This is a genomic window from Microbacterium sp., assembly GCF_031180975.1.
In the GTDB taxonomy this organism is placed as follows: Bacteria; Actinomycetota; Actinomycetes; order Actinomycetales; family Microbacteriaceae; genus Microbacterium.
Genome location: NZ_JAPSLI010000009.1, coordinates 1 through 115,343 on the forward strand (window position 1 = coordinate 1; position 115,343 = coordinate 115,343).

Consider the following 115,343-nt stretch of genomic DNA (forward strand, 5'->3'; position numbering starts at 1 on the left):
TCCCGAGAGCGCGCCGGCCCAGGCGCGCGCGAGCCCCGCCCGGCCCGGGGACCCCCGCCCCTGGCATCCACCCCGCCCCAAAGGTGGCGCATGTGGTCACCCCGCCCCACGCATGTGGCGCAGATGGCCGCCACCCAGGCGCTGAGGCGACCACACGCGCCACATCCCGAGAGCGCGCCGGCTCAGGCGCGCGCGAGCCCCGCCCGGCCCGGGGACCCCCGCCCCTGGCATCCACCCCGCCCCAAAGGTGGCGCACCTGGTCACCCCGCCCCACGCATGTGGCGCAGATGGCCGCCACCCAGGCGCTGAAGCGACCACTTGCGCCACATCCCGAGAGCGCGAGCGCCCACTCCTACGCGGCGTACACCTCGCGCCCGCCGACAACAGTGCGGGTCACACGTGCCTGCAAGAGCACCTCGGGGTCGTCGGTGAAAACGTCGCGGTCCAGCACCACGAAGTCGGCGTGCAGGCCCGCGGCGATCCGGCCGTAGGCGTCCTCGGCGCGGCACGCCCAGGCGGCGTCGCGGGTGGCGTGCTCGATGGCGTCCACGAGCGGCACGGCCAGCCGCGGCACGTTCGGCTCCAGACTCGGATCCAGTGCCGACCGGCGCGTCGACGCGACGAACATGTTCGGCAGCGGCGAATGCGGCGACGTGGGCGAATCGGTGCCGAAGGCGAGGCGCGCCCCGGCATCCGTCATCTCCGGCCACGGGTAGCCGCGTTCGATCCGCTCGTCCCCGAGCATCGCACGCCAATTGCCCTGGATCGCCGGGTCCGCGTGCACGGGCTGCATGCTGGCGGTGATGCCGAGCGCGGCGAGCCGCTGGATGTCCGCCGGATCGGCCACCTCGAGGTGCTCGATGCGATGCCGGCGCTCGCGCGGACCGTTCACCGCGATGGCGTTCTCGACGGCGGCGATGGCGATCCGGATCGCCTCGTCACCGATCGCGTGCATCGCCACCTGCAGCCCGGCGGCGTCCGCGGCGAGCACGACCGGCGCCAGCTCGTCGAGGCTCCAGATCGGCTCGGCGAGCGACCCGTCGGCGTAGGGGTGCCCGACCGCCGCGGTGCACCCGTCGACGGTGCCGTCGACCATGACCTTGATGCCGATCACCCGCAGCCACTCCGACGCGTGCTCGTCCCGCAGTTCGGCGGCGCGCCGCACCTGCGCGAGGTTCTCGGCCTCGTCGCCCGTGGGCTGAATCCGCCAGTGCGCCGCGATCCGGGTGGTCAGAGCCCCGGCCTGCTCGGCGCGCCGCATGGCGGCGTACTCCTCCTCCATGAGCGCCATGTCGGTGGTGGCCGTCACGCCCGCCGCCGCGTAGCCGCCCAAAGCGGCGCGCAGCGCCACGTCGGTCTCGTCCTCGCTCTCGAACCCGGCCATCACCGGCCACACCAACCGGTGCATGGCGGTCTCGTCGACGTATCCGGTGGCGTGCCCCTCGGCATCCCGGTGGATCTCGCCGCCCGCCGGGGACGGGGTGGCGTCGTCGATGCCGACCTCGTCGAGGGCCGCTGTGTTCAGCCAGATGGAGTGGTAGTCGAACGCCTGCGCGTACACCGGACGGTCGGCGACGACGGCATCCAGCATGTCCCGGGTCGGGCGGCCGCCCACCGCGGCGTGCTGCCAGCCGTGGGCCAGGATGCGCGGCGCGTCGGGGTTCTCAGCGAGGTGGGCGGCGATGCGTCGCTGGATCTCCTCGATCGTCAGCGCGCCCCACAGATCGACCTGCTGCATGGTCTGTCCGGTCGAGACGACGTGCGCGTGCCCGTCGACGAACCCCGGCAGCACCGTCGCGCCGCCGAGATCGATGACGGATGCCGCATCGCCGGCGATCCGCCGCGCGGTCGCGTCGTCGCCCACGTACAGGAAGCGCCCGTCGCGCACGGCGAACGCCTCCGCCCAGCGGCGCTGGTCGGCGGTGAAGACCCGTCCTCCGGTGTACACCTCGGTCATGCCCGGCTCCCTCTGTTCACGTCCAGGTTCTTTCGCCTCGCGACGACGGCATCCAGCGCCTCGCACACGTCGATCAGCAGCTCGCTCTGCGCGGCGTGCCGCTCCGCGGCATCCGGCTCCGGCCACGAGCACAGCGCGACGATCGCCGAGTCGGTGCGCGGGTCGAGCCACAGGTTCTGCCCGTGGATGCCGATCGCACTGACGTTGCCGCGGTCGTTGCCCATGCACCACCACTGCCGGGTGTACGAGCCGTTCGGGAACCCCGAGGTGAACCCCTCGTACGTCATCGCGTCGCGATCGCCACCGGCGAGGATCGCTTCGGTCCACTCCCGCGACACCACGCGGCCGCCAGGGGCCGCGCCGCCGTCGAGCACCATCCGCCCGACCCTGGCGAGGTCCCGCGCGGTGGCGAGCACGCCGCCGTTCGCGAACCCGAAGCCGGTCTCGTCCACGGTGATCGCGGCGTCGTGGTCGGCGTCGATCTTCGCCCACAGCCGCTCCGACAGCACTTCCGGGTAGCGGCGTCCTGTGACGCGCTCGATGATCCACGCCAGCACGTCTGTGTGCGCCGAGCAGTACTGGAACTCGCCCGTCTCGCCGCTGCCGCGCAGCGACGCCAGGAAGTCGGTCATGCCGTACGGGTCGCCGGGCCGGCGGGCACGCCAACCGCCGGCGCGGTCGTGACGCTGCACCTCGGCATCCGGGTCGAGGTAGTCCTCGTTGTAGTCGACGGCGATCTGCATATCGAGCAGCTGCTGCACGGTGGGGCCGTCGTAGACCGATCCGGCCAGCTCCGGCAGGTAGCGGGTGATCGGATGCCGGGGGTCGATCGCCCCGTCATCGATGAGCGACCCGACCACCAGCCCGCACAGCGACTTCGACACGCTCATCAGCAGGTGCCGGTCGTCCGGCGCGAAGCCGGGCCGGTAGTACTCCGCGACCACGTCATTCCCGGTGAGCACCAGGAACGCGTCGGCGTGGACGCCCTCCAGTCGCGCCTCGAGATCCGGCATCCGCTCGGTCAGCGCGCCGAGCCGCACGGTCGCGGCGTCGGGCGCGGGCCGGCGACGGACGACGGCCGTCGGGACCACCTCGCCCAGGTGCGCGAACGCCCACCGGCTGTAGGTCGGCTCCTGCCAGAGGTCGAGCAGGGGTGCGCCCGGCTCGGCGCCGGGAAACCGCGCCGGATGCCCCGCAGCGGTGTTCACGGCGAGGTCGCCGCCGGTCACGGCCGGCCCTTGCCGCCCAGCGGCGACTTCACGAGCACCGTGTAGAGCACCACGGCGACGATCATGCTGGCCGGCACCGACAGGTCGACGTAGCCCAGGGCGACGGCGATCGGTCCCGACCACACCTCGGTCGACAGGCAGAGCGCCGCGGTGATCGCGGCGGCGATCATCGCGATAGCACCGGGCAGGCTGACGCCGCCGTGGTACCAGAATCGACCTCGCGGCGTCTCGTCGAACAGCTCGAGGCCGTCGTAGCGGAACCGGCGCAGCAGCACGTCAGTGGCGAACAGCGCCATGGTGGGCGCCGACACGATGATGAGGAACTGCAGCATCAGGTTGACCGCGTCGAGCAGGTTGGTGGACAGCACCAGGTAGATGGTGAGCGCGGTGCCGATCACGCCGACCAGGATCGCCGACGGGATGCGACGGATCGGGATGCCGATCGCCTGCAGCGCCATGCTCGAGGTGTACGTGGTCATGCCGTTCAGCGAGATGGTGTTCAGCAGCACGCCGAGCACCAGGATCGGTGCGAACCAGACCGGCAGCGTCTCGCGCAGCGCGACCTCGACGCCGGCGCCGAGCGCCTCGGCGGGGACCGCGGTCGCCAGCAATGCGCCAGCGATCGTGAAGAAGATGCAGGGTAGCGCGCCGCCCAGCGCGGTCGCGGCGATGATGTGCGACGGCTTCGTCGAGCGGGGCAGGTAGCGCGCGATGTCGGGGCTGTTGACGTACGACAGCGGGGTGGATGCCAGGATCGTGAACCCGATCGTCATGGCCGACCACAGGCCGACGCCCTCCAACGGCACCGGCGCCTGGTAGTCCCAGCGCACCTGCGGCAGCAGGAACGCCACCACGGCGAGGAAGATGATCAGCAGCAGCCCTGTGACGTACTGGTAGCTGCGCAGGATGAGAGCGTGGCCGTACACCGCCACCAGAACGGTGACCAACGACACGACGACGGTGACCGCGATCGGCACGACGACGGGATCGGTGAGGCCCCACTGTCCCAGCAGGTCGGCGCCCATGAACGACGAGGCCAGCCAGTTCAGCGCCAGGTAGACGGCGGAGATCAGCCAGCCGGTCAGGGCGATGAGCACCTTGTTGCCCATGATCCCGTAGATGGCGCGGGTGATCACCGAGCCGGAGGTGCCGGCCGACGGCCCGGCCACCGCGATGATGCCGGGGAGCACCCAGGGCAGCGAGCCGACGACGATGACGAGGAACGCCTGCCACAGCTCGAGTCCGAGCAGCACCATGGTCGCACCGATGGTGAAGTTCAGGATGCTGACGTTCGGAGCCGCCCACACCGCGAACAGGTCGCGGGCTCGACCGTGACGCTGGCTGTCGGCGATCAGCTCGATGCCGCGCGTCTCGGGGTGGGTCGGGGTGTCGACGAAGGCCGGCTGCGTGATCGGCGGCTTGGCTTCGTCAAAAGTCGTCTTCGACATGCATGGACCTCTCAATGGTGCCGACTTCACCGTCGGCCGTCGTGCGGGGGAATCCGGGGCGGCGATCCCGCTCCGGGCAGAAGTTATTGGTCGGGTAACCAACTGGATATTGGTCAATGTTCCAATAACATGGTGTCCATGTCAAGAGCCGCAGCGCCGCGGATCCGCAAGCGCCCCGAGGAGCGCCGCGCGGAGATCCTCGAGACCGCTTCCGCGATCGCCCGCGAGGAGGGGCTGGAACGCGTCACCCTGCGCGCGGTCGCCGACCGCCTCGGCGTGCGACCCGGGCTGATCAGCCACTACTTCCCCGCCGCCGAGGAGCTCGTCGTCGAGGCGTTCGAGTCCGCCGTCGCCGCCGAGCGCGAGCATCTCACGTCGACCGTCGGCACGCCGATCGAACGGCTCGCCCGGTTCGTCGCCTGGGCCGACGGAGCGGATGCCGCGCGCATCGCGCGCCTGTGGCTGAACGCCCGGCATCTCCGCCGCTTCATCCCCCGCCTGGGCGACATGCTCGAACAGCAGGAGACGCTCGACCGCGATCGCCTGATCGCCCTCATCGACGAGGGGGTCGCCGCCGGCGAGCTCACCGGCATCGACTCCTTCGACGCCGCGGTGCGGATCTGGATGGCGGTCGACGGCAAGGGCGCGTACGCCAACTCCCCGCCCTTCTCCAACGACGCCTACGCGCACTTCGTCGCCGACGCCGCCGCGTGGGCGCTGCGGCTGCCGCCCGGCGCGTTGCGGCCCGGCGCCTTGCGGCCCGGCGGTAGTGCGGATGCCGGGGCGCCGGCGTCCACGCCCGGCGGTGTCGGGGACACCGCTGCGCAGACGGCTACTCCGGACGCTTCTCCCCGGTGATCCGCGGCTCGTCGTCGACGGCGTGCCGTTTGCCTGCGCTCTCCGCGGTCTCCTCGGCGAGGGCCTCGGTGTGCGCGGTCGGCTCGCCCGCGGCATCCGACTGGATCGGCACCTGCTCCGTCGCCGCCTCGTAGACGACCGCGAGGGTCTCGTCCACCTCGGACTGGTCCACCCAGGCGATGTCGTCGCGGGAGTGGTCGTACTCGACGGGGACGAGCGCGAAGTCGTCGCCGTACTCCTCGAGACCGGAGCGCACGCTGTGCCGCACCGCCCTGATCGCGTACTTGTCGCGCAGGATCAGCGGGTCACGCTGCAGGTCACGCAGGAAGGCGACCATCATGGCCGCCATGATCAGCGCGAACGGCAACGCGGCGATGATCGTGACGTTCTGCAGCGAGGCGAGCCCGCTGCCCTCCTCGCCGGAGACCAGCAGAATCGCCGCGATCACGCCGACGAGCGTGCCCCAGGTGATCGCGACCCAGCGCGACGGGTCGGGCCGACCCTGCTGCGACAGCGTGCCCATCACCAGCGACGCGGAGTCCGCACCGGTGACGAAGAAGATCGCCACGAGCGCCGCCAGCACGACGGTGGTGACTGCCGAGAACGGCAGGTTGCCGAGCACGCCGAACAGCACCTCTTCGGGCGGATCGATCGACAGGCCGGCGCCGTGCATCTGCTGGTCGATCGCGGTGGTCCCGAAGATCGCGAACCAGATCAGTGAGATCAGCGCGGGAACGACGATGACGACCGAGACGAACTGGCGGAGCGTCCGTCCGCGGGAGATCTTCGCGATGAACATGCCGACGAAGGGCGACCAGGAGATCCACCACGCCCAGTAGAAGATCGTCCACGACGAGAGGAACGTCTGGGTGGCATCCCCGCGCGATGCCGACCTGCCGACCATCTCGGGCAGGTCGCCGATGAACTGCATCGCGGCGGCCGGGATGACGTTGAGAATCAGCATGGTCGGGCCGACCAAGAACACGAAGATGGCCAGCAGCACGGCGACCACGGCGTTGATGTTCGCCAGCGCGCGGATGCCTTTCGAAACGCCCGACACTGCCGAGGCGATGAAGGCGGAGGTCAGCACCGCGATCACGCCGATGAGGATGCCGTTGCCGACATGCCCGAGTCCGGTGACGACCTCCACGCCGTGGCCGATCTGCAGCGCGCCGAGCCCGAGGGAGGCGGCCGTGCCGAACAGAGTGACGATGATCGAGAAGATGTCGATGGTGCGGCCGATGCCGCCGTGGGTGCGGTCCTCGCCGAGCAGCGGGGCGAAGATCGACGAGATCAGCGGCGGGCGGCCGCGGCGGTACGCGCCGTAGGCGATCGCGCCGCCGACGAGGGCGTAGAACGACCACGCCTGCGGACCCCAGTGGTACAGCACCTGCGCCTGGGCGGTGTGCATCGCGTCGAGCGTGCCCGCTTCGGCGGTGCCTGGCGGCGGGCTCTCGAAGAAGTTCAGCGGCTCGGCGGCGCCCCAGAACACCAGACCGATGCCCATGCCGGCGGCGAACAGCATCGAGATCCACGAGAACAGCGAGAACTCCGGTTCCTCGTCGTCTCGGCCGAGCGGGATGCGCCCGTACCGGCTGAACCCGACGAACAGCATGAACAGCACCACGGCCGTGGCGATCGTGGTGAAGAACACGCCGAAGTACTCGATCACCCAGTCCAGGACGGTCTTCGTCGTTCCCGCCAGGTTGTCGCCGGCGAACACGCCCCACCCGACGAAGGCGAGGATGACGGCGATGGACACCCCGAACACCAGCCGGTCGGTGCGGAAGGTGCGGCCGGTCTCTTCGACGGAGACTCCGGGGATGAGGGCGGGGTGCACGCTCTGCGGCGGCAGGGCGGAGACGTCGTGGATCACCTTGCGGGCGGTCTCAGAGGCCCGGTGCCGGTGGTGATCGGGATGCCGCACCGATCCTGTGGCGGTGGCCGGGCCGTGCACAGGCCCGGTGAAGGGGCCGGTCGCGGGGGTTCTGGCGGGGCCGGTCGTGGGGCTGTTGTCCTGAGGATCGGCACGCCTGTCGTGGTCGTCGTGAGTCTCCATGACAGCCCATCCTGTCACGACCCCTGTTCTCGGCACCGGGGGTTGCGCGGCGGCGCTCGACCTCAGACGCGGCCGGTGGTGCCGCCGAAAACCGCGTGCAGGAGGGGGATGACGGATGCCGACATGAGCATGATTCCGAGCGGGGGCAGCGGCACCAGCAGCAGCGCCCCGCCCACCAGGAGGGCGGCGAACAGCACCGCCGAGATGACCTTGCGGCCGATGCGCACCAGCCGGTCGAGGCGCCGCTCGAGGCGCGACGTGTCGAAGGTGACGGTGCCCTGGTCGACGCGGGTGATGAGGTCGTCGAGACGGCCAGGCAGCCGCCACAGGGTCGCGGCGTTGGCGGCGGCCTGGCGGCCGAGATCCTGCACGAGGTTGCCGCTCTCGTCGCGCAGCAGCCGGGTGGCGTACGGCTCGACGGCATCCCACACGTTGAAGGCGGGGTCGAGCGAGCTGCACATGCCGGAGGTGAGCGAGACGGCGCGGATGAGCAGCAGCAGCTTCTCGGGGAGCTGGAAGGGCAGGGTGCGCACCATGTCGCCGAACTCGTCGGCGAACGCCTGGAACTCGCGCGGGTCGACGTCGCGCAGCTCGTTGAACCCCATCCCGCCGAAGCGGGCGAACAGCGTGGCCATGGCGTACTCGAGCTCGGCGGTCTGCGCGGTCGGCAGCAGCACCCCGATCTGCTGCGCCGCACGGACGAGTCCGCGGCTGTCGCGGGCCGCGACTGCGATGACGAGCGAACGCAGCCCGGCGCGGAGAGTGTCGGGGACCTCGGCCATCATCCCGAAGTCCACGAACGTCAGCCGCCAGCCGCGCGACACGGTCGTCGCCTCTCCGGTCGTTGAGCGAGCGAAGCGAGACGAAACGCCGGTCGTACGCCCCACCGGTGTGACGAAGATGTTCCCCGGATGCGGGTCCGCGTGCACGAACGAGTGTGTGAACACCTGGTCGAACATCACCTCGGCGAACGCCCCCGCCACGTCGGCGGGGTCGATACCGGCATCCCGCAGCGCGCGCACGTCGTTGATCTTGATGGCGGTGACGTCGGCGAGCGTCAGCACCCGGCGGGTGGTGCGCTCCCAGACCACCTCGGGGGCGGCCACCCGCGGATCGCCCGCGAAGCAGTCCGCGAAGCGTTCGGCGTTCGCGGCCTCGTGCAGGTAGTCGATCTCCTCGAGGCTGGTCTGCGCGAACTCCTCCACCAGCGCCGGAGCGTCGATGCGCTCCGAGACGACGCGCGCTCGGGTCAGCCAGCCCGCGACCCGCCGCAGGGCGGCGAGGTCGATCGCGACGATGTCGTCGATCCCCGGCCGCTGCACCTTGACGACGACCAGCTCGAGCCCGGTGTCGCTCGCGGTGGGCTCGGTGAGGCGCGCACGGTGCGCCTGCCCGAGGGATGCCGCCGCCACGGGCACCTCGTCGAACGTGGCGTACGCGTGGTCGAGCGGGACACCCAGTTCGGCTTCGGCGAGCGCGCGGATCTGCTCGAACGGCACCGGCGGGACCTCGTCCTGCAGGCCCTCCAGTTCCGAGGTGATCTCCGGTGGCAGCACGTCGAGCCGTGACGACAGGAACTGCCCGACCTTGATCATCAGCCCGCCGAGGCTGACGGCGAGGTCGCGGAACCGGCGCGCCAGGCCGACCATCCGTCGCTCCCGGGTGCGGTCGGCGACGGATGCCAACCCGAACCGCGGCAGCGCCAACTCGAACCACCAGATCTGCACGAAGGCGCGGGCGGCGAACAGCAGGATGCGACGGTAGCGCGCGGTTCCGGCATCCGCCATCTCGCCACTCTCCCCCCGCAACGACCTCAGCCTTCGGCGAGGATGGAGTACAGCCTACGGCGAGCGTCCTCCAGCACGTCGATCGCCTTCTGCACCTGCTCCGGGCTGCCGGTGCGGGCGACCTGGGCAGTGGCGCTGGCGAGCTCCATGCCCGCCTTCGGCAACGCGCTCAGGTGGCCGGAGCGGGAGCCGAACGCCTCCCAGGGGGCGGGCTTGTCGGCCTGCACCTCGGCTTCTTCGCGGCCGGTGCCGGTGAGCGAGTACGTCTTGCGGCCGCCCTCCTCTTCGGCGGTGATCAGCCCCTCGTCGGCGAGCAGCTGCAGGGTGGGGTAGACCGAGCCGGCGCTGGGCTTCCAGGCGCCGCCCGAGCGCTCCTCGATCTCGTGGATGATCTGGTAGCCGTGCATGGGCTGCTCGGCGAGCAGTGTGATGACGGCCGCGCGGACATCACCGCGCGCCATGCGCGAGCCGCCGGTGCGCTGCTCGAACTGCGAGCGCAGCTGGTCCATGGCTTCCCAGAGACCGCCGCCACCGCCGAAGCCGCCGAAGCCGCGACCGCCGCCGAAACCACCGGAGGGGAACGAACCGTTCATGATGACCTCCTCGTTGTGAACGATAGTCAACGATATGTCGTTAAGGCTCGCAGGGGAAGAGTGGCCGCGGCGGCGGGGGTGATGTGGCGCAGTTCGCCGCATCGCTTCGCTGATGTGGCGCGGGTGGCCGCATCGCGTGGCGCGAAGCGGCCATTCACGCCACATCCGGGGCGGGTGCCAGACTGCCTTCATGTGGATCGGGTGGATCGAGTTCGACATCCTGCTCGGCGACGTGCGCTCGCTGAAGGAGAAGCGCAGCGTCATCAAGCCGATCGTCGCCGAGCTGAGCCGGCGCACCGAGGCGTCGGCCGCTGAGGTCGGCTCGGCGGATCTGCACCGGCGCACCCAGATCGGTGTCTCGGTCGTGGCCGCGCACGCCTCGCACGTCCGCGACGTGCTCGATCAGGCCGAGCGGATGCTGGTGGACCAGCATCCGGAGATCACCCTGCTGTCCGCGCGGCGCGGGCTGCACTCCAGCGACGACTGAGGGCTCGGGGCGTCAGCCGTCGAGGGCGGTCGGGGGGTTCTCGGGCCGGTGGCCCGTTGTTCGGGGCGCGAGGATCGGGTCAGTGCCGGATCCATGGGAGCCCAAGTCCGGCAGGGACGCCCGGGAACCGGACTTGCGGTCCCATCGCGGCGGCCTGCGGCGCGGCCGAAACCGGAGTTGTGAACGTCAGAACAGCGTGTCGTCCGACGAACTCGGGGTGGGGTCATCCGAGGGCGAGAATGCGCATGAATCGCTGGTTGATGAAGAGACGGTCCCGCCCGACTTTAAGGTCGACCAGGGCAGAGACATGTAAAAATCCGGGGCGATTTTTTACATGATCTTCGGATGTGTCAAAGCGTTTGGCGTCCGCGCCGTTCACAACACAGGAACGCCGCGGCCCAACACGCGGAAACCGGCCGATGTCCGCGGACACCGACCGGTTTCTCCTGAGTTGTGAACGTCAGACGGTGAGCACGCTGCCCTCGAGCCGGCTGTACGACTGCTCCATGCCCTCGGCCATGCCGGTGGCGAGCACCTCGTCGCGGGTCTGCTCGTCGGGGAACTCCATCAGCACGGTGATGAGCGTCGCGCCGTCCTCTTCGTAGAAGTTGATGTCGTTCAGCACGTCGGGGCCGTCGGTGCCCTGCATCCGTTCGAGCTGCACCGCCCGCCGCGGGGCGTCGACCAGCAGCATCTCGCCCTCGAACCCGAACGGCTCGCCGGGGGTGTCGCCGGTCGGCGCCCAGGAGGTGCGGTAGCGGTCGCCGGCGGCGAGGCCGACCTCGCACTCCGTCATCTCCCAGCCGTCCGGGCCGAGCATCCACCGGCGGATGAGGTCGGGGTCGGTGTGCGCACGCCAGACCAGTTCGCGGGGGCCTTCGACGAGCCGGGTGATGCGCACGTGCGTGTCGTCGAGCAGCTCCACGCGGGTGCCCTTGCCCTGGGCGTACTCACGGAGATCGTGCAGCACGGCATCCAGCTGCGCCATCGCCATCTTGGTGCCTTCGACGACGCCCATCGCGACGACCTGCTCGAGCGCCTCGAGCGACACGAAGTGACTCTCGCCGATCATCCTCGTGCCGGTCGCCGTCGGCTCGAACGACAGCTTCATGCGCATCGGCGCGAAGCCGTCGAGCGGCTTGCCGTCGTCGTCGACGAACGAGTCGAGCACCTCGAAGCTGTGCGGGGCGTCGATGGACAGGAACTCCCACGACGCCGACGAGCGCTCACCGCGCGGCCCGGTCAACGAGTAGTAGGCGCGGCCGCCGACGGTGTGGTCCCACGAGGTGAAGGTCGCGGGCCAACCGGGAGGGCCCCAGAACCGCTCGAGCTGGCGCGGATCGCTGTACGCGCTCCACACCCGCTCGACGGGCGCGTCGAACTCGGCGACGACGGTCATCGTCAGGTTCTCCGGATCGGTGGTGACGTCGGTGACAGGCATTGTCAGTCTCCTTGCGTGGTGTCGTTGTTACGGTCGGATATCGGCTGGGTCCCTGAGCTTGTCGAAGGTCCGGCCAGCAGCTCGTCGAGTGCGGCGACGCGGGCGCGCCACAGCTCCTCGTAGCGGGCGAGAAGCGCCCTGGCGCGGGCGATCATCTCGGGGTTCGCGCGGACGAGCCGCTCGCGTCCCTCGGCGCGCTTGATGATGAGCCGCGCCTCTTCGAGCACGGCCACATGCTTCTGGACCGCGGCGAACGACATGTCGTAGTCGCGGGCGAGTTCGGAGACGGACTGCTCACGCTCGACGGTCCGGCGCAGGATGTCCCGCCGGGTCGCCGTCGCCAGCGCGTGGAACACACGGTCGATCTCCGCTTCGCTGAGTTCTGTTTGTACAACCATTTGGTTGTACGTTAGGCGGGCTCGGGGTGCGTGTCAAGAGGTTCTCTGGAGCGCGGGCTGCCGATCCGTGCGGCGAACGCGCGGCCGTGGTGGCGGTGGCGGGAGACTCGGCGGGCGCGGGAGACTCGGCGGGCGCGGCGTCACTCGCGCAGCTTCGAGCGCCACAAGCCACGCCGAACGAGGCACGCACGCCCCTACGCAAGCACGCCAACCGACGTCACGTCGACCCCTCTGGCGAAATTGGTCGGCTTACGTACGATTGCGGGACGTTGTCCGCGAAGACCTCGTGAGCGCCCGGCGCAGCCTGCTGGGACAGCTCATGAACTTCGAAGGTGAGTGCACCGTGGCGGTGCCGGAGATGGAGAGGGCTGATGAGCATGGAGCAGGAACCGAACCCGCTGACCGCTGAGGAGCTCGCGTCGCAGGGCGCAACGGCGTTGCCCGACAAGGAAGTGGCATCCATCCTCGATCTGAACGCGGATCTGGACCTGGGCATCGACGCGGCAGCGCCGATCGATCTCGCCGTCGCGGCCAACGCGAACGCGGCAGCCCCGATCGACGCCGCAGCTTCGGCGAACATCCTCTCGGCCGGGTCCGAAGCCCAGGCACTGGCGGACCAGGGCGTCATCATCGACCAGGGCATCACCGCGGACGCGACGGCCGAGTCGAACCAGAGCAGCACCATCGACCAGGGCACCGACACTACCGAGACCGAAGCGGCCCCGACGAGCGGGACGGAGGGAACCGTGCCAGACGCGACATCCGCCCTGGACGGTGACCTGTTGAACGTGAACGTCGATCTCGCTGCTGACGCCGACATCAGCGCCCCGATCAACGGTGCGGTCGCGGCCAACGCGAATGTCGCAGCCCCGATCGACGCCGCTGTCGCCGCGAACGTCGGCTCGATCGACAGCGACGCGTTCGCCGTCGCCCAGCAGGATGCCATCATCAACCAGCAGATCGACGGGGAAGCCACCGCCACCGCGGACCAGGAATCCGACATCGATCAGTAGGGCACGCATGTCCGCTATTTCTGGTGGGCCGTCCCCCGCGGGCGGCCCACCGTCATCCTCACCTGCCGGCGATCCGGACACGTCCTGGGTTCCGGTCCGCGCTGCCGGGGTCGAGCTGATCGGCCAGGCCCAGGGCTCCGGTTACCGCGAACCCCCTTCACTGGTGCGCCGCGCGGACGGCCAGGTGCTCCAGCTCACCCGGCTGCTGTATCAGGTGCTCCAAGCCGTGGACGGGCAGCGCAACCTCGACGAGGTCGCGGCGAGCGTGAGCACGGCATCCGGCCGGCTGGTCAGTGCCGACAACGTGCGGACTCTGATCGATTCGCAGTTGCTGCCCCTGGGGCTTCTGCGACTCGCCGATGGTTCCGAACCTGAGGTCAAGAAGGCGAACCCGCTGCTGGGGATGCGTTTCCGGTACGTCGTGAGCGATCCCGAACGGACGCGAAAGATCACCTCCCCGTTCGCCCGCCTGTTCCACCCGGCGATCGTCGCCGCAGTCGTCGTGGCGTTCCTCGCGGTCTGCTGGTGGGTCCTCATGGTCAAGGGCTTGGGCTCGGCGACCCACGACGCGTTCGAGACCCCGGGCCTGCTGCTGCTGATCTTGGCGGTCACCATCCTCTCGGCCGGCTTCCACGAGTTCGGCCATGCCGCCGCAGCCCGCCGCGGCGGCGCGACCCCCGGGGCGATGGGCGCCGGTATGTATCTGATCTGGCCCGCCTTCTACACCGATGTCACCGACTCCTACCGCCTCGGCCGTGCCGGACGGATCCGCACGGACCTGGGCGGGTTGTACTTCAACGCCATCGTCGCCGTCGCCATCGCCGTCATCTGGTGGGCGACCGGCTACGACGCGCTGCTGCTCGTCGTCGTCACCCAGATCCTTCAGATGGTCCGCCAACTGCTGCCCCTGGTTCGCTTCGACGGCTATCACATCCTCGCCGACGTCACCGGCGTTCCGGACCTGTTCCAGCAGATCAAACCCACCCTCCTCGGCCTGCTGCCATGGCGCTGGGGCGCCCCGGAGAACCGCGGGTTGAAACCCTGGGCAAGGGCCGTGGTCGGCATCTGGGTGCTGGTCACTGTTCCGCTGCTGCTGTTCAGCGTGGTCATGATGGTCCTGTCCGTTCCCCGACTGCTGGGCACGGCATGGCACAGCATCCAGAACCAGCAGGCGGTCCTCGCGCACTCCCTCTCGGACGGCGACGTGCTGGACGCAGCAGTCCGCGTTGTGGCGATCCTCGTCGTGGCGGTCTGCGTCCTGGGCATCGCGTTCCTCCTGCTGCGGCTGATCCACCAGTTCGCTGCCGGGGTCTATCGCAGGACCCGCGGCCGCCCCGCCCAGCGAGCCACCGCCCTCGTCGTGACCGGCGCGGTTCTCGCCAGCCTGGTCTGGGCCTGGTGGCCCAGCGCCCACACCTACCGCCCGGTCCAGTCCTATGAACGCGGCACCCTTCTGGACGCCACGTCGTCATTGATCCCGGCGGGGAACACCGACCTGGCGGAAGGCCGGCAGGGACGCATCACAACCGTCCTGCCCTCCGGCGCCGCCCTGTCGACGCGGGACGAACCGCAACTGGCGATGCTCCTCGTTCCGAACCAGGAGAGCCAGAACGCTGCGACCGGAACCACCTCCCCAGCGCCCACCTGGGTCTTTCCATTCGAAAAACCATCAGCCCCCGAAGAGGACGGCAATCAGGCCCTCGCGGTCAACACCGAAGACGGCAGCGTCGTCTACGACGTCGCATTCGCCCTGGTGTGGGCAGAAGAGGGACCCGTCGACACGACCAATGAGGCTTACGCATTCGCCAACTGCACCGGCTGCACCGCGGTCGCCGTCGGGTTCCAGGTCGTCCTGATCGTCGGACAGGTCAACGTCATCGTCCCCGAGAACCTTTCCGCTGCCGTCACCTACGACTGCGTGCAGTGCCTCACCTACGCCCTGGCCAGCCAGCTCGTCCTGACCCTGGACGGCCCTCTCAGCGACGAAGGCATGGCAGAACTCTCCGCTCTCTGGGCCGAGATCGCCGAGTTCAGCCACACCCTGCAAGACATCAGCTTCTCCGAGATTCAAGACCGGCTCACCGTCTACAAACAACAGATCATGGACCTCATCGCCGAAGATTCCAGCGCAACCACCGGCGCCTCGACACCGGCCACCCCGTCCCCCGGTGAAAGCACTGCGCCCGCCTCCCCCGCACCGGATGCGACGGAGCCGGGGGCCACGCAACCGGATCCAGACGGCACACCGGCCCCAGTGGCACCGGCCCCGACAGCGTCCCCGGACACTTCCACACCCGCACCCTCCCCCACTCCGGCAGCACCGACGCCCACGCCCACGCCTTCCGCCCCAGCAGCTCCCTGACGCCGCCACTGTGGGAAATCCCGGACGATGCGGATCGCCCGCGGCGTGTCGCGGTCCGACATGCCGAGCGGATGCCGGATGGTCCGGGATTCCCCACGCCGGACCCAGGACCTCGGGGCGATGCCCGATCAGTCCTCCGGCACCTGCCGCGCTACCCGGGCTGGCGAACCGACGACGATGGCGCCGGCGGGCACGTCCTTCGTGACGACGGATGCCGCACCGATCACGGCGTCGTCGCCGATCGTCACGCCGGGAAGGATGGTCGCGTTCGCGCCGACCCAGACGTTGCTGCGGATGACGACGGGAGCCGGATGCATGTCGGCGCGGCGCCGGGGAGACAGATCGTGGTTGAGCGTGGCGATGACGACGTTGTGACCGATGAGGGACCCGTCGCCGATCGTGATGCCGCCGTGGTCCTGAAAGCGGCAGCCCGAGTTGATGAAGACGCGCTTTCCGAGCGTGATGTTCTTGCCGAAGTCGGCGGTGAACGGCGGGAACAGCGTCACCGATTCATCCACCGCTCACCCGGTCAGTTCGGAGAGCAGTTCGCGTACGCGCTCGGCCGACTGGTACGACCCGTTGAGCTCACCGGCGATGCGCACCGGGGCGTTCGGCTGACGATAGCATCCGACCTCACGCAGTGGGCGGGGCAGCGGTTCCGCATCCGCCGCCCCGCCGTTGGGAGAGGTCTCAGACCGTGGGGATCGGCCGGGTGCCGACCTCTCGCTGCTCGTCGACCAGGTCGGTGCGCGTCGTCTCGGCGCTGAGCAGCAGCCCGACGAGCGACAGCACGCCGACGAGGATCAGGAAGAGGGCCGGCGAGCTCGGGTTGCCGGTCTGGGCGATCAGCCACGTCCCGATGAAGGGCGCGACACCGCCGAACAGCATCGCCCCGACGTTGAAGGGCAGCGCGAAGCCGAGGTACCGCGAGCGCGTGCCGAACATCTCGGTGAAGTACGACGGGAAGACGGCGTCGTTCATCGCGAAGAACACCAGCGAGACGATGAGCACGGCGGATGCGAGCAGCACGCCCCCGAGCGAGAAGAGCGACATGATCGGGTACGCGAGCACGATGAAGAACAGGCTCGAGATCATCAGCGTGCGCTTTCGTCCGATCCGGTCAGAGAAGTGCGCCGCGATCGGGATCAGCCCGAGGTACACGACCAGGCCGATCGTGACCACGAGGTTCGCGCTGCCCTCGTCCATGCCGGCCTCCTCGATGAGGAACGTCGGGATGTAGCTCAGCAGCAGGTAGTAGGCGCCGGCGTTCAGGGACATGACCAGCAGCACCTTGATCATCGAGGGGAGGCTGCGCACCGCCTCGGCCCAGCGCCCGCCCGGCGCGGTGCGGCTGCCGAGCGGGTTCCGGCGCTCCTCGGCCTCGCGCTCCTGCAGCCGGCGGAACTGCGGGGTGTCCTCGAGCCGCGACCGCAGCCACAGCCCGAGCACACCCAGCGGTCCGGCGACCAGGAAGGGGATGCGCCATCCCCACTCCTGCATGAACTCCGGACTCATCGTCGAGTAGAAGACCGTCGCCATGAGGGATGCCAGCAGGAACCCGGCCGCGGCGGCCATCGGCACCACACTGGTGAGCAGCCCGCGCCGATGCGCGGGCGCATACTCGGCGATGAACGTTCCGGCGCCGGCGTACTCGCCAGACGCCGAGAAGCTCTGCGCGATCCGCAGCACGAGCAGCAGAATCGGCGCGGCCACCCCGATCACCGCGTACCCCGGAATGAAGCCGATCAGGAACGTCGCGCCCGACATGATGAGGATGGTCGTGGCGAGCACCGTCTTCCGGCCGAGGCGGTCGCCGAGCGATCCCCAGATCAGCGCGCCGAGCGGGCGCACCAGGAAGGAGAGCGCGAACACTGCGAACGTGCTGAGCAGTGCGACGGTGCGGTCCTCGTTCGCCGGGAAGAACACGACGGCGATGGTCGTGGCGAGGTAGCTGTAGCTCGCGTAGTCGAAGTACTCGAGCAGCGTGCCGAGCCCTCCGGCGATGAGCACGCGCCGCAAGACGGACGCGTTCTCGGGGTCGACGGCGGCATCGGGTCTGCTGGTCGCGGGTGAGTAGGCCATGGGGTGCTCCTCGTCGAGTCGGGTATGGCGCTGGAGACTTTCGCTGCGCCGATCGTCGCACCGCACGGCCGCACGGGGAATCGCCGTCTCGGCCATCCTGTGCAATCCCGTTTGTACGCGACGGCTAGTTCTCGGGCTGCTCGAGACCGCGTGCCTTGAGCGCGAGCCACAGCTCGGTCTGGGTGTCGATGCTGTCCAGATCGTGGCCTGTCAGCTGCGCCGCGCGCTGGATGCGGTTGCGCACGGTGTGCCGGTGCACCTTCATCCGATCGGCGGTCGCCTCGATCGAGCGGTGCTCGATCAGCCAGACGTGCAGTGTCGCGAGCAGCGCATCGCCGCCTCTGGCGCGTTCGAGCACGCCCAGGGTGGCGTCCGCGAACGCCTCCCGGTACTCCGGCGACGCGACCTGCAGCAGGAAGTCGTGCGCTCCCCCATCGCGGTACTCGATCGCACCGCCCACGCGCCGGCTGGCCTCGAGCGCGAGGCGGGCCTGGCGCATGGAACGGCTCGCGTGGTGCGGAGCGAGCGATGTCCCCACCCCGATCGGTACCGTGAGCCCGTATTCGACGAGCGTCTTCACCGGATCCACTGCGACGAGACACTCGACGACCCGGCCGCGATGCCGCACGAGCTGCGCCGAGAACAGCGCCGCGAGGTCGTCCACCAGCACCTCTGCGTGGGTCTCGTCGCGCGCCTCGATGACCAGGCCGCGCAGTGCGAGCGCGTCGATGCCGAGGCTGCGCAGCAGGGCCTTCGCGCCGCCCTCCTCCGTCAGGCCCAGCAGTCGCCCGAGCTGCCGGTCTCGACGCCGGCGTTCCGGCTCGTCCATCAGCCAGTGTCGCTCGTACTCGAGCGCGAGCAGCGAGCGCAAGGCGGGCGCCGCCAGTTCGGCGGTAGCGTCGCCGGTGGACAGACGGGCGAGGTAGCCGCGGACGGTGGCGTTGCCGGCGAACGGCGTCAGCTCGACCGCCCCCTCCGGCTGCACGGTCCCGGCGGGCAGCCGGAGCACCTCCCCGAGCCGGGGCGCGCGGTCATCGAGTGCGTCCTTGACCCGGCCCAGGTCGCCGGCCGGGAACTCGGCCCGAGCGAGGGGCCGGCCGAGCCGGTCGAACACGGCGACGGGCTCGCCGGTCTGCCGGTGCCAGCCGCGCAGCAGCCGGTCGACGCCCTTCCCGCGCGCGAGGATGGCCGTCAGGTCGACCTGAAGGGCGAGCGCGCGCTGCTCGGGCGAGGCCGGACGAGCGTCCTCGCCGTCGGCGGCGGACGGACGGGATGTCCTCGGCGACATGGTGCCTCCGGGTCGGGTGGACGCCGCGGCGTCATTGGGGTCGCTCGATTGTACGCGGCGGAGATTGTCGATCGCACGCACCGTTCCTAGCGTGTGTCCGTGACGTGCGCAGACACGTCCGTTTCGACGCAAGGGAGTCACCGCATGATCGGCCAGAACGAGTACTACCAGGGCAGGGTGCGCAGCCTCGAGTTCCAGAACCGGCAGGGCAACTTCACCGTCGGCGTCATGGAGCCCGGCGAATGGACCTTCGAGGCGCCGGTCAAGGAGTGGATGCTGCTGGTCCGCGGCAGCTGGGACGTACAGCAGCCGGCGGGCCAGGGCGAATGGAAGACGTACAGCGAGGGCGAACAGTTCGAGGTGCCTGGCGGCACCGACTTCACGGTGCGCGTGACCGACACCGTCGCCTACCTGTGCCCCTATACCGGCGAGTTCCTGGGCTGGAAGGACTCCGAGTAATCGGCACCCGTGGGGAATCCCGGACGACCCGTACCGCCCGCGGCGTGTCGCGGTTCGACACGCCGAGCGGATGCCGGATGGTCCGGGATTCCCTACGCCGGGCCGGTGCGGCCCGGCCCCGAAGCGCGCGCCGCGCCCGGCCCCGGAGACCTCAGAGCCCGGCGGTCAGCCGCGCGACGGCATCCACGATCTGGTCCGCGAAGCGGTCCCAGTCCAGGGTCAGGGCGACGTTGGCGCGGAAGTCGGTCTGCCGCTCGGCGGAGCCGTTGGAGTGGTGCATCCCGGGCACATCCTGGAAGTTCACCACCGTGGCGCCCTTGGTCCACTCCCCGTGCAGCTCGACGCGCACATCGGCCTTCGCGGTGGTGAACACCGCCGGGTCGATGAGGGCCGCGACGCAGCACGCGTCGTGCACGGGAGGCGAGTCGAACTCGTACTGCCGACGGTAGGCGTCGCCGACGAAGCCCCACACCCCGAGCACGAACTCACTGACCGGGCCGCCGATCGCGCGCACCCGGTCCTGCAGCTCGGGCGTCGCCAACGCCTGGTGCGTGAGGTCGAGCCCGACCATCGTCACGTCCCAGTCCGCGCGGAACACGACGTCCGCCGCCTCCGGGTCGACGGCGATGTTGAACTCGGCGTGGGGGGTGACGTTGCCGCGGGTGTGCGCGCCGCCCATCAGTACGACCGAGCGCACCCGTTCGACGATGCGCGGCTCCTTCCGCATCGCCAGCGCGATGTTGGTCAGCGGCCCGACCGGCACCAGGTTCACGGTGTTCGGCTCGTGCGCCATCACCGTGTCGATGATGAAGTCCACCGCGTGCCGCGGGTCGAGCGCGAACTGCGGCTCGGGCAGCACCGGCCCGTCGAGTCCGGTGTCGCCGTGGATGTCCTCCGCCACCATCTGCGGCGCGACGAGCGGACGGTCGGCCCCCTTCGCGACCGGGACGCGGATGCCGGCGGCTGCGCAAACCGACAGCGCGTTGCGCGTGACCTTCTCGAGCGTCTGATTGCCGGCGACCGTGGTGATGCCGAGCAGCTCGATCGCCGGGTTGCCGGCGGCGAGCATGATCGCGATCGCGTCGTCGTGTCCGGGATCGCAGTCCAGGATGACCTTCTGCATGGTGACCTCCGCGTCCATCCTGGCAGGCACGGCCCCGGCATCCCGTCCCTTCGCTCGGAGATGTGCGCTTCGTTCGGACCGGCATCCGGCATCCGCTCCGAGGCAAGCGCACAAATCCGCGCGAGCGAACCGGCCAAACCGACCAAACGCAGCCACCAACCCCGAGCGAACAGTTCACCTCCCCGTGCCCCGCTGTTCAACCACGCGGCCTATCTTGGTTGCGGCCGCGCGACCGCGACGAGACACACAAGCTTTCTTTGTGCGTTGGCCACAAACCGCAGGGTAGTGTCGATTCGACACCCCTCGAAGGCGAGAAAGGAACACCATGGTCCACATGCGGAAGAGGCGCTGGCCCCTCATCGGGATCGCCGCGCTCACGGCCCTCACCCTCACCGGCTGCTCCGGCGCAGCGGAACCCGCGGCCGAGAACGCCGAGGAGGGCCCGACGGATGCCGGCGGCACCCTCATCGTCTACACGAACTCCAACAGCGACGGCCGCGGCGAGTGGATCATCGAGAAGGCCAAGGAGGCCGGCTTCGAGATCGAGATCGTCGGCCTGGGCGGCGCCGACCTCACCAACCGCATCATCGCCGAGAAGAACAACCCGGTCGGCGACGTGGTCTTCGGGCTCAACAACATGTTCTTCGAGCAGCTCAAGGCCGAAGAGGCCATCACCGGCTACGAGCCGGAGTGGAGCGGCGAGGTGCCCGAGGAGGCCGGCGACGCGAAGGACGGCGCCTACTGGCCGCTGGTCGAGCAGGCCATCGTCACTGTCTACGACGAGAAGCGCGTCGACAGCCCGCCCGCAGACCTCGAGGAGCTCTACACCGACGACGCCTACAAGGGCCGCTTCGAGGTGAACCCGGCTCTCGGCCAGGCGACCCCGCAGCTGGTGCTCGCCAGCATCCTCACCGAGCACCTCGACGAGGACGGCGACCTGGGCGTGAGCGACAAGGGCTGGAAGCTCGTCGAGTCGTACTACGCCAACGGCTCCCCCGCCGTCGAGGGCACCGACCTGTACGCCCGCATCGCCCGCGACGAGGTCGACTTCGGCGTGCTGCCGTCCAGCGGCATCGAGGCCCGCGACGCGGAGTACGGCACCGAGACCGGCGTCATCGTGCCGGAGTACGGCGTGCCGTACGTCACCGAGCAGATCGCCCCGATCGCCGGCACCGACAACGAGAAGCAGGCACAGGAGTTCATCGACTGGTTCGGCAGCGCCGAAGTGCAGGGCGAGTTCGCCGCCGAGTTCAACGCCATGCCGGTCAACGAGAACGCGATCGAGCAGGCCAACCCCGAGGTCGTCGAGCTGATGGAGTCGCTGCCGCGTCAGGACATCGACTTCGGCTTCGTGAGCGAGCACCTCGGCGAGTGGGTCGAGAAGGTCACGCTCGAGTACATCGGCTGATCGAGCCGGACGATGATCAGGTTCGAAGACGTCGACGTCGCCTTCGGCGACCACACGGCCGTCTCGCATCTCGATCTGGAGATCCAGGAGGGTGAGTTCTTCACCCTCCTGGGTCCCTCCGGATGTGGGAAGACGACGGCCCTCCGTTCGCTCGCCGGGTTCGTCGAGCCCACCGGCGGCCGCATCCACATCGCCGGCCGCGACGTCACGCGCGTGCCGAGCGAGCAGCGCGGCGTGGGGATGGTGTTCCAGAACTACGCGCTGTTCCCGAGCATGAACGTGCGCGACAACATCGCGTTCGGTCTCACCGTGCAGAAGCAGAAGGTCTCCAAGGTCGAGCAGAACCGACGCGTCGACGAGATCGCCGAGCGCACCGGCCTCGCGGCGAGCCAGCTCGACAAGAACGTGTCCGAGCTGTCGGGCGGGCAACAGCAGCGCGTGGCGATCGCCCGCGCCCTGGTGCTGACGCCGCGCATCCTGCTGCTGGACGAGCCGCTGTCGAACCTCGACGCGAAGCTGCGCGTGCAGCTGCGCGAGCAGCTCAAGGAGCTGCAGCACGAGGTCGGCGTCACCACCGTGTACGTCACGCACGACCAGGAGGAGGCGCTCACCCTCAGCGACCGCATCGCCGTGCTCGACGCCGGACGGCTGCAGCAGGTGGGCACCCCCGAGGAGATCTACGATCGCAGCGCCACGGCGTTCGTCTGCCGGTTCATCGGCGAGAGCAATCGCCTCAGCCCCGGCATCCTCTCCCGCATCGCGGGTGCGGCAGGGCTGGATGCCGGCGCCGAGAGCTACGTGCGGCCCGAGAAACTCCGGCTCAGCGACGCCGCCGACGCCGCCCCGGCGCCGGCCGTGCTGGACGGGACGGTCACCGGCCGCACCTACCACGGCAGCCACAGCGTCTACACGGTGGCGGTCGAGGACGCCACGCTGCGCGTGAGCGTGCCGGCCGCGGCGAGCGCGCGCCGGTGGGATGCCGGAGACGCGGTGCAGGTCGGGATCGATCCGCGCTGGGTGCTGCAGTATCCGGCGGTGTGACATGAGCGACCCCACAACCCCCGGCCCCTTCCCGCCTCCCGAGGCCGCGCTGCCCGGCGAAGCCGGCGTACTCACTGCGACCGCGGCATCCGATCGCCCGGCGAAGCGCGCCCGCCGGGGTCGACCCGGCAGCATCCGGGCGATGCTGCGCTCCCCGCTCGCGTGGGTCACCGGCCTCGTCGTGATCTGGTTCGCGGCGGCCTTCCTCGTGCTGCCGAACGCGGCCCTGCTCGGCACCACGTTCTTCCCCGACGGGCAGTTCAGTGTGCGCGCGATCGAGAAGCTGCTCGGCAGCGAGCGCGCGCTGAAGACCCTCGGCAACAGCTTCCTGCTCGCGGTCACGCTGTCGGTCACGGTGAACGTGGTCGGCGTGTTCATCGTGCTGGTGACGCAGTACTTCAAGGTCCGCGGCGCCAAGCTGCTGTGGCTGGGGTACGCGACCACCCTGATCTACGGCGGCATCGTGCTGGCCGCGGGGTACAACTTCATCTACGGGCGGTTCGGGTTCGTCACCAACCTGATGACGAACGTGAACCCCGACATCGACCGCGACTGGTTCTCGGGGTACTTCGCCGTGGTGTTCGTGATGACGTTCGCGACGACCACGAACCACATGCTGTTCCTGTCGTCGTCGCTCGCGAAGGTGGACTACGCGTCGATCGAGGCGGCCAAGCTGATGGGCGCGTCGACCTGGACGATCCTGCGCCGCATCGTGCTGCCGGTGATGAAGCCCATGCTGTTCGCCGTCACGGTGCTGACGTTCCTGATCGGCCTCGGCGCGCTGACCGCGCCGCTGGTGCTCGGCGGGCCGGACTTCCAGACCGTCGCGCCGCTCATCATCGACCTGTCGCGCAGCCCGATCACCCGCGACATCGCCGCGCTGCTGGCCATCGTGCTGGGCGTGGCGACGATCATCCTGCTGGCGATCATGAACCGCGCCGAGAAGTCGGGCGTGTACTTCTCGGTCGCGAAGGTGGCGACGCCGATCCAGAAGCAACAGATCCGCAACCCGCTCGCGAACGCGATCGTGCACATCGTCGCGTACGTGCTGTGGGTGATCTACCTGATCCCGGTGGTGCTGATCGTGATCTTCTCGTTCGTCGACGCCCGCAGCATCCTGGCCGGGTCGATCACGCCCGACAGTTTCACGCTCGACAACTACATCACCGTGTTCAGCAGCGCGGCGGCGCTGCGGCCGTTCATCGTCAGCGTCGTCTACAGCGCGCTCGCCTCGGTGATCGTCGTGGTCGGGTTGCTGTTCGTCGCCCGGATGCTGCAGAAGCATCGCAACGGGATCACCGCGGCGCTGGAGTACGTGCTGCACATCCCGTGGATCCTGCCGATCGTGCTGATCGCGCTGGCCCTGGTGATGGCGTTCGATCGGCCGCAGGCTCTGTTGGCGAACGTCGTGCTCACCGGCACGCCGGTGCTGCTGCTGATCGCGTACATCAGCGTCAAGATCCCGTTCACGCTGCGGCTGCTGAAGGCGGCGTTCGCGTCGGTGCCCGATTCGCTCGAGGACGCGTCGCGCATCCTCGGGGCCCGGTCGCTGACCACGTTCCGGCGGGTGCTGATCCCGCTGGTGCTGCCGACGGCGGCGGCGATCACCGCGTTGAACTTCAACAGCCTGCTCGACGATTACGACGCGGCCATCTTCCTGTACCACCCGCTGTATCAGCCGCTGGGTGTGGCGATCCAGGAGAGCACGCGCGGCGAGAACAACCTCGACGCGATGCCGATCACGTTCGTGTACACGGTGCTGCTGATGGTGATCATGGGTGTCACCATGTATCTCGTGTATGGACGTGGTTCGCGCGCCGGAGCGCCCCGCCGCCGGTCGCGCACGCGTGCCGGGAGGACGCGGTCCGCATGAGCGCCGACTCACGCCTGAACGTCACGATCAACGACGTCGCCGCGGCCGCCGGGGTCTCTCGGGCGACGGCCACGCGCGCGTTGAAGGGCGAGGGCCGGATCGCCGAGCAGACCCGGCAGCGCATCCTCGAGGCGGCCGAGCGGCTCGGGTACGTGCCGAACACGATCGCCGCCGAGCTCGCCGCCGGCCGCACCGGCACCGTCGGGCTGATGCTGCGCGACGCGAGCAACCCGGCGTACGGCCGGTTGTTCGCCCGGCTGCAGGATGAGGCGCATCGCCGCGGCCTGGACCTGGTCACCGTGACGGTCGGGATCGGCGCCGACCGGCAGGGCGCCAAGCAGGTCGACGCCCTGCACCGGCTGCTCGGCATGCGGGTCGCCGGCCTGATCGTCGCCACCGGCGGTGTGAGCACCGCGCAGCTGGAGCCGTTCGCCGACCAGGTGCCGATCCTGCGCGCGGGGCGGATGGAGGCCGAGGGCCGGATCCACGCCGTCTACTACGACGAGTCGGCGCACGGCCGGATGCTGGCAGCGCACGTGCTGGGTCTCGGGCACCGCCGGGTGGCGGTGCTGGCCGGTGGCCCCGACGTGTCGTTCACCGAGCAGCTGCGCGCGTCGGCGATGCGGGACGCGCTGACGGATGCCGGGGCCGAGGTCACCATGATCGCCGCGGGCGCCCTGCCCGAGGACAACGTGGCGGATGCTCTCGAGGCGGTGCGGGCCGGCGCGACGGCGGTGATGTGCGCGTCGGACGCACGTCAGCTCGCGGTGCTGCGGGCGGCGCGGGATGCCGGCATCGCCGTGCCCGGCGCGCTGAGCGTGACCGGCTGCGACGGCCTCCTCCCCGGCGGCGACCTGCTCGGGCTCACGACCGTGCGGATCCCGGTGGAGCAGGTCGCGGCGGCCGCGGTCGAGGCGATGCAGCGGCTGCTGGCGGGCGAGGCCGGCGCAGAGCCTATGCGCCAGGGGTTCGCCGGCGAGCTCGTGAACGGTTCGACCGCCGGGCCGCCGGGGCGCTGACGCGGCGCCTTCGCCGTGGCGCCGACAGAACGGCATCCGAAATCCTTTCGTTCGCAACCAGGAAAGAGCATGATCCTCACCGAGCACCCCCGTCCTTCGCACACGTTCGTGCATCTGTCGGACACGCACCTGCCCGCGGAGCGGGCGCCGCTGTACGGCGGCGCGGACGCCGACGGCAACCTGGAACTGCTGCTGCGCCGGCTCACCGAGAGCGGGTCGCGCCCGGAGGCGCTGCTGCTGACCGGTGATCTCACCGACAAGGGCGACCGCAGCGCGTACCGGCGGTTGAAGGCGCTCGTCGACGAGACCGCGCAGGCGCTGGACTGCCAGGTGGTGTGGGCGATGGGCAACCACGACCACCGTGACGCGTTCCGCGAGGTGCTGCTGGGATCGGAGGGTGACGGCCCCGTCGTGTCGGTGAACTGGTTCGGCGGGCTGCGGGTGATCGCGCTCGACTCGACCGTGCCGGGCGAGCACTGGGGTCAGGTCGACGACGAGCAACTCGCGTGGCTGCGGGGTGAGCTGGCGACGCCGGCGCCCGCCGGCAGCATCCTGCTGATCCACCACCCGCCCCTGCCCACCGTGCTCGACCTGGCCGTGACGGTCGAGTTGCGCGGGCAGGCCCGGCTGGCGGATGTGCTCCGCGGATCGGACGTGCGGGCGATCCTGTCGGGACACGTGCATCACCCGTCGTTCGGCACGTTCGCCGGCATCCCGGTGTCGGTCGCGTCGTCGAGCGCATACGGCCAGGACCTCTCGCAGCCGCCGGGCGCGACGCGCGGCCAGGACGCGACGCAGGGCTACAACCTCGTGCACGTCTATCGCGACACGATCGTGCACTCTGCGGTCGGGCTGGAGCGGGGATCGGATGTCGGGGAGCCGGTGCCCCCGGACGAGGCGCACCGCCGAATCACCGGCGCCGGGATCGGGTGGCGGGAGCACTGAGCCCCCGGTCGCGCCCCTGGTTCGCGCCCTCGGTCGTTGAGCGAGCCGCCCCGGTCGTTGAGCGAGGGCGCCGCAGGCGACCGAGACGAAACGCCCCAGGTCGCGTCGAGATGGCGCCGGAGGAGTGAGGCGTCCGTCCTCCGCCTGCGCTCGCAGCGCTCAGTAGGGTGCTGGCATGGCATTCAAGACCCGCTCGGAGCACACGGCTGCGGTCGGCCACATCACCATGAGGGCGAGCCTCGCGCTGTGGTGGATGATCCTCATCCAGCTGACCTTGATCCTCGTGGTGATGGTCGTCGGCGCGTGGAGTGCCTGGGCATCGGGAGGATCGCCGCTCGAAGGTGATTTCGTCGTATCGAGCGAGACGGCGGCGGAACTCGCCAACCTCGCGCTGATGACGCATCTTCCGGTTTTCGCTCTCGCCCTGGGCTCCTTCATCGGTCCCGCGAACAGGCTCCGCGATCACGCGGTGGCGGCGATGCGGTCCCACACCGGGCGCTGGTTCCTGCTCAGCGCGGCTCTCACGGTGGCGCTCATCCTCACCTTGAAGACCGAGCCGAGCGTGGTACAGGCTCTCGTGGAGATGGCGTTGCTGGCAGGTCTGATCGCGGTCTGGTGCTTCGTGTTGCGCGGAGTGCGGAGCATTGCGAGAAGCGATGACGCCGTTCCGTACTTCGAGTGCATGGAAGAGGCCGAGAAGGAGGCCGCCGACAGCCCGTGGCCCTCGCGTCCGATCCAGGGCTTTCCTGACCCCGCTGAGATGATGAGCACCGCGGATGCGGACCGCTACGCCCGACGCGCCGCAGACATCGCGCGCCTGCATGACTGGCTGGGACAAGGGCTGTTCGTCGTGTCGACGGCCTTCCTCGGGGCGGCGGTCGCGCAGGTCTTCGAGGCCGGCCACCTCGTTCCGTGGATTTGGGCGGGCCTCTCGCTCATGGGCGCTGCCGCCGGCTACGCAGTCCAGCGTCGGGGCCGTGCGTACCACCGTATTCAGGAAGAGTTCGAGAAGACGAGCGCAGAACTGGCCCGCGCCGTCCGCGCCGAGGCGACAGAACGCGCGACGTTCGCGACCTGGGCGCGAGAGCTCTTCCGCAGGTAGCAGCTCCACACTCGAAGGCTCGCCTCATGCCGCATCAGGGCTGGTCGTGAGCCACCCGTATCCGATCGACGACTGCTTCGCCAACAGGATCGGCGAGTTCGAGTCCGAGTCGAACCAGTTCGATGCGACCTGCAAGACGCGGCCCATCCGCGCGCGTCAGCCCGACTTTGACCCCACCGAATGTCACGGTCGTGTCGGCATGCAGCACTGCTGAGTTTGCTTCCCCTGTGTCCGGGTCTAGTCCGCTCGGCAGGTCGACGGCGATCACGCGCGGCCCATGAGGCAGCAGCGCCTCGACGGCCTCTCGCGCCGTGCCGCGCAACCCGCCCCGCGCGCCGATTCCCAGGATGCCGTCGACGACGAGGTTATATGCCGCGGGGTCGAGCTCATCGAGCGGCACGACGCGCGCGCCGGCATCGATGGCGGCGGCGAGCGCCTCCTCGTGGATGCGTGTGGATGTGCGAAGCACGTCGACCTGCACGCCGCGGGAGGCAAGCTCCGCCGCAGCGAACAGCGCATCGCCTCCGTTATCCCCGGCACCCGCGAGCACAAGAATGTTCTTCGGCTCGTACTCGCCGATCACCTCGGCGAGCGCATGCGCGGCTCGGCGCATAAGCGGGACGCCGGCCGCTAGCAGCGGCGCCTCGGCGGCGCGGACCTGCTCGGCGCTGAAGGTGGGGACCGTGAGGGGCATGACATGACTCCCGTCGGAAGACACCGCTTTTCGACATTGCCAATCTCCCGATCGTATCGGGGTGCACCGGCTGTTCGCGTCCACAGGAGCTTGGTCGCCACGGCCTATCAACCGCAGAGGCCTCCCCACCCTAGACTCGCACCGAGCGCAACGCGGAGGAGCACGATGGAGAAGGACCTCAAGACCTGGGAGCGGGCGCGTTGTGCCCTCGAGATCCTCGCTGAAACGGCGCCCGATGGGCGCTACGTTCCGATTGCGGACATTTGGAGCGAAGCCCTGCTCCGAGTGCCACTGACCGCATACGAATCTGAACCGAATACCAAGAACCGTCCGCGCGGTGAGACGAACTGGCGCTTCGCTAGCTCCGATTTCGTCGCGGCCGGCTGGCTGCAGAAGAACCCGTCCCTGGCGGGCGAGTGGGCGATCACTCCGAGCGGGATCGCCGCCCTTGGCGCGCACCCCGGGCAGGATCTCGTTCTTGAAGCGCAGCGGCTCAGTGCCGCCGAGCGAGACCGGAGACGGAATGAAGTCGAACGAGCGCTGCCCGAACGATGGGTGAGCGTCGACAACAACCAGCGGAGGCTTCTCGCGGCGGCCGAGGTGATCGTCGACGAGGGCCTTCGCAAAGGGCTTTCCGCATTCGCACCAGGTCGTGAAGTGTGGACCGCGAAGAACATTCGCGACCTGCACTCCCTATGGACAGCGGCCGCAAAAGAAGACGGCAAGGGCTTCAACGCCAACCTCATCCAGCAGCTCGCCGGCGCCTCGGACGACCAGAAGCTCCTCATGGCTGAAGTGCTCGCCTTCCAACTACTGCCGATTGCGAAAGTGATGGGGCACGCGAAGAAGCGCGAACGTGTCGAGGCGGCGTTGAACATCATGCGGCATCCCGTGGAGATCCCACGCGTGTTCGACATCGCCTTCGCGGGCGGTGCGTTCAATCCGGGCGTAGGCATGCAGTCGCACGTCAACCATGCGATCACGGTGATCCTCGATGTCCTCCTCGCTTGGACAGAACTGAGCGATGAGGAGCAATACCTGGTGCTCGATGATCCGCGAGAGTGGCGAAATCTGGTGTTCGGCACGGATCGCGGATTCCCCACACAGCGCTATGCCTTGATGTACCTCGTTCATCCGGGGTTCTTCGGCCCGGTTGTCTCACCCGAACACCGCGACCAGATCCGTACCGCGTTCATCGGCGAGATAGGCGGGGAGTTCTCCGAGGATCCAGATGCTGATCTGCAAGCAATCGTGATCGCCCTCCAGAAGAAAGAAGGCAAACCGGTTGATCTCTATGGCGACCTCGAGGTTCGCTGGAAGAACAGACCGATTGCGGTCGCTTCGGAAGACGGTCCAGCCCCGTCACCGCCGACGCTGGACGAGTTCGATCCGCGAGGATTCCTGCCCGAGCACGTCGATCTGGCCGGACTGGCTGCAGCCACGCACCTCGACCAATCATGGCTCGCCAAAGTCACGAGCGCCCTGCACCGCCGCGGCCAGGTGATTCTCTACGGCCCGCCAGGAACGGGGAAAACGTATCTGGCACGCGCCCTGGCCGACCGCCTCGCTAAGCCGGGTAGCGTCGTCAAGCGCATCCAGTTCCATCCGTCGTACACGTACGAGGACTTCTTCGCGGGATACCGTCCGGTGACGGATGCGGCTGGTCAATTGACGTTCTCCTTGACTCGAGGGCCGTTGCGCGAGATTGCCGACGAAGCGCGCAAGAATCCGGACGTGCCGCACGTCCTGATGATCGACGAGATCAATCGGGCGAACCTCAGCAAGGTGTTCGGAGAGCTGTACTACCTGCTCGAGTACCGTAACGACGCGATCGACGTCCTGTACGCCGGGTCCGGCGACGACGGTGGAAAGTCCTTTACCTTGCCAGCGAACGTGTTGATCGTCGGGACGATGAACACCGCAGACCGTTCGATCGCTCTTCTCGATTCGGCCATGCGTCGACGGTTCTCGTTCTTCGAGTTGCACCCGGATGTCGAGCCACTGAGGGGCATCCTCGACCGATGGACGGCGCAACACCACCAGTCTCTGCCGGTCGCCGCGCTGTTCGAACTCTTGAACGCGAGTATTCGTGATCGCGAGGATCGCATCGGACCGAGCCATTTGCTGCGCCAGGACGATCTGAGTGAAAACGACCTGCGAGCAGTGTGGGACGAGAGCATCCTTCCGCTCCTAGAGGAACGCCACATCGGGACTGGAGTCGATGTGCATCTGAAGTACGGACTGGACACACTTCTCGGCCGCATCTCCGCTGTCCCCTCCTCCCGCCCCGCGGAGTCATGAACGGCCAGTCAGTCGGCGCACGCGTCACGGAGGTTTCTGAGAAGGGCGAATCCATTGTCGCGCTCACCCCGTCGCAGGCGGCCAGGCTGCAGGAACTGAGGTTCTGTCGCGTTTCGCCGACATCCGATGCGGGGGTTTGGCGCGTCTCCGACGTGAACCGGGTCGGCGTAGTCGCGATCGACGATGTCCGAGTCGTCGTTCGTCCGAAGACACCGCTACGCAGTCTCATCTTCATGGCTTCGTACGCTGGGCTGCAGGCGAACGTGCAGGATGCGGCGTTCGATTTCGACACGGATCACCATCTGCCGTCTGCGCTGGCGACGGCGCTCGTCCACGCAGCGATGGCAGCCACCAGCCGAGGTCTACTCAAGGGGTACGTACCCGTCGAGGAGACGGGCACCGTGATCCGCGGTCGGTGGGACATCGCACGGCAGCTCAAAACGCGCCCGGGCCTGCCCGTGCCCGTCGAACTCCTCTACGACGACTTCACCGAGGATGTTCCCGAGAACCGCATTCTGAAGTCGGCGCTGCTCGCGCTCATGCGTTTGGAGCAGCTTCCCGAACGGATCGCGGGTGACGTAGGCACCGCGCTGGCACAGTTCTCCGACATCACAGCGCTGCCTGCGGGGCTCACGATTACGATGCCTCCGGTTACCAGGCTGAACATTCATTACCGGCCGGCGCTGCACTTGGCGCGATGGATTCTTGAAGCCACGTCGTGGGCGCACGCGGAGGGGGCGAACTCGGGTTCCGCTTTTCTGCTGAACGTCGCCAAGGTGTACGAGGACTTCGTCGGGTGCGTCCTCCGGGAGACCCTGAAGCCGAGCGGATTCGATGTCGATCTCCAAAAGTCGGATTGGCGCCTCGATGCGGATGGACGGATCCGCATGCGTCCTGACATCGTGATCTCGCGTGCAGGCCGCGTCCTCACAGTCGCCGACACGAAGTACAAGGTGTGGGGCAGCGACGACGGTTCTCCGCCCAACGCAGATGTCTACCAATCGTTGGCGTACGCAGTGACCGCGGATGTACGAGAAGTACATCTTCTGTATGTGTCCGGTGACGTGGCGCCGAGGCGCTACGACATCCCACCGACGGGAACGACAGTCATCGCGCATGCTGTCGACTTGAGTGGCGAACCAGCCGAGCTGGTCGAGCGGGTCAGAGCGTTGGGCGCCTCCCTCGCGCCCGTCGAGGAGTGATGCTCGACATCGGTCGCTCGGCATCACGCCACATGCCGTGAGTCAGCGCTTGCCGAATCGGGGGCCCTCAGATGGAGGCTCGCGCTGGTACCGTCGGCGTCATGCCGTCGCCCGACACCGTCGCCGCTCTCCGCACCTTCGTCGCCGAGCGCGATTGGGACCAATTCCACACTCCCGAGAACCTCGCGAAGAGCATCTCGATCGAGGCCGGCGAGCTGCTCGAGTGCTTTCAGTGGACTCCGACGCCGGACCCGCAGCGAGTCGAGGAGGAGCTCGCGGACGTCCTCACTTACTGCATCCACCTGGCGAACAAGCTCGGGGTGGATCTGGACGAGATCGTGATGCGGAAGCTTGACCAGACCCGCGTGAAGTATCCAGCCGACCGTTCCCGGGGGACGAGCGCGAAGTACACCGAGCTGTCGGACGGGCGTGAGCCATGAGTTTCCGCGTCCGGCACATCGCCTTCGACCGCGCCCGCGTCGACGACTGGGCGAGAAATGATGAGCAGCACACGAACTGGCCCGTCGTCTACGTGATCGACGGTGCGCGCCGGCGCCGCACGCCGGCACTCTACGTGGGTGAGACCACCAGCGCCCATAAGCGGCTCCGTCAGCATCTGGCGAGCTCGAAGACGCAAGAGGGTCTGGAGAGCATCCGAGTCGTCATCGACGACACTTACAACAAGTCGGTCTGCCTGGACCTCGAGTCGCACCTGATCCGCTGGTTCCACGGCGATGGCCGTTTCCATATCCTCAATGGCAACGACGGCCTGACCGATGCTCGCTACTACGACCGCGAGATCTACCGCGAGTCCTTCCGGGATGTGTTCGAAGCCTTGCGCGCTGAGGGGCTCTTCTCGCGCAGCATCCCGCAGATCGAGAACACCGACCTGTTCAAGCTCTCGCCTTTCAAAGCGCTCACCGATGATCAGGCGATCGCCGTTGAAGACATCATCGACGGCCTGCTCACCGATCTGCAGAATCCCGAGGCCCGTTCGACTCTTGTCGTGCAGGGTGATCCCGGAACCGGCAAGACGATCATCGCGATCTTCCTGATGAAGCTTCTTGTCGACATCCGCGACTTCGACGACCACGACGACATCGAACCGAACTCGATGTTCGCTGAGCTCTTCACCCCGGAGAACCGCGACCTGCTGAGCGAACTGAAGATGGCGCTCGTCATCCCGCAGCAATCCCTGCGGGAATCGGTGAGGAAAGTCTTCAAGAAGACACCGAGACTCGACCCGAAGATGGTGCTCACGCCGTTCCAGGTCGGCGAATCGGATGCCGTGTACGACCTCATCCTCGTCGACGAGACTCACCGGCTGAACCAGCGCGCGAACCAGGCTTCGGGCGTGCAGAACAAGAAGTTCGGCGTGATAAATGAGCGGCTGTTCGGTACGGACGACCCTCGCTACACCCAGCTCGACTGGGTCAAGGCACGCAGCCGTCACCGGCTTCTGCTCGTGGACGGCGCGCAGAGCGTGCGTCCACACGATCTCTCGCCCGTTGTCCTGGCGGCCGAACTGGCCGCCGCCCGGAACTCGCACCGGCACTACCCGCTCACAACGCAGATGCGCGTTAAAGCGGGGTCGGACTACGTCGAGTACATTCGGGGTCTTCTGCGCGGCGAAAGCCCGCAGCGACCCGACCTCGGAGATTACGATCTGCGCTTCTTCGACGATCTCAGCGAGATGCGACGCGCCATTCGTGAGCGTGACGCGGAGGTGGGTCTCTCGCGCCTCGTCGCCGGATACGCCTGGGACTGGAAATCGCATCCGAAGCGGGATCCTTCGGCATTCGACATCGAGATCGATGGCGAGCGGTTGCGGTGGAACAGCACCGACAAGGACTGGATCAATTCAGCCGGCTCGCTCGAAGAGGTCGGAAGCATCCACACCGTCCAGGGCTACGACCTCAATTACGCCGGCGTGATCATCGGCCCGGACCTGCGCCTGTCCGAATCCGGCGAGATCGTCGCCGATCGGGAGGCGTACCGCGACAAGAAGGGCAAAGAGGACACGGGGCATCTCAAAGGTGCGTTCAGTGACGACGATCTCCTCGTGTTCATCCGCAACATCTACGGCGTGCTGCTCACGCGAGGGATGCTCGGCACCTACGTGTACGTCTGCGATTCACGATTGCGAATCGTGTTCCGCGAACTGCTCGCTCACCCCGGCCGCATCTAGGCGGCGCCCCCGCTCCCGCCCGGCCGGGACTGCAGATGTCGATCTTCCGCCGAACATCGGCCCGAACGTCCGTGCTCCAGGGCATCATGTCTCTCGACGAGAGGAGCGCGCGATGGAGCAGCCGTTTCAAGGGGCGAGCATGCCCGGGCCCTCGCCTGAATCAGTGAGACGTGCGCTCAGGCGATGGCAACTGCACGACTGGCATGTTCGCAAGACTCCTCTGGTCGCACAGGATGACGGCACCCATATCGACGTACCGAAGCACTCCGCTGTGATCCGCGACGTCCCCGGTGGCCTCCCCATCGCACTCGGCACGATCGGTCGCCGGAACACTCCCATCCAAAATGAAGAACTCGCCGATCTCATCATGCGGATCCTCAGCCTCATTAGCGTGGACTTCGTCGATGCTGGATACACGGGCCTGGGTGAGCAGGTGTTTCTGGTCTGCGACATTCCGTCAGGGTTCGTCGTCATCTCCGACCAGCCCACGAAGCCACCCACTCGTGGCGACTTCGAAGTGGTAGCTGTGAACCGTCACGACGGCGGTGCTCTGTGGTTCCACGTGGTCCCCCGGGGCACGTGGAAGACTGCGCTGCGTCCGCTCTTCGACCCGCGCAGCGCTGACCCTCCCGCCACGCGCGCGCTCAAGGAGCATGCACTGTCGAGCACTCGCCTCAGACACAACGCGTCGCGCGCGGGCATCGCCACGAAGCTGCGTGCTGACCTTCGGTTGGATCGGGAAGGCGGTGGACCGTTGCGGGACCTGTGATGGCTGAACCGTAGCCTCCATCAGGCCACGTCCGCCCATGCTCTACGTGATACCCCTCCTCGTACTCGCCGCCTCGATCCCCTTCAGCTTCTTCGCATCCCCGCGCGACTGCACCGCCCGCCGGTAGGCGCGGCGGATCTCCCGCACGACCAGTTCCGTCAGGTACTCCCACGGATCGGCGGTGACCATCATCCAGGTGTGCCGTGCACCCCAGGCGTGGTCTTCGACGACCTCGAGCGCGACAGCGGCAATCCCCTGCGGGTCGAGCACAGTGCCGATGTCGGCGAGCAGACGGCGCTCGACCTCGGGCGCGACCCGGCGCAGGGCCTGTTCGCGGAAACGCTCGCGCGCATCGTCATCGACCTCACGACCCCCAAAGAGGCCGCCGGCGCGCAGCGAGGAGAGGAAGTTGCGGAGCTCGTCATTGCTCCAGATGTGTTCGGGCATGGCAGTGCACTCCTGTCGTAGGCAAAAGAAAAGAAGAGAGGAACGGCTCGCAACTACAGCTGCGTGTCTTCTTGCTCCAATAGCCCGCGACGGGTGTCGACCGCAGTCCCGGCACGTCGATCGGCGCCGCTTAGGGCGCGGATGCGAAGACGGATGCCGGACACGAGACTCGACGGTAGACCCGGGGCGCCGAAGGTGTCAACAGTGTCACCGGATCCCCCTGCACAACCACCACCCGCACTCGAGTTCTCCACCGTCCCCGGCGCCTGCCCCTTCCCATGGGGGTGCCCCCTCCGAGGATGAACGCATCCCGACCGGAGGAGGAGTCATGACCGAGAGCAAGGTAGACCTGATCGCGAAACTGCTGGCCAAGGCGGAGAGCACCACGCCTGAAGAGGCTGAGGCCCTGACCGAGCACGCCGAGCGCCTGATGGTGAAGTACGGCATCGAGCAGGCGCGCCTCGACGAGCGACGCGCGCGGCTGGGCCGCGAGCAGGAGGAGATCAAGACCGAGCGGATGCTGTTCAGCGGCGCGTACGCCCGCGACATCCGCGAGCTCGGCGCAGGGATCGCCGCCGCACTCGGCACGCTCCGCGCGCTGTACGGCAGGCACTCCGACGGCGAGTCGGTGCTGTATCTCGTCGGGCACGCGTCCGACGTGGCGCAGGCTCGACTGCTCACCACCAGCCTGCAGGTGCAGGCCATGGTCGCCATGCGCGCCTGGTGGTCAGTCGAGCGTCACCGCTACCACTGGTTCCCCGAGAGCGACAAGCGTCGCGCGCGCAGCGGATTCGTCCGCGGATTCGGCGCGGGCGCCGCGGAACGCATCCGGCAGAACCGACGGGCGATCGTCGAGGAGGCCGGGAACGGCACCGAACTCGTGCTCGCCGCCCGTCGTGATCGCGTCGATGCCGCCGTCGCCGCCATGTCGACCAGGCGGGCACGGTCACGCGAAGGAGCCGACCCCGCCGCGTACTACAGCGGCCGTCAGGTCGGGCTTGATGCGAACACCGGCGAGAGCACCCTCCCGCGGTGAACCCCGGTTCGCCCCAGCGGCGCGACGTGTAGGCGAGCGCGGCCTGCGCACCCACGGCGATCTCATCTGGCAGTCAGAACACCAGGCGCCGATACTCGGCGCGGGCCTTCATCCCATCGATGATCTCCACTTCGCCGTCATCCACATCAGCAGGACGCTCCAGCAACCGTCCTGCGATATTCAGTCCGATCCGCAGCTCCCGTATTACGTACTACGTAAGTAATCAACCCTGAGTGTGACGTCTACCGGAACCCGAGCGTGACTGCCGCGAGACTTGCCTTCGAGCATGAGACATGCCACCATCCGTCCCGTCTCACGCTGGAAGGCAAGTCTCACGCCCAGGTCGCACGCCCCCCAACCCGCGCGACCGCTAGTCTCACGCCCCCAACTCTCACGCCCGCCAAGCCACGCGCCACCGCACATCCGGAACCGCCCCCACCGCACCCCGGCGCCGTCGCACGCCTCGCCTACACTCGCACCCATGACTTCCGCGGACGTGACCACCCCGGCCGACGCTGAGGCGCTCGCCACCCGCATCCTGCAGCCGCGAGAGCGGCCCCTGCTGTTGGTGTCGACCGACCACGACGGCGCGTACGCGTTCGACGTCGATGAGTTGCGGGCCGAGCTCGACGGCATCGCCGACGTGGTCACCATCGCGACCGGCATCCCGACCAAACACCTCGAGTCGCTGCTGCCCGAGAAGACGCAGGTGTTCAACGGTGCGGCCCGCTCGTACCCGCCCGACTTCGGCGACGACCCCGACTGGGAGCGATCGCACCTGCGCTTCCCCGGGCAGGCGCGCACCCGCGATCTCATCCACGACGCCATGGCGCAGACCGGCCGGCGCACCGTGCAGTCCGCGCCGGCCGCCGGCATCCACCGCGTCAGCGGAGTCGTGCAGGGGTTCGTCGCCGACGGCACCCGCGCAATGGTGCGGCTCGACGACGGCACCACCGTCACCGCGAGCGCCACCCTGCTGCCGCCCGACCTGCCGCTCATGGCCGCGCTCATCGTCGGCGAGCCGGTCAGCGGCATCCTCGACGGCGCCGAACTGCACCCCGAGCCGCTCGCGCCCGATCTGGGCGCGTTCCCCGACGGATGCCACACCCTCGCGCTGGTCGTGAAAGTCACCGACCTGCGGGCGACCGCACAGCTGCATCCGCGCATCTCGGTCGTGCTGCGCCGCCGCGACGTCGACCCGGATGAGCGCCCGGTCAGCGACCTGCTCGCCGTCGGCGATGTCATCCGCGCCCGCGTGCACCGCAAGCCGGGCGGCGAGATCGCCCTCAGCCTCGTCGACGTCGACCCCGACGCGCCCGTCCTGCCGCCGCTCGCGCTCGTCGAGGGCGGTGCGCCCTGGCTCAGCGAGGACCGCCCCCGCCCCACGGATGCCGAACCGACGCGGGATGCCGACCACGCCGCATCCCCGGCGAGCGCCGCCCCTGCCGTCGCCGCGACCGCCGATGTCGCCACCCGGCATGATGTCGCCGCCCTCGCGCACGAGATCACCGCGCTGCGCAGCGAACTGCTCGCCCTCACCAACCTCGTGGCCCGCTCGAACGGCGACCGGCCGCCCCGCGCCGGGGACGACGCCGAGCGACTGCGCGCCGAGAACGAGCGGCTGCGCGCCGAGCTCAGCCGGGAGCGCGCCGAACGGGCCGGCGCCGAGGCCAAGCTCGCCGAGGTCACGGAAGACCGCCGGGAGGCTGGTCGCGCATTGAAGGACGCCCGCCGCGCGGCCGAACGCGCCCACGTGGATCCCACGGCCGACGGCATCCGTCTCGAGATCGAACGCACCTGGGGCATCCGCACCGCACCCGGCGAGCGCGCCCGCTGGCCGCTGCGCGAGTACTCCCTCGGCGCGGGGTTCATCGAGTCGCTCGCGTCGCTCGACGAGACGCAGCTGAGCAAGGCGGTGCGGGCGTGCGTGGATGCCATCACCGGGCGCGACCGCGAGATTCCGGCACGCGAGCTGCACCGCCTGCGCACCGGCGAGGGCGGCGACGACTCGTACGTGGTGCGCGCCGACGGCGCCCGCTGCTGGCGGTCGTCGATCGAGCAGAACGCGCCAGGCGCGCGCCGGCTGCACTACTGGGAGTTGCCCGGCGGGGTGATCGAGCTCAGCCGCGTGGTGCACCACGACGACACCAGGCCGTGACCGCGCCAGAACGGTCTTGTGGCGGCGGCGCGGAAGGCGTTGCATGGGGAGCGTTCCGTCACGAAGGAGGACCACCCATGTCGGTCGCACGCGTCACCACCATCACCGCCCGCTCCAACGAGAGCTTCGAGGCCGCAATCCGGCACGGCGTGGAGAGGGCGAACGACACCCTCCGCAACGTCAGCGGCGCCTGGGTGAAGGAGCAGCAGGTCATCGTCGTCGACGGCGGGATCACCGAGTGGCAGGTGACCCTCGAGGTCACCTTCGTCCTCGACTGAGTCGGCTGCTGAGTCGGATGCCGTGAGCCGGGAGCCGCATCTGCGGTGCCCGGTGTCCGTCATGCCCGCTGGGCCTCTGCGAACTCGTCGGCCTCGTCCGCGGCATCCGGTCGCGTGCCGAAACCGCCGCGCGACACCTTGTTGATGATCACCGCGATCGCGCCTTTACCGGTGATATTGGGTCGCGGTGCCGAAGCTTTCCAGGGCGACGTAGGCGGCGAACATGCACCCGACCTCGGCCTCGCCGAAGCCGAGCATCTGTACCAGCCAGCAGACCGGCGGCGCCGCTGTCGCGTCACGCCGGGGGGCGGCGATCATCATCACGGCGAGCATGAAGAGGAACGGCAGAAAGCTGCCGACCGTCAGTCACCGCCGGTGAGCAGCAGCACGGCGAGGGAGAAGCAGGTGGTGATCTCCACCATCGACCCCGACAGGTAGATCGTCGCGCACAGCGGGCTGACGAACCCGGCGACGGCATCCGAGACGCCATTGCGCTTGGTCGAGGCGAGGGTGCCGGGGATCATCGCTGACGACGACGAGGTGCCGAGGGTATGGCGAAGGCATCACGCATGCCTCAGAGCGCCTTCAGCGGGTTGAGGCCCGCGAGGGCACCGGCACCGAGTACTGGATCAACAAAAACCACCACTGTCTGCGCGAACGACACGAGCAGCATAAAACTGAACGCCTGACAGTGGGTCCGTGAGATAAAGTCCTGATCATGCAGTGTGCTCCCCGCATCGCGGGGATGATCCCGTGGATGCTGTGGTGGCGCCGTGGAACCGTAAGTGCTCCCCGCATCGCGGGGATGATCCCCACATTCACCACATCCGCGGGCAGCACGGAGCGTGCTCCCCGCATCGCGGGGATGATCCCGGACCCGCCGTTCTCGATGATCGCCTGCGCCGGTGCTCCCCGCATCGCGGGGATGATCCCCACGCCGGGTCAGGTCGGGCGTCGGCAGGCCCGTGCTCCCCGCATCGCGGGGATGATCCCCGGATGCCGACGCCGTGGGAACGCTTCTTTCGGTGCTCCCCGCATCGCGGGGATGATCCGCAATGACCGAGCTGCTCGACGCTGTGGATGACGTGCTCCCCGCATCGCGGGGATGATCCTACCCCTCGCCCTCGGGCCAGCAGACGACGAGGGTGCTCCCCGCATCGCGGGGATGATCCGTAGTCAGGGACCGTAGGTCCCAGTGCGAGACAGTGCTCCCCGCATCGCGGGGATGATCCGCCCACCGTGCACGCCCGCACCGACCGCAACGGGTGCTCCCCGCATCGCGGGGATGATCCCAGCTCGGCTTCCCTCTTCGTCTTGAACCCGCGGTGCTCCCCGCATCGCGGGGATGATCCGACCGCGATCACGGACTGGACCGTCGTCGCCGAGTGCTCCCCGCATCGCGGGGATGATCCCAACGCCCGCTATGTGGGTGAGGGTTCCGAGGTGTGCTCCCCGCATCGCGGGGATGATCCCTCGATCCCCGCGGCGGTCTCGTCGTTCACCCTGTGCTCCCCGCATCGCGGGGATGATCCCCGGTCCGGGAAACCGGAGGCGGTGTTGACGCAGTGCTCCCCGCATCGCGGGGATGATCCCGCATGGCGATGTCGTTCACGTTCGACACGGACGTGCTCCCCGCATCGCGGGGATGATCCCAGCCTGTACGGGTACTCGTTCACCCTCACGGAGTGCTCCCCGCATCGCGGGGATGATCCCTTGCACCGGCGGGTGACTTCGACTGTTGCACCGTGCTCCCCGCATCGCGGGGATGATCCCAACTCGGAGGGTTTCGAGAAGGAGCACGAGGGGTGCTCCCCGCATCGCGGGGATGATCCGCCCTCCCCGGACGTGTCGTTCGTGGACGCCGGGTGCTCCCCGCATCGCGGGGATGATCCCACTCATGACCGGCACCGCCCACATTCTCGCCAGTGCTCCCCGCATCGCGGGGATGATCCGTATCGGTAGCCATGTCATCCCCTAGTGATGAGGTGCTCCCCGCATCGCGGGGATGATCCCTTGTCAGCGGCGGCGCTCATTGCCTGGGCGCGGTGCTCCCCGCATCGCGGGGATGATCCCGACCAGCACCGGCACGAGCAGACCACACCCGCGTGCTCCCCGCATCGCGGGGATGATCCCCATGCCGAGCAGCGCGTCGGAGTAGGCGCGCGGTGCTCCCCGCATCGCGGGGATGATCCGTGGTACCTGGCGCTGAAGTACAACACCGACGCGTGCTCCCCGCATCGCGGGGATGATCCGCTCGACGCGAAGATCGCCCTTGCGGGCACGCAGTGCTCCCCGCATCGCGGGGATGATCCCGATACGGGCAGGTCAATCCAGGTGTAGTTGCGGTGCTCCCCGCATCGCGGGGATGATCCGGCCGCGACCGAGTGCCCGCACCGATGCCCGAGGTGCTCCCCGCATCGCGGGGATGATCCCCGCTCTGCCGTCAGGCGCACGCCGGAGCGTCTGTGCTCCCCGCATCGCGGGGATGATCCCACTTTCAGGGTGCCGGCGTGCATGTCGAGGTCGTGCTCCCCGCATCGCGGGGATGATCCCATCGACATCTGGTCAGATGCCGACTTCCGTGAGTGCTCCCCGCATCGCGGGGATGATCCCGTCTGCGGGAGTGAGTACCAGAGCACAGCGGAGTGCTCCCCGCATCGCGGGGATGATCCCCGAGCGGAAGGAGCCGCAGGGCGAACCGACCGGTGCTCCCCGCATCGCGGGGATGATCCCCCCGCGCCTACCGTTTACAAGACGGTTGCTCTGTGCTCCCCGCATCGCGGGGATGATCCCCGCTCTGCGCATCGGCCCGCTGAAGCGGTCCTGTGCTCCCCGCATCGCGGGGATGATCCCCAGTCGAAGACCCAGCAGAAGGCGCGTGAAGACGTGCTCCCCGCATCGCGGGGATGATCCCCCAGAACTTGGGCTTCTGCTCTCGTTCGTAGGGTGCTCCCCGCATCGCGGGGATGATCCCGACCTGAGCCTGCCCGACCAGCTCGACTGCTAGTGCTCCCCGCATCGCGGGGATGATCCCAACATCGCCGCGGTCGCTTCACTGGTGGACTTGTGCTCCCCGCATCGCGGGGATGATCCCGCCGAGTTGCTGGCTTGCGCGTCCTGCACGGCGTGCTCCCCGCATCGCGGGGATGATCCCCGATGGTCGTCCGGAACATCCGCATCGCGAAGGTGCTCCCCGCATCGCGGGGATGATCCCTCACGTCTCCTCGTCGCAGCGCACGCCGACCGGTGCTCCCCGCATCGCGGGGATGATCCCCAGGCTGATCGCCCCATCGACGAGCAACGGCACGTGCTCCCCGCATCGCGGGGATGATCCCTTCGCTCCCGTCGATGAGAGAGCCGGGTGCGCGTGCTCCCCGCATCGCGGGGATGATCCACAGCCTGCTTGCGCTCCGCAGTCTTGCCATGGTGTGCTCCCCGCATCGCGGGGATGATCCTGCAGCAGCAGATCCCGCAACGCCGCCTTCGAAGTGCTCCCCGCATCGCGGGGATGATCCCGACGGCACCGAACATCCCGGACGCTACAACTGGTGCTCCCCGCATCGCGGGGATGATCCCCCATGACGACGGATCGCAGACGCGTCACCGAGGTGCTCCCCGCATCGCGGGGATGATCCCTCGACCGGTTCCAGGTGAAACAGGGCCCGGTAGTGCTCCCCGCATCGCGGGGATGATCCCACCGAGCACCGTCGTGGACGAGCTCGCCGGATGTGCTCCCCGCATCGCGGGGATGATCCCGTGGAGAAGTGGAAGACGACCGTCACGGGGTCGTGCTCCCCGCATCGCGGGGATGATCCCACCCGTGACCGAAGTCGGACGCACTCACGCCGGGTGCTCCCCGCATCGCGGGGATGATCCCTGCCGAACCCCGTTGATGTACAGGCCACCCTTGTGCTCCCCGCATCGCGGGGATGATCCCTGGACAGTGACGGGGCCGCCCGGTTCCATCGTGTGCTCCCCGCATCGCGGGGATGATCCCCGTGGGAAGTGGACATGTACACGGACGCCGCCGTGCTCCCCGCATCGCGGGGATGATCCGGATCAACGCGTCACGCTCCAAAGTCAGCCGACGTGCTCCCCGCATCGCGGGGATGATCCGAGCAGCTGACGCCACGCGACGGGTTTGACGACGTGCTCCCCGCATCGCGGGGATGATCCGGCGCGCAAGGATGCCCGCCTCGATCAGACGGAGTGCTCCCCGCATCGCGGGGATGATCCGCAGACGGGACCCGCATCATGACCACGACCAGCGTGCTCCCCGCATCGCGGGGATGATCCCGCCGAGTTGCTGGCTTGCGCGTCCTGCACGGCGTGCTCCCCGCATCGCGGGGATGATCCCCGATGGTCGTCCGGAACATCCGCATCGCGAAGGTGCTCCCCGCATCGCGGGGATGATCCCCTCGCGCCGGCGATCGTCGGGTAGCAGTGCAGGTGCTCCCCGCATCGCGGGGATGATCCCGCGCACCGTTCACCGTTCGACCGCTCACAGACGTGCTCCCCGCATCGCGGGGATGATCCCTCCAACCCATCTCGTACGTCCACCCGGCCTCCGTGCTCCCCGCATCGCGGGGATGATCCGTTCACCGGTGAGGAGTATGTGCCGTGGTTGCTGTGCTCCCCGCATCGCGGGGATGATCCCACAGCCCGGTTGTGGTTGGTGCGGATCAAGCCGTGCTCCCCGCATCGCGGGGATGATCCCGCGACCACATTCGGCGTAGCGATGCCGAGCTGGTGCTCCCCGCATCGCGGGGATGATCCGTCGCGCGAGACGAGCAGGCTGATACGCATCGGGTGCTCCCCGCATCGCGGGGATGATCCTTCACCCGTGACAACGGGGCGGTCGTTGACGCGGTGCTCCCCGCATCGCGGGGATGATCCCCCCGGCCAAGCGTGGGGTGTTGAGTCGGACCTGGTGCTCCCCGCATCGCGGGGATGATCCCCGCCTGAGAGCACCCTCATGTCTCCGGTCAGAGTGCTCCCCGCATCGCGGGGATGATCCCCGTCGGCGCTGCCGCGGGTATCGCGCTCACCGGTGCTCCCCGCATCGCGGGGATGATCCAAGTCGACCCACGGGGCCGGCAGCTTGTCGACCGGCGTGCTCCCCGCATCGCGGGGATGATCCCCTGACCGACTTCGCGCTGAGCGCGGACCTGTCGTGCTCCCCGCATCGCGGGGATGATCCCCTTTCGCGCTTGTATCCGCCGATGATGCCGCGGTGCTCCCCGCATCGCGGGGATGATCCCGAGTAGTCGGTGCCCACGTCCACGAACATCCGGTGCTCCCCGCATCGCGGGGATGATCCCGCGCCTCGCGCGACCTGGGCTGCGGCGGCGAGGTGCTCCCCGCATCGCGGGGATGATCCGTATGGCAACGCCGCCGCTGTCACCCGCGCCGGGTGCTCCCCGCATCGCGGGGATGATCCCACGCCGCGCATGTCTCGGACGCCGCAGCCGGTGTGCTCCCCGCATCGCGGGGATGATCCGTGGTATCTGGCGCTGAAGTACAACACCGACGCGTGCTCCCCGCATCGCGGGGATGATCCCCTGGCCACGAACCCTCGCTTCCGCACCACCGCGTGCTCCCCGCATCGCGGGGATGATCCCTATCGCAAGGGAACAACGGGTTCCCGATCATTGTGCTCCCCGCATCGCGGGGATGATCCGGTGACGGATTGTGCGCCAGCCGGGGGCGTGGAGTGCTCCCCGCATCGCGGGGATGATCCCCCCACCGGTTGAACGCGGACCCCGGGTCGGTCGTGCTCCCCGCATCGCGGGGATGATCCACCCGACCCGCCCCTTCTGCTGCTTCCATGTCGCGTGCTCCCCGCATCGCGGGGATGATCCGCTCGAACCGAAGAGCGTGGGTGATGCGTGGCGGTGCTCCCCGCATCGCGGGGATGATCCCATGATCGGTGCGGGTCCGTTCCCGAACGGGTCGTGCTCCCCGCATCGCGGGGATGATCCCACCACCGGCGGCAGGTTCTTCATCGAAGACAAGTGCTCCCCGCATCGCGGGGATGATCCCTGGGCGATGTCCTCCGGGCCAAGAGACCCAGCGTGCTCCCCGCATCGCGGGGATGATCCCCCTCCCTGCGGACGATGCTGCTGCGGCTGGCGAGTGCTCCCCGCATCGCGGGGATGATCCCACGAATGAGATCCGCAGACATGGCGTTGGCAGGTGCTCCCCGCATCGCGGGGATGATCCGCCGCTCGCCGGGACAGTCGCAGCGAACGTGCTGTGCTCCCCGCATCGCGGGGATGATCCCCCGGGGCCGACGAGCAGGTTCCGCCATGACGCGTGCTCCCCGCATCGCGGGGATGATCCCCGGCACCCGTACTTCGAGGAAGGCGCGGACGAGTGCTCCCCGCATCGCGGGGATGATCCGGTCTGCTCGTCGGGCTCCGGGACTATCGTCCAGTGCTCCCCGCATCGCGGGGATGATCCGGGCACGGCGGGGATGGGTTGGCAGGCGATGTGGTGCTCCCCGCATCGCGGGGATGATCCCACGTGCCCTCGGCGAGCGGGCCGGCGGAACACGTGCTCCCCGCATCGCGGGGATGATCCCCCGAGCCGGTCGAGCACGTACCGGGACAGGTTGTGCTCCCCGCATCGCGGGGATGATCCCCGCAGCGCGAGCGCGGCTGCCTCGAGCGGGGTGTGCTCCCCGCATCGCGGGGATGATCCTTCGTCGTCAACCCGGCGGTGCGCATGCCGGCGAGTGCTCCCCGCATCGCGGGGATGATCCCCCTTGATCGCAAGAGTCCACACACCCCACGCGGTGCTCCCCGCATCGCGGGGATGATCCCGGGACGATACCGCCCTTGGCAGCGGTCATTTGGTGCTCCCCGCATCGCGGGGATGATCCCGGGCGGGTCGAGGTGCCGATGGTTGCGGCGCCGTGCTCCCCGCATCGCGGGGATGATCCCATGTCGTCATCCCTAGGTCAGTGCCAGGGGCGGTGCTCCCCGCATCGCGGGGATGATCCCTCTTCGGGCCGTACGTGAGTCCGCCCGGAAACGTGCTCCCCGCATCGCGGGGATGATCCCAGTCCATGTGGTTGGACGTGGTGCGTGCGGGCGTGCTCCCCGCATCGCGGGGATGATCCCCGGGACCGCCTCATACCAGTCACCGACAGCGAGTGCTCCCCGCATCGCGGGGATGATCCCCCACCCGGATTCGTGAGCGTCATACGCGCACCGTGCTCCCCGCATCGCGGGGATGATCCCGAGTTTCCCGACGCGACGCGCCTGCAGCGGATGTGCTCCCCGCATCGCGGGGATGATCCCGAGTCCGAGCCGGTGGACGAGTGGGATGCCGCGTGCTCCCCGCATCGCGGGGATGATCCCATCACCGATCAGGCGCAGCACACCGGGGCCGGGTGCTCCCCGCATCGCGGGGATGATCCCACGGTGCAGTTGATCAGCCCACCGAACGCACCGTGCTCCCCGCATCGCGGGGATGATCCGGTGGGTGTCGCATCGCGGCGGCTGGAGGTTCCGTGCTCCCCGCATCGCGGGGATGATCCCATCAACCAGGTCACAAAGGAAAACCAGCAGGCCGTGCTCCCCGCATCGCGGGGATGATCCGGCGAGACGTGGACAGCGATCGCTGAAGCCCTGGTGCTCCCCGCATCGCGGGGATGATCCCCAACCTCGAAGCGCCCGCGTGTCAGACTCCACGTGCTCCCCGCATCGCGGGGATGATCCCCACGTCGCACTGCTGCGTCCCGGTCACGTCGTGTGCTCCCCGCATCGCGGGGATGATCCCAGGTCGGCGTCCAGCAGGAGGATGACGTACAGGTGCTCCCCGCATCGCGGGGATGATCCACACCCGCCCGGCACTCAAAACAAGCACTTGATTGTGCTCCCCGCATCGCGGGGATGATCCCCCGCCGTCCATGCGAGCGATGATCGGTTCGGCGTGCTCCCCGCATCGCGGGGATGATCCCTCGGCCGTCACCTGCTCCGCAGTCGGGAACGCGTGCTCCCCGCATCGCGGGGATGATCCCGGGAGCACGGCAAGCTGCGACCTGTGTGTCCAGTGCTCCCCGCATCGCGGGGATGATCCGACGTGGCGGGTCACGTCCAGCAACCCTCGCGCCGTGCTCCCCGCATCGCGGGGATGATCCCATGTCGTCATCCCCTTGAATGATTGGGAACCCGTGCTCCCCGCATCGCGGGATGATCCCGCTCCGGGCAGCGGCATCCCTGCCGGATTCATGTGCTCCCCGCATCGCGGGGATGATCCCCCGTTCGGGACGGCCCCGGAGGTGAACGTGCCGTGCTCCCCGCATCGCGGGGATGATCCTGGCAGAGCAGATCGCACGCGAGGCGTGGCGACGTGCTCCCCGCATCGCGGGGATGATCCGGCGCCCGTGCCGCTCATCATGCTGATTGTGCGGTGCTCCCCGCATCGCGGGGATGATCCCGCCCGTCCCGATGGCCTACTGTGACCGATGCGGTGCTCCCCGCATCGCGGGGATGATCCGGATCGTGCGTGCCTCACGGCGGGCCGAGTAGCGTGCTCCCCGCATCGCGGGGATGATCCCCGGGAGGTCTACTGCCGGCTGAGCATGGCTAAGTGCTCCCCGCATCGCGGGGATGATCCCACAACCCGACGCGTACCCATCGAGGGCGGCGTGCTCCCCGCATCGCGGGGATGATCCGTGGATCTCTTTGCCGTTGTTCCGGATGAAGAAGTGCTCCCCGCATCGCGGGGATGATCCAGAAGGCCCCACGCTTGCGCGTACGCGTTCGCGGTGCTCCCCGCATCGCGGGGATGATCCGTCCTTCAAGCCCTCACGGAGGCTCTCTGAGTCGTGCTCCCCGCATCGCGGGGATGATCCCCACGTCGTACTGCTGCGTCCCGGTCACGTCGTGTGCTCCCCGCATCGCGGGGATGATCCGTCGTATCTGCGGTTGATGTCGGTTCGGGTGAGGTGCTCCCCGCATCGCGGGGATGATCCCGAACCGGGACGGCGTGTGGAAGCACCAGCTGTGTGCTCCCCGCATCGCGGGGATGATCCGCGCGCGCATCACAGCCCACCCCAAACGGCCAGGTGCTCCCCGCATCGCGGGGATGATCCGAAGTCGCCGATGATCTGCGCGCCGCCGATCGCGTGCTCCCCGCATCGCGGGGATGATCCGTCGATCGCGTACTTCGCGCCGACGAGCACGGCGTGCTCCCCGCATCGCGGGGATGATCCCGCCTTGGTCTCGCTGGCGATCCCGACCTGGTAGTGCTCCCCGCATCGCGGGGATAATCCCGCCGGCGCGTGCGGGTCGACGTTGCGCGTCTGGTGCTCCCCGCATCGCGGGGATGATCCCGCTCGTGCGCGTTCTGTCGCCGTCGGCAGGTTGTGCTCCCCGCATCGCGGGGATGATCCCCGCTGAGCAGGTTCGCGTACACCTTGTCCGACGTGCTCCCCGCATCGCGGGGATGATCCCCAGCAGATGCGCGACCAGCTCGTCGCGTCGCAGTGCTCCCCGCATCGCGGGGATGATCCCGAGTCGGCGAACGCCGTCAAGGTGTCCTACGGGGTGCTCGCCGCATCGCGGGGATGATCCAGTAGTCCCACCGGACGATGAACGGCGAGTCGGCGTGCTCCCCACATCGCGGGGATGATCCGGAGTCGATGCAGGGAGCGATGAACCGGGCACGCAGTGCTCCCCGCATCGCGGGGATGATCCCCGGTACGCGTAGTCGTGGAGTTCGAACATCAGGTGCTCCCCGCATCGCGGGGATGATCCCTCACAGAAGAGACCGTTCGGGAGATCCGTGCGGTGCTCCCCGCATCGCGGGGATGATCCCTCGCCGCGCGACTGCTCCGTGGTCACAAGCTCGTGCTCCCCGCATCGCGGGGATGATCCCTATGCAGATGCGCGAGAGTCCACCGCTCGTAGGTGCTCCCCGCATCGCGGGGATGATCCCATCGCCCTGCCCTCCCCGTTCAACGACCGAACGTGCTCCCCGCATCGCGGGGATGATCCCGTGGGCGCCGGGTTCCATGTCGGGTCCGCGACGTGCTCCCCGCATCGCGGGGATCATCCCGGCGCGGCGATCATGTACCTGCCGTTGAAGGCGTGCTCCCCGCATCGCGGGGATGATCCCCGTTTCATCGCGATCGGACAGGGGGACGAAGAGTGCTCCCCGCATCGCGGGGATGATCCTACGCACAGCACGGTGCGCCCGTCGTCCAGGTGGTGCTCCCCGCATCGCGGGGATGATCCCCCCGACGTCGCGTCGATCGTGGGGAAGTTCGTGTGCTCCCCGCATCGCGGGGATGATCCCGCCTACCGTGACGCCGTAGAGGCGCGCACATTGTGCTCCCCGCATCGCGGGGATGATCCCCGCGACGGGGAACGCTACGGGTCCCTGCACACGTGCTCCCCGCATCGCGGGGATGATCCCCACAACCGCACAACGTCACCGACATCGATCGGGTGTGCTCCCCGCATCGCGGGGATGATCCGGTGCCCGCTGCATCCGGTGGACGGCCGCCGCCGTGCTCCCGCATCGCGGGGATGATCCCCTCGATGGTGTCACGGGTGGGTCCGCGGATGTGTGCTCCCCGCATCGCGGGGATGATCCCCGGCGGAGACGTGGGATGCGTCGATCCTGGTGGTGCTCCCCGCATCGCGGGGATGATCCCAACGCAGCCGCCCGTCAGCAGACCATCGCCCGGTGCTCCCCGCATCGCGGGGATGATCCCGAGGTCGTCGGCACGTTCCAGGACGACAACGGGTGCTCCCCGCATCGCGGGGATGATCCTCGATCGCGGCGCGGCCCTCGTCGTCTTCTTCCGTGCTCCCCGCATCGCGGGGATGATCCCGGATCGCTGACGTGATCCTCACCCAGTTCGACGTGCTCCCCGCATCGCGGGGATGATCCGTAGGCGATCGTGCCTGCGGTCTCATCCAGTGAGTGCTCCCCGCATCGCGGGGATGATCCCGAACCGTGCGCCGCCAGTCGGCGAGTCAGGTCGTGCTCCCCGCATCGCGGGGATGATCCCCCGACGACGCCCTGACGGTCAGTGCGTGCGTCGTGCTCCCCGCATCGCGGGGATGATCCCCTCCGCGGCGCACAATCCGTCACCGGCCCGACGTGCTCCCCGCATCGCGGGGATGATCCCCGCTCAGCGAGCGCATACTCGGATTGACGAGGCTGCTCCCCGCATCGCGGGGATGATCCCGATCTTCGTCATGGCGAGCATGACAGCGTCACGTGCTCCCCGCATCGCGGGGATGATCCCGGCACGACGCCGCCCTTGGCAGCGGTCATCTGGTGCTCCCCGCATCGCGGGGATGATCCCGGGTCTGGGTGGAGGTGACGGTCGTCTTCAGGGTGCTCCCCGCATCGCGGGGATGATCCCCCCTCGACTCCGTCGCGCACGTTCTTGATCTGGTGCTCCCCGCATCGCGGGGATGATCCCTCGACCGCCTGCGGTCCGGTCAGCCAGGTCTCGTGCTCCCCGCATCGCGGGGATGATCCCGTGTGGTGTGTATCAGCGTGAATCGCTACCCCATGCTCCCCGCATCGCGGGGATGATCCCGGGTTGCCGCCGCCCGTCGCGCCGGCCGCGCCGTGCTCCCCGCATCGCGGGGATGATCCGTCGCGCGAGACGAGCAGGCTGATACGCATCGGGTGCTCCCCGCATCGCGGGGATGATCCACGGGTCGTTCGAGCTGACACCATCCCAGTGGGGGTGCTCCCCGCATCGCGGGGATGATCCCAGAAGAAGGTCTCAGCCAAAACGGTGCGGAACGTGCTCCCCGCATCGCGGGGATGATCCCCCGCCGGGACGTTGGTAATCCGCCAGCGCCCAGTGCTCCCCGCATCGCGGGGATGATCCCCCTCCGAACGCGTTGGCCGCGACTTCCTGGAAGTGCTCCCCGCATCGCGGCGATGATCCCAGCAGCGCCTCGTGCGCCGAAAGGTCGTAGTTGTGCTCCCCGCATCGCGGGGATGATCCCCCAAGCACCTTGTAGTCGCGGAAGATCGACTTGTGCTCCCCGCATCGCGGGGATGATCCCCCGACCGTGATGCCGGCATGGATCAGCCACGGGTGCTCCCCGCATCGCGGGGATGATCCCGGTGTCAACGTCGGCTGAATTCTGACCCCTTATCGACGGTCGAATATTGACCCCCTCGGGGTTGGTTGTTACTGGTTTCCGCCCGGGGTGGGCGGGGTCTTGAGGAGCTCGCGGCGGGCGCGGGTCCGGTAGGAATCGCCGCCGAGGGTGAGGACTTCGGCGTGGTGGACGAGGCGGTCGATCATCGCGGACGCGACGATGTCATCGGAGAGGATCTCGCCCCAGCGGCCGAAGGGCATGTTGCTGGTGACGAGGATCGAGCCTTGCTCGTAGCGGGACGCGATGAGCTGGAAGAACAGGTTTGCGGCGTCGGCGTCGAAGGGCAGGTAGCCGACTTCGTCGATGATGAGGAGCCGGTAGCGGCGCAGACGTTTCAGTTCGTGCTCGAGGCGGCCTGCCTGGTGTGCGGTCTGCAGGCGGGTGACCCAGCCGGTCGCGGTGTCGAACAGTACCGGGTAGCCGGCGTGCGCGGCTTTGATGCCGAGCCCGATCCCGAGGTGGGTCTTGCCGACGCCGGGCGGGCCGAGCAGGATCACGTTCTCCGCTTTCGGGATCCAGGTCGTCGTCGCGAGGTGCGCGAGGACGTCTCGGCGCAACGAGGGCTGGTGGTCGACGTTGAAGTCCTCGAGGGTCTTCATCGCGGGGAAGTGTGCCCCGGCGATCCGCAGCGCCGTGCCGTTCGCTTCGCGGTCCGCGACCTGGCGTTGCAGCACGGCGGTGAGATACTCCTGGTGCGACCAGCCCTGGTCCCTCGCGGTGCTCGCGAGCTGTTCCCAGACCCACCCGACTCGTGGGGGTCTTCAAAGCCCGCACCAGGTAGCCCATCGTCGCCGCAGTATCGGTGGTGCGCCCATCAGAGCACCTCCCCGGTCGCGGGGTCGAACCGGACGCCGAACAGGGCGTCGTAGTCGGACGTGTCGCGGAACATCACCCGCTGCTCCGGTCCGACCCCCCCTGCGCGTTCCCGCTCGCGTTTCGCGGCGGAGAACTGGGACCGTAGCCCTTTCGCGGTGACCACGTGGCCGGGGTCGGTGACCGTCGCCGCGGTCGCCCAGCAGCGTTCGTGGTCAGCGACCGCGGTCCCGTCGCAGACCACGATCACCCGGGTCAGCGTCGCGGTGACGTCGACGAGCCGGCCGGTCACCCGCGGGTCGACGGAGTAGTCGTTCCCGTCGACGCGGACGTAGTAGTCGCGTCCGAGGCGGACGCGCGCTTGCAGGCCCGTGGCCGGAGGGTGCGGCGGCAGCACCGTCATCGCCGCGAGATCACGATCGAGGACATCGACCGGACGCCCGCCGAGCGAGCGCACCCTCCTGTTGTTCGCTTTCGGCAACCAGCCGGCCAGCTGGCCGTTGATGTCCGTCGGAGACGCGAACTGCCGGCCGGGCAGGAACGACGTCTCCAGGAACCCGTTGTTGCGTTCCGTCATGCCCTTGAACTCCGGATCCCGCGGCGGGGCGAGGACGATCCGCGTGGCGAGGGTCCCCGCGAACGCGGCCGCGGCCTGCGTCACGACGCCTTCCCGCCGATCGCGGCCTCTCGATCCCAGACCAGCGTCTTCGACACCGCGCCGACCTGCGAGATCAGCTGCCACATGCCCGCCAGCAGATCGCCTGCCTGACGCGAGGGGAGCATCACCGCGGTCAGGAACCTCGAGAACGTGAGCGTCATCACCAGCACCGGCAGCATCGCGGCCTGCCCGAACCCGACCGGGATCCGCGGCTCGGGGAACCACAGATCCATCTGCGCCGCCTGTCCCGCCTCATGCACCAGCCGGTCCGCGGGATCGACGCCGGTGTTCCGCGCGACCCCGAGATGCCGGACGATCGCCTTGATCGGCATGCCCTCGGCCCTATGCAAACGGCGAATCTCCGCCCAATCTTCCACTGAAATCACCCTCCAAGAGCGTCGGAGGGGGTCAAGATTCACCCGTCGCCTCGGGGTCAGTATTCACCTGTCGTCGACACCCGCCTGGTCAGTGTCCAGGAATCGGGGGCAACCTCAATCCCACAGTCGCCGCAGAAGGGGCGGGAGGGGGCGTGCTCCCCGCATCGCGGGAAGTGACACCACGCTACGGACTCACCCACCGGTCGATCTGCTCACCCGTTCGTCAACGTGATCACGCCCTGGTGCTCCCCTCATCGAGGGGATGATCCCAGCCACCCGCACGAGCAACGCGGCTGGTGGTAGTGCTCCCCGCATCGCCGGGATGATCCCGGCGCCGACCTCTCCGTTCTCATCTGCCTGGCGTGCTTCCCCGCATCGCGGGGATGGTCCCCACGCCTGCATGCGCTCCTGATCAGCCGTATGGTGCTCCCCGCATCGCGCGGATGATCCCGGGGGTTCGGTCTCCACTACGAGGAACAACATGTGCTCCCCGCCTCGCGGAGACGATCCCAGGCCTACGTGAGCAAGCCGGGAGCCGGCCCGGTGCTACCCGCATCGCGGGGATGGCACTCGTGCTCGGTGTGAATCAGGATGCTGCATAGCGGTGCCCACTCAGTACCCCTTGCGCCGCCGCGCAGCCTTGCTCCATCCGGTCGCGGGCGCCGATTCCCTCTGACTGGCGGGAACGGGTTGGGAATCCGCGGGGCGCAACATCAGTGTGAGCCCGTCGACGTCGATGGGCTCCCAATGATGTCCATGCACGAGAACCGACATCCCCTGCTCATTCCGCGCCGAGAAAACAAGGATCGCGCGCCCAGTCCGCACCATGCTGATAGTGCGTTCCCAGAGCAGTTCACGCACTCTCTTACTCACTTTTCCGACGAACACGCCGGCAGAGATCTCAAGAAGCCAGCGGGTGAGAAACCCCCGCAAGCCCGGCGGAACCGCGGTCAGCACGAGGACGATCATCAGAACGGGACCTCACCGTAGTTGGCTCCACCCGCGACTGCTCGACGGGATCCATCCCAGAGCTGCACGACGTTGTCGGAAAGGTCGAGGTCGGAGGCTCCCGCGTCATCTGGTTCATCCGGGAGGAGAAGGTGGCGGATATCTCGCACGCATCGTTCCAGGAACGAGCCGCCGTGGAAATGGTCCCGAAGGCGCCGACGTGCTTCCCCTCCGATGTCGAATGGCTGTTCCGCGGCCAGCTCGAACGCCAGAGGGATCGTCAGCTCGGCCTTATACAGATCAGCGATGTCGTAGACGAATGAGCGGATGTGACCGGTGTGCACGAACCCCAGACCTGGGGAGCAACCGAGCGCGACGATCACCGAGTGAACAACGCCGTACATGCTCGTGTTCGCCGCCGAGAGAGCCTGATTGACCGGATCGCTGTCCTCGAAAGCCTCGACGTCGTATGACCTGCCGTTCCACGGCACCCTGTAGCGTTTCGAGCTCTCCCGATACGCCTTCCGCACACGAGCACCCTCGCGGCCTCGCAGTTGCTGCATAGTGAGACCGCTCGTCTCCTCTCCCGGGAATCGCATCGCATACATCTCTCGCGCGACGCGCAGGCGGGCACTCTGATTGGTCATGAGTGCAGCTTGAGCTTCGAGGAGTTTGGAGCTGTGCGCCAACGATCTGCCGTGCGCGTAGTACCGCACGCCCTCCTCACCGACCCAGACCACCGTCGACCCGCTCTCCGCCATCAAGACCATGGCCTGCTGCGTAACCGTCGTCCCGGGCCCCAGCAGCAACGCCCCCACCGCGGCCGCTGGGATGTGAATGGTCCCGCGTTCGTCCGTTGCCGTGATCGCGTTGGCGTCGCGATGAATCCGACAGCGTTCCAGGTAGATGAAGGTCATGCGATCCTGGGCGCGCACGAGTTCCGGCAGCGAAGGCGGCTTCGCCCCGGCGACCATATCTAACTCACCGCCGCGATCGTCATCAACCCGCAACCGTAGCCTTTGGCGCGACCCAGTCCATGGGTAAGCGTGGCGACGAATGCGTCTCGATCGATCACTTCCAGCAAGCCCTCATACGTGACGACCCGCAGCGTCACCGAGTCCTCCCGCCTTCGAAAAGTGATGAGCTTGCGGTCTCTGATGAGCACTGCCTTCTGATCGTCATCCCCGTCGACACGAAAGCCACCCCGATGCTGCCGGTTGAGAAGCCACTCTTCCTGCTGCGACACGGTGACGTGCCCGAACGGTTTACCACGCCCGCCGGGAACAGGGCGCGTGCTGCGCGTCGGATTCGCGGTCAGACGGAAGGCGTATCGGTGCCCGACCTCGATTCGACCGAGCACCCGCTGGTACGGCCGCGTCCGCCATCCGTCCTCGAGACTCGGCCATCCCGCCTGTTCCGCCAGATGGGTGAGGTCCGGCTGACCGGGTGAGACGATCAGCAGCTTCGCCTGATTGCGGGCGCTGTCGAGTCGCCACAGCACCCGTCCCTCATCCGTAGCGGACGGATCAGGAAAGCCCGCCAGTACGGCCGCGTGAAGCGCATGCGGTGATGACAGGAGCTTCTGGGCGCCACGCCGCACCGGGTTGAACATGAACTGCGTGAGGTACATCAGATCTCCTCATCGTCCAGAAGAAGAAACGGGTCGTGCTGCGTCGGCGAACCCAGAAGTCGTTCAGCCCGGGGATCACCGCCCACGTTCCCGGGAATGGGCCGCCGCCCAGGAAGCGACAGCATCACGCGCTCGATCACGACGTCGCGAGTGCCGTGCTTCCGCCTCCTCGGATCGAAGCTCTCCGGGACATCACTGCGCGATTCGCCCGGCGGGTCACCTTCGACCGCATCGGTGATGAGGTGCAAGGAGATACTCTCGGCGCGGGCGGCACTCGCGTGGTGAGCCTTTGCTCTCCAGGGCGCTTCCCTCAACGCCGCACGAAGGGGCGCGTCCACCAGTTCCGCTCTGATCGGTCCGTCCGGTGGGAAGGCTCGTCGTCCTAAGAAGAGTGGGAAGTACGGCCGCGCGAGCGCCTCCTTGAACTCGACGAGCTCCTCGCGCGGGCCCGAGATCCCCACCAGGAACACCGCGTCCGCCAGATAGTACCGCTGGGACAACGGAAACGCCCTCGAACCGTCCAGCGACCGCGTGGTCTGGAAATCACGCTCGAGGTGTCCTGGCTGATCTATCCGCACCCCGAAGCCAAGGTCGCGGAATCGATCCAGAGGTTCGGTCCGCGCCATCCCCAGTGCCGCGGCCAAGAGCCCGATCACTCCGCTCCGCGTCGGAGCAAGCTCTGTTGCGCGTGTGGAGAATCGGCTGCGTGAACCCCAGGCCTGCTGGGGTCCGCGGAGTTCGATCAGAAGTGTCGTCATCGGTCATCCTGGAGACGCTGCGCGGTGAGCTCACCGGCGCGCTTGACAGCTGCATCGAGCGTCACGCTCTCGCCGAGTCGGTCAAGCGGCGCGGCGGCCGGTGCAGCCCGAACGACCCATGTTGCGACCGGCGTCGTGCCGTATGCCGCGTCCACGCTGGCTGCGTGCTCGGCGAGCGCAGCGCTCGCCTTCCCGATTCGCGAGCCCTCTCGAATGGGCTCTTCGAAAGCGCCCACAAGGTTCACAGGCTGCGAATCCCGCACTGTGATCACAATGGCATCCGGAAGCGTGCGGTTGGCGAACGTGTTCTGCTTGCCGGTGGGCATGCTCCGACTGAATGCCTGGAGAAACGCTTCCACCGCGCGACGTGTCGCATCAGCGCCTCCTCCATCGCCGTGTCCGAGGTTGTCGTGCAACCTGTTCACATCGATGGTCGCGTATCGGTAGAGCGTCGATGACGAGAACTCGACCGTTCCGATCATCCCGGCTCCGGCGTCTTCCTCTGTGTCCGCAGCCTTGTGATCGTCGACGGCAGTGAAGTAGTCAAACTCAGTCTCGACGGGATGGACGCTGATCGCATGCGCCACCTGAGCCGACGCATCCACGTTGAGGTCGCTGGAGTCAGCGACCATGCGCCCAAACAGCGCCAGGTCGACGGAGTGTTCCACATCGAGGGATCTCTTGAGCCCGGCGCCCTTCAACGAGGCCTCCGGGTCCTGGGCGGCGTTCGCTGCGATCGCGGCTTCGGCGAGGTGATCGATCTGACGCGCACTGAGGAACAGAAGGTACCCGGACTCCGCGGGAAGAGGGTTCTCTTTCGTGGACTTCCGCGATTCGGTCAACTTGATCCCCGCCGCTCCGAAGGCGAGTGTCGCCAGCTCGAGTGCCCGCGCGGGGGGAATGCTGTCATCCTTCTGGTGGATGCGCTCAGCGAGCAGCTCGACGACCCGCTTGGTGCGTGTGCCGAGATCCTCTTGATCCAGCAGGCTCGCGAACGCGACACGGGTGGCGCGCTTCCATGCTTGGCTGGACACGCGTGAGCGCCGGACTCCGCCGTAGACCGCGGTCTTCGGGCTGCCGGTGTCATCGCGGTTGATGTTCGACGGCGGAACCGTCTGGAGGATGTTGATGTCGATGATGGTGCGGGTCATGGCTGCTCCTTGAGTTCGTTCAGTGGTCGTTGGCCGTGATTGCGTCGGACTCAGGCGATCCCTCGTCAGGTGCGTCGTCCTTGGGGTGGTGCGTGCGGTAGAAGTCGCGCCCCCACGAGGTGCGCACGCGCTCGGCGCGGTCGCCCCGCAGGTCGAAGAGGTCCCTGGCGAACTGGCCGTAATCGAGCGGGATCTTGTGCTGCCGGAACTGCTGGATCAGCCCCCGAGCGTGATGCACGGTCTCGTCCCACGTCGTGGCGGTTCCGAGCGCGGTGAATCGCCGGCGCACCGCGTCGCGATTTCCGCTGTGACGGCCGAGGAGACGCGCTGAGCGCCCGAACGAGTATCCGCCGCGATGCATCGATGCCTCCCGGCGCGACTGCTGATGCATCGCAAACAGCGTGATCGCGGTGAACGCCGCTTCCTCCTCTCGCGTGATCCCGTCCCCGCGCAGCGACAGTTCGTCGAAGAGCGATCCGGCGTCTCCGTCCTCAGTCCGAGGGTTCTCGAAGGCCAGTCCGAACAGCTCGATATCCTCGCCGGGGCGCCGTCCGATCCCGCGGCGCAACCGCGCCAGAGCGGCCACCGCATCGCTCCGATCCGCACGGTACCCCGCCTGCAGCCGGCCGACGCGGCTGGCGACGTATTCCGCCATCCTGTCGGCGCGTCCCTGATCCATAGTCATGCGTCCTTCTCCTCTCCATCGATCGTCTGTTCCTGGGCCTCCACGTGCAACGCGAAGATGCTGCGCAGGGACCTGAGGAACCTGCTTTCCGCTCGCGGAGTGTTCATGAGGTCCCCTTGGATCTCGCGTCCCGCCCATGCAGCCGGACCTGAGCCCCGGACCAGGTCGGTCCCGAGTTCACGCAACACCCCGTGGGCCGTGTCACGCCAGCCGGTGATCGCCTCGTCCGGGTCAGTGTCGCTGTCGAGGCCCGCAAGCCACTCGCGGTACAGCACGTCCAGGCGCGCATAGGCGGCTGCCTCGGCACGGCCCTTCTCCCCCTCGCCATCGCCGCCGGCGGCACGCGAGAGGTTCTCGGCCAGATAGCGCAGGGCGCGCACCCCCTGATCAGCTAGCGACACCGCATTCTCAGCGATCGCGGCGAGCGCCGTGTCGTCCCTGCTCAGAAGCGCCATGGCCACTGTCACTCTGTCGTCGATGATCTCATCGACGACAGAGTTGTTGCTCCCGTAGAGCACCCCGACCGCCCGGAGGTTGACTCGTCGGTTCGCTCCAATCTCTTGCATCCGCTCCGCTGCAGCCTCCGCCACCGCAGGACTGATGAAGCGCTGATGCTCGACCTTCTTCGCATCCCTCAGCTTCTGCGAGTTGGCCACTCCAGGGAGAATCGCGCCGATGCCCCGCCAGAACGCTCGACCTGGCTGGTGCTCGCGGGGCATGAAGGTCGGCGCACCCGCCCTTTTCGACTGCGGTTCGCTGTAGCGCCATCCGCTGAGCGGCTCGTGGTTCTGCTGGTTCTGAGGGGTGAGCGCATCGCCGTTAGCCAGCACGCAGCCCACGATCCGGTCGTGCTCCGAGACGAGCCGGATCCGACGCGACTGCCAGGTGAAGAGCCGAACCGGGCCGCTGGGGACCAGACCGCTTCTGTCCGCGGCGGTGTCGGGGCTCTCGTCCTCCCAGGGCGGCACGTCGGTGCGGCCGTCCGCATCGATACCCCGGCCCGGGGACACGAAGTTGAGCAGCAGGGTCTCACGCAGATCCGCACCTTCAGCGAAGACACCGCCGAGAAGACCTGCCCACGCGACTCCGATGGGGTAGCCCTTCCCGCCCTTGACGCGATTGTCCCCCACCGCGCCGGATTTGATGCCGGATGCATCGAACGCCTGCACGTTCACGAGCCAGCGTGCCGCTTCAGCGAACGACAGGCGCATCGACTCGAGACCCGCTCGTGTCGTGAACAGCCTGTTGTTGCTCGGAAGATCGAAGATCAGCGGGGCCGTGTTCTTCACCTCGCCCTTCGCGGTGTGCAGGTCCGCCACCTGGAAGAACGGACGCTCTGGGTGCAGCAGATCGAAGCGATCGGCGAATTCGTCGAGGTAGTCACCGATGTCGTCCAGCGGGAGCCCCTCTTCCCACCAGGAGGTCCAGTCGTCATGCCAGGTGTCGCGTTGCTCGTCGTAGGAGGCGCGATAAAGGATCGCGAGCAGGAGCCGGAGGATGGCGAATGTCTGCGTGGGCAGTTCACCGCTCAGTTCACGGATGCGCGCGGCATCCGTGAACGCCGCCCTCAGCGACACGTCGGTCGTCGACCCATCGAGATAACGCACGGTGATCCACGGCTCTGTGAGCAGGTCGAAATGGGGCCGCACCGATTTCATACAGGGATCTCACTTTCAGGCATGGTCTTGCGGGGCGAGAACGAGAGGCCGTCTTCGGCCGTGTACTGCAGATCGAAGGGGTCCAGGACGGCGCCTCCTCCGGCGTCGAGAACCAGCACCAGCTCACCCCGCAGAGCGTGACTGCCATGCCATGCCGGAGCCGGGTAGCGATCCTCGAGCGTGCGGATGTGGCGATCGATGAGCGCCCCGCGGCAGACAGCCGCGGGGAGACGCAACGAACAGCCGAGCATGACGGTCGTCAAGCGATGATCCGGGCGGACCTCAGTCGGGATCGGGATGCCGCCCTTGCCATCGCCCAGCCAGGACGGGGTCTGCAACCTGCCGTCTGTTGCCTGTTGAAGGACGAGCACTTCCAGCGTCTCGTCCGTGTCGCGGACGGCTCCCTGCGCGAGCGGGTCACGATCGGGGTCACCGGCGTCGTACCTGATCCAGTTGATGAGGTTCGCCCTTGGTTCCCGGAACACCTCGTCGAGCAGGAAGGTCGTCGCCTTCGCCCTGGATCGTGCCGCCGCCTCTGCGGAGCGGATTCGCGCACTCTCGATCACCTCGTCCCAGAGCCCGAGCGGCGTATCGCTGTACACGGCCTGCACGAGCGAAGGGGTGTCATCCGGCAAGGTGATCTGCGCCCTTCCATCGAGAACGGCGAAGGTGCGCAACAGCACGGCGCGGTCGTAGACCATGGTGTTGCCCCTGTAGGTCTCCGGTGGAGACTCGTTCCACTGCGTCCCCGCGATGACGAGTCGCGGCGTCTTAACCCGCTCCGGCCTGCCGGAACGCGCATGGCGATGCAGCCGGCCTGCGCGTTGAATGAGCAAGTCGATAGGCGCGATGTCGGTGACGAGCAGATCGAAGTCGAGGTCGAGGGACTGCTCGACCACCTGCGTCGCCACGACGATGTGCATCTGCGGGCGGTCGCCGTTCGGTCCGAACCTGGCGAGCAGCCAGCGATCCCTCGCTGCGCGATCCAAACCGAGAAAGCGAGAATGCGCGACGGTCACGTTATCAGGGCCGAAGACATGGCGAAGCGAGGAGGCCGTGTGCTGCGCACGAGCGACAGTGTTGCGGATGACAACCGCGCAGCCGCCTTCGTGTAGAGCCTCCGCCAACAGTGAGCAGAGCGTCGCATCATCGTCGGTGATCCGCTCGATCCGCGAAGAGCGCGCGCGCCCCGTGGCACCTGGCATCACGATCTCTGGTGCGTTGCCCGGTCGAGAGATCACGATGGACGGGTAGCCGATGTCGCCCGTGAGCGAGGGGAGAGGATCGGATGCCAGGGGAGCTCTGCCTTCTTCACGTGCCGCTCGCCGTTCGGCCCTGCCGAGCCGCGCGCCGGCCTGCGCCTTCGGGCGCCCGCTCTCGTACGCCGCAACGAACGCCTTCCGCCGCTCGGCGGGAAGCGTGGCCGAAAGCATGATGACCGGCACCTCGTACGACCCGAGCCAGTGCAGGATGCGCTCCAGGTACTGACTCATGTAGGCGTCGTACGCGTGGACTTCGTCGAGCACGACCACTTTGCCGGCAAGGGCGAGATGACGCAGCGCGACATGGCGCGTGCGCAGTGCGCCGGAGAGCGCCTGATCGATGGTCCCGACGACGAGACTCGACAACGGACCCCGCTTGGCATCCGCCAACCACTCATGCGCGCGAACCAGTTCGTCGTCACTGCTTCTCCGGCCGGGATCGCCGATGGCGCGGAAGCGAGCGTCCTGACGCTTCCTGGCGTTCTGCTCATTCAGAGCTGACTTGCCGTGGGCGAGGAAGACGTTCACCGGCGCTTCGAGGTCGAGGTGCTCCGCCCAACGCAGCAGGCGGGCGAACATTCCGTCGGCCGTCGCTTGCGTCGGCAGGCCTAGAAAGACCCCACTGCGTTCGAATCGAGCAGCGAGGATCTCCGCCGCGGCGAGGGCCGCCTCCGTCTTACCTATCCCGGTGTCCGCTTCGAGGATCATGAGGGTAGGGGACGGCACCTCACGCGCGAGACGCATCATCTCCCGCTGCACAGGGCGCGGGTCGCCGTCGATGCCGAAACGATCGCGGAAGAGCACGGTGTCGTCCTCCGGAGGACGAGCGGTCCAGGGGGCGGGGAGATCCAAGTCGTCCCACGCGCGCACAGCGCGCTGCTCGGCACTTTCGCGTGGCTGCTCCCTGAGATCGACGAGCGGAAATCGCTCGCTGCTGGCGATCCAGTCGGCGACGATCACAATCGCGCTGAGGAGCACGAGCACGGGTTGAGAAAGGGATGCCGTGCGCCAGGCCTCGATGTGCGAACCCAGTTCGGAAGTGATCGACTCGATCATCTCGAACCGCGTTTCGGCCCAGAGGCCGGTGCCATGCAGTCGCGTGTCTGATGCGGTGAGGTGGATGGCGAGCGGCCCGGGCGGTCGCCCGTGGTGTGCCGCGAGGACGCTGCCGAGCTTCGCCGCCTGCATGCGTTCGAATCCGTGCCGCATCTCAAGCCACTGGGAGACCGCCAGATGACTGACGATCTCGTGCCGAGCGACCTGACGCTCAGGCGTGCCCTCGATCGTGCCCGAGAAGCTCAGACCGGCGTCACGCATCGGATGGGTGAGCTGTCGCACCTGGATCGCGAAGGCGGGACTGATCTTGCCGACGTCATGCTGGCCGGCGAGCCACACCGCGAGTGAACGCGCTGCCGGCTCGCTCCCGAGGTCGGCACTGATGATGTGCCGCACAGCCGGCGACAGCCAGCGGTCCCACAGCAGTCCGGCGACCGCGGCGGTGTCGGCCAGGTGCTGGTGCACGGGAAGCCACCCGATGATCTCACCCGTCACCGGGTCCGCATCGGACTTGGCCCAGGCCCAGAGGGCTGCGGGGGACAGCCCCCTAGGCGGCTCGACGTCGATGTCGGTGGCCATCGCAATACTCCAGTCATCAGATGAACCGAAGCTACACGCCGAACCAGCAACCGTCAATACCCTTTATAAATCCCAACACAAAATCTCGTTGCTGTAATAACGGACGGGGAAAGTAGCCGGGATGGACCCCCGCGATGGCGGGGAGCAACTGTCCCAACACAAGATCTCTGGATCACCCCCGCGTTCGCGGGGAACGTGCCAACTGTATGCACTGATCCTTGGGGTCGTCCCAGAGTCGAGCTTCAGCGGCCGGTGGCCATTCGCTCAACCTCGACTCCCCGGGAGTAGCCATCCACCCGCCGCCGGTAGACTGGCCGTGCCCCGCCTCCCTCTCCTCCAGGAGCCCGCGTGACCGCCGCCCCCGAAGCATCCACCACTCACGTCCCCGACTCCGTCGAGAACGCGCTCGCGACGCCCGAGAAGGAGCAGCCGTACGCGGCGCTCGGCCTCAAGGACGACGAGTACGCCCGCATCAAGGAGATCCTCGGCCGCCGCCCCACCTCGGGCGAGCTCGCCATGTACTCGGTGATGTGGTCGGAGCACTGCTCCTACAAGTCGTCGAAGAACTATCTGCGCCGGTTCGGGCAGAAGGTCTCCGACGAGATGAAGAAGCGTCTCATGGTCGGCATGGGCCAGAACGCGGGCGTCATCGACGTGGGTGAGGGCTGGGCCGTCACCTTCAAGGCCGAGTCGCACAACCACCCGTCGTTCATCGAGCCGTTCCAGGGCGCCGCGACCGGCGTCGGCGGCATCGTCCGCGACATCATCTCCATGGGCGCGCGCCCCGTCGCCGTCATGGACGCCCTCCGCTTCGGCGCGATCGACCACCCCGACACCCCGCGCGTCGTGCACGGCGTCACCGCCGGCATCAGCTTCTACGGCAACTGCCTCGGCCTGCCCAACATCGGGGGCGAGACGGTGTTCGACGCCGTCTACCAGGCCAACCCGCTCGTCAACGCCCTCGCCGTGGGCGTCCTGCGCCACGAGGACCTCAAGCTCGCGAACGCCACCGGCGTCGGCAACAAGGTCGTGCTGTTCGGCGCCCGCACGGGCGGCGACGGGATCGGCGGTGCCAGCATCCTGGCATCCGATTCCTTCGACTCGACCGGCCCGACCAAGCGACCCGCCGTGCAGGTCGGCGACCCGTTCGCCGAGAAGGTGCTCATCGAGTGCTGCCTCGAGCTCTACAAGAAGGAACTCGTCGAGGCCATCCAGGACCTCGGCGCCGCCGGCATCTCGTGCGCCACCAGCGAGCTCGCCGCGAACGGCAATTCCGGCATGCACGTCTCGCTCGACAACGTGCTGATGCGCGACCCGTCGCTGACCGCTGAGGAGATCCTCATGTCGGAGTCGCAGGAGCGCATGATGGCGATCGTCGCCCCCGAGAAGCTCGACGCGTTCCTCGAGGTCGTGCGCAAGTGGGAGGTCGAGACCAGCGTGCTGGGCGAGGTCACCGGCGACGGCCGCCTCGTCATCGACTGGAAGGGCGAGCGCATCGTCGACGTCGACCCATCCACGGTCGCCGTCGACGGCCCGGTGTACGACCGCCCGGTCGCCTACCCGGCGTGGATCGACGCATTGCAGGCGGATGCCGCGGAGAACCTGCCCCGCCCGACCGACCCGGCCGAGCTGCGCGAGCAGTTCCTCGCGCTGGTCGGCTCGCCGAACCTCGCCGACACCAGCTGGATCACCAACCAGTACGACTACTACGTGCTCGGCAACACCGCCCTTGCGTTCCCCGACGACGCCGGCATGATCCGCGTCGACGAGGAGTCCGGCCTCGGCTTCGCGATCTCGACCGACGCGAACGGCCGCTACTGCCAGCTCGACCCGTACGCGGGCGCGCAGCTCGCCCTCGCCGAGGCGTACCGCAACGTCGCCGTCACCGGCGCGGAGCCGACCGCCATCACTGACTGCCTGAACTTCGGCTCCCCCGAGAACCCCGAGGTCATGTGGCAGTTCGGGCAGACCGTCGACGGCCTGGCGGACGGATGCTATGAGCTGGGCACCCCTGTGACCGGCGGAAACGTCTCGTTCTACAACCAGACCGGCGACACCCCGATCCACCCCACGCCGCTGGTCGGCGTACTCGGCATCATCGAGGACGTCTCCCGTCGCATCCCGTCGGGCTGGCAGGACGCCGGCGAGAACATCTACCTGCTCGGCACCACCAGCACCGAGCTGTCGGGCTCGGCGTGGGCGGATGTCGTGCACCAGCACCTCGGCGGACGCCCGCCGGCCGTCGACCTGGCTGCCGAGAAGCGCCTCGCCGGCCTGATCGCCGCCGCGCGCGACGAGTGGCTGATCTCGTCGGCGCACGACCTGTCGGAGGGCGGCCTCGGCCAGGCCCTCGCCGAGGGCGTCATGCGGTTCGGCGTCGGCGCTCGGGTGTGGCTCACCGAGATCATGCAGCGGGACGAGGTGGATGCCGCCACCGCGCTTTTCTCGGAGTCGACCGGACGCGTCATCGTGACGGTGCCCCGCGAGGAGGACGTGAAGTTCCGCGGCCTGTGCGAGGGGCGCGGCTACCCGGTGCTGCGCATCGGCGTCACGGACTCCGTGCCGCAGCTCGAGGTGCAGGACGTGTTCACCGTCTCGGTCGACGAGCTGCGTGAGACCTCCCGCGCCACGCTGCCCGGGGTCTTCGGACCGACGGTCACGGAGCCCGCTCCCGGTCGTTGAGCGAGCGCTTCCCGGTCGTTGAGCGAGCGAAGCGAGACGAAACGCCGGCCGTTGAGCAAGGAGACGAAACGATGACCACTTCCGACGAGGACTACGGCGACCTCGGCGAGCGCCGCACCCGTCGCATCCGTTTCGTGGCGTGGGTGACGATCGCCGCGCTCATCCTCGTCGGCGGTGGGGCCACGGTGTTGACGCTGCTGTTCGGATAAGGGTCGTCGGCGGCGCGCCGGCCACACGGCATCCGTTCACCGCCGCGTCATCGCGGCGACACGACGGCGTCACGGATGCTCCAACGCGCGCCGGTTGACTCGCGGGCATGAGACCACTCCCCCGCGCGATCGCCGCCGCGACCGTCGCCGCGACGGCAGCCACTCTGCTGCTCGCCGCACCGGCGCAGGCATCGAACCAGGCCACGTCCACCTCCAAGATGCAAGCGTTCGAGCCGACGCTCGTCGCGTGGGCCGAGCTATCGGCCGACTTCCTCGCCGACGGCCCGGCATCCGGCGCCCAGGCCAGCGCCGCCAACGGCCGTCAGGGACCCTGGGACGGACAGATCATCCCCGGCTTCTCGGCGGTACTCGACAACGGCGACGGCACCTTCTGGGCGCAGCCCGACAACGGTTTCGGGTCCAAAGGCAACTCGGCCGACTTCCTGCTGCGCAACTACCTGGTCCGCCCCGACTTCCAGACCGCCGACGGCGGGTCCGGCGAGATCGCCGTGGAGCGCTTCATCTCGTACAACGACCGCAACGGTCTGCTCGACTTCCCGATCGTGAACGACGGCACTCAGGAGCGGCTGCTCACCGGCGCCGACTTCGACATCGAGTCGGTCGTGCGCGCCAAGGACGGCACGTTCTGGGTCGGCGAGGAGTTCGGACCGTTCCTCCTTCACTTCTCCGCTGACGGCACCCTGCTCGAGAAGCCGTTCTCCCTCGACGGCGTGAAGTCGCCGCAGAACCCGTACCTGCAGCCCGGCGAGACCCCGCGCCTGCGCGCCAGCCGTGGCTTCGAGGCCCTCGCCGGCTCGAAGAACGGGCGCTACCTGTACCCGATCGTCGAGGGCGCCTACTCCGACGACGCCGACCTGCGCCGCCGCGAGATCCTCGAGTTCGACACCCGCAGCGGCGCCTACACCGACCGAACCTGGAGCTACCAGACGGACCAGGAGGCGAACGTCATCGGCGACGCCTTCACGGTCAAGAACGACGTGCTGCTCGTCGTCGAGCGCGACGACTTCGAGGGCGACCAGTCCGTCACCAAGCGCATCTACGCGATCGACCTGAAGAGCATCGACGCCGACGGCTACGTCGAGAAGAAGCTCGTGCTCGACGCGCTGCGCATCGCGAACCCGGACGGTCTCAGCGCGGGCAACGGCTACGGCACCGGTGAGGTGTGGTCGCTGCCGGTGCAGTCGCTCGAGACGGTCGTCCAGCTGAAGAATGGCGACCTGCTGATCTCCAACGACAACAACTTCCCCGGCAACGACGCCCGTGTCACGGGAACCCCCGACGACACCGAGTTCGCCGTCATCGACCTCGACCGCCGGAAGGTCGAGCCGGAGCTGGTGTCGGTGATCGGCCACCGCGGCGCGAGCGGCTACCGCCCCGAGCACACGCTCGCCGCCTACGAGCAGGCGATCGTGCAGTGCGCCGACTACATCGAGCCCGACGTGGTCTCCACCAAGGACGGCGTGCTGGTCGCCCGCCACGAGAACGAGATCAGCGGCACCACCGACGTCGCCACCCGCCCGGAGTTCGCGAACCGCAAGACCACCAAGACGATCGACGGCGCCCGCGTCACCGGCTGGTTCGCCGAGGACTTCACGCTCGCCGAGCTGCGCAGCCTCCGCGCCAAGGAGCGCCTGCCGAAGACCCGCCCGGCGAACACGGCCTTCGACGGGCTGTACCTGATCCCGACCCTCGATGAGGTGATCGACCTGGCCCGCCACTCGATCAGCTGCGACGGACGTCAGGTCGGCGTCTACCCCGAGACAAAGCACCCGAGCTACTTCGACGGAATCGGGCTGTCGCTCGAGGAGCCGCTCATCGACGCGCTGCGCGCCAACGGCGTCGACCGCGCCGACGCGCCTGTGATCGTGCAGAGCTTCGAGGTGTCGAACCTGCAGGACCTGAACGGCATGACCGAGGTGCGCCTCGCGCAGCTGATCAGCTCGTCCGGCCGCCCGTACGACTTCACCCTCGCCGGGGACAGCCGCACCTACGCCGACCTGGTCACGCCGGCCGGCCTCGCTCAGATCACCGAATACGCCGACGGCATCGGCGCCGAGAAGTCGGTGCTGATCCCGCGCTCCCCGGAGGGGCGACTCGCCTCGCCCTCGCCCGTGACGGCGGATGCCCACGCCGCCGGCCTGTCCGTGCACGGCTGGACGTTCCGCCTGGAGAACCAGTACCTGCCGGTCGAGTTCCGCTCGTCGGCCGACCCGGCGGCACCCGGCGACCTCGCCGGTGAGATCCAGATGTTCCTGGATGCCGGGATGGACGGCATCTTCAGCGATCACCCGGACGTCGCGGCGACCGTCGGCTGAAAGGTCCGGGCGCTCCGTGCCTGGGTTGCTGAGCTGTCGAAGCACCCAGGCATGGAGCTCCCGACGTCAGGGCCATTCGATCCCCACGCCCCACTGGGCGTACTAGGTTCGGAGGCATGCCATCCGATGACCGTGCGGTGACCCTCCAGGACATCGCCGACCGTCTCGGCGTCTCCCGATCGACGGCGTCGTTCGCGATCACTGGGCGCGGACGCGTCTCAGCCGAGATGCGCCGGCGCGTGCTGGAGGTCGCCGACGAGCTCGGCTACCGCCCCAACACCGTCGCCCGCAACCTCCGCGGCGCCCGCACGGGGATGCTCGCGCTGCGCCTTCCCCCGCACAGCACCAGCATGGCCTACTACATGGAGGCCGCGTTCGGCGCCGTCGAGGAGGCCGCGCAGGCGGGCGTCATCGTGTTCCTCCTCACCACCGACCCCGAGGTCGACAGCCTCGACCGGCTGCCCGCCGACGCCGTGATCATCCTCGACCCCGCCCTCGACGACCCGGTGACCCGCGCCCTATTGCGCGGGCGCGTCCCGGTGATCACCGGAGAACCCGTCCCCGACGGGCTGCCGGCCGGGCGCGGTGAGGTCACCAGCGACCATGCCCCCGCCGTGCGGGAGCTGCTCGACCACCTCGCCGAGCGGGGCGCGCGGCGACCCGCCGTCGTGTTCCCCGCCCTCCGGAACCACTGGGCGTTCACCGTCCGCGACGCCATCGACTCGTGGTGCGCCGAGCACGGCATCCGCCCCCGCATCGCCGAGGTGCCGCACCCCGCCGAACCGGCCGAGATCCAGGCGGCCGTCGCGGAGATCGTCCTCGACGACGACGACGAACCGGCGGATGCCATCATCGCGGTCTCCGACGGCACCGTCCTCAGTGTGGTCACCAGCGCGCAACGGCTCGGGCGGAGGGTCGGCGAGGACCTGCTGGTCGCCTCGCTGGTCGACTCCGACGTGCTCGCGCTCGCCCAGCCGTCCATCACCGCGATCGACCTGCACCCCCGCGAGTTCGGCCGCCGTTGCGCGCGTGCCGCCCTCGCCGCCATCGAAGCGGATGCCGACGGCGAGCCCATCCACGAGGTGGTGCCGGTGTCGGTCCAGCGGCGCGCGTCCACGCTCGGACCGGCGACGGACGGAGCCCCTCAGGACGGCTGAGATCGAGCAGCATTTGAATTCGCTTTATCGATATTGCTACCCTTCTTGCACCCCGCCGGGTACCCTCAGCTTCACGGCGGTGACGACGACGTCGACCCGCAGTCGCGCATCCGCGCGGAACAGGAGCCCCCGTGTCCCAGCCCTCAGATCCTCAGGTCTCCCCCACCGAACTCACCGCACAGGTGACCAAGGGCCGCTTCAAGCGCGTCCTCGGCGTGCCGTCGCTCGTGCTGTTCGGCCTCGTCTACATGGTGCCGCTCACCGCGTTCACCACCTACGGCATCGTCACCGAGGTCACCGGCGGCCGTGTCCCGGCGGCGTACGTCATCACGCTCGTCGCCATGATCTTCACCGCCCGCTCCTACGCGCGGATGTCGATCGCGTACCCCTACGCGGGCTCGGCGTACATGTACACCCAGCAGAGCTTCGGTGGCGCGATCGGCTTCCTGGCTGGGTGGGCGCTGCTGCTGGACTACCTGTTCCTGCCGATGATCAACTACCTCATCATCGGTCTGTACATGAACAGCACGTTCCCCGCGGTGCCGAACTGGGTGTGGGTCATCGCGTCGATCCTGCTGGTCACCGTGCTCAACGTCATCGGCATCATCTCGGTCGCCCGCACCAACACGGTGATCATCGCGGTGCAGACCGTGTTCATCCTGGTGTTCATCGTGTTCGCGATCGGCGCGGCCACGGGCAACGGCGCCGACCCGCTCGCCCCGTTCACCGGCGACGGATCCGTTGAGGGCTTCCTGCCGCTGCTGAGCGGCGCCGCCATCCTGTGCCTGTCGTTCCTCGGCTTCGACTCGGTCTCCACCCTCGCCGAGGAGGCGAAGGACGCCCGCCGCACCGTCCCGCGCGCGATCATGATCGTCACGGTGCTCGCCGGCCTGGTGTTCATCCTGCTCACCTACCTCGCCCAGATCTCGTACCCGTCGAACGAGTTCGAGTCGGCCGACACCGCCAGCATCGAGGTCGTCGCGTCCCTCGCCGGCCCGTGGCTGTCGGCGCTGTTCATCTCCGGGTTCATCGCGGGCGGCCTCGGCTCGGCGCTCACGTCCCAGGCATCCGTCTCGCGCATCCTGTTCGCGATGGGACGCGACGGCGTGCTGCCGCGCAATGTGTTCGGCCGCCTGAGCACGCGCTTCGGCACGCCCGTCCCCGCCATCCTGATCGTGTCGGTGGTGTCGCTGTTCGCGCTCGTCTTCGACCTGCTCACGCTGTCGAACATGATCAGCTTCGGTGCCCTCATCGCGTTCTCGGTGGTGAACCTGTCGGTCATCAAGCACTACTTCGTCGACCGGGGCGAGCGCTCCGGCGGGCAGGTGTTCAACAACCTGGTGCTGCCGCTGATCGGTTTCGGTCTCACGGTGTGGCTGTGGACCAGCCTGACCGGCACGAGCTTCCTGATCGGGCTGTCGTGGCTGGCGGTCGGGTTCATCCTGCTGCTGATCGTCACCCGGTTCTTCTCGCGCCCGACGCCGACCCTCGACCTCGCGGAGTGACCCGGCAGATGGCTGCGCCCGACACCGTCATCCTCGCCGCGTGCGTGCACACGATGGCGGCGACGCCGACCGACGCGGATGCCGTCGCGATCACCGACGGCCGGATCAGCACCCTCGGCACCCGCGACGAGGTCTTGGCCCTCGCCGGCCCCGACACGGAGATCGTGGAGCACCCCGACGCCACGGTCGTGCCGGGTCTCGTGGACGCGCACACCCACCCGGTGTACAGCCTGGGCATCGTCCGAGGGCTGTCGCTCGCGGACGTGCGCACCTACGACGAGCTCGTCCAGGCGCTGGAGCGCGGGCGTGACGAGCAGGCCGGCGCGGAGTGGTTCCTGGCCTGGGGCCTGGAGCCCACCGCGTTCGAGGGCCGTCCGATCGGCAACACCGTGCTGCACGAGGTACTCGGGGACGACCGCCCCGCGTACATCAAGATGTACGACGCGCACTCCGGCATCGCCTCGGCGGCGGCGCTGGAGCGCGCCGGGGTGACCGAGCCGTTCGCGAACGCCGACGGGTCGGGCGCCGTGGGCGACGCGCACGGGCGGCTGACCGGGCACCTGCTCGAGTTCCCCGCCATGGAGCTCGTCGAGCGCATCCTCCCCGCCGACACCCGCGACGACCGCGTGCGGCGGCTGCGCGGGCTGCTCGAGGAAATGGCCGGGTACGGCATCACCGGCACGCACGTGATGGACCTGAAGGATGCCGACGCACTCGACCTCCTCGCCGCGATCGAGGCCGACGGCGACCTGCCGGTGCGGTTGCGGCTGTCGCCGTGGTGCGAGCCGGGAATGACGGATGCCGAGGTCGACGAGCTCATCGCGATGCAGGGCCGCGGCGGACGCCGCTACCGCGTCGAGGGCGTGAAGCTGTTCATCGACGGCACCGTCGAGGGCGGCACGGCCTGGCTGGCCGCCCCCGACACGCAGGGCGAGGGCGTCGCGTCGAACTGGCCGGATGCCCAGACGTATGCGGATCGGATCCGCCGCTTCCACGAGAACGGCGTGCCCACCGCGACGCACGCGATCGGCGACAAGGGCATCCGCGTGGTGGCGGAGACGCTCGCCGCCCTTCCGGCCGGAGGCCCGCAGCACCGCATCGAGCACATCGAGTCGGTCGACGACGACGTCATCGCGCTGATCGGCCGCAGCGGCATCGCGGCCAGCATGCAACCCACGCACTGCACGCACCACGTGCAGCCCGACGGCAGTGACGACTGGTCGCGCCGGCTCGGACCTGCCAGGGCGGACCACGGATGGCGCACCGGCGACGTGCGGCGCAGCGGAGCCGTTCTCGCGCTCGGCTCGGATTGGCCCGTCGCGCGGTTCGACCCGTGGGAGATCATGGCGGATGCCAGGGCGCGCCGCGCTGTCGCGGATCCGGAGGCGGAGCCGATCCGGCCCGACCAGGGACTCTCCGCCGTCGAGGCGCTGGAGGGCTACACGACGCACGCACACCGGGCGATCGGCTCGGACGGCGGCGCGCTCGTCGTCGGCGCCCCCGCCGACCTCGCGGTGGTCGACGTCGATCCGCTGCAGGCGTCGCCCGAGGAACTGCTGCGCACCCGCGCCCTGCTGACGCTCGTCGACGGAAAGCCCACCCACCGCGCTTCCTGACGCCCCGAGTGGGTCTGAGCCCGGCTGGGTCCCTGAGCTCGTCGAAGGGCCCCGGCCCACACGTCGAGGCATACATGCCTGGGTGCTTCGACAAGCTCAGCAACCCAGGCGGCGGGCCGGCGAGGTCAGGGCTGGGGGTAGTAGGCCTTGCTGCCGACGGGGCCGTCGATGGTGAACTCGCCGTCCTGGTAGATCACCTTCGTCACGCCGAGGTTCGGCACGCCGGTCGGCGGCATCACCGGCATCCCGCCGTCGACGGTGCGCATGTCGGGCGCGCCGGCGAAGCAGCTGATCGACAGGCCGCTCGACACCACCAGCACGGTGTCGTCGTTGGTCTTGTGTGCGTCAGCCGCGATCTCGGCGAGCGACTCGGTCATGCGGGCGTTCACGTCCGCGCAGTCCTCGGCGGGAAGGCCGAGCTCGGGGGCATCCGCCACCGCCTTGATCGCGGCCATCATGCCGTACAGACCGTGCTCGGCGATCGCCACGCCCTGCATCGTCTGCCAGCCGCCGTTCTGACCGGTCTCGTCGACGGGCGCGGTCGGCGCGGCGTCGTGGTCGATCGTGTAGCCGAGGTGCTCGACGGCCGCCGACCACAGCTCCTTGTTCTCCTTGCCCTCGTATTCGCCGAAGTTCACCTCGCGCAGACGCGCGTCCTGGGTGACCGTCAGCTTGTCCTGCCCTGCGCCCTGCAGGAAGTACGTGGCGGTCTCGAAGTGGCGCTTGCCGTCGGCGGAGTAGGCCACGTCGATGTCACCCACCGCTTCGGCGAACTCGGCCCCGACCGCGGCGGCCAGCGGGCGGCCCTCGTCGAGCTTGCCGACCGGCGCCGTCGCGATCGGACGGGTGCCGACCAGCAGCGGCGAGTCCGACCACCCCTGCACGGTCTCGGTCTGGTTGAGGATGGTGCGGCCGTGACGAGTCAGGTAGATGATCACCGACCGATCCTGCTTGCCGTTGCTCGCCGCGACAGTCCCGTCGGCGGGGGCCGCGGTGGCGGCGAAACCGGTCAGGGCCGTCGCTCCGACGACGGCCGCAGTGACCGCCGAGATCCGGATGGCAGTGCTGCGCTTCATGTTCGTTCTCCTGTTCGGACGCGGGTGCTCCGCAGGTCGCCGTCGACCACGACGAGGACCGGTCGAAAACCGTTACCCCTCAAGTATTCGGGTTCGGGCGTCAAAAACCCATACGCGTTACGGTTTTTCGGAGAACACGCGACGCCGGCATCCGCTCGGCTCGGCGACGATCAGCGCGGGATGCGCGAGAGGGCGGCGATGCCATCCCACACCGCCTGCAGCCGCGCGATCATGTCGATCGACCGGTCCAGCAGCCACTGCTGTTGCAGACCGTCGGCCGTCGCGATGAGGATGTCGGCCACGAGCGCCGGATCGACGTGCGGGCCGAACTCGCCGCTCTCCTGCGCCGACCGCACCGACTCCTGCGCGAGCCCGCGCACCCACGCGTAGCGCTCGACGAAGAACTCGTGCGCCGGATGCCGCCCGATGCTCGCCTCCGCCGAGAACTCGACGTACAGCTGCACGAGCCCCGGCACCTGCATGTTGTGCTCGATCACGTCGAGGAAGCCCCGGAAGTCCTTCCGCGGCTCCCAGTACGTCTCGCTGTCCCGCTCGTCGCGGGCGCGGAGCACCGCCATGTACAGCTCCTCCCGGGAGCCGAAGTAGTGCATGAGGCCGGCCTGACTCAGACCCACCCGGTCGGCGATCTCACGGTTCGACGCGCTCCGGCATCCGAGTTCGCCGACGACCTCGAGGGCGACCTTCAGGATCTCCTCGCGCTTCGCCACCCCCTTGGCGTACGCGCCACGCCTCATGACGTCCCCTCCTTCTGCCGTCCGCATGTTCCGCGGAGCACATGGCCGATTCGGAGTCTACGTGATGCATACACGGGGTCACCGGGGGCGGAGGCATCCCCTGTCCACCGCCCGGCGCCCTCCCGCGTCCCCGCCTATCTGACCTTCTTGATCGGGAAGATCACCAGTGCCCCGACCAGCGCCAGCACGCCGCAGATGGAGAACCACAGCGCGTAGTTGCTGCCGTTCGCGCTGCCCACGTAGACCATGACGCCGCCCAGCGCCGGAGCGATCGTCTGCGGCAGCGCGTTGGCCATGTTGAACACGCCGAGGTCCTTGCCCGAATCGTCCGGGTTGGGCAGCACGTCGACGACCAGGGCCAGGTCGACGCCGATGTAGATGCCGTAGGCGATGCCCATCAGCGCCTCGAGCACATAGAACGACGGCACGTCCTTGATGAAGATCAGCGCGACGGTGCCGACGGCGAACAGCGCGGTCGACGACCAGACGAACACCTTGCGCTTGCCGATCCGGTCGGACAGCCATCCGGCGAAGATGCTCGTCGGCACCAGCAGGATCGTGTAGATCAGCACGCTCAGCGAGATCACCGGCACGACGTCGGCCTCGTCCACGCCCACGTGGTTGAGCAGGTAGAAGTAGCGGAAGGTGGTGAACCCGAAACTGGCGAACATGATCATGAACCGCGACCACCAGGCCAGCGCGTAGTCGGGATATTTCACCGGGCTCACCCAGAACGTCTCCCACCATTCGCGCATCGTGGCACGCGGCGGCTTCACGGGCAGCACACGATCGGGCAGCACGACCGCGAAGATCACCATGACGATGACGGCCAGCACAGAAGGCGCGACGAACATGATCACGAGGTCGTTCATGAACCACTGCGCCACGTAGGTGCCGCCCAGCACGCCGACGTTCTGCGCGATGCCGAGGGCGGCGGTGACCTTGCCGCGCTGGAACTGGGGGACCTGATCGGCGATCGTGGCGATGAACGGCGCGAGCGCCATGTTGGCGCCGAGCTGGGCGAGCGCCCAGCCGGCGGTCGCCAGGAACAGGTTCGGCGCGAGGGCCATGATCAGGAACGCGACCGTCATGATGACCGTGCCCAGCACGATCCAGATGCGTCGACGGCCCCACTTGCTGGACGTGCGGTCGGAGAGCCGGCCGAACACCACGTTCGCGATCGTCGCGAACAGTGCCCCCACGCCGCCGAGGACGGCGCCGGCACCGGTCGCCGCGTTCTCCGGGATGGCTCCGGATGCCACCAGCGAGGTGATCTTGATGCCGATGCCCACGATCGCCGGCCCGAGCAGGGCGATGAAGAAGAACAGCTGCGCCAGGATGAGCCAGAGGATGTAGGCGCCCTTCGCCGGCTCTGTCGGCTCCTGGAGCCAATGATGCTCGTGCACGGCGGCCGACGCCGCCGTCATGCCGGAGGGGACTCCCGCGGCCGAACCGCTGACTGAACTCATCGCTGCCTCCCTTGGCTGCCCGGGTGCCCACGGGGTCACTCGTTGAACATCCGTCGGGGCGGCACCCTTGTCGATGAAAACCTAGACCGCTAAGGTTTCCAAGCACAAGAGCGACTTCCAGCCATCTCCCAGCATCAGGATCGAGGACCTTCGATGACCGATCTCACCGACGTTCGCGCGTCAGCCCTCACTCTGGAGGAGAAGGCGTCGCTCACCAGCGGCGCCGACTTCTGGACCACGAAGGGCGTCGACCGCGTCGGCATCCCTTCGATCATGGTCACCGACGGACCGCACGGTCTGCGCAAGCAGGCGGCGGGCGCCGACCACCTCGGCCTCGCCGCGAGCGTGCCCGCCACCTGCTTCCCGCCGGCCGTCGGGCTGAGCGCGAGCTTCGATCCCGAGTTGGCCGAGCGCGTCGGCACGGCGCTGGGCGTGGAGTCGGCGATCGAGAACGTCGCGGTGATCCTCGGGCCCGGCATCAACATCAAGCGCTCCCCACTCTGCGGGCGCAACTTCGAATACATGTCGGAGGACCCGATCGTGTCGGGAGTGATGGGCGCGGGCCTCGTGCGCGGCATCCAGTCGCAGGGCGTGGGCGCCTCTCTCAAGCACTTCGCGGCCAACAACCAGGAGACCGACCGGCTGCGCGTGTCGAGCGACGTCGACCCGCGCACGCTGCGCGAGATCTACCTGCGCGGCTTCCAGCGCGTCGTCGAGGACGCCCAGCCATGGACCGTGATGTGCTCCTACAACCGCATCAACGGCGTGTACGCGTCGGAGGACCCGTGGCTGCTGACCCAGGTGCTGCGCGACGAATGGGGCTTCGAGGGCATCGTGGTCTCCGACTGGGGCGCGGTGAACGACCGCGTCGCGGGCGTCGTCGCCGGAATGGACCTCGAGATGCCGAGCAGCGACGGCCGGACGGATGCGCAGATCGTCGCCGCCGTGCGTGAGGGGCGGCTCGACGAATCCGCGCTGGACACCATCGTCGACCGCCTGATCGATCTCGCCCGCAAGGCGCAGGCCCGCCCAGCAGCATCCGGTCCGCTGGACGTCGAGACGCACCATGCCCTCGCCCGCGAGGCCGCAGGGCGCTCGATCGTGCTGCTGAAGAACGACGGCGGGCTGCTGCCGCTGTCGCGCACCGCGAAGATCGCCGTGATCGGCGAGTTCGCGCGTACGCCGCGCTACCAGGGCGCCGGCTCGTCGCAGATCAACCCGACCCGCCTCGACAACGCGCTCGACGAGATCCGGGCGGCGAGCAGCGGCGACGTCGCCTTCGCCCCGGGCTACCTGATCGACGAGGACGCCGCCCCGAGCGACGACGAGACCGCCGCGTTGGTCGCCGAGGCGACGGATGCCGCACGCGCGGCCGACACCGTGGTGGTGTTCCTCGGCGTCCCTGCCCACGAAGAATCGGAGGGCTTCGACCGCACGCACATCGACCTGCCCGCCGCCCAGCTCGCGCTGGTGGACGCGGTGCGCGCGGCGAACCCCAACGTCGTCGTGGTGCTCTCGAACGGCGGTGTGGTGGCGCTGCCGTTCGCGGACGAGGTGCCTGCGATCGTGGAGGCGTGGCTGCTCGGCCAGGCGGGCGGCGGCGCCACCGCCGACGTGCTGTTCGGCGCGGTGAACCCGTCGGGTCGGCTGGCGGAGACGATCCCGCTGCGCCTGGAGGACACCCCGGCTTTCGGGCGCTTCCCCGGCGAGCACGGGCACGTGCAGTACGGCGAGGGACTCCTCGTCGGGTACCGCTGGTACGACGCGCGCCGCATGCAGGTGGCGTTCCCGTTCGGGCACGGCCTGTCGTACACCACGTTCTCGTACGGGGACGCGGCTGCCGCGACCACGGCCGAGGGCGACATCGTGGTGACCGTTCCCGTCACCAACACCGGCGCGCGCACCGGCCGCGAGGTCGTGCAGCTGTACGTGTCGCTGCCCGCATCCGAGGTGCAGCGACCTCCGCAGGAGCTGAAGGCGTTCAGCTCGGTGGAGATCGCCGCGGGCGAGACGGCCCAGGTGTCGTTGCGGGTGCGCCGCTCCGACCTCGCGTACTGGGACGTGCGGGTGGACCGCTGGATCGTGGAGGGCGGCGAGTACGACATCCTGGTCGGCGCATCGAGCCGCGACATCCGCAGCCGCACCACGGTCCAGGTCGAAGGCGAGAAGGTCGTGCTGCCGGCGACGATGAACTCGTCGATCGAGGAGATGCTCGACGACCCGGTCGTGGGCGAGGAGTTGCGAGCCGCCATCGAGGAGAAGTTCGGCGGTGACAGCCAGCTCATGAAGCTGCTCGGCAACTTCCCGGTGGGTCGCCTCGACGGCTTCCCGCTGCCGCACGCCGAGATGGTGGCGCTGGTGGAGCGGGCTCAGCGCGGCTGAGCGGATGCCGTGACACCGTCCGGGTGCTGAGCCGGCTGGGTCCCCGAGCTCGTCGAATGGCCCCAGCCGGCATGCCTGGGTGCTTCGACAGGCTCAGCAACCCAGGCGCTCAGCAACCCAGGCTCACGCGGAGTCGGACTTCCTCCCGCCGGCCTCGAGCACGTCGCCGGCCGGGCGCTCCTTGTGGCCGCCGAACTGCATCCGCATCGCCGAGAGCACCTGGTTGGCGAAGCGGTCCTCGTCGCGCGACGCGAAGCGCTCGAACAGCGACGCGGCGAGCACCGGAACCGGCACGCCCACATCGACCGCCGCCTTGACCGTCCACCGGCCCTCCCCCGAGTCCGACACCCGTCCGGCGAGCCCGTCGAGCGTCGGGTTCTCGTGCAGCGCGGCCGCCGTGAGGTCGAGCAGCCACGACGAGATCACCGACCCGCGCCGCCACAGCTCCGCGACCTTCGCGGTGTCGATCGGGAACTGGTAGAACTCCGGTTCCTCGAGCGGTGCGACCTCGGCGGAGTGCTCGGCCTCGCGCACTCCGGCATCCGCGTTCTCGAGCAGGTTCAGCCCCTCGGCGAGCGCGGCCATGATCCCGTACTCGATGCCGTTGTGCACCATCTTCACGAAGTGTCCGGCCCCGCTCGGGCCGCAGTGCAGGTAGCCGAGCTCCTCCGGTGCGAAGTCGCCGTCGCGCCCCGGGGTGCGGTCGATGTCGCCCTCGCCTGGCGCGATGGTGCGCAGGATCGGCTCGATGCGCTGCACCGCAGCATCCGATCCGCCGACCATGAGGCAGTAGCCGCGCTCGAGACCGAACACGCCGCCGCTGGTGCCGATGTCGACGTACTCGATGCCCTTCTCGCGCATCGCGGCCGCGCGGCGCACGTCGTCGCGGTAGTTGGAGTTGCCGCCGTCGATCAGGATGTCGCCCGGCTCGAGCACCGCGGCGACCTCGTCGGCGACGGCGCCGGTGAGCGACGCGGGGACCATCATCCACACCACGCGGGGGGTCTGCAGCTTCGCGGCGAGGTCGGCGACGCTATCGGCACCGACGGCCCCCTCGCCCGCGAGCGCGGTCACCGCCTCGGCGTTCACGTCGTAGACCACGCATTCGTGTCCGTCGCGCATCAGCCGGCGGACGATGTTCGCGCCCATCCTGCCCAGTCCGATCATGGCCAACTGCATGTCTGCTCCTCCCGACGCGGGTGTCGTCGCGCCCGGTCGGGGTCATCCTTCCACGCACGCCTCCCGCGCTCAACGCACTGGCGCGCCGTATCGTGACGGGATGGACGACCTGCGCACCCTGCTCACGACGCTGCGCGCTGCGGCCGTGGCTCGTGCCGACGCCGCCGCCGCCTCGCTGGCCGAGCTCGTCCGCGCCCGACAGGGGTCGAACGACGACGACGAGCACGACCCCGAGGGCGTCACGCTGTCCTCGGAGTGGTCGCGGCTGTCGGCACTGTCGGATGCCGCAGCCGACGAGCTCGGTCGCGTCGACGAGGCGCTTGCGCGGATGGATGCCGGCACCTACGGCACGTGCGCGAGCTGCGGCAAGCCGATCCCGGTGGCGCGGCTCGAGGTGCGTCCGTTCGCGACCCACTGCGTGGCCTGCGCCCAGCGTCTCGGGCGCTGACCTGCGCATTCTCTCGCACGAAATCGGCGTTCGCGGCATACCGGTCGGCTGACGCTGCCGTCAATCCCCGTGCGGCCCCGGACGGGCGGCCCCATGCTCAGGGCATGACAACCGGGAGAAGCGACATGGGCGACCGCGACGGGATCGTCGCGGGGTTCCTAGGCGATCAGCGCGAGCGGCTCGTCGAGCGCCTGACCGAGTGGGTGCGGATCCCGTCGGTCGCCGCCGACCCCGATCGCCGCGTGGACGTGGCCCGCTCGGCGCACTGGCTCGCCGCGGAGATGCGCGACATCGGCGTCACCGCCGAGGTCGTGAAGACCGGCGACGCGCACGCGGTACTGGGGGAGATCCGCGCCGCGCGACCCGATGCCCCGACCGTGCTCGTCTACAGCCACCACGACGTGCGCCACGCCAAGCCCGAGCAGTGGGAGCAGACCGACCCGTTCACCCCCGTCGAGCGCGACGGCCGCCTGTACGGCCGCGGGGCGTCCGACGCGAAGGGTCAGGTGATGGCGCACCTCTGGGGCCTGCGCGCCCACCTGGCCAGCACCGCAGACGGCCGCGCCGCCGTGACCCTCCGATTCCTGATCGAGGGCGAGGAGGAGATCGCGTCGCCGAACATGGCCGCGCTGCTCGATGCTCGTGCCGACGAACTCGCCTGCGACGCCATCGTGTTCTCGGACACCCTGCAATGGCGGGCCGACGCGCCATCCCCTGTGACGTCGATGCGCGGCATCGTGACCGCGGCGCTCACCGTCACCGGGCCGGAGCAGGACGTGCACAGCGGGCTCGCGTCCGGCGCCACCTTGAACCCCGCGCTGGCGCTGGCTCAGGTGCTCGGTCGGCTGCACGACGGCGCCGGCCGCATCCGCATCCCCGGGTTCTACGACGACGTCGAGCCGCTGACCGACGAACGGCGGCGGGAGTTCGAGGCGCTGCCGTACGACGACGCCGACTGGCTGGCCCGCAGCCGCACCCGCGTGGTCGTCGGCGAGGAGGGCTACTCGGTCCTCGAGCGCCTGTGGGCGCGGCCGTCGATCGAGGTGATCTCGCTGCTCGCCGGGGATCCGGCGGGCATCGAGCGCTCCGTCATCCCGTCCGAGGCGAGCGCATCCCTGAGCATCCGCACCGCTCCCGGGCAGAGCCTGCCTGTCGTCGCCGAGCAGCTGCGCGCGTTCGTGGCTGCCGAGATGCCCGAGAAGGCGAAGTACTCCCTCACCGTCGACCTGCCCCAGGGGCAGGAGCCGGCGACCACCCCTGACGGCCCGCTGCTCGGCGCGCTCGAGCGCGCCCTCCACAGCGGATACGGGATGCCCGTGCGCGGCCGGATGGGCAACGCAGGAGGGGGCCCTGCCGTGCTGCTGTCGGAGCGCTTCGGCGCACCGGTGCTGTTCGTCGGCACCGGGCTCCCGGAGGACAGCTGGCACGCCGACGACGAGAGCGTCGATCTGGACATGCTCACCCGCGGTGCGGCATCCATCGCGCACCTGTGGCACGAGATCGGCGATCTGACGGCAGGTGCGTCATGACCATCGGGCTCGAAGCGGAACCGGCGCGCGGCGCGCGCGGGGCGGCATCCATGGGATCCGGCATCCGGCGGATCGGTGTCGAGGAGGAGCTGCTGCTCGTCGATGCGGAGACGTTCCTGCCCCGGCCGGTGGCCGGCAGCATCCTGCGCAGGGGCGACCTCATCCTCCCCGGGGGGTCGCGTCTGGAAGCGGAGGTGAAACGCGAGCAGATCGAGATCGTGAGTGCGCCGGCGACGACGCATGCCGAACTGCTCGCGGCGGTGATCGCAGGCCGGCGTGCCGCGGACGAGCTCGCACAACGCGTCGGCGCGCGAGCGGTGGCGCTGGCCGCTCCGCACGCGCCGTGCGAACCCCACCTCGTGCACGCCCCGCGGTACGACCGGATGCGCAGCCGCTTCGGCCTCACCATGGACGAGCAGCTCACCTGCGGCCTGCACGTCCACGTGACGATCGCGTCGGCGGACGAGGGCGTCGCCGTGCTGGACCGCATCCGCCCGTGGCTGCCTGTTCTGCTCGCCCTCAGTTCGAACTCGCCGTTCTGGTACGGCGTGGACTCCCGGTTCGCGAGCTATCGCTACCAGGCGTGGAGCCGGTGGCCAGGCGCCGGAGCGTACGATCGGTTCGGCAGCGCGAAGGGCTACGCCGCCGCGGTGGCCGGTGCCCTGGCCAGCGGCGTGCCCCTCGACCACGGCATGATCTACTTCGACGCCCGGCTGTCCACGCACGCCCCGACCGTCGAGATCCGCGTCAGCGACGTGTGCCTCGACCCTCGCGACGCCGCCTGCATCGGGGTCATGGTGCGAGCCCTCGCCGAGACGGCCGTCGCGGAATGGCATCGCGGCGTCGCAGCGCCCGAGACGTCCACGTCGCTGCTGCGACTGGCATCGTGGCGGGCCAGCCGCTGGGGCCTCGGAGGGCAGCTGGTCGACCCGCTCACCGAGCGGCTCGTCCCGGCGCGCTCTGCCGTCGACGCACTGTTCGCGCACGTGCGCGAGGCGTTCGCGTCGGCGGACGAGGCGCACACGGTGCGCGCCCGGCTCGACGACATACTGGCCCGCGGCACCGGCGCGGACCTCCAACGACGGGCAGCGGCGCGCGGCGGCGCCGGCGCGATCGTCGAGGATGCCCTCGCCCTGGCATCCGGCCGCGGCGCGACGGGGTGAGCGCGACGGGGTGAGCGCGTGAGGATGAGCGCGACGAGGTGAATGCCGCGGAGTGAGGCGGGGACGTGCGCCCGCTCACTAGGCTGAACGCATCATGGACGAGCTCTTCCGCAACCTCGCGGACTTCGCCGGCGACTTCTGGTGGCTGATCTTCCCGATCATGGGGATGGCCGGCGGCGTCGGCAAGGCGTGGGAGCGCGCGGCGAAGCGCCGCCACGAGCGGCGGATCGAGACCCTCCGGGCGAAGGCCGAGCTCAAGGCCGCCGAGATCCAGGCGCGCTCGCTGGCGGGGTCGGCGCGGGGGTCGCGGGCGCGCGCCGACGCCGCGCCGTCGCAGACGGAGCTGCTCCAGCGGCTGTTGGCGGAGCACGACGAGATCACCGCCCGCTGGCTCGACTACGAACTCGACGTCGCCAAACTCATCGCGTTCCCGGCGATGAGCGACGGACGCCAGCCGCTCACGGCCGCGTTCCTGCGCGCCAAGAAGACCGCGGATGCGCTGCGCCCGGCATCCGCTGACGCCAAGGTGAGCGAGCAGCAGCTGACCGAGTATCTGGACGCGGTGGGCGACTACGCCGTCGCGTTCGAGGTCGCCGAGCGCGACGCGCGCCGCCTGCGCGACTCCACGTTCACCGTCGAGGAGCGCAAGCGCCTCGACCGCGCTCAACAGCTGCTGAAGGTCGCGGTCGACGAGTCCGCGACTCAGGCGGAGCGGCACGTCGCGTACAAGCGGGTGCGCGAGGAGCTCGACGGGCTGATCGTGCTGTCCGACCAGGCGGTCGAGGTGCTCGAGAAGCAGGTCGCGCGCGAACTCGACGCCTGACCGGCCGGCGCGGCGCCACCGGTCAATACGGCGTGCTCGCGGTGCGCGTCAATCCCCTCAGTCGTATTCCAACCGCGCCCGTATCGTGCTCCCAAGCCGGAAACCCCGGCGATGATGACCGAGGGAGTCCACAGCATGAACAGCATGAACGCGGCACGCCACGACCATGAGTCGGGGTACGCGCGCACCCCCATCCAGAAGACCGCCCTGATCGTGGGCATCGTGTTCCTCATCGTGGGGATCGGCGGGTTCATCCCCGGCCTCACGCACTCGACGGAGCACCTGGCCGGCGCCGGAGCGCACTCCGAGGCGCTGCTGCTCGGAGTGTTCCAGGTGTCCGTCCTGCATAACCTCGTCCACCTCGCCTTCGGCATCGCCGGCGTCGCAGTCGCCGCACGCGCCGCTGCCTCGCGCGCCTACCTGATCTGGGGCGGCGTGATCTACTTCGTCGTGTTCCTCTATGGTCTGTTCGCGGTCGGCAACGAGCAGGCGAACTTCCTCCCGGTGAACGCGGCGGACAACTGGCTGCACCTGGTGCTGGCCGTGGGCATGGTGCTGCTCGGCGTCTTCGTCGGGCGCAACCGCGTCGCCACGAGCGCCGCGGGCCCGCAGCGCTGAACCACGAGCGGCCGCCGGGGACTCCCTCGGCGGCCGCTCGCCTCGCGTGAGAGGATGCCGGATGTGAGCGCAGCGACGGAGCGGATCGGTCTGGTCGGTGCCGGTGGCATCGCGCCGCCGCACATCGAGGGCTGGCTCGCGCTCGGCACACGCGTGGAGGTCCTGCGGCGCACCGGCGCCGCCGAGCTGGCCGCGCGCTACGGCATCCGCGTCGTCGACGATCTCGACGAGCTGATCGACCGCTCTTCGATCGTCGACATCGTCAGCCCCACCGTCACCCACCTCGACACCGCCCGCCGCGCGTTCACGGCCGGGCGCCACGTCGTGTGCGAGAAGCCGCTCGCCGTCACCGCCGCCGACGCGCGACAGCTGGCGCAAGCCGCGACGGATGCCGGTGTGCGCCTGTTCCCGGCTCACGTGGTGCGCTACTTCGAGGGGTACCACCGACTGCACGAGGCACGCGCGTCGGTCGGGCGGATGCTGGAACTGTCGTTCCGCCGCACCGTCGCGGCACCCGCGTCGGCGTGGTTCTACGCCGAGGATGCCGGTGGCGGGCTGATCCGCGACCTGATGATCCACGACCTCGACCAGGCGCTCTGGCTGGCCGGCCCGGTCGTCGAGGTGTCGGCCACGCAGGATCCACCGGCCGTGCGCGGCAGCGTGACCCCGCCCGTGTCCGCGCACGTCACCCTGACCCATGCGAGCGGCGCGGTCAGCCATGTGCGCGCCGATTGGTTCGAACCGGGCACGCCGTTCCGCTCCACCGTCGAGGTCGTCGGCGCCGACGGGACCCTGCGCTTCGACACCGCCGAGCTCGGCGTCGTGCGGGACGGGTATCTGCCCCCGGCATCCGGGTCGGTGTCCGAGATCGATCCGTACAGGGCGCAGCTGGCGGACTTCCTCGAGGCGATCCAGACCGGACGCGAGGCCCGCGTCACGCGCGAGGACGGCATCGCGGCCGTCGCCCTCGTCGACGCGGCGTACGCGTCGCTGGAATCCGGGCGGCCCACGCTCCTCTGAGCGTCGCTCTGCCTCGGAAGGCGCCGGCGCCCCGGCATCCGCCCGCGCGGCGGCGCTCAGGTCGCAGAAACTGCCGCTTCACCGGCATCCGGCCCGCTCACGTCGCAGAAAACGCCGCTCTCGCGCCCGGATTCCGGCACTTTTCGCGACCCGAGCGAGCCGGCCCGCCGAGACATCGACTATTCAGTGTTGCTATGCACCGGTACTCAGTGATACTTTGTACCGGTACCCAGCAACGCTGAATACCGAACTGGAGAAGGGAGGGTCCGATGGGCAAGCAGATGACCGAGATGCTCAAGGGCACGCTCGAGGGCATCGTCCTCGCCCTGCTCGCCGAGCAGCCGGCGTACGGATACGACATCACCGCACGGTTGCGCGAGCACGGGTTCACCGACATCGCTGAGGGCACGATCTACGCGCTGCTGGTGCGCATCGAGCAGCGCGGACTCGTCGACGTCGAGAAGGTTCCGAGCGAGAAGGGTCCACCCCGAAAGGTGTACGCCCTCAACGCCCAGGGCACGGCGGAGCTCGCCGAGTTCTGGAAGACCTGGCGGTTCCTCGCCGGTCGCATCGAACAGCTGAACGACTGCAGCACGAACACGAAGGAGAACTGACATGGCAGCGAAGTGGATCGAAGCGCTCACCGGATCGCTCGAGCAGAAGAAGCAGTACAAGCAGGCGAAGGCGCGCATCGAGGCGCTCCCCGAGCCGTACCGCCGGACCGCCGAGGCGTTCAACCGCTACCTGATGGTCTACGGCGGCATCACCGACGGCGACACCGTCGTGCAGATGTACCTCGACCACGCGGACCTGTGGGAGCGCGCCGCCATCGACGGCACCCCGGTGAACGCGATCGTCGGCGATGACCCGGTCGAATTCGCCGAGAACTTCGCCAGGGCGTACGGCGGCAAGCAGTGGATCGACAAGGAGCGGGCACGGCTGATCGAGGCCGTCGAGGCCGCACGACAGAAGGCGTCATGACCATGACCGAACCCGCGATCTCGGTGCGCGGCATCGAGAAGTCCTACCAGGGCCTGCACGTGCTGCGCGGCGTCGACTTCGACGTCGCCCGCGGCTCGGTGTTCGCCCTGCTCGGCTCGAACGGCGCCGGCAAGACGACCCTGGTGCGGATCCTCTCCACCCTGCTGCGAGCGGATGCCGGTACGGCGACTGTCGACGGGCACGACGTGTCGACGGATCCGCTCCGGGTGCGCGAGGCCATCAGCCTCACCGGCCAGTTCGCCGCCGTCGACGAGGTGCTCACCGGACGGGAGAACCTCGTGCTCGTCGCGAAGCTGCGGCATCTGCCCGATCCGGGCGGCATCGCCGACGCCCTCCTCGCCCGGTTCCGCCTCGCCGAGGCCGGTTCCCGCAGGGCGGGCACCTACTCCGGCGGTATGCGCCGGCGGCTCGACATCGCGATGAGCCTGGTCGGCGACCCGACCGTGATCTATCTCGACGAGCCGACCACCGGGCTCGACCCCGAGTCGCGCATCGAGGTGTGGGACGTCATCAAGGAGCTCGCGCGCGGCGGCACGACGGTGCTGCTCACCACGCAGTACCTCGACGAGGCCGAGCAGCTCGCCGACCGGATCGCGATTCTGCACCAGGGCCGCATCATCGCGAACGGCACGCTCGCCGAGCTGAAGCAGCTGCTGCCCGCGGCGAAGGTCGAGTACGTCGAGAAGCAGCCCACCCTGGAGGAGATCTTCCTCACCCTGGTCGGCCCATCGACAGGCTCGGGCCCTTCGACAGGCTCAGGGACCCAGCACTCGAAGGAGAAGGCGGCATGAGCACGCACGTCATCGCCGACACCGCGACCCTCACCGGACGGTCGATGCGGCACATCTTCCGCAGCGCGGACACGATCATCACCACGGCGGTCACCCCGATCGCGCTGATGCTGCTGTTCGTGTACGTGTTCGGCGGGGCGCTGCGCCAGAGCACAGGGGCCGAGAACTACGTGAACTATCTGCTTCCCGGCATCCTGCTGATCGCAATCGCGTCGGGTATCGCCTACACGGCGTTCCGGCTCTTCACCGATCTGCAGGGCGGCATCTTCGAGCGGTTCCACTCCATGCCGATCGGCCGCTCCAGCGTGCTGTGGGCGCACGTGATCACGTCCCTCGTCGCCAACATGATCACCCTCGCGATCATCTTCGCGGTCGGATTCGCGATGGGATTCCGCACTGATGCCGGACCGCTGGCGTGGCTCGCGGCGATCGGCATCCTGCTGCTGTTCACCCTCGCGCTCACCTGGCTGGCGATCGTCGCCGGGCTCAGCGCGAAGACGGTCGACGGGGCGAGTGCGTTCTCGTACCCGCTGATCTTCCTGCCGTTCATAAGCTCGGCGTTCGTGCCGACCGACACCATGCCGGCGCCGGTGCGCTGGTTCGCCGAGAACCAGCCGGTGACGTCCATCGTGAACACGATCCAGGCGCTGTTCGCCGGGGATCCGGTGGGTGGGGAGATCTGGGCGGCGCTGGCCTGGTGCATCGGCATCCTCGTCGTCGCCTACGCGCTGGCGATGGCCGCGTACCGCAAGCGCATCCGGTGACCGCTCGCAGCGATGCGGAACGCTCCGTCCGGGGATCATCTCCGGCCGGGGCGTTTCGCCGCGCTCGGCGGTAGCCCCTGCGGCGTCGCTCAGGTCGCGGAAAACGCCGCTTTCCCGGCATCCGGCCCGCTCAGGTCTCGAAAAGCGCCGCTCTCGCGCCGCGATACCGGCACTTTTCGCGACCCGAGCGCATCGACCCGCCCGCACCCTGGCATCCGCCCGCGCTCAGCGCAACCCGAACGGACCGAGCACGACCCGGCGGCCGGTCCGTACCCAGTGCACGCCCTCCTCGCGCCGTTGCGCCCGCGTAGCGAAGCGGTACCGGTACGACACCGCCCGCACCATCTTCGGCCGCTCCCCGTGGAACGGGTCGGTGCGCAGAAGCGCCAGCGTCGCGGCATCCGCTTCGAGAAGCCGCACCAGGAACATCGTGAACCAGTCGTCGAGCGAGTAGCCGAGTGGCAGGAACCACATCAGCCAGTCCAGGCGCAGGTGGTACGGCGCGAACTGGCGCGGCACCCGCCGCAGGTTCCCCGGCTTGCCCTTGAACTCGTACTCGCGCCAATCGAGACCCTGCTCGTCGCCGCATCCCTCGACCACGATCTCGATGCGCTGCTTCGTGACCGTGCCGAACGCCCCGTACGCGTTCGCGAGCTGCCAGCGGTTGAACGACGCGTTCATCGCCTGCCGTTTCGCGAACAGGTTGCGCACCGCGGGCCAGCTGACCACCAGGTACAGTACGCCGACCGCGGACGTGATCACCAGCCAGTACAGCGGCAGAGCGGATGCCGTGCCGGCCGGCGCCAACGGGAACGGCCACGACACCGCCGAGAACGCCAGCACGATGGTCGCCCAGTTCAGCCACGCGAAGTTGCCGGTGAGCACCAGCCACAGCTGGGTGCCGATGACGACGGCGGCGGCGATCGCACCGATGACCTGGGGCCACGCCGGCCCTTCGACAGGCTCAGGCACCCAGAGGCCCAGCAGCGGAGCGAACAGGAAGAACGGTACCACCAGCTGCGCGAAGTGGTTGCCGATCACCTCGCCCTTGTGGAACCAGCGCGGCAGCAGGTGCGCCTGCCTGCTGAGCGGACCGGGCATCGGCTGCGTCTCGTGGTGGTACATCAGCGCGGTGAGGTCGCGCCACTCGCGGCCGCCGCGGATCTTGATCATCCCGGCGCCGAACTCGAGACGGAACAGCAACCACCAGAACAGCACGATCACCACGGTGGGCGGCGGCTGGTGCTGCGAGCCAAGGAACGCGGCGAGGAACCCGGCCTCGACGAGCAGCATCTCCCACCCGAACGAGTAGAAGGTCTGACCGATGCTGGTGATCGACATGTAGCCGAACCACAGCGCCAGGAAGCACAGCATCGGCACCCAGGGCGGGGCCAGCTGCGGGATGCCGGCGACGAGCAGCAGCCCGATCACGATGCCGGCCCAGCACAGGGCGACCAGCCGCCGGTCGGTGTAGCGGATGCGGCGGAACAGGGTCGGGCGCAGCATCTTCCCGCGGCTCTTCGGGTCGGCGGCGACCCAGTCCAGCAGGTCGGGTGCGGGCAACAGACCGTGCTCTCCGAGCAGCGGGCGGAACTGGTTCAGGGTCGACAGGAACGCCACGACGAACAGCGCGGCGATGCCCCGCTGCAGCACCTCGCGCGCGAACCAGAAGTCGACCGCGGCGAACCCGTCCATGGCGCCGAGAGTACGACGCCCGATCGCCCGCGGCGAGGGGTCTTGACGCGGGCGATCGGGGCGCTCAGCCGATCAGGTCGGGGTACTTCTCCAGCCACGCCTCGACGGCCTCGCGCTCCTTGCCCTCGCCGTACTCGTTGACGACCAGGTCCTCCAGCGCGCCGTACTGCTCGTCGTCGAGCTTGATGCTCTCGATGAGCTCAGCGGCGTCGGGATGCTCCTCACTGAAGCCCGCGGTGCCCAGGAAGTGCAACGCCTCGGACTCGCCCATCGCGCCCTTCGGGTCTTCGAGGTCCTTGATCGGGAAGGCGTCGTTGGCCCAGAACGGCCGCCACAGCGTGACGACGATGTCCTCCTTCTTCTCGGTCGCCTCCTTGAGCTCGGTGAGCATCGCCGCGGTCGATGAGGTGACCAGCTCGTACTCGCCGTCCAGCCCGTACTCCGGCAGCATCTTCTGCGTCTGGGCGGTCAGGCCGGCGCCCGGCTCGATGCCGATGATCTGCCCGTCGAACTGCGCGCCCTTGCCCCTGAGCTGCTCGATCGAAGTGATGTCGCTGTACTCCGGCACAGCCAGGGTGAGCTTGGCGTTGTCGTAGTACGCCCCGAGGTCCTCGATCTCGTCGCCGTACGTCTTCATGTACTCGGCGTGCGTGAGCTCGGGCCATGCGGACGGGTAGATGTCGACATCGCCCTGCGCGAGGCCGGTGTACAGTGGCCCGGCCTCGGTGAGCGTCTTCATCTCGACGTCGTAGCCGATGGCCTCCAGCCGGTTCTCGAGCAGGTAGGCGGTGCTGAGGCCATCGGTCCACGACGGCAGGAAGCCGATCGTGATCGTGCCCTTGTCGCCGCCGCTGTCCGCGCCGCCGGTCGCGCCGGGGCCGCCGGTGCCGCCGGCGCCGTCGGAGACGCAGCCGGTCAGGGCGACGGATGCCGTCGCCGCCAGCGCGAGCACGGTGGTGATCTTCTTCGTGTTCATGGGGACTCCCGTTCTCGCCGTCAGGCGGGCTGCAGCTCGCGGTCGGCGGTGTCGGCGGCGGGGGCGGATGCCGTCGCAGCGGCCTTGGCGGATGCCGTTGCGCGGCGCCGCGCGTCACGTCGGCGGGCCACGATGCCGAGCAGCGACGACCGGTTCTCGGCCGGGGCGCCCAGTGCCGCGGTGACGCGGTCGAGGAACACGGCGATGAGCACCACGCCCAGTCCGGCCTCGACACCCTTGGCGATGTTCACGGTCGAGATGGCCTCGACGACCATCTTGCCGAGGCCGTCAGCGCCGGCCATGCCGGCGATGACCGCCATCGACAGGGCGAGCATGATGACCTGGTTGATGCCGGCCATGATCGTCGGCATCGCGAGCGGCAGCTGGATGCCGCGCAGGATCTGCCCGGGCTTCGCGCCGAACGCGTGGCCGGCCTCGACCGTCTCGGCGTCCACACCGCGGATGCCCAGCTCGGTGAGCCGCACGCCCGGCGGCAGCGCGAAGATGACCGTGGCCACCAGACCAGGCACCACGCCGATGCTGAAGAACACGATCGCGGGGATGAGGTACACGAACGCGGGCATGGTCTGCATGAAATCGAGCACCGGCTTCAGCACCGACCGCACGGCGGCGCTGCGCGCCGACCAGATGCCCAGCGGCACGGCGATGAGCACCGCCACCACGGCCGCGACGAGCACGAGCGCGAGCGTCTGCATGGCGGGCACCCACAGCCCCATGCCGACGATCAGCCCGAGCGAGACGATCGTGCCGATCGCCAGCTGCCACGAGCGCACCAGCCAGGCGATGAGCGCGGCGGCGAGGATGACGGCGACGAAGTGCACCGACAGCAGGCCTGTGGTCAGTCCGTTGACGAGCCAGGCGACGACGAACGATACCGCGTCCAGGGCGGGTTCGAGGTTGGTCTTGATCCAGTCCACGCCGGCTTCGACCCAGGTTCCGATGGGAAGACGGAAGTCCATCAGCGTGCCCCCTCCTTCTCGTCGGCGAACGGTTCGGCGAGCACCTCGTCGATGACCTCCTGCGGCATCGGCACGAGCGGAAGGGTGAGCTCGCCGGTGGCGCCGGGACCGGGGCCGAGCGCGGCCAGCAGGGTGACACGCGGGATCACACCGGTGAGTCGGCCGGCGGCATCCGTCACGGCGAGCGGCAGCGGCGACTCGACGGACGGGATGAACAGGTTCATCAGCACCTCGTCCTCGTCCACCCGCTGAGTGACCGGCTTCATGATGGACGCCAGCGACGACTCGCCGCGACGGACGAGCTTGACGGCGTCGCGGTCAGTGACCACGCCGATGAGGCGGCGGTCGCGGCCGACGACGTACGCGGCGGACAGGTACGCGTCGCGCATCTGCCGCAGCGCGGTGCGGGGGCCGGCGCTCTCGGCGACGACCGGGCGCGGCCGCTCCATGACGTTCGCGGCGGTGAGCACCCTGGCGCGGTCGACGTCCTGCACGAACTGCTCGACATAGTCGTTGGCGGGGTCGGTGAGGATGTCCTCGGGCGTGCCGATCTGCACGATGCGACCGTCGCGCATCACGGCGATGCGGTCGCCCAGGAACATCGCCTCGTTCAGGTCGTGTGTGATGAACACGATCGTCTTCTGCAGCTTCTGCTGCAGTTCGAGCAGCTGCTCCTGCATCTCGCGCCGGATCAGCGGGTCGAGAGCGCTGAACGCCTCGTCCATGAGCAGGATGTCGCTGTCCGCGGCGAGCGCGCGGGCGATGCCGACGCGCTGCTGCATGCCGCCGGACAGCTCGCCGGGCAGCTTGTCGCCCTGACCGGTCAGACCGACGAGGGTCAGGATCTCCTCCGCCTTGGCCAGGCGCGCGGCCCGGCCGACGCCCTTCAGCTCGAGCGGGTAGGCGACGTTGGCGGCCACGGTGCGGTGCGGCAGCAGCGCGAAGTGCTGGAACACCATCGACACGCGGTCGCGGCGCAGCTCGCGCAGGCGGGATGCCGGGATGCCGGTGATCGGGTCACCGGCGATCGTGATGCTGCCGGCTGTGGCGTCGTGCAGGCCGTTCAGCATGCGGATGATGGTGGACTTGCCGGAGCCGGACAGGCCCATGATCACGAAGATCTCACCGCGATTGACGGTGAAGCTCGCGTCGATGACGGCCGCCGTTCCGGCATCCGCCACCTGGGCCCTGGTTTCTCCGGCCTTCAGCCGCTTCACTGCCTGCTGCGGATTGCGGCCGAAGACCTTGTACAGATTGCGCGCTTCCAGAGCGATTTCGGACACGTCTCCCCCACGGCTCACCGGTTTCTCGGGTCTCGGTGAGCCCGCTTCGGTTACGCCCGGGTGATGATCACAGGGCCGCTTCGGGACTGCCGTGCAGGCGGCGCGGGCGCCGGATTTCGGATCCGGGCAAGATCATCGACCGTACGCTCGCGTTCTCGAGTATGCACAGCGTGAGAACGACGACCGCGGACTGGTCTGAGGCCTCTCGGCCACACTCCAACGTAACGAATGGCTGATCGGAGGCCAAATCACCGGTCAGGGTTTCGCTGGCTCACCAGGGGTTCTGGGCGTGTCGCGGCGATGTCGTCCCGCGTGTGTCAACCGCGGCGGATGCTGCGGGTGACGGTGAACTTCGGCGTGCGCGCGACCTGTTCTGTGGGTCCGACTGCGCGCGTCAGGGCACGCCGGTGGTCGAGGTGCGAGTTGAACACCGTCCACACCTCCCCGCCCGGGCGCAGCAGCCGCGCGGCGGCGTCGATGAGGCGGCGTCCGGCGCCCTCGTGCACGCTCGCGCCGAGGTGGAACGGCGGGTTCAGCAGCACCACGTCGGCAGCGCCGGAGGGGAGCTCGGAGCCGGCGTCGTCGAGCATCACGCGCACGCGGTCGGCGAGGCCGTTGGCCTGCATCGTCGCGCGCGCGGAGCGCACCGCGGCTGCCGAGCGGTCGGTGGCGGTCACCTGCGCCTCGGGATGACGGAGCGCGTACGCCGCGGCGAGCGCACCGGTGCCGCATCCCAGATCGACGACGGTGGTCGCTGTCGGGACCTGGGCGAGCACTCCGAGCAGGACCCGGGTGCCGATGTCGATCCCGGCGCCGGCGAACGCCCCGCCGTGTGCGCACAGGGTGAGGCCGAACTCCGGGTGCTCGGCGCGCACCGGGAACGGCGGCTGCTCCGGCATCCGCTTCGGCGTCGCGGCGATCACCAGGCGCGACTTCCGCTCGGCGCGCTGGGGCGTGACGGTCTGGAAGCAGCGCGCGAGCACGTCGTTCTGTGCGAGCGTCATGTGCTTGACGCGCCCGCCGGCGATGAGCGTGGCGTCGGGTGCGGCCCAGCGGGCCACGGCATCCGCGATCTCCTCGAGTTCGGCGAGCGACTTCGGCAACTGCAGCAGCACCAGCCGCGCGCCGGCCAGCAGGGCGGGCTCGAGCTCGTGGGAGGTGAAGGCCGGGCGGGCCGGGGCGAATCCCGGATCATCCGGGCCGCCGGCGGCGTGTCGCGACCCGACACGCCGGTCGGACGCTGCTTCGTCCGGGTTTTCCCCCGCCGGCCCCAGCGCGGCGGCGTTGTGCGCCAGCGCCCGCCGCCCTGTGACGAGATCCTGATGCACGCGGATGCCATGCCGCCCGGCATCCGTCAGAGCGAGGGTGATCGCACCATACTCGTCCCCGATCACCGCGATCTCGTCGCCGCGGATGCCGGTGGCGAGCGCCTCACGCACCAGCAGCTCGTCGGTGGCGTCCCAGCCCTGAAGGTTCGGCGCCTCCACGTCGGGGAATCGGCGCAGCCGGGAGAAGTCGAACGGGGGCACCCGGCCACAGTAGCCGGTCGTCGGCACCGTGTCGTCAGGCCGTCATGCCGCGCCAGATCACGTCGAGCGCGCTGCGCAGGCGCTCCCTTGTCTCCGGGGCGTCGAGACGGTCGCCGCGGACGACGAGTTGGTAGTACACCGCCCCGGCGATCGCGTCGAAGCACGCCTCCACGTCGATGTCGGCCCGCAGCTCGCCCCGATCCGCGGCGACCCGCAGCGCCCGCTCCAGGGGAAGCCGCCGCCGCGCGACGTGCGCCGACCAGTAGGCCTTCTGCAGGGTCCGGTCCGACATGACGAGACGCATGCGCTGCCGGAACCGGTGCTCGGAGTAGCCGTGTGCCGAGGCGCCGTCGGTCAGCGAGTCGAGGACGGCTTCGCGCAGGTCGCCGTCCTCGGGGAACTCCGGCGGGACCGTGCGGCCGACGTCGAGGGCGGCCGCAATCAGCGCCGTCAGCGACGGCCACCGGCGGTACAGCGCGGCGCGGCTCACGCCGCTGCGCGCGACGACGGCCGACACCGTCACGTCGCCGCCCTCGTCGATGATGGCGAGCGCGGCGTCGAGGATGAGACCGTCGAACTCCTCGACGCGCGGGCGACCGGGGCCGCGCGGTGCGTCGGGGACGACCGCGCTCATGCGCCCAGCGCCTTCGTCCGCAGCCGGGCGATGGTGTCGCCAGTGAGCCCGGCTGCGTACAGCGGGGCGAGCGCGTCACCGTGCCGGTCGCGCAGCGTCGCCAACAGGGTGCGCATGGAGACCTCCATCGACCCCTTCAACAGGGTCGAGCTGTCGTGGCCCTCGAAACCGAGCGCCTTCCACATCGCCGCCATCACCGGCTGGATGCGGGCGAGGATCGCCGCCATGTTGTCGCCGGTGCGGGCGTAGTCGTGCACGATCGCCTCGTCGTCCGCGCCGAGCGCGAGCAGCAGCACGGCCGCGAGCACGCCGGTGCGGTCCCGCCCGGCCGCGCAGTGGAACGCCGTGGCGCCGGGCGTGACCGCGATGACGTTCAGCGCGATGACGAGCTGCGACGCCGCCCCTTCGACCATGCGCACGTACATCGCGCCCATCGCCTCATGCCCGAGATCGGGGCCGTCCTCGCTCATCGCGGCACCGACGTCGGCGATCAGCGGCAGGTGGTGGTACGTGACCGGGCGCGTGGCGAGCGGCCCCCGTCCGGTGGTGGCGACCTCGACCGACGAGCGCAGGTCGATGATCGCCGTGAGGCCGTTCGCGACGAGGCCGTCGGCGACCTCCTCGGTGACGTAGGCGAGGTCATCGGTGCGGATGGCGAAGCCCGGGCGGACCACGCCGCCCTCGATCGCCGTGCCGCCGAGGTCGCGCAGGTTCACCGGAGCGCTGAGCTCGATCGTCGTCATGTGATTCTCCTTCGGATGAGGGCGCTGCCCTGGTCGATCAGTGTGACCAGCACGATGATGCAGATGATGATGGCGCTGAGGTGGCCGTAGTCGTACATGCGCATGGCGGTGGTCAGCTCGAGGCCGATACCGCCCGCGCCGACGAGGCCGAGGATGGTGGCGCCGCGCACGTTCCCCTCGAACAACAGCAGCGTGTACGAGGTGAGCAGCGGGGCGGCCTGCGGCAGGATCCCGTACTGAATGACCTGCCGTTTGGACGCCCCGACCGCCTCCATGGCGACGACCGGACCGCGGTCGACCTGCTCCATCGCCTCGGCGAAGATCTTGCCGATCGACCCGATCGACCCGAGCGTCATCGCCAGGATGCCGGCGAACGGGCCCAGCCCGACCGCGGAGACGAACATCAGGGCGAACACCAGGTCGGGGACCGAGCGGATGATGTTCATCACCCAGCGCGACGGGTAGTACAGCCACGCCGGTGCGAGGTTGGACGAGGCGCCGAACGCGACCACGAGCGACAGCGCGGCGCCCAGCACCGTGCCGACGATCGCCATCTGCAGGGTCTCCAGGAGCAGCAGCAGGATGGTGCCGAGGCGGGAGAAGTCCGGCGGGAACAGCCGGGACAGGAACTCCGCCATGTTCACCGCGCCGTCGCCGAGCTTCACGAAGTCGAAGCCGACACCGCCGGCCGACCAGATCAGCACCAGCAGGGCGACCGGGATGCCGATCAGGAAGCGGGCGCGGGGCACGCGGAAGGCCTCGAGACGAGCGCGCTCCCGCGGGTCGAGCGCCGGCGCTTCGCGCCTGGCGCGGGTCTCAATGGTGGTCATCGCCGTCCTCCTGCTGGTAGAGCACAGCCAGCGACTCGGCGCTCAGCCGTGACGTCGCGTCGGAGACGAGCAGCTTGCCGTGCCGCAGACCGACGATGCGGTCGCTGTGCGCGAGCGCGAGCGGCAGCACGTGCAGGCTGACGAGCACCGGGATGCCGTCCTGCGTCGCGATCTCGCGGAGCAGCCCGAGCACGGAGTCGGCCAGCCGGGGGTCCAGCGAGGCGACCGGCTCGTCGGCGAGGATCACCCGCGGCCGCTGCATGAGCGCCCGGGCGATCGCCACCCGCTGCTGCTGACCGCCGGAGAGGGAACGCGCCGGGGCGTTCGCCTTGTGCGCGATGCCGACCCGCTCGAGCAACTCGAGGGCGCGCCGCCGGTGTGCGCTGGTGAAGCCGCCGACGAGGTTGAGCGGGCCGGCGCCGTGCAACGCACCCGTCAGGACGTTGGTCAGCACGCTCAACCGCGGAATGAGGTTGAACTGCTGGAACACCTGCCCGACGTGGGAGCGCAGCTCGCGCAGCTCGCCGCGACGCAGGTTGACGACGTCGTGACCGGCGACCCGGGCCTCGCCACCGGCGATCGGCGCGAACCCGGTCAGGCTGCGCATCAGAGTGGACTTGCCCGAACCGGAGGCGCCTAGCAGAGCGACCATCTCACCGGGGAACAGGTCGAGGTCGACACCGTCGAGCACGGTGCGTCCGTCGTACGCGACCTCGAGGTCACGGACCGTGACGAGCGGCAGCGCCTGACGCAGCTCGGTGGTGGAGGTGCGGGCCGTGTCGGAGCCCGCGGGGGCGGATGCCGCGGCATCCGCCGGCGTTTCGTCTCCTCGCGGCGCTCGTCGCTCAACGACCGGTGGCGTGATCACTTGAGGTCCTTCAGCTCCACGCCGGCGACCTCCGCGATGTCGGCGAACGAGGCGTACAGCTCGGCATCCGGGGCGACGATCTGCTCGAGGCCGGCGAACGAACCCATGGCACCGAGGCGCTCGGCGTTCTCCGGGGTGAACACCTTCGCGATGCCGTCGGCGATCACCGTGCGGGTCTCCTCGTCGAGCGATTGACGCCCGAGTACCGTGCCCTGCACGGCCATCGAAGGGCTCTCGCCGATGCCTCGCCACTCGCCGTCCTCGAACGGGAACATCGGGGCGCCGAGCTCGGTGAGCATGATGGCGGTGCAGGCCGCATCCGCCTGTCCCTGCGCGAGTGCGGCGAAGGAGCCCTCGTGGCCGCCGGCGAAGACCGCCTCGTAGTCCTCGCCCTGCTCGAGGCCAGCCTCGTGCAGCATGTACACCGGCATGAAGTAGCCGGAGCTGGACGCCTGGTCGGCGAAGGCTACGGTCTTGCCCTCGAAGTCCTCGAGAGTGCGGATCGGGGAGTCGTTCAGCACGACGCACGTAGAGACCGGCTTGTCGTCGCCGCCGAACGCGACCAGCGGGTCGACCTCACCGGTGTTGACGGCCAGTGCGGACGGGAAGCCGCTCATGATGCCGATGTCGACATGGTCCGCGCGGATGGCTTCGACGACGCTGAGGTAGTCGGGCACGTCGGTGACCTCCACCTGGCGGCCGGTGGCCTCTTCGAACAGCTCGGCGAACACCTCGACCGGGTTCTCGGCGGTGGGGTCCTCGCCGACCGGAAGCGTGGCGATCGTGATCGGGGCGTCGGAGTCGGCGGGAGCCGCCTCGGCGGCGGGGCTCTGGCAGCCGGTGAGGGCGAGGACGGCGACGCCGAGGACGCCGACGGCGGGCAGGGTGATGCGGCGCATGATGACCTTTCGGGGAGGGGGATCCTCGACTTTTCGAGAACACCGGTATTCCAACTGCCGAAGGTGTCCGGCGATTACGAGACCACCGGACCGAAAAGGGAACGCTCGGTGAACGAATGGGCGGCGGGCGAGTGTGCGAATCCGTTTGTTTCGTTGCCTGACGGGAAAGCGCCTCCCTAGGCTCGCCGGTACCCCTCGATCTCTCTGGAGCCGACGATGTCCCTGGAACTGAACAGACGAACCTTCCTCTCCCTCCTCGGCGCGGGCGCGCTGCTCGCCGCCGGCGGGCAGACGATCGCGCCCGGCGCATCCGCCTGGGCCGACACCGGCGACCCGCTCGCCGCGCTCATCGCGCGCCGGAAGCTCATGCTCACCGGCGGCGACAGCGCCGCCTCGATCCCCGAGCTCGCCGGCGCCCTCAAGGCCATGAGCGAAAAGGCCGCCGCGAGCCACCGGGCGATGGTGCTCCCCGCGGCGGCACCCGGGGTCTGGGCGGATCTGCCGCTCACCGGCGTGAGCAACGCCACGCTGTCCGGCAATCTGGCCCTCACCTTCAACCGGGTGTTCGACCTCGCGCTGGCGTACTCGACGAACGGCGCCGCCCAGTATCGCGACAGCGCACTGGCAGCCGACCTCGTCGACGCCCTGCGCTACCTGAGCACCGAGTACCGGTCGGGGCGCACGCCGGTCGGCAACTGGTGGTTCTGGGAGATCGGCATCCCCCGCAAGGCGGCGGAGACGCTGGTGCTGCTGCACGAGGTCGTGCCCGCTGACATCCGCACCGCCCTGCTCGCGGCGGCACGCTGGTTCACACCCAACCCGAATTGGCGTGGCCGCGGCACCAGCTTCGCGGAGACCGGCGCGAACCGCACCGACAAGGCGCTGTCGTGCGCGCTCCGTGGCATCCTCGACGGCAAGCCGGAAGAGATCGCGCTGGCCCGCGACGCGCTCAGCGACACGGTCCGGGGCGGGCGGAACAGCGTGTTCGGGTATGTCACCAGCGGCGACGGTTTCTACCGCGACGGGTCGTTCGTGCAGCACAGCTACCTTCCCTACGTCGGGACCTACGGCGTCGTCACGTTGAGCGGCATCGCCGAGATCCTCGGTCTGCTGGGCGGCAGCCAGTGGGACGTCACCGACCCGAACAAGTCGGTCGTGCTGGATGCCGTCGAGGCGGCGTTCGCGCCCTTCATCTGGAACGGCCGGATGATGGACACCGTGCGCGGGCGTGCCGTCTCGCGGCAGGCCGCACCGGACTACGTCGACGGCGCCGGGGCGATCACGGCGATCCTGCTGCTGGCGCCGGGCGCGGGCGAGCCGTACCGCACCCGCTACCTGGCGCTCGTGAAGGGCTGGCTGGACCGCAGCGACGTGCGCCTGTATGGACTGCCGAGCCAGACCATCGCCAAGTCCCTGCTGGTGACGACCGCGCTTGCCGACGACTCCGTCGAACCCGCACCCGCGCCCGTGTTCACGAAGGCGTTCGGCGACCAGGACCGGCTGGTGCATCACCGCCCCACGTTCAGCGCGGTCGTGAACATCTCCTCGAAGCGGATCGGCCGCTACGAGTGGGGAAACTTCGAGAACAACCTGGGCTGGTATCAGGGCGACGGGCTCACGTTCTTCTACACGCCCACCGACCCGGGGCAGTACAGCGACGACTTCTGGCCGACGGTCGACCCGTACCGTCTGGCCGGCACCACGGTCACCGCGCAACCGCGGCAGAGCGGAGCGGCCAACGGCACCGGCATCCCGCGCGCGTTCCAGGCGTTCGCGGGCGGTCTGGACCTGGACGGCCGCTGGGGCATCCAGGGCATGGACCACCTGAACTTCGACAAGGGGCTGAGCGCCCGCAAGTCGTGGTTCTTCCTCGACGACCGGGTGGTGTGCCTCGGCTCGGCGATCGCCTCGACCTCGGGCCAAGAGGTCTTCACCACCGTCGAGAACCGCTCCTTCGCGCCGGATGCCGTGCCGGAGCTGCGCACCGACAGCAAGCCGCGGGTCCTCACCTCGACGGATGCCGCCGTTTCGGTCACGCGGAATGTGCACATCGCCGGACACGGCGGGTACGTGTTCCTCAGCGGGGATGGCGTCAGCGGAGGCATCGACGTGCAGGTGGTGCGCCGCACCGGCGACTGGCGGACCATCAACTCCGGTGCCGACACCGGCGGCGACGACGTGCCGCGCAGCCGCGACTATGTGACGATCACGCACCGCCACGGCGTCGACCCGCAGGGCGGCGGCTACGCGTACGAGGTGATGCCCGGGGTGGGCCACGAGGCGACACTCGCCGAGTCGGACGCTCCCACGGTCACCGTGGTCGCCAACAACGCGGCTATCCAGATGATCCGCGAGAGCACGCAGCGGCTGACGCTCGCGAACGTGTTCCAGGCGATTCCGGCCGGCGCCGACCACGGCATCCAGGCGAGCGGGCCCTGCTCTCTGGCCATCCGGCAGGACGGCCCGCGCATCACCGTCGCGCTGTCCGATCCGAGCCGCACGCAGGGCGTCGCGCAGGTGACGCTCGGCAAGCTCGCCGCCAAGACCGTGATCGAGGCGGACGAGGGCGTGACGGTGGTGTCGACGTCACCTCTCACGCTGTCGTTCGCGCTGGATGGTCACGGGCACTCGAAGCGGATCGTGCTCACGCGCTGAGTTCGCGCTGAGTTCGCGCTGAGTTCGCGGGCCTGGCGGGCTCGACACCCCGCCTTGCCGTCGACACCCCGTCTTGCGGACGTCTGCAGGGCGGGGTGTCGCCGCGAAACCGGGGTGTCAGCGCACGGCATCCCCCTGGACACACGCTGAACAAGCGTTTAAGGCGCTGGGTACGGATCCCCAGGACGGAAGGAGCCACCCATGACCGCGGCCATCGAGATCACCGGGCTGCACAAACGCTACGGACGCCGGGTCGCCGTGCACCGACTCGATCTCACGGTTCGCCCTGGCGCGGTGTTCGGGCTGATCGGCGCGAACGGCGCCGGAAAGACGACCACCCTGCGCACGCTGGTCGACATCATCCGTCCGACGTCCGGACGGGTGCACGTGCTCGGTGCGGACCCGCGTCACGCCGGACCCGCGCTGCGCCGGCGCATCGGGTACGTGCCGGGCGAGCTGCGACTGGAGGGCCGCGCGACCGGCATCCGCCTGCTGTCGTTCTACGCCGGGGTGTCCGGCGAGCGCGGCGCGGGCAGCGGCACGCTGCACACCGCCCGCGAGCTCGCCGACCGACTCGGCGTGGACCTCGGCCGACCGGTGCGCAGCCTGTCCAAGGGCAACAAGCAGAAGATCGGTCTGATCCAGGCGTTCATGCACCGCCCGGAGCTGCTCATCCTCGACGAGCCGACCAGCGGACTCGACCCGCTCGTGCAACGGGAGTTCCTCGCGCTGGTGCGCGAGGCCAGGGACGCCGGGCAGACCGTGCTGCTCAGCTCGCACGTACTCAGCGAGATCCAGCAGTCCGCCGACGAGGTCGCCGTGCTGGCATCCGGCCGGGTCGTCGCCGAGGGTGACGTCGCGTCGCTGCGGCTCGGGTCGATCCGGCGGGTGCGGGTGCGGCTGGCGGGGGCGGATGCCGGCGCCGCGCGCGACAGATTCACGCGGGTGCCCGGTGTGGAGGCGCTCGACGTCACCCCGCGCGACGGCGCCGCGCTGCTGGCCGCGACGATCGAGGGCGACATCGACCCGTTCGTGAAGGCCATCGCCGAGTACAAGGTTCACGACCTGGTCGTCGAGGAGCCGGACCTCGAGGAGAGCGTGCTGCGCCTGTACGGGCAGGACGCGCGAGATGAAGGAGACGCACGATGATCGGGCCCGTGTTCCGCCGCAGCATCCGAGACTCGTGGCGCAGCCTCGTCGGCTGGACCGTCGGCATCGCCGCGGTGCTGTTCCTGTACCTGCCGCTGTACCCGAGCTTCGGAGCGAACGGCCAGCTCGAGGGCATCATCGACGCTTTGCCTTCCGAGCTCGTCGACACTCTCGGGTACGACCAGATCGCGACCGGCGCGGGGTACGCGCAGAGCACGTTCTACGGGCTGATGGGCTTCCTGCTGCTCACGATCGCCGCGGTGCTGTGGAGCTCGGCGGCGATCGCCGGCGCCGAGGAGTCCGGACGCCTGGAACTCGACCTCGCGCACGGCATCGGCCGGGTCCGGTACGCGCTGGAGTCGGCGCTCTCGGTGCTGGTGCGCCTGGCCTGGCTCGGCGCCTTCGCGGGTGGGGTCGTGTGGGCCCTGAACGAGCCGGCCGAGCTCGGCATCCACCCGCCGCACATCGTCGGCGCATCTCTGGCGCTCGTCGGGCTCGCCTTTCTCAGCGCGGCCGCCGGTCTGCTGGCCGGCGCACTGTCGGGACGCAAGGCATGGGCGACCGGCGTGGCAGCCGGCGTCGCGGTGCTCGGCTACGTCTTCCAGGCCGTCGCACGGCAGTCCCAGGACGTCGAGTGGCTGAACGCGCTTTCGCCGTACGCCTGGGTCTACCACCAGCCGCCGCTGAAGGAGGGGGCCGATGCCGGCGGTCTGCTGCTCGTGTGGGGCATCGGGCTCGCGCTCACCGCCGGGTCCGCGCTGGCGCTGACGCGTCGGGACATCCGAGGATGAGAGGATGACGGCCACTCTGACGCTCGGCACGACCACCCTTCCCACCGCGCCCGTCGGGCCGCTCAACCCGCTCCCGGCCGTCGCGAGCATGCCGCAGGCGCCGTACCGGGCGTCGACCACCGGGCTGCCCGACGACATCGCCGCGAACCTGCGCTACGGGCAGGTGACATCCATCCATCCCTACCTGCTGCAGGACGGATACGAACGGTCGCGCCACCCGGCGCCCCTGCGGGTGGCGGTGCTCGAGAACGACCAGTTGCGCGCGGAATTCGCGCTCGACCTCGGCGGGCGGCTGGTGCGTCTGTTCGACAGATCGGCGGGCCGCGACCTGGTGTACCGCAACGCCGTGCTCCAGCCGGCGAACCTGGCGCTGCGCAACGCCTGGTTCTCGGGAGGCGTCGAGTGGAACATCGGCATGCGCGGGCACTGGCCGCTCACCTGCGAGCCGCTGTATGCCGCGGCGCTCACCGCCGCGGACGGGGAGCCGGTGCTCCGGATGTGGGAGTACGAGCGCAAGCGCGGCCTGATCGTGCAGCTCGACGCGACGCTCGGCTCCCGCTCACCGGCCCTGCATGTGCGAGTGCGAGTGCGCAACCCGCACGAGAGCGAGACCGGCATGTACTGGTGGACGAACATCGCGATCGCCCAGCACGCGGGCAGCCGGGTGTTCGCGCCGGCGACGCACGCCTATCGCACCGGCTACGACGGCGCCCTGCGGCGGGCGGACCTGTCGGCCGAAGACGCGTCGCGTCCGGCATCCGCTCCTGCCGCGGCCGACCACTTCTTCGACCTGCCCGACGAGGGGATGCCCTGGATCGCCGCACTCGACGGCGACGGTGCCGGCCTCGCGCACGTGTCGACGCCGCCGCTGACCGGCCGCAAGCTGTTCGTCTGGGGCGACACCACCGGCGGGCGGCACTGGTGCGAGTGGCTGGGTGGGGCGACGGGGTCGTACTTCGAGATCCAGGCCGGATTCACCACCACACAGTACGAGCACCTCCCGATGCCGGGCGGTGCGACCTGGGAGTGGCACGAGACGTTCCTTCCGCTGCGCGTGGACGACCCGCAGCGGAACGCGGAGTGGGCCGACGCGACCGCCGCGGTGGGCGCCGCGGTGCGGAGCGCCGTCGGCGACGCTGGTGGAACGGATGCCGGACGGCTGGCGGCCGTGCAGGACGCCGCTCCGGAGCGGATGCTGTCGACCGGGTCTGCGTGGGGGGCTCTGGAGGCCGAACTGGCCCGGCGGTACGGCGCTGCGTTCGCGTCGCTGCCCGGGGTCCGGTTCGAACGGGATGCCGGTCGCGGCAACGAGTACTGGGCGGCCCTGCTCGACCGGCGGGAACCGACGGATGCCGGTGACGCGGCGCCCGCGTCGTACGTCGAGGGCGAGCGGTGGGACCGTCTGCTCGCCGAGGTGCCGGCGACCTGGTTGACGCACTACCACCGGGGGGTGATGGCGCACGCCTCCGGGTCGCTGGAGCGGGCGGTGGCGCACTACCGCGCGTCGCTGAGACAACGCCGGACGGCGTGGGCGCTGCGCGGTCTCGGCCTGGCGCTCACCGCGCAGGGCGACGCCGACCAGGGCATCGCCGCACTCGTCGACGCACACGCCATCGCTCCGGAGTGCGCGCCGCTGGCCCGGGAACTGGGCGAGGCGCTGCTCGCGGAGGGCCGCGCCGAGGACACGCTCGCGTTCCTGGCATCCTTGCCCGCCGATATGCGCCGGCTGGGGCGGTTCCGCCTGCTCGACCTGCGGGCCTCGCTCTCCGCCGGTGATCGGGCGCGCGCCCAGCGCCTGCTCGAGGAGGGCGTGGAGGTCCCGGACATCCGCGAGGGCGAGCTCAGCATGTCGGAACTGTGGCGCCAGGCGTTCCCCGAGCGCGCGGTGCCCGCGAGGTACGACTTCACGATGAAATGAGGGCCGCGGGGCGGTGGCCGCCGGGGGGTCGCGCAGGTCGCGACGGATGCCGCTCTGCGAGGCGGACAGCGGCAGAATGTGCGACCAGAGCACGCGCCGCCGCTCGCGGCGCGGGCCCGATCGCTGAGAGGCTTGACTCTGACACGGTGTCAGGCGGGAGAACGGTTGCATGTTGTCCATCGGAGCGTTCGCGCAGATCGGCCAGGTGACCCACCGCATGCTGAGGCACTGGGACACCGCCGGGCTGCTCGTGCCCGCCCACGTGGACGAGTTCAACGGTTACCGCTCCTACGACCCGTCACAGCTCGAACGGCTGCACCGGATCGTGGCGCTGCGCCAGCTCGGGTTCGGGCTGGACGACATCGCCGCGATGCTCGATGACGGGATCGACCATGAGCGGCTTACCACGCTGCTGCGGGAACGTCGCGCCGAGGTCGAGCGCGAACAGCGGATCGCAACGGCCCGGCTCGTCGACGTGGAACGGCGACTCCACCCATCCAGAAGGAGAACCACATGTCCCGTATCGAGATCGTCGAGAAGCCGCTGCCCGCCGTGCGGCTGGCGGCGCGCACCGCGATCGCCGCCGAGCAGGCCGAGATGAGCACGATCGTCGGTCCGGCCTTCGACGCCGTCGCCGACGCGCTGAACTCGGTGAACGCCTCGCTCGCCAGGCCCATCGCCCAGTACTCGTCTGCAGAGGACGGCATGCAGGTCACTGTCGGGTACGAGTACTCCGGCCCTGCCATCGACGGAGTCGAGATCATCGAACTGCCCGCCGTGGGCACCGCCGTCTGCGGAGTGCACCTCGGTGCGATGGACGGCATCCAGAACAGTTGGATGGCTCTGCACGAGGAGATCATCGCGCGGGGCTTCCTGCCGTCCGGGCCGTGCCGGGAGCTGTACGTGCGCGCCGAGTCCGACGACCAGGCCGACTGGGTGACCGAACTGCAGCAGCCCGTCACGCGGAGCTGATCGCCTGGCTCGGTGCGTGCACATCAGCGGAGCGGGTCGAACGGCCGGATCGCCGGATCGATCCGCCCCGTCACGATCTGCTCCGCGAGCAGCTTGCCCGTGGCCGGTCCCAGCACGATGCCCCACATGCCGTGGCCACCGGCGACGTACACATTCGGGGCCTGCGTCGCGCCGACCAGCGGCAGCCCGTCGGGCGTGACCGGCCGGGATCCGACCCACTCGTCCTGGCGGTCATCGAGGTCGACGCCGGTGAACAGCTCGCGGGCCTGCGCGACGATCGCCTGCACCCGGCGCGGCTGGAACGGCTCGTCGGGGCCCCGGAACTCCATCGTCCCGGCGATGCGGAACCGTCCCTGGTACGGCGTGCACGCGATCCGCTGATACGGCAGATACACCGGATGCTCCTGCGGCACCGCGGTCTCCACCGTGAAGGAGTAGCCGCGCCCGGCCTGCACGCGGGTGCGCACACCGAGCCGGCGCGCCAGCTTCGGCATCCAGGCCCCGGTTGCGATGACGACCGAGTCGGCCTCGCGGCGGGTACCGTCGGACAGGGCGACGACAGGGCGCCGCGTCGACGACACGTCCGTCACCTCCCGGCCGGTGACGAGCTCCGCACCGCGCTCCATGACCGCTCCGGCGAGCGCCTCCATGAACGGCGCCGGCTCGAAGAAGCGCTGGCCGTCCAGTCGGTAGGCGTGCTTGACGGCATCCGACAGCACCGGCGCGAGCTCGCGGGGGTTCTCGAGACGTTCGAACGGCACGTCCTGTCCGTGCCGCACCACGCCCGCGATCTCGTGCAGGAAACCGCGGGAGTGCGCCTCCTCCTTGAAGCCGATCACGAACGGACCCTCGCGGGTCCACGACCGCACGCCGCCGGCGAGCAGCTCGTCGAAGCACTCCAACGCCATCTTGTCGATCGGCGTGAGCGCCGCCATGGTGCGGTCCCATGCGCGGTTCGTGCCATGCGCGGCGAACCGCGCGAGGAACGCCCACAGCCCGGCGTCCACGCGGAACGGCACGTGCAGGGCGGCATCCGGATCGAGCAGGGCCTTCGGCCCGTACGTCCACAGGCTGGGATCCGCGAGCGGAATGGTCTTGCCGGGGGTCAGCCAGCCTGCGTTGCCCCACGACGAGCCGGCTGCGACGCCCACCCGGTCGATGACCGTGACGTCGACGCCTCTCTCCTGCAGATGCCAGGCGGTGGCCAGCCCGACCATGCCTGCACCGACGACGATCGTTCGCGTCATCGCGTCCTCCCGAAGCTCCGGCGGCGGCTCCGCGCCTTTCCTGTGATTATGCAGATCTGCGCAGCTCGGTGGGATGATGGGCGAAGATCCTGCGCCTGTTCGGCGTTGATCGCATGTTTTCTTGATTCGAGAGCGAGGAAGCGCCCATGCCGGCATCCGATTCTTCGACCACGCTGGATGCCGTCGACCGCACGATCCTGTCGGAACTGAGCCGCAACGGCCGCATCTCGAACACCGAGCTCGCCGCGCGGGCGGGCATCGCGGAGTCGACCTGCCTCAAGCGCGTACGCGCATTGCAGGCCGCCGGCGTGATCGTGGGGTTCCATGCCGAGATCTCCCCGGCCGCGCTCGGCCTGCATCTCGAGGCGCTCATCACGATCCGACTGCACGCGCACGCCCGCGGCGACCTGCGCCGGTTCCAGGCCTACCTCGAGCAGCTGCCGGCCACGCAGCGGGTGTACTTCCTCGCCGGCGACCGTGACTTCCTGGTGCACGTCGCGGTGCACGACGCCGCCGCGCTGCGCGAGCTGGTCTCGGACACGCTCAGCCTGCGCCCCGAGGTGGCCTCCACGAGCACGAGCCTGATCTTCGCGCACGCCGTCGGCCCGCGGGGGCTGTGAGCCGGGGAGCCGCGAACGCTCAGGTCGCTCGGGTCGCTCGGGTCACTCGGCTCGCTCGGGTCGCGGAAACCGCCGGCACGGCATCCGCTCGCTCACTCAGGTCGCAACGGATGCCGCTCCGCGAGCGCCAAACCGGCAGAAATCGCGACCCGACTAAAGCGGATGCCGGGAAAGCGGCAGAAATCGCGGCGCGAACGCCGCGGGGCCCGTTCCCGACCCCGCGAACCTCGCTAAGGTCGCGGAAACCGCCGGTACGGCATCCGCTCGCTCGCTCAGGTCGCAACGGATGCCGCTCCGTGAGCGCCAAACCGGCAGAAATCGCGACCCGAGCAAAGCGGATGCCGGGAAAGCGGCAGAAACTGCGACCGGAGCGCAGCGGCGACCGTCACGCCATCCGGATCTCGAAACCCGCCTCGGTCAGGGCCTCGCGCTGGGTGTCGGCGATGCCGGCATCCGTCAGCACCAGGGGGAACAGCTCCGGGCCGCCGACGTGCGCGAACGCAGGGTGGCCGATCTTCGACGAGTCCGTCACGATCACCGCGCGCCGCGCGCGCTCTGCCATCATCCGGTTCACCGCCGCCTCGGCCTCGTCGTGGGTCGATGCGCCGGATGCCGCATCCAGCCCGTTCACACCGATGAACGCGAGGTCGAGGCGGATGCCGCGCAGCAGCTGCTCCGCGAACGGGCCGACCAGCTCGAAGCTGCGCTGATGGATCGCCCCACCGGTGACCACGACCTTGAACTCCGGGCGCATGGCCAGCTGACCGGCGATGTTCACCGCGTTCGTGACGACGGTGAGGCCTTCGTCGGCGATGTCGTCCCTGGCGGCGAGCGCCCCGGCGATCGCGGTGGTCGTGGTGCCGCCCGACAGCCCGATCACCTGGCCGGGCACGACCAGAGCGGATGCGGCGGCCGCGATGCGCTCCTTCTCGCCGGTGCGCTGGTGACTCTTGTACCGGATGGGCAGCTCGTACGCCACCGACTGCGCAACCGCGCCGCCGTGTGTGCGGGTGAGCAGTCGACGCTCGGCGAGGCTGTCGAGGTCGCGGCGCGTGGTGGCCGCGGACGCCCCGAAGCGGTCGACGAGCTGCTCGACCGACACCTCGCCCTGCTCGGCGAGGAGGTCGAGGATGGCGGTGAGCCGTGCGGCGCGGTTCATGTCAGCAGGCTATCCGGCGCGTTCACTCGGCCAGGGCGAACAGCCGCAGCATCCGGGCCGCCTCGTCCGCGACCGCCTCGCGTGCAGGCGACAGGTACTTGCGCGAGTCGACGAGCCTCTCGTCAGCGGCGAGCGCGGCCCGCACCGCGGCGGTGAACCGCCCGTTCAGGTGGGTGGAGACGTTGATCTTCGTCATCCCGGCTCGCACGGCGTCGGCGATGGTCTCGTCGGGGACGCCCGACGACCCGTGCAGCACGAGCGGGACGTCGCGCCCGGCGCGACCGGATCCGCGCAGCGCCTCGCGCAGCCGACCGATCAGCTCGAGGTCTAGGGATGCCGTGCGGTCGGTCATCGCGTGCGAGGACCCCACCGCGACGGCGAGGGCGTCGACGCCGGTGGCCTCCACGAACGCTCTCGCCTCGGTCGGGTCGGTGCGCACACCCGGCGCGTGCGCGCCGTCCTTGCCGCCGATCTCGCCCAGCTCGCCCTCGACGTACACCCCGGCGGCGTGCGCGCGGGCGGCGACCTCGGCGGTCAGCTCGACGTTCTGGTCGTAGTCGAGCTTCGACGCGTCGAACATCACCGAACCGAAACCGAGCTCGATGGCCTCGTCGACGAGCTCGGGACGCTCGGCGTGATCGAGGTGCACCGCGACGGGCGTCTTCGCGCGCCGCGCGATCGCCATGGTGGCCCAGCCGATCGGCTCGAGCCCGCCGTGGTAGTCCGCGCAGTTCTGGGAGATCTGCAGGATCACCGGCAGCCCGGCGCGCTCTGACGCCAGGGCGAGCGCCTCGGCGGTCTCCAGGTGGATGACGTTGAACGCGCCGACACCGGTGCCGTCGGCGGCGGCGCCGCGCAGCAGGTCGCGAGCGGAGGCGAGGGTCATCTGGTGTCCTCTTTCTGGACGGTGACGGAGTCTTCGATCTCGGGCCAGGACGGGTGGATCTCCCCGGCGAGGGGCATGAGCACGGCGGCCGCCGACCACGCGGTCGCCCGCCGCAGCAGGCTCTCCGGCTCGGTGACGCCGGCGTCCATGAGCGCCGCGCACGCGGCGACGGCGGCGTCGCCGGCGCCGGTGGGGTTGCCGGCGAGCGTCCGGGGCAGACGGGCGCGCAGCACCTCGGGGCGCTCCGCATCGCCGGTCACGGCCAGCATCCCGTCCGGGCCGAGCGAGACCAGCACCAGCTCGGCACCGCGGCCGAGCAGCACGCCGGCTCCCGCGACCGGGTCGTCGAGGCCGGTCGCGTCGGCGAGTTCGTGACGGTTGGGCTTGAGCACGGTCGCACCGGCATCCGCGGCGGCGAGCAGCGCGGGCCCCGACGTGTCGGCGATCACGATGCATCCCGCGTCCCTGCCGAGCGCGATGAGCGAGGGCAGGATGCCGTCCGGCGTACCCGCCGGCAGACTTCCAGAGATCACCAGCACGGGCGCTCCGGACTCCGACTCCTCATCGGGGCGTACGGCCAGTGCGACGGCGTCCGTGAGCGCCGCCCACTCCTCCGGTCGCGGCGCGACGCCCCGCTCGTTGACGATGGTGGTGTCACCCAGGCTCTCGTCGACCAGCGCGACGCTGCGGCGGGTGGCCGCCGCGACCGGGACGAGCAGGTGCGGCAGTCCGGCGGTCGCCAGCTCGGCGGCGAACTCGTCCCCGGTGGCGCCGCCGGCGGTGGCGACCGCGAGCACGGCGGCCCCCTCGGCGGCGGCCACCCTGGCGACGTTCAGGCCCTTTCCCCCGGCGCGCGTGCGGGCGGCATCCGCTCGGTGCGTGCCGCCGGCGACGATCCGCTCGACGTGCCAGGTGAGGTCGACTGCGGGGTTGGGGGTGACGGTGACGATCACGATCGGCCGCCCTCCGCGAGGGCCCGGGCGTGCAGCGCCGCGCCGAGCAGCCCGGCGTCGTCGCCGAGCTGGGCAGGGACGAGCTCGGGGACACGGTGAAAGCTGAGCCGGCCGGCGACCCGTTCGCGCAGCGGATCGAACAGCGAGCCGCCGGCGCGCGACAGGCCGCCGCCGATGACCACCGCCTCCGGGGCGAGCACCGCGGTGAGCTGCGCGATCGAGAGGGCCAGGGCGTCGAGGGCCTCGTCCCAGATCCGTGCGGCGACGGCGTCGCCCGCGTCCGCTCTGGCGATCACCTCGCGCGCCCCGTCGACCGTCTGACCGGATGCGGCGGTGTAGCGACGGGCGATCGCTCCGGCCGAGGCGATCGCTTCCAGGCATCCGCGCGCCCCGCAGGGGCAGTCCCACTCGCCGACCGGGGAGTGTCCGACCTCGCCCGCATAGCCGCCCGCGGCGTGCGGGGCGCCGTCGATCAGCAGAGTCCCGGCGATGCCGGTGCCGATCACGAGCACGACCGCGTTCGCGTAGGCGCGCGCGCCTCCGCGCATCCGCTCCGCCCACGCCGCGGCCGTGACGTCGTGATCGAAGGCGACCGGCAGGCCCAGCCGCCCCTCGGCGAGGTCGCGCAACGGGGCATCCCGCCAGCCGAGGTTGCTGCTGAATACGCCGATACCGCGGACGGCGTCGACGATGCCGGGCACGACGAGGCCGGCGGCGACCGGCTCGACGTGCGGATGCCGGCCGCGCAGGTCGCCGGCCAGCTCGACCAGCCGGTCCATCAGCCGACCGGTGCCGGAGGCGGCGACGTCGGGGGTGGGGGTGCGGCTGAGACCCAGCGGGGAGCCGGCGGCGTCGAACAGCGCGGCCTTGATGTCGGTGCCGCCCACGTCGAAGGCGAGCACGGCCGCCCCGCGACCGAGCCCGGATTCCGGCGCTGCAGTGGACATCGCGATCAGTCGTCGAGGATGACCGAGCGGGTCAGGTTGCGCGGCTGGTCGGGGTCGAGGCCCTTCGCGACCGCACGGTCGAGCGCGACGCGGTGCAGACGCACCAGGTCGGCCATCGGGTCGATCGGATGCTGCACGAAGCGCGCACCCGTCGCCTCGACCTGGGCGCGCAGGCCCTCGGGAGCGGTGCCGAGCTGCCAGGTGATCCGGCCGGGGGCGGCGATCGCGATCGGGCCGTGGCGGTACTCCATCGCACTGTACGACTCGGTCCACGACTGCGAGGACTCGCGCATCTTGAGCGCCGCCTCGTGCGCCAGGCCGATCGTCCAGCCCAGCCCGAGGAACGAGTACTGCTCGGCGTCGCCCAGGTCGTCGTCGCCGGTCTCGTCGAGGACGGCGCGGGCGTCGGCGATGGCGCCGTCGAGGTCCTCGCCCAGCGAGGCGCGGAACAGGGCCAGGGCGGTGGTGGCGAAGCGGGTCTGCACGACCGACTTCTCATCGGCGAACGGCAGCGCGATCACGCTGTCGACGAGGTCGACGAGCGGGGAGGTGTCGTCGCCGATCACGCCCACGACGGGGGTGCGGCCCTTCACGCGCTCGGTCAGCTCGAGCACCTCGGTGGTGGTGCCGGAGCGGGTGAGCGCGACGATCGCGTCGTAGTCGCGGTCGAGCGGGAACTCGGATGCCGTGAACGCGTCGGTCTCGCCGTGCCCGACGCTCTCGCGCAGCACGGCGTAGGACTGCGCCATGAACCAGGAGGTGCCGCAGCCGACGACGGCGACCCGGGCACCGGAGGCCGGCAGCAGCGCCTGCTCGGCGCGCATCTCGGCCGCGCGGGCCCAGGTCTCCGGCTGCGAGGTCAGCTCAGCGCGCATGTGGGCGCCGGCGGTGGCGGACTGGACATCGGTCATGACGGCTCCTCGAGCAGGCGGGCGTTGCTTGGTTTTGAGCGTTTTGCGACGCTAACGCTCACATTATTGCATCCGAGGTGCATCGTGTCGAGCGTGGAGTCAGCGTCCCTCTGCCGCCTCGGTGTGGTGCCTGATGACCTCGGCGACGACGAAGTTGAACCACTTCTCGGCGAACTCCGGGTCGAGGTGCGCCTGCTCGGCGAGCGCACGCAGCCGGGCGACCTGCTGCTCCTCCCGGCCCGGGTCGGAGGGCGGCATCTGATGCTCGGCCTTCAGCCGACCGACCTGCTGGGTGCAGCGGAACCGCTCCGCGAGCATGAAGATCAACGCTGCGTCGATGTTGTCGATGCTGGCTCGCAGGCGCAGCAGCTCGGTGCGGGCGGCGTCGTCGGACATGATCCTCCAAAGTCAAGGGCTGATACGACGATAGTGGCGCGGCGTGGACCCGCGCCTAGAGTGTCGCCATGAGCACCGACGACGCCACCGCGGCCGCCGACCTGCCGGCCTCGGCCGACGCCCCTCCCGCCGTCGCGCCTCCGGCCGCCGACGAGGACCTGCCCGCCGAGGCCGTCGAGGCGCCGCTCCCCCGCCGCTCCATCTGGACGCGTATGGACCGCCCGTTCCGGCTCGGCTTCCTGCTCACCGCGGGCGGACTGTCCGCCCTGCTCATGGCGATCGCGCTGACCAACCTCTCCACGGTGCTGATCTACATCGCGATCGCCCTGTTCGCCGCCCTCGGCCTCGACCCGGCGGTGCGGATGCTGGAAAGGCGCGGCCTGTCACGCGGGCTGAGCGTCGCCTCCGTGATCGTGGCGCTCGTGGTCGTGGTGACGCTGGTGCTCGTCATGATCGTCCCGGTCGTCGTCGAGCAGGTCACGAAGTTCATCGAATCCGTGCCGGACGTGGTGGACGACTTCATGCGCACCGACCTGTACACGGCGCTCGAGGCGCAGTTCGGCGGGCAGGTCGAGGCACTGCTCGCCGACGCGCAGGCCTTCCTCACCGACGGCAAGACCCTCACCGCGCTGGGCGGCGGCGCTCTGAAGGTGGGCACCTCCATCGCCACCGGCATCAGCGCGTTCGTCGTCGTGTTCGTGCTCACCATCTACTTCGTCGTCGGCCTCCCTGGCATCAAGACGTCGATGCTGCGCCTGGCCCCGGCGCGCAAGCGCGAGCAGACCCGCGACATCGTCGACCAGATCACCGAGTCCGTCGGCGGGTACGTGCAGGGGATGGTCATCCTGGCGTCGGCGAACGCCCTGGTGGCGTTCGTGCTGTACCTGGTGCTCGGGCTGCCATTCCCGCCGCTGATGGCGACGATCGCGTTCCTGGTGACGCTGATCCCGCTGGTGGGTCCGCTGCTGTTCCTCGCCATCGGCACGGTGACCGCGCTGCTCGCCGACCCCGTGCATGCGCTCATCTTCGGCGTGATCTACCTCGTGTACATCCAGTTCGAGGCGTACGTGCTCACCCCGAAGGTGATGAGCCGCACCGTCTCGGTGCCCGGCTCGCTGGTGGTGATCGGCGCGCTCGCGGCCGGCACGCTGCTCGGGCTGCTCGGCGCTCTGGTGGCCGTTCCGGCGACGGCATCCATCCTCATCATGATCAACCAGATCCTGATCCCGAAGCAGGACGCCAGGGTCGGAGCCGACTGAGCACGCGTCAGCGCACCGGCAGCACCTGCGTCGGCGACGGCACCGCGGCGACATGCCGCACGTCGCGAGGAGCACCGCTGCGCTCATCGAGGTCGACGACGGCGACCTCGCCGGAGCGCTGACCCGACACCAGCAGCGTGCCGTCGTAGACCAGGTGGTGCCGCGGCCAGTCGACGCCCGAGTCGGTCACGGCGAACGGCTCGAGCGTCTCACCCTCGCCGCGCACGCGCAGCGCCGCCAGCGTGTTGCTGCCGCGGAGCGCCGTGTACAGCGTCGCGCCGTCGCGGGAGCGGGCCAGCTCGGCGGCGGCGTCGACGCCTGGCTCGGCGATCGGCGTGGCGATCGTGGCCGAGACGACGCTCCAGCGTCCGTCCGGGCCGGATGCGAGGGTGAAGACCTCGCAGGAGTACTCCGTGACCACGTGCAGGTGCCCGCTCGGATGCAGCACCATGTGCCGCGGGCCGGTGCCGCGCGGCAGGACCACCTCATGGTCGGGGGTGAGTGCGTTCGCCGAGACTCGCCAGAACCGCACGAGATCGAAGCCGAGGTCGGCGGTGGCCACGCGGCCGCCGGGGAGAAAGATCGCGGAATGCGCGTGCGAGGCGCGCGGCTCCTCCCCCGGCGGGGTCGGATAGGGGTCGGATGCCGCTGCCCCGGCCCCATCGGCCGAGCCCGCGGCGCCCTCGGAACCCGCGGCAGGGCCGAACAGCGCCTCCCGCAGTGCGGCGGCGCGGTCGGGCGCCGCCGGCACGGGACGGCCGTCGGGAGCGATGCCGTAGTGGACGACCTTGCCGTCGCCGTAGCAGCTGGCGATCAGCATCCGCCCGTCGGGGGAGACGGCCAGATGGCAGACCGCATCGCCCGCCTCAACCGGCTCACCGAGCGGCCGCAGCGAACCCTCGCCAATGCGCGCGAACGCCTGCACCCGGCCGGCGCCCTCGAGCGCCGCGTACACGACGTCCAGGCTGGGGTGCTGCGCAAGCCACGACGGGGAGGCGGCCTCGGCCGCCACGCCCCGGTAGGCGAGTGTGGACGGTCCGCGGCCGTCGTCCACCGCGAGGAAGCCGATGCCGGCGGCATCCCCCTCCATGTCGGCGCCGTAGCCGCCGGTCCAGAACCTCGTCATGAGCGCTCCCCTCTCCCGCCGGACGCACAGCTCCCCCGTCGAATGCACGGCTTCGCGTCGAGTGCACGGCTCACCGGCGACGATATCCCGTGCACTGGACGGCAGGCCGTTCGCTCGCCGAACCCGCCGCCGACGGCGACCCGATCAGTCCAGCAGGTCGTGACGCACGATCACCTGGTCGCGCTCCGGCCCGACGCCGATCACCGAGATGCGGGTGTTGCTCATGCCCTCGAGCGCCAGCACGTACTCCTGCGCGGTCTGCGGCAGGTCCTCGAACCGGCGGGCGGTGGAGATGTCCTCCGACCAGCCCGGGTAGTACTCGTAGATCGGCTTGGCGTGGTGGAAGTCCGTCTGGTTGACCGGCACGTCGTCGAAGCGGGTGCCGTCCACGTCGTACGCCACGCAGACCGGGATCCGCTCCAGACCGGTGAGGATGTCGAGCTTGGTGAGCACCAGGTCGGTGATGCCGTTCACGCGGGTGGCGTAGCGGGTGATCGGCGCGTCGTACCAGCCGACCCGCCGGGGGCGCCCGGTGGTGGTGCCGAACTCGAAGCCCTGTTTGCGCAGCCACTCGCCCTGCTCGTCGAACAGCTCGGTCGGGAACGGGCCGGAGCCGACACGCGT

General features: G+C 69.4%; 91 protein-coding genes, 2 pseudogenes and 3 CRISPR repeat arrays (1 of these 96 running past the window's edge). Of the genes and pseudogenes, 44 read left to right on the forward strand and 49 right to left on the reverse strand.

Going from position 1 to position 115,343, the window contains the following annotated elements; all coding sequences use genetic code 11:
* Positions 1-352: 352 nt before the first annotated feature.
* From RIF65_RS12125 to RIF65_RS12135, 3 genes are read right to left on the reverse strand one after another with little or no spacing between them, the layout of a single operon-like run.
* Positions 353-1,957 carry an amidohydrolase gene (locus tag RIF65_RS12125; RefSeq protein WP_309064886.1) on the reverse strand — a complete coding sequence of 535 codons (1,605 nt, stop codon included), beginning with the start codon at positions 1,955-1,957 and terminating at the stop codon, positions 353-355.
* A complete protein-coding gene (locus RIF65_RS12130) occupies positions 1,954-3,186 on the reverse strand; it encodes a serine hydrolase domain-containing protein (RefSeq protein WP_309064887.1) in 1,233 nt (410 codons plus the stop codon). Before RIF65_RS12130 ends, RIF65_RS12125 begins: the two co-directional genes overlap by 4 nt.
* Positions 3,183-4,634: a purine-cytosine permease family protein gene (locus RIF65_RS12135; RefSeq protein WP_309064888.1), complete on the reverse strand. Its 1,452-nt coding sequence runs from the start codon at positions 4,632-4,634 to the stop codon at positions 3,183-3,185. Before RIF65_RS12135 ends, RIF65_RS12130 begins: the two co-directional genes overlap by 4 nt.
* A 138-nt stretch (positions 4,635-4,772) precedes the next feature.
* Here RIF65_RS12135 and RIF65_RS12140 point away from each other — a divergent pair, with 138 nt between their 5' ends.
* Positions 4,773-5,492, forward strand: coding sequence for a TetR/AcrR family transcriptional regulator (locus RIF65_RS12140; RefSeq protein ID WP_309064889.1), 720 nt, complete (start codon positions 4,773-4,775; stop codon positions 5,490-5,492).
* Here the strand turns inward: RIF65_RS12140 and RIF65_RS12145 are convergent.
* The 3 genes from RIF65_RS12145 to RIF65_RS12155 form a co-directional block, all read right to left on the reverse strand.
* A complete protein-coding gene (locus RIF65_RS12145; RefSeq protein ID WP_309064890.1) occupies positions 5,467-7,551 on the reverse strand; it encodes a BCCT family transporter in 2,085 nt (694 codons plus the stop codon). The two genes, RIF65_RS12140 and RIF65_RS12145, sit on opposite strands and share 26 nt — an antisense overlap.
* 62 nt (positions 7,552-7,613) lie before the next feature.
* On the reverse strand, positions 7,614-9,338 hold the full coding sequence (locus tag RIF65_RS12150) for an ABC1 kinase family protein (protein ID WP_309064891.1): 1,725 nt from the start codon (positions 9,336-9,338) through the stop codon (positions 7,614-7,616).
* A 26-nt stretch (positions 9,339-9,364) separates the two neighbouring features.
* Positions 9,365-9,931 carry a PadR family transcriptional regulator gene (locus tag RIF65_RS12155; protein WP_309064892.1) on the reverse strand — a complete coding sequence of 189 codons (567 nt, stop codon included), beginning with the start codon at positions 9,929-9,931 and terminating at the stop codon, positions 9,365-9,367.
* Between the two features lie 190 nt (positions 9,932-10,121).
* Between RIF65_RS12155 and RIF65_RS12160 the strand changes: the two genes are divergently transcribed.
* The gene (locus tag RIF65_RS12160; protein WP_309064893.1) at positions 10,122-10,418 is read left to right on the forward strand and encodes a DUF503 domain-containing protein; all 297 of its coding nucleotides are present in this window, start codon (positions 10,122-10,124) and stop codon (positions 10,416-10,418) included.
* Positions 10,419-10,878: 460 nt separating this feature from the next.
* Here RIF65_RS12160 and RIF65_RS12165 read toward each other — a convergent pair whose 3' ends face one another.
* The gene (locus RIF65_RS12165) at positions 10,879-11,859 is read right to left on the reverse strand and encodes an SRPBCC family protein (protein WP_309064894.1); all 981 of its coding nucleotides are present in this window, start codon (positions 11,857-11,859) and stop codon (positions 10,879-10,881) included.
* A gap of 2 nt (positions 11,860-11,861) precedes the next feature.
* On the reverse strand, positions 11,862-12,257 hold the full coding sequence (locus RIF65_RS12170; RefSeq protein WP_309064895.1) for an ArsR/SmtB family transcription factor: 396 nt from the start codon (positions 12,255-12,257) through the stop codon (positions 11,862-11,864).
* 377 nt (positions 12,258-12,634) lie between these two features.
* Between RIF65_RS12170 and RIF65_RS12175 the strand changes: the two genes are divergently transcribed.
* Positions 12,635-13,270: a peptidoglycan-binding protein gene (locus RIF65_RS12175; protein WP_309065029.1), complete on the forward strand. Its 636-nt coding sequence runs from the start codon at positions 12,635-12,637 to the stop codon at positions 13,268-13,270.
* Positions 13,271-13,454: 184 nt separating this feature from the next.
* Positions 13,455-15,632, forward strand: coding sequence for a hypothetical protein (locus tag RIF65_RS12180; protein ID WP_309082685.1), 2,178 nt, complete (start codon positions 13,455-13,457; stop codon positions 15,630-15,632).
* A 128-nt stretch (positions 15,633-15,760) separates the two neighbouring features.
* Here the strand turns inward: RIF65_RS12180 and RIF65_RS12185 are convergent, their stop codons facing one another.
* The 3 genes from RIF65_RS12185 to RIF65_RS12195 form a co-directional block, all read right to left on the reverse strand.
* Positions 15,761-16,138 carry a DapH/DapD/GlmU-related protein gene (locus RIF65_RS12185; protein ID WP_375142195.1) on the reverse strand — a complete coding sequence of 126 codons (378 nt, stop codon included), beginning with the start codon at positions 16,136-16,138 and terminating at the stop codon, positions 15,761-15,763.
* 184 nt (positions 16,139-16,322) lie between these two features.
* Complete coding sequence (locus RIF65_RS12190) at positions 16,323-17,714, reverse strand: MFS transporter (RefSeq protein ID WP_309064897.1); 1,392 nt, start codon at positions 17,712-17,714, stop codon at positions 16,323-16,325.
* A 124-nt stretch (positions 17,715-17,838) separates the two neighbouring features.
* On the reverse strand, positions 17,839-19,002 hold the full coding sequence (locus tag RIF65_RS12195) for a PucR family transcriptional regulator (RefSeq protein WP_309064898.1): 1,164 nt from the start codon (positions 19,000-19,002) through the stop codon (positions 17,839-17,841).
* 144 nt (positions 19,003-19,146) lie between these two features.
* Here RIF65_RS12195 and ppnP point away from each other — a divergent pair, with 144 nt between their 5' ends.
* Positions 19,147-19,461, forward strand: coding sequence for a pyrimidine/purine nucleoside phosphorylase (gene ppnP / locus RIF65_RS12200; protein WP_309064899.1), 315 nt, complete (start codon positions 19,147-19,149; stop codon positions 19,459-19,461).
* 151 nt (positions 19,462-19,612) lie between these two features.
* Here the strand turns inward: ppnP and RIF65_RS12205 are convergent, their stop codons facing one another.
* Entirely contained in the window at positions 19,613-20,602 is a 990-nt protein-coding gene (locus RIF65_RS12205; RefSeq protein ID WP_309064900.1) for a nucleoside hydrolase, read from the reverse strand.
* A gap of 316 nt (positions 20,603-20,918) precedes the next feature.
* On the opposite strand from RIF65_RS12205, the gene RIF65_RS12210 reads away from it, so the two are divergent.
* The 6 genes from RIF65_RS12210 to RIF65_RS12235 all read left to right on the forward strand — a co-directional run bounded on the left by RIF65_RS12210 (position 20,919) and on the right by RIF65_RS12235 (position 27,972).
* Complete coding sequence (locus tag RIF65_RS12210) at positions 20,919-21,992, forward strand: extracellular solute-binding protein (RefSeq protein ID WP_309064901.1); 1,074 nt, start codon at positions 20,919-20,921, stop codon at positions 21,990-21,992.
* Positions 21,993-22,004: 12 nt separating this feature from the next.
* Positions 22,005-23,033: an ABC transporter ATP-binding protein gene (locus tag RIF65_RS12215; RefSeq protein ID WP_309064902.1), complete on the forward strand. Its 1,029-nt coding sequence runs from the start codon at positions 22,005-22,007 to the stop codon at positions 23,031-23,033.
* A gap of 142 nt (positions 23,034-23,175) precedes the next feature.
* Positions 23,176-24,906, forward strand: coding sequence for an ABC transporter permease (locus tag RIF65_RS12220; protein WP_375142198.1), 1,731 nt, complete (start codon positions 23,176-23,178; stop codon positions 24,904-24,906).
* Positions 24,903-25,925 (forward strand): LacI family DNA-binding transcriptional regulator, encoded by a 1,023-nt coding sequence (locus RIF65_RS12225; RefSeq protein ID WP_309064904.1) that lies wholly within the window; start codon positions 24,903-24,905, stop codon positions 25,923-25,925. Before RIF65_RS12220 ends, RIF65_RS12225 begins: the two co-directional genes overlap by 4 nt.
* Positions 25,926-25,994: 69 nt before the next feature.
* Positions 25,995-26,870 (forward strand): metallophosphoesterase, encoded by an 876-nt coding sequence (locus RIF65_RS12230; RefSeq protein ID WP_309064905.1) that lies wholly within the window; start codon positions 25,995-25,997, stop codon positions 26,868-26,870.
* A gap of 253 nt (positions 26,871-27,123) precedes the next feature.
* Positions 27,124-27,972, forward strand: a complete 849-nt coding sequence (locus RIF65_RS12235) for a hypothetical protein (protein ID WP_309064906.1) — start codon at positions 27,124-27,126, stop codon at positions 27,970-27,972.
* A gap of 34 nt (positions 27,973-28,006) precedes the next feature.
* Here the strand turns inward: RIF65_RS12235 and RIF65_RS12240 are convergent, their stop codons facing one another.
* The gene (locus RIF65_RS12240) at positions 28,007-28,666 is read right to left on the reverse strand and encodes an NAD(P)H-hydrate epimerase (protein ID WP_309064907.1); all 660 of its coding nucleotides are present in this window, start codon (positions 28,664-28,666) and stop codon (positions 28,007-28,009) included.
* A gap of 165 nt (positions 28,667-28,831) precedes the next feature.
* Here RIF65_RS12240 and RIF65_RS12245 point away from each other — a divergent pair, with 165 nt between their 5' ends.
* The 5 genes from RIF65_RS12245 (at position 28,832) to RIF65_RS12265 (ending at position 35,126) form a co-directional block, all read left to right on the forward strand.
* A complete protein-coding gene (locus RIF65_RS12245; RefSeq protein WP_309064908.1) occupies positions 28,832-30,967 on the forward strand; it encodes an McrB family protein in 2,136 nt (711 codons plus the stop codon).
* Positions 30,964-32,169 carry an McrC family protein gene (locus RIF65_RS12250; RefSeq protein WP_309064909.1) on the forward strand — a complete coding sequence of 402 codons (1,206 nt, stop codon included), beginning with the start codon at positions 30,964-30,966 and terminating at the stop codon, positions 32,167-32,169. Before RIF65_RS12245 ends, RIF65_RS12250 begins: the two co-directional genes overlap by 4 nt.
* 101 nt (positions 32,170-32,270) lie before the next feature.
* Entirely contained in the window at positions 32,271-32,609 is a 339-nt protein-coding gene (locus tag RIF65_RS12255) for a nucleotide pyrophosphohydrolase (RefSeq protein WP_309064910.1), read from the forward strand.
* Entirely contained in the window at positions 32,606-34,357 is a 1,752-nt protein-coding gene (locus tag RIF65_RS12260) for a DNA/RNA helicase domain-containing protein (RefSeq protein WP_309064911.1), read from the forward strand. Before RIF65_RS12255 ends, RIF65_RS12260 begins: the two co-directional genes overlap by 4 nt.
* 163 nt (positions 34,358-34,520) lie before the next feature.
* Positions 34,521-35,126: a hypothetical protein gene (locus tag RIF65_RS12265; protein WP_309064912.1), complete on the forward strand. Its 606-nt coding sequence runs from the start codon at positions 34,521-34,523 to the stop codon at positions 35,124-35,126.
* A gap of 42 nt (positions 35,127-35,168) precedes the next feature.
* Here the strand turns inward: RIF65_RS12265 and RIF65_RS12270 are convergent, their stop codons facing one another.
* Entirely contained in the window at positions 35,169-35,573 is a 405-nt protein-coding gene (locus RIF65_RS12270; RefSeq protein WP_309064913.1) for a hypothetical protein, read from the reverse strand.
* A 328-nt stretch (positions 35,574-35,901) separates the two neighbouring features.
* On the opposite strand from RIF65_RS12270, the gene RIF65_RS12275 reads away from it, so the two are divergent.
* The 3 genes from RIF65_RS12275 (at position 35,902) to RIF65_RS12285 (ending at position 39,045) form a co-directional block, all read left to right on the forward strand.
* On the forward strand, positions 35,902-36,609 hold the full coding sequence (locus RIF65_RS12275) for a DUF2786 domain-containing protein (RefSeq protein ID WP_309064914.1): 708 nt from the start codon (positions 35,902-35,904) through the stop codon (positions 36,607-36,609).
* Between the two features lie 481 nt (positions 36,610-37,090).
* Positions 37,091-38,767: a hypothetical protein gene (locus tag RIF65_RS12280; RefSeq protein WP_309064915.1), complete on the forward strand. Its 1,677-nt coding sequence runs from the start codon at positions 37,091-37,093 to the stop codon at positions 38,765-38,767.
* A gap of 77 nt (positions 38,768-38,844) precedes the next feature.
* Positions 38,845-39,045, forward strand: coding sequence for a dodecin family protein (locus RIF65_RS12285; protein WP_309064916.1), 201 nt, complete (start codon positions 38,845-38,847; stop codon positions 39,043-39,045).
* Positions 39,046-39,210: 165 nt separating this feature from the next.
* Here the strand turns inward: RIF65_RS12285 and RIF65_RS12290 are convergent, their stop codons facing one another.
* The 12 genes and pseudogenes from RIF65_RS12290 to cas3 form a co-directional block, all read right to left on the reverse strand.
* A complete protein-coding gene (locus tag RIF65_RS12290) occupies positions 39,211-39,366 on the reverse strand; it encodes a hypothetical protein (RefSeq protein ID WP_309064917.1) in 156 nt (51 codons plus the stop codon).
* Positions 39,367-39,407: 41 nt separating this feature from the next.
* Complete coding sequence (locus tag RIF65_RS12295; protein WP_309064918.1) at positions 39,408-39,569, reverse strand: cation:dicarboxylate symporter family transporter; 162 nt, start codon at positions 39,567-39,569, stop codon at positions 39,408-39,410.
* Positions 39,570-39,770: 201 nt separating this feature from the next.
* Positions 39,771-47,192: a CRISPR direct-repeat array (repeat unit 27 nt; unit sequence GTGCTCCCCGCATCGCGGGGATGATCC).
* A gap of 91 nt (positions 47,193-47,283) precedes the next feature.
* Positions 47,284-49,535: direct repeats of the CRISPR family, unit length 27 nt; unit sequence GTGCTCCCCGCATCGCGGGGATGATCC.
* 91 nt (positions 49,536-49,626) lie between these two features.
* Positions 49,627-51,154: direct repeats of the CRISPR family, unit length 27 nt; unit sequence GTGCTCCCCGCATCGCGGGGATGATCC.
* 69 nt (positions 51,155-51,223) lie between these two features.
* A pseudogene (gene istB / locus RIF65_RS12300) lies at positions 51,224-51,980 on the reverse strand (IS21-like element helper ATPase IstB).
* 28 nt (positions 51,981-52,008) lie between these two features.
* Positions 52,009-53,051, reverse strand: a pseudogene (locus RIF65_RS12305) (Mu transposase domain-containing protein).
* A gap of 603 nt (positions 53,052-53,654) precedes the next feature.
* Positions 53,655-54,011 carry a type I-E CRISPR-associated endoribonuclease Cas2e gene (cas2e, locus tag RIF65_RS12310; RefSeq protein ID WP_309064919.1) on the reverse strand — a complete coding sequence of 119 codons (357 nt, stop codon included), beginning with the start codon at positions 54,009-54,011 and terminating at the stop codon, positions 53,655-53,657.
* Entirely contained in the window at positions 54,011-55,000 is a 990-nt protein-coding gene (cas1e, locus tag RIF65_RS12315) for a type I-E CRISPR-associated endonuclease Cas1e (protein WP_309064920.1), read from the reverse strand. The genes cas2e and cas1e overlap by 1 nt, the downstream gene beginning before the upstream one ends.
* Positions 54,967-55,620: a type I-E CRISPR-associated protein Cas6/Cse3/CasE gene (gene cas6e / locus RIF65_RS12320; RefSeq protein ID WP_309064921.1), complete on the reverse strand. Its 654-nt coding sequence runs from the start codon at positions 55,618-55,620 to the stop codon at positions 54,967-54,969. The genes cas1e and cas6e overlap by 34 nt, the downstream gene beginning before the upstream one ends.
* The gene (gene cas5e / locus RIF65_RS12325) at positions 55,620-56,378 is read right to left on the reverse strand and encodes a type I-E CRISPR-associated protein Cas5/CasD (protein ID WP_309064922.1); all 759 of its coding nucleotides are present in this window, start codon (positions 56,376-56,378) and stop codon (positions 55,620-55,622) included. The genes cas6e and cas5e overlap by 1 nt, the downstream gene beginning before the upstream one ends.
* Complete coding sequence (cas7e, locus tag RIF65_RS12330; protein ID WP_309064923.1) at positions 56,375-57,529, reverse strand: type I-E CRISPR-associated protein Cas7/Cse4/CasC; 1,155 nt, start codon at positions 57,527-57,529, stop codon at positions 56,375-56,377. The genes cas5e and cas7e overlap by 4 nt, the downstream gene beginning before the upstream one ends.
* Before the next feature lie 19 nt (positions 57,530-57,548).
* Positions 57,549-58,214, reverse strand: coding sequence for a type I-E CRISPR-associated protein Cse2/CasB (gene casB, locus RIF65_RS12335; protein WP_309064924.1), 666 nt, complete (start codon positions 58,212-58,214; stop codon positions 57,549-57,551).
* Positions 58,211-59,872: a type I-E CRISPR-associated protein Cse1/CasA gene (casA, locus tag RIF65_RS12340; protein WP_309064925.1), complete on the reverse strand. Its 1,662-nt coding sequence runs from the start codon at positions 59,870-59,872 to the stop codon at positions 58,211-58,213. Before casA ends, casB begins: the two co-directional genes overlap by 4 nt.
* Positions 59,869-62,769 carry a CRISPR-associated helicase Cas3' gene (cas3, locus tag RIF65_RS12345; RefSeq protein ID WP_309064926.1) on the reverse strand — a complete coding sequence of 967 codons (2,901 nt, stop codon included), beginning with the start codon at positions 62,767-62,769 and terminating at the stop codon, positions 59,869-59,871. Before cas3 ends, casA begins: the two co-directional genes overlap by 4 nt.
* 348 nt (positions 62,770-63,117) lie before the next feature.
* Here cas3 and purL point away from each other — a divergent pair, with 348 nt between their 5' ends.
* The 6 genes from purL to RIF65_RS12375 all read left to right on the forward strand — a co-directional run bounded on the left by purL (position 63,118) and on the right by RIF65_RS12375 (position 72,274).
* Positions 63,118-65,451, forward strand: a complete 2,334-nt coding sequence (gene purL / locus RIF65_RS12350; protein WP_309064927.1) for a phosphoribosylformylglycinamidine synthase subunit PurL — start codon at positions 63,118-63,120, stop codon at positions 65,449-65,451.
* Positions 65,452-65,522: 71 nt separating this feature from the next.
* Complete coding sequence (locus RIF65_RS12355; RefSeq protein WP_309064928.1) at positions 65,523-65,660, forward strand: hypothetical protein; 138 nt, start codon at positions 65,523-65,525, stop codon at positions 65,658-65,660.
* Between the two features lie 107 nt (positions 65,661-65,767).
* The gene (locus tag RIF65_RS12360) at positions 65,768-67,996 is read left to right on the forward strand and encodes an esterase-like activity of phytase family protein (RefSeq protein ID WP_309064929.1); all 2,229 of its coding nucleotides are present in this window, start codon (positions 65,768-65,770) and stop codon (positions 67,994-67,996) included.
* A 116-nt stretch (positions 67,997-68,112) separates the two neighbouring features.
* Entirely contained in the window at positions 68,113-69,153 is a 1,041-nt protein-coding gene (locus RIF65_RS12365) for a LacI family DNA-binding transcriptional regulator (RefSeq protein WP_309064930.1), read from the forward strand.
* A gap of 131 nt (positions 69,154-69,284) precedes the next feature.
* Positions 69,285-70,658: an APC family permease gene (locus RIF65_RS12370; protein ID WP_309064931.1), complete on the forward strand. Its 1,374-nt coding sequence runs from the start codon at positions 69,285-69,287 to the stop codon at positions 70,656-70,658.
* A gap of 8 nt (positions 70,659-70,666) precedes the next feature.
* Positions 70,667-72,274 carry an amidohydrolase gene (locus tag RIF65_RS12375; RefSeq protein WP_309064932.1) on the forward strand — a complete coding sequence of 536 codons (1,608 nt, stop codon included), beginning with the start codon at positions 70,667-70,669 and terminating at the stop codon, positions 72,272-72,274.
* A gap of 125 nt (positions 72,275-72,399) precedes the next feature.
* Here the strand turns inward: RIF65_RS12375 and RIF65_RS12380 are convergent, their stop codons facing one another.
* The 3 genes from RIF65_RS12380 to RIF65_RS12390 form a co-directional block, all read right to left on the reverse strand.
* Positions 72,400-73,350 carry a histidine phosphatase family protein gene (locus tag RIF65_RS12380; protein WP_309064933.1) on the reverse strand — a complete coding sequence of 317 codons (951 nt, stop codon included), beginning with the start codon at positions 73,348-73,350 and terminating at the stop codon, positions 72,400-72,402.
* Positions 73,351-73,520: 170 nt separating this feature from the next.
* Positions 73,521-74,105 (reverse strand): TetR/AcrR family transcriptional regulator, encoded by a 585-nt coding sequence (locus RIF65_RS12385; protein ID WP_309064934.1) that lies wholly within the window; start codon positions 74,103-74,105, stop codon positions 73,521-73,523.
* 134 nt (positions 74,106-74,239) lie between these two features.
* Positions 74,240-75,574: an MFS transporter gene (locus RIF65_RS12390; protein WP_309064935.1), complete on the reverse strand. Its 1,335-nt coding sequence runs from the start codon at positions 75,572-75,574 to the stop codon at positions 74,240-74,242.
* A 153-nt stretch (positions 75,575-75,727) separates the two neighbouring features.
* On the opposite strand from RIF65_RS12390, the gene RIF65_RS12395 reads away from it, so the two are divergent.
* Positions 75,728-77,956, forward strand: a complete 2,229-nt coding sequence (locus tag RIF65_RS12395) for a glycoside hydrolase family 3 C-terminal domain-containing protein (RefSeq protein ID WP_309064936.1) — start codon at positions 75,728-75,730, stop codon at positions 77,954-77,956.
* Positions 77,957-78,079: 123 nt separating this feature from the next.
* Here RIF65_RS12395 and gnd read toward each other — a convergent pair whose 3' ends face one another.
* Positions 78,080-79,135 carry a phosphogluconate dehydrogenase (NAD(+)-dependent, decarboxylating) gene (gene gnd / locus RIF65_RS12400; protein ID WP_309064937.1) on the reverse strand — a complete coding sequence of 352 codons (1,056 nt, stop codon included), beginning with the start codon at positions 79,133-79,135 and terminating at the stop codon, positions 78,080-78,082.
* 100 nt (positions 79,136-79,235) lie between these two features.
* On the opposite strand from gnd, the gene RIF65_RS12405 reads away from it, so the two are divergent.
* The 10 genes from RIF65_RS12405 to RIF65_RS12450 all read left to right on the forward strand — a co-directional run bounded on the left by RIF65_RS12405 (position 79,236) and on the right by RIF65_RS12450 (position 87,293).
* On the forward strand, positions 79,236-79,583 hold the full coding sequence (locus tag RIF65_RS12405; protein ID WP_309064938.1) for a TraR/DksA family transcriptional regulator: 348 nt from the start codon (positions 79,236-79,238) through the stop codon (positions 79,581-79,583).
* A gap of 104 nt (positions 79,584-79,687) precedes the next feature.
* Entirely contained in the window at positions 79,688-81,112 is a 1,425-nt protein-coding gene (locus tag RIF65_RS12410) for a M20/M25/M40 family metallo-hydrolase (protein WP_309064939.1), read from the forward strand.
* On the forward strand, positions 81,109-82,275 hold the full coding sequence (locus tag RIF65_RS12415; protein ID WP_309064940.1) for a carboxylate-amine ligase: 1,167 nt from the start codon (positions 81,109-81,111) through the stop codon (positions 82,273-82,275). Before RIF65_RS12410 ends, RIF65_RS12415 begins: the two co-directional genes overlap by 4 nt.
* 94 nt (positions 82,276-82,369) lie before the next feature.
* Entirely contained in the window at positions 82,370-83,098 is a 729-nt protein-coding gene (locus RIF65_RS12420; protein WP_309064941.1) for a hypothetical protein, read from the forward strand.
* A 144-nt stretch (positions 83,099-83,242) separates the two neighbouring features.
* Positions 83,243-83,716, forward strand: a complete 474-nt coding sequence (locus tag RIF65_RS12425; protein ID WP_309064942.1) for a DUF4383 domain-containing protein — start codon at positions 83,243-83,245, stop codon at positions 83,714-83,716.
* A 63-nt stretch (positions 83,717-83,779) separates the two neighbouring features.
* Positions 83,780-84,736 (forward strand): Gfo/Idh/MocA family protein, encoded by a 957-nt coding sequence (locus tag RIF65_RS12430; protein WP_309064943.1) that lies wholly within the window; start codon positions 83,780-83,782, stop codon positions 84,734-84,736.
* A 269-nt stretch (positions 84,737-85,005) separates the two neighbouring features.
* Positions 85,006-85,350 carry a PadR family transcriptional regulator gene (locus RIF65_RS12435; RefSeq protein ID WP_309064944.1) on the forward strand — a complete coding sequence of 115 codons (345 nt, stop codon included), beginning with the start codon at positions 85,006-85,008 and terminating at the stop codon, positions 85,348-85,350.
* 1 nt (position 85,351) lies between these two features.
* On the forward strand, positions 85,352-85,717 hold the full coding sequence (locus RIF65_RS12440; RefSeq protein WP_309064945.1) for a DUF1048 domain-containing protein: 366 nt from the start codon (positions 85,352-85,354) through the stop codon (positions 85,715-85,717).
* Between the two features lie 2 nt (positions 85,718-85,719).
* Positions 85,720-86,529 carry an ABC transporter ATP-binding protein gene (locus tag RIF65_RS12445; RefSeq protein WP_309065030.1) on the forward strand — a complete coding sequence of 270 codons (810 nt, stop codon included), beginning with the start codon at positions 85,720-85,722 and terminating at the stop codon, positions 86,527-86,529.
* A complete protein-coding gene (locus RIF65_RS12450) occupies positions 86,526-87,293 on the forward strand; it encodes an ABC transporter permease (protein WP_309064946.1) in 768 nt (255 codons plus the stop codon). The genes RIF65_RS12445 and RIF65_RS12450 overlap by 4 nt, the downstream gene beginning before the upstream one ends.
* 225 nt (positions 87,294-87,518) lie before the next feature.
* Here the strand turns inward: RIF65_RS12450 and RIF65_RS12455 are convergent, their stop codons facing one another.
* The 10 genes from RIF65_RS12455 to phnD form a co-directional block, all read right to left on the reverse strand.
* The gene (locus tag RIF65_RS12455; protein ID WP_309064947.1) at positions 87,519-88,988 is read right to left on the reverse strand and encodes a lipase maturation factor family protein; all 1,470 of its coding nucleotides are present in this window, start codon (positions 88,986-88,988) and stop codon (positions 87,519-87,521) included.
* A gap of 64 nt (positions 88,989-89,052) precedes the next feature.
* Entirely contained in the window at positions 89,053-89,964 is a 912-nt protein-coding gene (locus RIF65_RS12460) for a glycine betaine ABC transporter substrate-binding protein (RefSeq protein WP_309064948.1), read from the reverse strand.
* 20 nt (positions 89,965-89,984) lie between these two features.
* Positions 89,985-90,947 (reverse strand): ABC transporter permease, encoded by a 963-nt coding sequence (locus RIF65_RS12465; protein WP_375142199.1) that lies wholly within the window; start codon positions 90,945-90,947, stop codon positions 89,985-89,987.
* A complete protein-coding gene (locus RIF65_RS12470; RefSeq protein WP_309064950.1) occupies positions 90,944-92,227 on the reverse strand; it encodes a quaternary amine ABC transporter ATP-binding protein in 1,284 nt (427 codons plus the stop codon). The genes RIF65_RS12465 and RIF65_RS12470 overlap by 4 nt, the downstream gene beginning before the upstream one ends.
* Positions 92,228-92,544: 317 nt before the next feature.
* Positions 92,545-93,756: a class I SAM-dependent methyltransferase gene (locus tag RIF65_RS12475; protein ID WP_309064951.1), complete on the reverse strand. Its 1,212-nt coding sequence runs from the start codon at positions 93,754-93,756 to the stop codon at positions 92,545-92,547.
* A gap of 34 nt (positions 93,757-93,790) precedes the next feature.
* Positions 93,791-94,390 (reverse strand): TetR/AcrR family transcriptional regulator, encoded by a 600-nt coding sequence (locus RIF65_RS12480; protein WP_309064952.1) that lies wholly within the window; start codon positions 94,388-94,390, stop codon positions 93,791-93,793.
* Positions 94,387-95,133: a tyrosine-protein phosphatase gene (locus tag RIF65_RS12485; protein ID WP_309064953.1), complete on the reverse strand. Its 747-nt coding sequence runs from the start codon at positions 95,131-95,133 to the stop codon at positions 94,387-94,389. The genes RIF65_RS12480 and RIF65_RS12485 overlap by 4 nt, the downstream gene beginning before the upstream one ends.
* On the reverse strand, positions 95,130-95,963 hold the full coding sequence (phnE, locus tag RIF65_RS12490; protein ID WP_309064954.1) for a phosphonate ABC transporter, permease protein PhnE: 834 nt from the start codon (positions 95,961-95,963) through the stop codon (positions 95,130-95,132). Before phnE ends, RIF65_RS12485 begins: the two co-directional genes overlap by 4 nt.
* Positions 95,950-96,831, reverse strand: coding sequence for a phosphonate ABC transporter ATP-binding protein (locus RIF65_RS12495; protein WP_309064955.1), 882 nt, complete (start codon positions 96,829-96,831; stop codon positions 95,950-95,952). Before RIF65_RS12495 ends, phnE begins: the two co-directional genes overlap by 14 nt.
* A complete protein-coding gene (gene phnD, locus RIF65_RS12500; RefSeq protein ID WP_309064956.1) occupies positions 96,828-97,730 on the reverse strand; it encodes a phosphate/phosphite/phosphonate ABC transporter substrate-binding protein in 903 nt (300 codons plus the stop codon). Before phnD ends, RIF65_RS12495 begins: the two co-directional genes overlap by 4 nt.
* A gap of 216 nt (positions 97,731-97,946) precedes the next feature.
* On the opposite strand from phnD, the gene RIF65_RS12505 reads away from it, so the two are divergent.
* From RIF65_RS12505 to RIF65_RS12530, 6 genes are all read left to right on the forward strand, one after another.
* A complete protein-coding gene (locus RIF65_RS12505) occupies positions 97,947-100,385 on the forward strand; it encodes a polysaccharide lyase 8 family protein (RefSeq protein WP_309064957.1) in 2,439 nt (812 codons plus the stop codon).
* 201 nt (positions 100,386-100,586) lie between these two features.
* Entirely contained in the window at positions 100,587-101,534 is a 948-nt protein-coding gene (locus RIF65_RS12510) for an ABC transporter ATP-binding protein (protein WP_309064958.1), read from the forward strand.
* Positions 101,531-102,325, forward strand: coding sequence for an ABC transporter permease subunit (locus RIF65_RS12515; protein ID WP_309064959.1), 795 nt, complete (start codon positions 101,531-101,533; stop codon positions 102,323-102,325). Before RIF65_RS12510 ends, RIF65_RS12515 begins: the two co-directional genes overlap by 4 nt.
* A 4-nt stretch (positions 102,326-102,329) precedes the next feature.
* Positions 102,330-104,243: a DUF5107 domain-containing protein gene (locus tag RIF65_RS12520; protein ID WP_309064960.1), complete on the forward strand. Its 1,914-nt coding sequence runs from the start codon at positions 102,330-102,332 to the stop codon at positions 104,241-104,243.
* 217 nt (positions 104,244-104,460) lie between these two features.
* Positions 104,461-104,844 carry a MerR family transcriptional regulator gene (locus tag RIF65_RS12525; RefSeq protein WP_309065031.1) on the forward strand — a complete coding sequence of 128 codons (384 nt, stop codon included), beginning with the start codon at positions 104,461-104,463 and terminating at the stop codon, positions 104,842-104,844.
* Entirely contained in the window at positions 104,757-105,215 is a 459-nt protein-coding gene (locus RIF65_RS12530; protein ID WP_309064961.1) for a GyrI-like domain-containing protein, read from the forward strand. The genes RIF65_RS12525 and RIF65_RS12530 overlap by 88 nt, the downstream gene beginning before the upstream one ends.
* Positions 105,216-105,238: 23 nt before the next feature.
* Here RIF65_RS12530 and RIF65_RS12535 read toward each other — a convergent pair whose 3' ends face one another.
* Positions 105,239-106,462 carry an NAD(P)/FAD-dependent oxidoreductase gene (locus tag RIF65_RS12535; RefSeq protein ID WP_309064962.1) on the reverse strand — a complete coding sequence of 408 codons (1,224 nt, stop codon included), beginning with the start codon at positions 106,460-106,462 and terminating at the stop codon, positions 105,239-105,241.
* A gap of 146 nt (positions 106,463-106,608) precedes the next feature.
* On the opposite strand from RIF65_RS12535, the gene RIF65_RS12540 reads away from it, so the two are divergent.
* The gene (locus RIF65_RS12540) at positions 106,609-107,082 is read left to right on the forward strand and encodes an Lrp/AsnC family transcriptional regulator (RefSeq protein ID WP_309064963.1); all 474 of its coding nucleotides are present in this window, start codon (positions 106,609-106,611) and stop codon (positions 107,080-107,082) included.
* A 385-nt stretch (positions 107,083-107,467) separates the two neighbouring features.
* On the opposite strand, the gene RIF65_RS12545 is transcribed toward RIF65_RS12540, so the two are convergent.
* The 6 genes from RIF65_RS12545 to RIF65_RS12570 form a co-directional block, all read right to left on the reverse strand.
* Positions 107,468-108,241 carry a DeoR/GlpR family DNA-binding transcription regulator gene (locus RIF65_RS12545; protein WP_309064964.1) on the reverse strand — a complete coding sequence of 258 codons (774 nt, stop codon included), beginning with the start codon at positions 108,239-108,241 and terminating at the stop codon, positions 107,468-107,470.
* A 22-nt stretch (positions 108,242-108,263) separates the two neighbouring features.
* Complete coding sequence (locus RIF65_RS12550) at positions 108,264-109,127, reverse strand: class II fructose-bisphosphate aldolase (protein WP_309064965.1); 864 nt, start codon at positions 109,125-109,127, stop codon at positions 108,264-108,266.
* A complete protein-coding gene (locus RIF65_RS12555; RefSeq protein WP_309064966.1) occupies positions 109,124-110,080 on the reverse strand; it encodes a 1-phosphofructokinase family hexose kinase in 957 nt (318 codons plus the stop codon). Before RIF65_RS12555 ends, RIF65_RS12550 begins: the two co-directional genes overlap by 4 nt.
* Complete coding sequence (locus RIF65_RS12560) at positions 110,077-111,027, reverse strand: ROK family protein (RefSeq protein ID WP_309064967.1); 951 nt, start codon at positions 111,025-111,027, stop codon at positions 110,077-110,079. Before RIF65_RS12560 ends, RIF65_RS12555 begins: the two co-directional genes overlap by 4 nt.
* Positions 111,028-111,032: 5 nt before the next feature.
* Complete coding sequence (locus RIF65_RS12565) at positions 111,033-111,938, reverse strand: SIS domain-containing protein (RefSeq protein ID WP_309064968.1); 906 nt, start codon at positions 111,936-111,938, stop codon at positions 111,033-111,035.
* A 99-nt stretch (positions 111,939-112,037) separates the two neighbouring features.
* Positions 112,038-112,334: a chorismate mutase gene (locus RIF65_RS12570; protein ID WP_309064969.1), complete on the reverse strand. Its 297-nt coding sequence runs from the start codon at positions 112,332-112,334 to the stop codon at positions 112,038-112,040.
* A gap of 68 nt (positions 112,335-112,402) precedes the next feature.
* On the opposite strand from RIF65_RS12570, the gene RIF65_RS12575 reads away from it, so the two are divergent.
* Positions 112,403-113,593 carry an AI-2E family transporter gene (locus tag RIF65_RS12575; RefSeq protein ID WP_309064970.1) on the forward strand — a complete coding sequence of 397 codons (1,191 nt, stop codon included), beginning with the start codon at positions 112,403-112,405 and terminating at the stop codon, positions 113,591-113,593.
* A gap of 7 nt (positions 113,594-113,600) precedes the next feature.
* On the opposite strand, the gene RIF65_RS12580 is transcribed toward RIF65_RS12575, so the two are convergent.
* Both RIF65_RS12580 and RIF65_RS12585 read right to left on the reverse strand, forming a co-directional pair.
* Entirely contained in the window at positions 113,601-114,719 is a 1,119-nt protein-coding gene (locus tag RIF65_RS12580; RefSeq protein WP_309064971.1) for a lactonase family protein, read from the reverse strand.
* A 144-nt stretch (positions 114,720-114,863) separates the two neighbouring features.
* A protein-coding gene (locus tag RIF65_RS12585; protein WP_309064972.1) for an adenylosuccinate synthase crosses the window boundary here: on the reverse strand, positions 114,864-115,343 show its 3' end. Its footprint extends 807 nt past the window's final position; the window shows 480 of its 1,287 coding nt (coding positions 808-1,287); its start codon lies off the right edge, out of view — the gene reads right to left on this strand; its stop codon occupies positions 114,864-114,866.

Coding starts and splice junctions, on each gene's coding strand:
- RIF65_RS12125 (WP_309064886.1), bottom strand. CDS start 1,957: ATGACCGAGGTGTACACCGGAGGACGGGTCTTCACCGCCGACCAGCGC.
- RIF65_RS12135 (WP_309064888.1), bottom strand. CDS start 4,634: ATGTCGAAGACGACTTTTGACGAAGCCAAGCCGCCGATCACGCAGCCG.
- RIF65_RS12140 (WP_309064889.1), top strand. CDS start 4,773: ATGTCAAGAGCCGCAGCGCCGCGGATCCGCAAGCGCCCCGAGGAGCGC.
- RIF65_RS12145 (WP_309064890.1), bottom strand. CDS start 7,551: ATGGAGACTCACGACGACCACGACAGGCGTGCCGATCCTCAGGACAAC.
- RIF65_RS12150 (WP_309064891.1), bottom strand. CDS start 9,338: ATGGCGGATGCCGGAACCGCGCGCTACCGTCGCATCCTGCTGTTCGCC.
- RIF65_RS12155 (WP_309064892.1), bottom strand. CDS start 9,931: ATGAACGGTTCGTTCCCCTCCGGTGGTTTCGGCGGCGGTCGCGGCTTC.
- RIF65_RS12160 (WP_309064893.1), top strand. CDS start 10,122: ATGTGGATCGGGTGGATCGAGTTCGACATCCTGCTCGGCGACGTGCGC.
- RIF65_RS12165 (WP_309064894.1), bottom strand. CDS start 11,859: ATGCCTGTCACCGACGTCACCACCGATCCGGAGAACCTGACGATGACC.
- RIF65_RS12170 (WP_309064895.1), bottom strand. CDS start 12,257: ATGGTTGTACAAACAGAACTCAGCGAAGCGGAGATCGACCGTGTGTTC.
- RIF65_RS12175 (WP_309065029.1), top strand. CDS start 12,635: ATGGAGCAGGAACCGAACCCGCTGACCGCTGAGGAGCTCGCGTCGCAG.
- RIF65_RS12190 (WP_309064897.1), bottom strand. CDS start 17,714: ATGGCCTACTCACCCGCGACCAGCAGACCCGATGCCGCCGTCGACCCC.
- RIF65_RS12195 (WP_309064898.1), bottom strand. CDS start 19,002: ATGTCGCCGAGGACATCCCGTCCGTCCGCCGCCGACGGCGAGGACGCT.
- ppnP (WP_309064899.1), top strand. CDS start 19,147: ATGATCGGCCAGAACGAGTACTACCAGGGCAGGGTGCGCAGCCTCGAG.
- RIF65_RS12205 (WP_309064900.1), bottom strand. CDS start 20,602: ATGGACGCGGAGGTCACCATGCAGAAGGTCATCCTGGACTGCGATCCC.
- RIF65_RS12210 (WP_309064901.1), top strand. CDS start 20,919: ATGCGGAAGAGGCGCTGGCCCCTCATCGGGATCGCCGCGCTCACGGCC.
- RIF65_RS12215 (WP_309064902.1), top strand. CDS start 22,005: ATGATCAGGTTCGAAGACGTCGACGTCGCCTTCGGCGACCACACGGCC.
- RIF65_RS12220 (WP_375142198.1), top strand. CDS start 23,176: ATGCTGCGCTCCCCGCTCGCGTGGGTCACCGGCCTCGTCGTGATCTGG.
- RIF65_RS12225 (WP_309064904.1), top strand. CDS start 24,903: ATGAGCGCCGACTCACGCCTGAACGTCACGATCAACGACGTCGCCGCG.
- RIF65_RS12230 (WP_309064905.1), top strand. CDS start 25,995: ATGATCCTCACCGAGCACCCCCGTCCTTCGCACACGTTCGTGCATCTG.
- RIF65_RS12235 (WP_309064906.1), top strand. CDS start 27,124: ATGATCCTCATCCAGCTGACCTTGATCCTCGTGGTGATGGTCGTCGGC.
- RIF65_RS12240 (WP_309064907.1), bottom strand. CDS start 28,666: ATGCCCCTCACGGTCCCCACCTTCAGCGCCGAGCAGGTCCGCGCCGCC.
- RIF65_RS12245 (WP_309064908.1), top strand. CDS start 28,832: ATGGAGAAGGACCTCAAGACCTGGGAGCGGGCGCGTTGTGCCCTCGAG.
- RIF65_RS12250 (WP_309064909.1), top strand. CDS start 30,964: ATGAACGGCCAGTCAGTCGGCGCACGCGTCACGGAGGTTTCTGAGAAG.
- RIF65_RS12255 (WP_309064910.1), top strand. CDS start 32,271: ATGCCGTCGCCCGACACCGTCGCCGCTCTCCGCACCTTCGTCGCCGAG.
- RIF65_RS12260 (WP_309064911.1), top strand. CDS start 32,606: ATGAGTTTCCGCGTCCGGCACATCGCCTTCGACCGCGCCCGCGTCGAC.
- RIF65_RS12270 (WP_309064913.1), bottom strand. CDS start 35,573: ATGCCCGAACACATCTGGAGCAATGACGAGCTCCGCAACTTCCTCTCC.
- RIF65_RS12275 (WP_309064914.1), top strand. CDS start 35,902: ATGACCGAGAGCAAGGTAGACCTGATCGCGAAACTGCTGGCCAAGGCG.
- RIF65_RS12280 (WP_309064915.1), top strand. CDS start 37,091: ATGACTTCCGCGGACGTGACCACCCCGGCCGACGCTGAGGCGCTCGCC.
- RIF65_RS12285 (WP_309064916.1), top strand. CDS start 38,845: ATGTCGGTCGCACGCGTCACCACCATCACCGCCCGCTCCAACGAGAGC.
- RIF65_RS12290 (WP_309064917.1), bottom strand. CDS start 39,366: ATGATGATCGCCGCCCCCCGGCGTGACGCGACAGCGGCGCCGCCGGTC.
- RIF65_RS12295 (WP_309064918.1), bottom strand. CDS start 39,569: ATGATCCCCGGCACCCTCGCCTCGACCAAGCGCAATGGCGTCTCGGAT.
- cas2e (WP_309064919.1), bottom strand. CDS start 54,011: ATGATCGTCCTCGTGCTGACCGCGGTTCCGCCGGGCTTGCGGGGGTTT.
- cas6e (WP_309064921.1), bottom strand. CDS start 55,620: ATGTACCTCACGCAGTTCATGTTCAACCCGGTGCGGCGTGGCGCCCAG.
- cas5e (WP_309064922.1), bottom strand. CDS start 56,378: ATGACGACACTTCTGATCGAACTCCGCGGACCCCAGCAGGCCTGGGGT.
- cas7e (WP_309064923.1), bottom strand. CDS start 57,529: ATGACCCGCACCATCATCGACATCAACATCCTCCAGACGGTTCCGCCG.
- casB (WP_309064924.1), bottom strand. CDS start 58,214: ATGACTATGGATCAGGGACGCGCCGACAGGATGGCGGAATACGTCGCC.
- casA (WP_309064925.1), bottom strand. CDS start 59,872: ATGAAATCGGTGCGGCCCCATTTCGACCTGCTCACAGAGCCGTGGATC.
- cas3 (WP_309064926.1), bottom strand. CDS start 62,769: ATGGCCACCGACATCGACGTCGAGCCGCCTAGGGGGCTGTCCCCCGCA.
- RIF65_RS12355 (WP_309064928.1), top strand. CDS start 65,523: ATGACCACTTCCGACGAGGACTACGGCGACCTCGGCGAGCGCCGCACC.
- RIF65_RS12360 (WP_309064929.1), top strand. CDS start 65,768: ATGAGACCACTCCCCCGCGCGATCGCCGCCGCGACCGTCGCCGCGACG.
- RIF65_RS12365 (WP_309064930.1), top strand. CDS start 68,113: ATGCCATCCGATGACCGTGCGGTGACCCTCCAGGACATCGCCGACCGT.
- RIF65_RS12375 (WP_309064932.1), top strand. CDS start 70,667: ATGGCTGCGCCCGACACCGTCATCCTCGCCGCGTGCGTGCACACGATG.
- RIF65_RS12380 (WP_309064933.1), bottom strand. CDS start 73,350: ATGAAGCGCAGCACTGCCATCCGGATCTCGGCGGTCACTGCGGCCGTC.
- RIF65_RS12385 (WP_309064934.1), bottom strand. CDS start 74,105: ATGAGGCGTGGCGCGTACGCCAAGGGGGTGGCGAAGCGCGAGGAGATC.
- RIF65_RS12390 (WP_309064935.1), bottom strand. CDS start 75,574: ATGAGTTCAGTCAGCGGTTCGGCCGCGGGAGTCCCCTCCGGCATGACG.
- RIF65_RS12395 (WP_309064936.1), top strand. CDS start 75,728: ATGACCGATCTCACCGACGTTCGCGCGTCAGCCCTCACTCTGGAGGAG.
- gnd (WP_309064937.1), bottom strand. CDS start 79,135: ATGCAGTTGGCCATGATCGGACTGGGCAGGATGGGCGCGAACATCGTC.
- RIF65_RS12405 (WP_309064938.1), top strand. CDS start 79,236: ATGGACGACCTGCGCACCCTGCTCACGACGCTGCGCGCTGCGGCCGTG.
- RIF65_RS12410 (WP_309064939.1), top strand. CDS start 79,688: ATGACAACCGGGAGAAGCGACATGGGCGACCGCGACGGGATCGTCGCG.
- RIF65_RS12415 (WP_309064940.1), top strand. CDS start 81,109: ATGACCATCGGGCTCGAAGCGGAACCGGCGCGCGGCGCGCGCGGGGCG.
- RIF65_RS12420 (WP_309064941.1), top strand. CDS start 82,370: ATGGACGAGCTCTTCCGCAACCTCGCGGACTTCGCCGGCGACTTCTGG.
- RIF65_RS12425 (WP_309064942.1), top strand. CDS start 83,243: ATGAACGCGGCACGCCACGACCATGAGTCGGGGTACGCGCGCACCCCC.
- RIF65_RS12435 (WP_309064944.1), top strand. CDS start 85,006: ATGGGCAAGCAGATGACCGAGATGCTCAAGGGCACGCTCGAGGGCATC.
- RIF65_RS12440 (WP_309064945.1), top strand. CDS start 85,352: ATGGCAGCGAAGTGGATCGAAGCGCTCACCGGATCGCTCGAGCAGAAG.
- RIF65_RS12445 (WP_309065030.1), top strand. CDS start 85,720: ATGACCGAACCCGCGATCTCGGTGCGCGGCATCGAGAAGTCCTACCAG.
- RIF65_RS12450 (WP_309064946.1), top strand. CDS start 86,526: ATGAGCACGCACGTCATCGCCGACACCGCGACCCTCACCGGACGGTCG.
- RIF65_RS12455 (WP_309064947.1), bottom strand. CDS start 88,988: ATGGACGGGTTCGCCGCGGTCGACTTCTGGTTCGCGCGCGAGGTGCTG.
- RIF65_RS12460 (WP_309064948.1), bottom strand. CDS start 89,964: ATGAACACGAAGAAGATCACCACCGTGCTCGCGCTGGCGGCGACGGCA.
- RIF65_RS12480 (WP_309064952.1), bottom strand. CDS start 94,390: ATGAGCGCGGTCGTCCCCGACGCACCGCGCGGCCCCGGTCGCCCGCGC.
- RIF65_RS12485 (WP_309064953.1), bottom strand. CDS start 95,133: ATGACGACGATCGAGCTCAGCGCTCCGGTGAACCTGCGCGACCTCGGC.
- phnE (WP_309064954.1), bottom strand. CDS start 95,963: ATGACCACCATTGAGACCCGCGCCAGGCGCGAAGCGCCGGCGCTCGAC.
- phnD (WP_309064956.1), bottom strand. CDS start 97,730: ATGCGCCGCATCACCCTGCCCGCCGTCGGCGTCCTCGGCGTCGCCGTC.
- RIF65_RS12505 (WP_309064957.1), top strand. CDS start 97,947: ATGTCCCTGGAACTGAACAGACGAACCTTCCTCTCCCTCCTCGGCGCG.
- RIF65_RS12510 (WP_309064958.1), top strand. CDS start 100,587: ATGACCGCGGCCATCGAGATCACCGGGCTGCACAAACGCTACGGACGC.
- RIF65_RS12515 (WP_309064959.1), top strand. CDS start 101,531: ATGATCGGGCCCGTGTTCCGCCGCAGCATCCGAGACTCGTGGCGCAGC.
- RIF65_RS12520 (WP_309064960.1), top strand. CDS start 102,330: ATGACGGCCACTCTGACGCTCGGCACGACCACCCTTCCCACCGCGCCC.
- RIF65_RS12525 (WP_309065031.1), top strand. CDS start 104,461: ATGCTGAGGCACTGGGACACCGCCGGGCTGCTCGTGCCCGCCCACGTG.
- RIF65_RS12530 (WP_309064961.1), top strand. CDS start 104,757: ATGTCCCGTATCGAGATCGTCGAGAAGCCGCTGCCCGCCGTGCGGCTG.
- RIF65_RS12535 (WP_309064962.1), bottom strand. CDS start 106,462: ATGACGCGAACGATCGTCGTCGGTGCAGGCATGGTCGGGCTGGCCACC.
- RIF65_RS12540 (WP_309064963.1), top strand. CDS start 106,609: ATGCCGGCATCCGATTCTTCGACCACGCTGGATGCCGTCGACCGCACG.
- RIF65_RS12545 (WP_309064964.1), bottom strand. CDS start 108,241: ATGAACCGCGCCGCACGGCTCACCGCCATCCTCGACCTCCTCGCCGAG.
- RIF65_RS12550 (WP_309064965.1), bottom strand. CDS start 109,127: ATGACCCTCGCCTCCGCTCGCGACCTGCTGCGCGGCGCCGCCGCCGAC.
- RIF65_RS12560 (WP_309064967.1), bottom strand. CDS start 111,027: ATGTCCACTGCAGCGCCGGAATCCGGGCTCGGTCGCGGGGCGGCCGTG.
- RIF65_RS12565 (WP_309064968.1), bottom strand. CDS start 111,938: ATGACCGATGTCCAGTCCGCCACCGCCGGCGCCCACATGCGCGCTGAG.
- RIF65_RS12570 (WP_309064969.1), bottom strand. CDS start 112,334: ATGTCCGACGACGCCGCCCGCACCGAGCTGCTGCGCCTGCGAGCCAGC.
- RIF65_RS12575 (WP_309064970.1), top strand. CDS start 112,403: ATGAGCACCGACGACGCCACCGCGGCCGCCGACCTGCCGGCCTCGGCC.
- RIF65_RS12580 (WP_309064971.1), bottom strand. CDS start 114,719: ATGACGAGGTTCTGGACCGGCGGCTACGGCGCCGACATGGAGGGGGAT.